Genomic DNA, 115,343 nt, shown 5'->3' with positions numbered 1-115,343 from the left:
TCATCTGAACTACAGCACCGCGAAGTATCCCGCCCTGGCCTCGCACGTATCCCGGGCGCAGGCTTCGGGACTTCCGGGAGGCAGGTCCAGCCGGCCGCTGCATCGGACAACCGATCCGGTCATTCAGAACGACAATCGCAGGCTGGCGTGCGGAGACGCGGCCAGTATCACCGGCAAGTCCTGTGACGAGTACCCGGTGGCCACCTCCCGGGAAGGGCTCTCAGCCGGCGGAACCCGACGCACTTTCGACAACTGCGACTTCAACCTGCCCCGGGAGACAGGGCCGAGGGGCGCGAGCGCCTGCATGATTGCCGTGGGCGACAACAATGCTCAAGGTGGGCTGAACACTCAGTTCTACCGCGCCAACCGTGTCCTTGATGGCGACCCCTTCCACATCGTCGTCACTCCTTGACCCATCGGAAGGCAGACCTACCGAAGGCCTGATCACGGCTACCAGCGCGGCGTCAGGGGCGGGTAGATTTCGTTGCCCGCCCCTGATGCCGTCCGGTACTGCCGGCCATCGCAGCCCTCCTCCCCGGACCGGGTGATCACATGTTGAGTGACTGGGCCACCGTCCGCGTTGACGACCTATCCTTCGGCATTCTCGACAACGGCGAGATCCCCATCGAGACCGCCGACTGGAGCACGGGCCTGGTGGCCCCCATGTCCAACGGTGCGGTAATCAGTACGGGCATCCACACGGGAACCGGCCGCGTCCGCGTCGCCCTCCTTGCCGCGGAACCGTCCAGCACCGCCGACGCGTGGGAAGAAATCGTCGAAGTCAGCGTCCACTCCAGCCAGGGACGCTTGCGCGTTGACGCCTTCGAGGAAGGAGCCGTCGAGAGCCTTCCCATCCTCAGCACGGCCGGCCCGGGATGGTACCGGCTCCGTGTCCACGCCCGCGGACGCACCATCAACCCCGACGGCATCCAGCGCGACCCGGTCGAGGACTACCATCTGGCCGTCTGGCAGGCACCCCCCTCACCCACCACCATCCTGCGCGCCAGCGACCGCATCAGAATAAGCCTGCAGGCCGACCTGCCAACGCCCGACTCCCAAGCCCAGACATTCACTCCCGAACAGCCAGCGCCCAAGCCCGGCGAACCAGGCGCAACTAGCTGAGCCCGTCGATCGCGAGAGACTGCGGGAGCACACCCCTGGGCGCCACAGGCAATCCGGAGCACGGCGCCACTCCCGGAAAGTGCCCGCCGATCCTCCCAATGCGTTCCCGCTTCTCGTAGTGCCGATGGGGATACTGCTCGTTGTCTCACTGGTGTATCCGCCGTTCGTGGATCGCTACCTCCTGCCGTATGTCATCGGTCTGGCCCTGCTACTCGGTGCGGTGATCGACCTCTGCTGGTCCCGGGAGCTCTCCGTGGCGACCACTTCGACGGCGCTTTTGGTCCTCGTGTCCTACGGCCGCACCCGAGGTCCCCCGAGAGCCGTAGGAGCGATGTGGCGGCAGCGGTCGCTGAGATGTCCAGGTCCGGGGACGGGCTGAGTTCACTCCCCTGCGGCGGCGCGTTGGACGCTGGCGAGCCCGGGAGAGTTCGCCGGGCTACGCGGCCTTGCCCTGAAGCCGCCGCCGCAGGAGTGCGGGACCCTCTTCGGGACAGAGGCGGAACCTGCAGACGTCCGGGCCAGGATGCTGGAGCACCGAGGCCGGGTTGTCATCCAGGACGCAGGGGAGCCGCTGGACGAGGTGCCGACGGAGGAGGCTATGCGAGAGGTGCTGCGGGATGCGTTCGTCCTGTGTGGGGAGCGGGTCGAGGGGCAGGCACGGATCACTGTGCACGCACGGAGTGAGGGGTGCGGCTGGCGGCGCGGAGAACGCGGCGGATGGATGGCGCTTTCCATGCTGTGTGCTGATGTTGCCCTCGGCCCTCATCCTGCTCACCGCTCTGCTCGCCGTGGGTAGAGGCGCCCTTCCACAGAGGCGTTCGGCATCATGAGCTGGCCACGCGCCCCTGCCCCATTGCGTCGGAGAGGCAGTTCAAGGAACGACCCCTGTCTGGGCGGGACGACGGGCTTTGAGTGCCGCGGTGGTAGCGGTCCGGCGGGGTCCGTTGCCGCACGGCAAGGCGGATGGGTTGGCTGCTGGGCCGATACGAGAGTGCTGTGACGGGATGGCCTCCACGGCCGTGTGTGCGAGAAGGTGGAGGGCGCAGACGTTTGCGCCCTGCACCTGCCCGTGGGCCACCCTTAACCGTGTGCGGCCGCGGCGGCTGGTCGCGGTGGCGTGGTCACTATTGCGCTACTGGCGCGCCTCGGTGTTCTCCCGGATGGCTGCGGCTACGTCCAGTAGGGCGTAGGCGATAGCGGAGAGCCCTTCGCCGATGGCGTCTGTTTGGTCTTGTTGGCCGGTTCGTTCTGCTGCCCGGTCCGCCCTGCTCTCCGCGTAATCTCCGTACACGCTCGCGCCCATGGCGCCTCCGTCTCAACTGCCAGACCGTCTGGCGGTCCCTGCTGCTTTCCCATCGGTGCCTTCGGCGAATCGGCAGACATGTCTCGATGTCTGGGATGGTGTGATGACGGCTTAGTGAGTGTTCCGGCGTTGGTTCCTGCTGCGCTTTCGGCCGGTGCTACGGGTGCGGCCTTGGGCGGAGGGCTGGGGGGTGACGTAGGCGAGGGCGAGCCCGATGACGGTGAACCAGTCGGAGGGAACGTCTAGGAGAAGGAGAACGGCTCCGGTGGTGAGAACTCCCGCGAATGCCAGTTTGCGGGGGCTAGGGCTGAGCCGCCTGAGGCTGCGAAGTCGGGTACGCATCGGATTTTCCTTCCGCGGTGTGAACGGGTGGAAAATCAGGTTGAGTTGACGCTAGTAAGTCCGTTCAGTCCGTTGCTGTCACCGCAGGTCAGGAAGTGCCGAATGGGGGACAACGGACAAAGAGCAGCAGAGCTTACCGGGGGGATCTGGTGGGATTGGATGAGGAACGGCCTTCGCAGCGGCAGGGGGCGAGGCCCGGCCCCATCGATGCGAGCACGCCGGAGGCGGCGGAGCTGGCCGAGTGGCTGAGGAGGCTCACTGATGGGCTGACTCTGCGTGAGTTGGAGAGCCGTTTCCCTTATGGACGTAACCAGTGGAGCGAGTTCTGTCGAGGTCGCAGGCTGATCCCGTTGTGGCTTCTCGACACGCTTGTGGACAAACTGGTCGTAGTGCCGCAGGAGCGGCGCATGCAGAGGGACATCGGACGCGGGCTCCTCGACGCGGCCGAACGTGCCGCCGTCCAGGAGCATTCGCGGAGGACTCCGCAGTCCTTGGGCCGGACGGAGAGCGTGTCCGACGGTGCTGTCCCCTCGCCGTGCGCGGACGGTACGGCCAACGTTCCCGCTGGTGACGCCACGGGCCGGGTCTCCGCACCGGCTACGGCGAACGAGACTGCCCGTTCGTCGACTGCGGACGGGAAGGACAACCCTCTCGCCGCGGATGGCGCTGTCCGGCACCTAGCGTCGGACGGTATCGGTAGTCGAGCCGCTGGGCCGCTGGCGGCCCCTGGGGCCGGAAGCGGCCCAGCGCGGAGCCCTGGACGCTGGCGGCGATCGGCTTGGGTCGGGGTCGTGAGCTTGAGCCTGCTGGTAGGCGGAGCGTTAGTCATTCGGGACTGGCAGTCCGGGAACGAAACACGCGGGCCGCGACCGGAGGTGAGTCGCAGCCCGGAGAATCACAGCAAGGCGAAGGTTCCACAGGTGTCGGCGAGGCTCGAGAAGGCCATGAAGGAGCAGGTTCTCAGGGTCGGGGTGAAAGAGGATCAGCCCGGACTCAGCGAGCAGCAGGCGAACGGTGAGTGGACGGGATTCGATATCGAGTACGCGGTTAAGATCGTCCGCGGGCTGGGGTTTACCGGCACCATCAAGTTCGTCCCCCTAGGGACCGAGGTTCGGGAATCTGAGGTGGAGTTGGGAAACGTTCTCCTTACCGTGGGGAGCTACAGCATCACCACCAAGCGCAAGAGGTTGGTCAGGTTCGCTGGCCCGTACTTCGTCACCCAGCAGGCGCTACTGATGCACACGGGCGAACCTGGGAAGGTCGCGTTCCGCGAGAATGGCGGGCGGACCTACGCGGAAGTCAACTCCGTTGCCGACCTGCGACCCGGCACGGTCTTCTGCACTGCCAGCAGCTCGACATCCGCAGAACGGCTCGAGAGCTCCTACCCGGACAAGAATTTCACCGTCATCGAGAAGGCGGACTACCAGCAATGTGTGGATGATCTTCTAGACGATGGCGGAAGGACCGAGGTCGTCAGTACTGACAGGGCGGTCCTGGCTGGCTTCCTCTCCACCGACGACAGGCTGAAGATGATTCGCGACAGCCTGAAGGACAGTACGGAGTCCTGGGGCATCGGCATGCACCTCGATGACCCGGAGCTTCAGCGCAGGGTGTGCGACGTCGTGGAGAAGATCAGGACAGATGGCTGGCAGGACCTGTACGACAGGCATCTGAAGGTTCCGATGGACGACAAGAGCAACCGTTCGCCGGAGCCCACGGAATGCGCGACGGTTACAGCGACTCCGGCCATCGCCGCAGCGACGACGGCTACGTCGGCCGGAGGCTGAAGAATGGGGCTTCTCCCTCGAGGCTCGCGGTTCCGTCCTCGACTGCTGGCGCGGGTCTTGGCGTGCATCGGCGGCTGTTTAAGGGTGGCCGCGCGGGACAAGGGGCCGTCCCCGTATATGACGCGGATGGGAAGACGAACTTGCGGGAGCCTTGGCAGCCTCTGTGGCCGATCCAATGGGTTGAGGTCACTGGCGTTGCTTGTGCTGTCCGTTGATGGCTGGGTGACGGAGTTGGGCTCAGTTGGCACCGGTGAGTACCGCGCCATCGGTTGGGCGACGTCGTTCTCATGTGTGGAAGGTGCTCCGGGTACGGACGGGGCCGTACCCGGAGTGTTTCAGGCGAAGTCGGTGGGGAGTTCGGCAGGCGGTTCCGCTTCAGGAGCGGTGGAGAGGGAAGTATCGGGGTCCCGGCTGGGGATCGGCTGAGGGGAGGGACGGGCTCCCTGCCATATGGCGTAGAGCTGGGCGAGGCCGACAGTGACCACTACCAGGGACGCGGCGGGCACTCCCATGGCAAGCAGGGTGACGCCGAGGATGAGTACGGCGACGAAGGCGATCAGGTCGTTGGGGTCGCGACGGTAGGGCGCGGGAGGGGACACAGGGTACTCCTGAACTCGAAGCCAGCTCGGGTTGCCGGCCTGTCGTTCAAGGGGACCCGAAGCACCGGCGCTGCCGTCCGGGCAGCAGTGTTGACGCCTGTGTTGGCAGCGGTGCTGCCAACACAGGCAACGCCGCCTGGCAGAGGTGTCGGGAAGCAACACGACACTGGGAGCCAGTACTGCCCGTCTCGGTCCCGTGCAGCCCGAGGCACTGGCCCGGATCCGCGAGCTCTACGATGCCGCGGTCTCCGTCGCCAAGCCTCGCGTCCACCAACTGCACATGCTGAACGACCAACTCGCCGAGGCGGTCGCTGCACGGGACGCCGCTCAGCTACGCGAAGACATCCTCAGCAGGGCACTGTTGAAGCGTGAGCAGCAGGTGCAGGAGCTCACCGCAAGGCTGGGTCTGGAGCAAGCGCAGCGGGACCAGGACGGTGTCGCGCACACCGGCGCTCTGGCACTTCGAGACCAGGAGATCGAGCAACTGCGGGCCACGGCCAGCAGTCTCCGTAGCGAGGTAGCGGAACTGCAGACTCAGGTAGCCCTGGCCCGTACCCATACCGCCGATCTGGAACAGATCGCGAGCGATGTGGAGGGAGCTTTGGCCAGGGTCGAGGGTGGTACCGCCGGCATCGTCCCAGAGGATAGGCATGCTGCAGCCCTCCATCGGCTGGGCCGGTTGCGGGTAGACCTGAGGTATATCGAGAAGGTCGCGACGAGTGCAGAGGTGGTGGTGCTGCCACCTGACAGTGAGGCGTTGGTACGGCTGGTCGCCTTGCGCGAGGACAGCGCCGTGGCACGTTCTGACGAAGCCGACCTGGACGAGCTCATCGGTATTCTCACGACTGATCTTCTCGTCCAGGAGCTGGTCAGACAGACGCGCCCTGGACTATTCCGTCGCCTCAGTGGGGAACGCCCGTTTGCTGCGGTGGTGGCGGACTTCCGTGCCAGCGTCCTGTGTTTGACGATCTCAGCGCTGCACCGCAGCCGCGGACAGAGTGAGGAGCAGGAGAAGCTGCTTCAACGGGCGGGCAGCTACTTCTACCAGTCGATCGCGAAGCTCGTGAGGCCCTCTATGAGCGGGACGAGGGTCGTCTACCGTGTCGGCGGTACCGCTCCCTACAGCACCAAGATCGTCGCAGAGCTCCTGGTCAGGCGTCAACGTGTGATCACGGACTTCGAAACCTGTAGGGGCCGGCTCGACGTTCGGCTGGAGGAGTAGAGGGCTCTACCCCATCGCAGATCCTTTGGCGTCGAGGTCTGCGGTGCTGTCGATCTCCGGAATGCCCAGCAGGATCACCAGGCGGTAGGAGCCATCGGAACCCGACTCCTGCGGCTTCGCCTGCACTCGCGCTGGGTCGAGGGGGGCCAAGGCCCTGTTCCGCCCTGCGGCCGTTCTGGTCGGCTGTCGCTGGCTGTTCTCGACCGCGGGTATACTTCGCGAGCAACCTTTTTGCTCAGGCACGTAGGGCCCCGTCTTCTGGCGGGGCCCTACGCTTTGCTGCGTTACGCGACCTGGAGCTTGGGCGACTGTCCGCCCGTGGGTGGGGCGGCCGCGTAGGCCGGGAGCTTGAGGTTGGGCAGCTCGCCTGCCTTGATGCTGTGCAGCGTGTGCCTGAACGCGGCTTCCATCGCCTCCTGGCTTGGGTACTTCGCAGCCAGAGGGTGGAGGCGGTAGGAGTTACCCTTCCGGGCTTCACTCTGGTGTCGGAGCACGAGGTTGAGGTCGCAGAGGGGAGCTATCAGGTTACTGACGGCTTGCGGTGTGATGTTGTACTCGCGTGCCATGTCCTTCTGACGCACGGGCAGTTGTCCGCCGAAGTCAGAGCGGAAGACGAGGTACTGAAGGAACTTCGTCGCAGCGCCGGAGACCGGGAGTGCCCAGATCCGTTCGGCGACGATCGGGGACATGACCTCAGGCATCAGTACGCCTTTCTCGCTGTCGTTTGTGCGGATGGTCGTCTACCCGCCACATCACCCGGCGCGCTCCCCTCTGCCGTAGGCGTCGGAGCCGAAGTCGAACTCCTCCTGGTACGGCCGTTCGGGTCCGACGTTGTGGGGGAAGGCTTCTGGGTCGCTGCCGTGCTCGTGGGCGATCTCGGCGAGTACTTCCTGCTGTGACGTGCTGTTGCCTTGGAACCAGAGGGTCACGTTCAGCCGGATCCTGCCGTTGCCCACCCTTTCCACCCAGTGGTATTCACACAGGGCCTTGATGGCGCGGTTGACCGTGGGCCGGGTGATCTTCTTTGCTTCCGGCTTCTGGGCAGCGAGCTTGTTCAGACCATCGGTGATCTCCTGCTGTGTGTACTCAGTGATCCCGGTGCCCGGCACTTGCCCGCCGGCGACGAATAGGAAGACGCACAGCTGCGACTTGGTGATGGAGTTGGCGACCGAGAGTTGGGCCAGGAGTTGGGTGAACCAGTTGCTCGCCAGACTGTATCCCGCGGTCCCGGCCATGGTGTGGACGGAGCGGGCGTCCGTCTCGTACTCGAACGTGACGCCTTTGAGTTTTCGTCGACTTCGAGGCTCCGTTGCCTCTGCCGCGTTGCCCAGCTGCTTGCCCAGAACGCTGAGGATGTCGTTGAAGACAGCGTCGTCCGGGGTAGCTGGTACGGCTCGTGGCCTGCCCGATCGCGATCGGGCAGGCGGTTCAGATAGCACATGACCTCCTTGTTACTCAGGCGCTGCAGACCCTATCCGAAAACTCAACCAGGGCTTGTTTTTTGGTGCAGCGGCGCGCCGCTGCGGGCTCCGAGGCACTCGGTCGCCGCACACCGGCCGCGAAACTCAACGACTGCTTGACTTACGTGACGCACTCACACCATTAATCAACCCACGGTTGATTTTGCGTGTCGCAGTAGCGACACATTCAGGAGCTCCACGACCCCACTCGAAGCCGACATCCGCGTGGATCCCGTATCGCTCTGAGCAGGGATGATCGCCACCCGTTCCGTGGAGCCCTGAAAGACAACGACTGCTTGTCTTTCAGGGCAAGATGTGCCAACGAGGTACACATTTCACCGAACGGAATGTGTCGCCCAGGACACCTTCGATCTCACATAAGCGCAGGTCAGAAGCCTAGCGCGGGGTGTGCTCTCTTATTAAAGACGCAGCGCCGCGAACCCGTACGGCATCCTGCTCGACTCCCGCAACTGACGCAGTCGATGTCCCCAACTCCGTTGCTTACCCTTGCTGCGGAACCTTCCCGTGCGGGCCTGAAAGCTTGGCCACGGAAAGTCAGCCAGGACGGACGGATAGCTGTTCGGTCAGCTGCAGGGGCCACCTGAGCCCTCCAGCTGATCAGCCATGCTGTCGTGCTTTCAGCGAGCACAGCTGGTAGTCGCCAATGACGAGTGACCCATCCGTCGGGGCACCGCAAGCCCGCTAGGGCTGAGGAGCTACCGACCCATTGCGGTCTGAACACACCTCACATCCCTGAAGAAGAGCGAGTATCCGAGGCATGGCGACACCAGCCAGACGTTCAGGGACGCAGGCTTCTGCAACCACCTGGTCGACGAGTCCCGACTGTCAGGTGAGGGTGAGAAGGGGTATGTCGAGGGGTTCGCTTCGGGTGCGGACGACGTGTGTGCGGGGTGGGGTGCGGGCGTTGTAGCGGCGTGGGTTGCGGATGGGGAGGCCGGATCGGGTGACGCCGGCTTGGGGGTTGGGTTGTTGAGGTCCGCTCCAGGTACGGGGTAGGAGGAGTTCTTGGAGGGTACGGGGTGGGATGCTGTGGCTTTTGAGGTAGACGAGGTCGGATTCGGTCATGGCGAATCTCTCAGGTAGGGAGGCGAGCATCGCCATCAGCGGGGGGTCCGGGTCGCTGCTGCGGAACGCGCGGTACAGGAGGTACGGCAACCTCCCCGGTCTTGCTTTTGGGAGGTACCGGTCCGGTTGGCTTCTTCGTGTGCCGCGGCCTTCGTTGGCGACGATTCGGTCCCAGGCGAGCTCCCATTCCTCGACCTTTCGGGCTGACATTCCCAGGGCGGTCATGAAGGCGGTGAGGTGGTCGCGCAGGGGTGGTGTCTCACCGCGGAGAATGGCGCTGAGGCTGCTCTTGGGCAAGCGGTGCGTGCCACAGGGTTTGCGGCCGGCTCTGGCTTGGAGCGTGCCGAGGGAGGGTTGGCCCTCCCTCGCCCGCAGTTGGATCATCGCTCTGCGGAGTTGCCCGAAGTTCTCGATGACCTCGGGGTGGGCGAGCGCACGGCCGACTTTCGCGGCCAGGTCGCGGAAGTCGTGGGGTGTTCCCTGCCGGCGTTTGTGTTCCTCCTCCGCCCAGCGGGCTTCTTTCCACAGCCGGGTGGCGTGCTTCTGGTTGCCGCCGCACGCTTGTACGTAGGCGAGGACCAGTTCGTGTGAGGGGACCAGGCGGCCGCTGGCCGCCCGCGACAGCATGGATGCTGAGTACCGGTGGTTCAACGTCTCGGACATCGCCGCGTAGGTGCAGCCCGCTCGTTGGCGCTGGGCACGGAGCCACAGCGCCAACGTTCCGGCCTGCTTGACGTGGGCGGCGACGGCTCGCTCGTGCCGTCCCATGAGAGCTAGCAGAGGCCCTCGGGAACGGACGTGTCGCTGCGGCGGGCACGTGTCGCCTTCACGGCCCCGCAGGCCATCAGGATGACACCGAGGACGCTGACGGCGAGCTCGATGGCGCCGGGGAGAGGGACACCGGCGAGCGTGAGCGTGTAGATACCGACGACGACCACCAGGAAAACGACGATCACAATGGCCGCGGTCCGTCCACCCCGTGCCGGGGCGAACGGATGGTGCGTTGGAGCAGAGGAGTGCATGGCATCTCCACCTTCTGGCTGTGCGCGCGAGGGCGCTGACGTGGCTGCATATACGGAAAGCTGGCGGAGGCTTCCAGACCTGATCACCAGCGATCGGATCGTCTCACCGACTGATCGCCAAACACAAAGCGCCACAGCCCTGTTGAAGGATTTGATGCATCAACGTTCAGAGGCAGACGCCCTGTTCTGGCAAACGGGTGGTCTACGAAATCCCATGCAGGCGCAATACGCGCAGCTCATCGGCTTTTACACCCGCATTTTGATGAACTTTCGTCCGGTGCGGCATTGCCGAGACAGCGCCCGCAGTGACAGTCTCGCAGAAGCGCCGAGATTCGGCCTTGTGCCGGACCTCCCCTGGCGTCGTGGCTGCACGGAACAGGGATGGGCACACCGCGACTTCCAGCGCGGCGCCCTTGAGGGTGGCGCATCCACCGGATGCGACCACCCTCCGCCCACCCCGCACCCGCCACACCCATAGACCAGATCCCGCCATTTGCTGGTAAAAGGCAGCCACCAGCGGACGCGGTCATCCCCACCACCCGCCTTGAGCCCGGTGAACGTCAATCCACCCATTTCCCTGCTCCCGCGGACGCACGAGAGCAGCATGAGTACATGACTGTTCCCTCGCATGAGCCCGTCATGGAGCTGCTCTGGGCCGCGATCGATCCCGCCAGCCACCGCACGGACGCCTCCCGTCCCACCGACTACCGACGGGCCATCTGATCACCGCCACCGCGCATGCGGACGCCCACGACCAGGGGATAGACCGGGTGTCGCTGCTGGCCCCCGGGACCGCTCTCGCGGCCGTCGGTCTCACCCTGGAGATCGCCGCGCGCAACGAGCAAGACCCCGGCGAGTTCCTCGACTCACTCGCCAAGGCGGCGCGCGACCAAGAGGGCGGGGAGTTCCCGTTGGCGGTGGACGTCATCCGCGGGATGTTCTTCAGGAGCCTTCACGCGTCCGACTCCAGACGGACAGCCTCGCAACGCGGGGCCGACACTCGTTGACCTGCTCAACATCTGGTGCTTTCAACCCTCGCGAGGCTCCAGCCGCGGTGAAGGAGTTCAGAGCATCGCTCCGGACCCTTTCGGGGGCGCTCTCAAAGCATGCCTCCAGCGTGAGGCGCGCGCCTGCACGGCTCATCGGATGCGGTTCGCATGCGATGAGCCAAAACGAACGCACCCGCTTCGCCACCGCGCTGCCCAGCAGATGCAGACCGCGATGAGCGAGGCCGCCGTCGTCCCGCCCGGCGGCGTCACGGCCAGGCAGATTACCGGGGCACGGCCAGCGTGGGCCGGAGTGGCCCCGTGAACGACGGAACCGGCACTCCCGGTATCACCGCGCACTACGGCAGGCCATAATCGGAGGTATGGCCCAGGCATCCCTTTCTCAGCAGCTGCAGCCCGCCGCCGAGGTGCTGCGGGCTCGATATGCAGGGCGGTTGCCCGCCCGCCTGGACGATCTCACCGGCCCCGCACACGGCCTGGTCGACCTCCCGATCCACGTCGTCTGGTCAGGACTGCGCTCTTTCGACCTCGATCGACCCCGGTCCCGGATGAGCCTCTACCGCACCGTCCTCGCTGAAGGCCAGCACGACGACCTCACCTTCGACACGGGCCTCAACCATGCCGCGGGGCGGGCAATCATGACGGGCTCAGGGGATGGCCTCGATGCGTTCCAGGTGTTCTTCGCCCCACTCGCCGAGGGGAGCGATCGCGGTGTTGAGGGAGTGGCCGAACTCGGTCAGCGAGTACTCCACCTTCGGCGGTACCTGGTGATAGACCTCGCGGTGCACCAGGCCACTGGTTTCCAACTCTCGGAGCTGAAGGATCAGCATCCTTTCGCTGATACCGGGCACCGCTCGCCTCAACTCTCCAAAGCGGAGCGGTCCCTCACCAAGTGAAAACAGGATCAGCCCCTTCCACTTACCTCCCATGACGGCGATGGCGGCGTCGAGTCCGCACGTATAGGTCTGCCTCTTCACGAAAACTCCTACTAACAAGAATGTGGGTACCTGACAGAATTGTAGGTACTTGATGGAATGTGCGTGAAGCCCCAGCATGGAACGAACGTCGCGCCGAGGACACCACCGACCGGTGCGGACGTGCTCATCCGGGATTCCATCGATACTCAACGACCTGACTGTGTACTGGAGCGAAACATGGCTGGGGACAACCGCACACCCGTGACTGTCATCGGGCTGGGTTCGATGGGGCGGGCGCTGGCCGAAGAGTTCATCAACGCCGGGCACCCCACAACGGTGTGGAACCGCACGCCAGGCAAGGCTGCGCCGCTGGTGGCCAAGGGAGCGGTCCATGCACAGACCGTGGAAGCTGCGATCGCGGCGAGCCCGCTGGTCATCACCTGCCTGACTACCTTCGAGGACACCCAACGGGCTCTGGAGCCGGCCACTGCCGCGCTCAATGGGCGTGCACTCGTCACCCTGAACAGCGGTTCCCCGGCCGGCGCACGCGAGACGGCCGCCTGGGCCACCGGCCACGGCGCCCGGTTTCTCGGCGGAGCGATCAAGAACGTGCCGTCGGCCGTGGGGGCACCGGACACCCTTCTCTACTACGGCGGCGACAGAACTGTCTTCGACGAGTACGAGACGACCCTGAGGGTGCTGGGCGGCGACACCGTCCATCTCGGCGACGAGACGGATCTCGCCGCGCTCTACGAGATGGCGGTCGGCGGCACCCTGCTGCCGGCGCTCGTCGGCTTCTTCCAGGGCGCCGCCGCTGTCCAGGCACGCGGGCTGGACGCAAGCACGCTGGTGCGGTTCACCATCAAGTGGTTCGAGATGATCAATTCCGTCCTGCCGGTTTTTGCTCAGGAGATCGACAGCGGCGATTACAGCAAGCCCGCGTCTTCTGTGAACCTCTTCCTCGCGGGAGCCGCCCACGACGAGGAGCTCGGCAAGGAGTCGAACATCGACGTGGCCTGGCACGCCCCTCTGCATGATCTGTTGAAGCGGGCCGTCGAGGCAGGCCACGGAGACCACAGCATCTCAGCCTTGGTCGAGGTGCTCAGGAAGCCGGAGCAGATCGCGTAGCGCAGCGGGGGGCGCGGAAGTACGAGCCGCGATCTCGCCCCGCTGCCTCGCGGGTACCGGTCGGCCTCACGGCGACCCTGGAGACGACACATTTGATGGTTTCGTACGGTCCGTTTCAGGTTACGGGTGTATCCGTTCGGTCTGTGGTTGGCGGAGGTAGAACAGTTCGGGGTCGCCCTCGTCGAGGCCGTGGAGAAGGCCGGCCGGGCTCCATCCGGCCTTTTGGAGCAGTCGCTGCATCGGCTGGTTGGAGACGTTGGTCGAGGTGAAGAGCTTCGGTGTCGTGCACGAGGCGGCCACGGCGTCCAGCAACCGATGACCAACGCCCCTGCCGCGGGCCGATGGGGTCACCATGAGCATCGTGACGAAGCCCTGCTCGAAGAACGTGTACTCAACCACGCAGTAGCCAAGCAGGCCAGACGCGTCCTCTGCCACGACCGCCAGGCCCTGCTGGCACCACCTTCGGATACTCGCCTGCCGCCCCACGTCACCCTCGACCGCGACCGAGTCAACCCCGACCAGCGCATCCGACTCCGACCTACTCGCACGGCGCACAACGAACCCGCCAAGATCTCCTGCACCATCCACGAGCCCATGCTCTCAGCTCGCCCCACACGCCCCTACTCCCGGCCCTCACTGCAGGCCGCGCAGACGGGCCATCCCCGCAACTCGGGGCCGACTGGACCCCGCCGTACATGCAGGTCGTACAACACGGAACATCCCCGCGACGCGGGGCCGACAACACGCGAGGCGACGAGATCGGAAAGCGGCTCGGACCATCCCCGCAGCGCGGGGCCGACGCCGTGTGAACTGGGCGAGCGAGACTGGCGCGGTCCGGCCTGTTGCGGTGTTTGGCCAGTGGGGTCGGCTTCGTGAAGTACGGCCTAGGTCAGACGGACCGGGATGCAGATGTTCCACTTCTCGCTGGCGAGTTCGGTGTCGCAGAGTGTGACCTCTGATGGCGGGGTGCTCTCAGGCATCTCGGTCCACAGCGTCACGTAGTAGGAGACCCCTGGTTCGGCGACGTCGCCAATGTGGTGAGAGCCGATGTCGTCATCGATCTCGCCTGCGGCGACCTGGTCGGCGGTCAGTACGCCGGAGGCTTCTAGGGGGAATTTGCTGCACTCCTGCGTCGGCTGGATCCCGACCCGCCCCGGCTTACCGCAGTGGTCGATCCCAAAGGCTGTGCTCCAGTCCGCGATCGTCCCGCCGCGCTGCTCGTCCTTGGCGCGGATCTCGACGTAGAGCTGGAGATAGGTCTTGCCAGCGACGGCCGGTTCGCGCGGTCCGTGAACGCCGTCGGGCAGGTTGGGCGAGTACTTGGCGGTCACCACTTGAAGCGTCCATGGGTGGTCCTCACCGCTGGACAGCACCGGTCCGCTCGCCTTGAGGGGCCCGCCTTCATCGGCCGGTGCGCTCTCTAAGGGTGCGTCATCTGTGAGTGCCGGGGCCTCGCTCTTCGGGGGCGAGGACGCGTCGTTTCCACAGGCTAGAAGGACAGGCAGCAGACTGATCAGCAGACTCCGCCGTAACCACGTTGCAGGTTTCATGGAAGCAGTATCGTCACCAGCCCTAGCCACGTCCGCAAGATGGCAGTCGGCCACGTGCTGGAACTGTTTGGCCGTCACCGGTCTTGTCACGTGACGGGTGGTAGATGGCGGCCCACGCACCATTGACAGCCCGTCCGGTTGAGGTACATCAGCGGCGGCCGCCTCGACGATCGCCAAACCGGGCCAGCTCGTAGGGCACGATCACCGACCCCGACCACCACCCCACCGCGCGGAAAGCGAACAAGAAAATCCCCGCAGCGCGGGGCCGACACTTGTTGACCTGGTCCTTTGTCGGTGATCATGGGGGGTTTCTATTCAGTTGTACTGGGAGAGCGGCGAGTTGGGAACGCTGTGCCTCCGTCAGTTTATCGGTGAGCGGTGGGTGTTCACCGTGACGTGGGTACAGCCGGCCACGGGGCGCTGCGGCCGGCTGTCAGTCGATTGGCGCCGCTGTGTGCGCCGTCGGTCGCGTACGGGACCGTTCGAACAGCCGGGCCCGCGTGTCCGCTGCGGTGTTCAGTGGATGATGTCGACGGCGGTGATGGTCAGGACGCTGTCGTGGACCCAATACAGGACGATGGCGTCGGGGAACGTGACCACGCGCCGGTTCTTGGTATGCGGGCGTCCGGGGGCCTGCTCCGAGCCGAGCTCGTACGCCAGGCCCTCGTTGGTGCCCTGCACGCTGAGTTCGCGGATGAACTCCGCCAGGGCCGCGAACACGTGGAAGACCAGGCGCCCGCCGGGCGTGGTCGTGTCGAGCGCCTCGTGCAGCGAGGTGAACTCGATGCCGCGCTTGCGCAGACGGGGATCTCCACCAGCTCCCCGCCGATGACGGTGGTCCACGTCCCTGCCTCATCCACCGACTGGCTCGTGGTCCCTATCTCCCAACGCCGCTGTCTTCTGCACCCAGGCACGCTACGCCGACCGGAACCCGGCCCGACAGGACGCGAAGAGGGCACACACGAACGACCGGGTCGAGTCAGTGCGCCTCTGCGTGCCTCTGTACGAATCCCAGCTCAGTGGGGACTGGTACATGATGCGGTTCCGCTGGAACAGGCTCGCCTGTGTTGCTGTGTCACCATCTCGTGGTGGAGGGTCCCAGACAGTGCAGCCTTTCGACCCGCGGTGATCCGATAGCCGGGTCCGTGTCCTGCCCCGTGACGATGTACAGCAGGTTCCCCACCATGCCGCCGTCCAAGACTTTGCGTTTTGCGTCCGGAGTGATGGACCAGCGGGCGTCGCCTGTGGTGAGGTCAAACGCCGTAAGCGTGCTGCCGTTGAATGCAAGTACCGTTCCGGGAGGTGACTGCCGGTGGGTTCGGAGATTGCCTAGTGCCTTCTTGCGCCAGAGCTCTGTCCCGCGGTCCAGGGAGATGCCGAGGCGTAAGAGGTCTTCGCCTTCTCGCACTTCCCTGACGAGCACGTCGCCAGCAGTTTCGAAGTAGTTGTTAGCCGCTGGTGGGAGCGCCCTGTCGTACACGGCTTTCCCGGTGTCCAGGGCACGTGCACGTAGTCGACCACCATGCTCGAATACTGCGAGATTGCGTTTGACCCTGATGTCTACTGGCAGCACGGTGTCTGTCCAGCGGACGGTGCCGTCTCCTACGGTGACCGCCTGCACTGGCCCATCTTCCGATGATTTGAGAAAGGTTACTCCCCCTCCCATCGTCAGTAACATCGGGTTTCTGCGCTGCCAGATGATCTTCCTCACGAAACTGTCGATGTCCACCGCGTACTGGTTTGCCGTCCCTTGAACCACTAGGACGCGGCCGACCAGTGCGCAGTCGGACGTGTCGTCGTTCAGGGGGAGGGTCCACATCTCCTCGCCATCGAAGCTAAGGCCGATGCATCTTCCGTTGTCGGCGACGTAGACACTGTCGAGGTCGAAGGCCGCGGTGTAGCCCCCTCCCAGACGCGATTGTCCCTCTCTCGCGCGGATGCGGTACGTCCAGCTCGTTCGACCGGTCTTGGCGTCCTTCGCGATCAGTGTGTCGTTTCCCAGGTTGAAGCAGACGATGGTTCCTGTGGGATCAACGTACATACCTGTGTTGATTTCGTTTTTTGGGTCCTTCGGAGGGGGGAATGTCCATAGGAGTTTCCCTGTCTGGGAATCCCTGGCGTCGTACCCCATGGGCCCACCCGCAGCCGGTATCGACAGCATCACCAGTTCGCCGGCTGCCGCCTCCGGCATGCCCAGATTGGCGACATCCTCATGGAGGGGGAGATCCCATAGCGGGCGGGGCGGGGTGAACTTCCGTGCGGGGGTGCTGGTGCTGGGTGTAGCGCCCGGTTTGCCGTCCTCGCCGCCTCCCTGTTTCTTGAGGGCGTAGGGCACAGCGGCAGCGCTGGCGACAGCTGTCCCCGCTGCCAGAATCAGCAGTCGCCGACGATTGAGACCACGGGCGTTTCTGGGCTCGTTCTCGGCGTCGTCGGTGGCCGCTGCCCGGTGAGGTTCCGGCGATGGGTCGGGCTGCCGCTGTGCTGGCGGGGCCGCCCCCTTGTCCGGCCCAGGCAGCGCGTCTTGTATCGCGTCGATCTCCATCAGCACCCGAGCTGCGGAGGCAGGTCTGTTCTCCGGGTTCTTGGCCAGCAGGTGAAGCACCAGTTGGTCGAGCACCGCAGGGATGACTGCGGTGGCGGTCTCCGTGCCCTGACGGGTGCTCGGTGCGGGCGGAGTCTCCGAGACATGTGCGTAAAGCTGCGCCATCGGTTCGCGGCCACCGAAGGGCGAGGTGAGAGTCAGTAGTTCGTACAGCAGGCAGCCAAGTGAGTAGAGGTCCGACCGGTGATCGACCGACTCCCCTTTGGCCTGCTCCGGTGACATCCACGGCGTGCTGCCCATGACGGCAGCGCTCTTGCTCAGCCTGTCCAGGCCGTAGTCGGGGTGGAACCAGGCCAGCCCGAAGTCCAGTACCTGGATGATGCCGTCGCGGCCGAGGACGACGTTGGAGGGTTTGATATCGCGGTGCACAACGCCCGCCGAGTGCGCGGCGTCGAGGGCGCGGCAGATCTGACGCGCCCAGTCCACGGCACGGCCGGGGCCAGGCAGGCCGCTCTCCGCGAGGAACTTGTCGAGGGTGCGACCCTCGACAAGTTCCATCACGACGTACGCACGATCACCGTCACGGCCGTAGTCGTGAACAGTGACCACGTGCGGGTTGCGTGAGAGGCCGGCCGCCGCCCGTGCCTCCCGCTCCAGCCGGGCCACAGCAGACGCCCCAGGGCCCAGACCGCCGATCACCTTCACCGCGACGTCTCGGTGCAGAACCCGATCGCGCGCACGCCATACGACACCCATACCACCGGCACCGATGCGTTCTACCAACTCATAGCGCCCCGCGATGACTTGACCCACCCTGACTACCCCCGAACTCCCGCCTACCCGGCGCGCAAAGGCTATGCCAAGCACCGGACATCGACCCCACTAACCACCCGAGATCAGCCCTGAGATTCGGGTGCCTACTCGCGCGGGTCGGCGTGGTCGGGGCGGAGGGCGATAGCACGGGCGCCGGCCTTGGCGAGTACGGCGAGAGCTACGGCCAGGTCGAGGTGGACCTGGCTTCCCCCGTTGGGGTAGTGGTGCTCATCAACGAGTTCCAGGCGGTCCCGCCTTAACCAGTTCCAGGACGCGGGAGGTCGGTCTCAGAGTCGGTGGCGTCTACGAGTGTCCGGGTGATCTCCTCGGCTTCCTTCTGGAGCGCCGCGACGGTTTCGGGGGTTTTCCGCACAGACACGGGCTCTCCAGACGGGGAGGAAAGGGACGGACCGGGTGGAGCGTCGTCGACCGTCGAAGGTGGCTTTTTCACGCGCTCTTCCTCAGCGGCGCCGCCTGCACGGCCGGAGTTCCGGCCTGCCGGGCTGCGTGTTCCGTGCGGGCCCGGCGCAGCGCGGCGGCCTCGGTCGCCGCAGCCTGGTGACGGTGCTGTTCGCGGGTTGCCTCGATCGCAGGTGGCGCATCGGCCGGGAGCACGTTGGTCTCGGGGAACGCGCGGTGCCTGAGCTCGCGCATCGCTCTGGTCTGCCGCTCGACAGCTTCCGTGATTCCCGGGTCCAGCCGCTGGGCGGGCGCGACGGACTGGTGCGCGGCAAGCGCCTGGTGGAAGCCGGGCGATGCCTCCTGCCTTGTCTTCACCGCCGCCTCGGGCGCGGCCTTCGGGGCGGCGGCTGGCTCCCGGAGCGCCGAGGCGGTCGCGCCCACGGCCAGGACGCGGACGGTGCGGACTGCCTGGGTACCGACCGCGTTGTTCGCCGCGGCGACGATCCGGGAGCTGATCAAGCGCAGCTGGGTGGCGTATGCGGATGAGTCCGGGCGCAGGTCCAGGAGCGACCCCCGCGCGGGCGGGGCGGACGGCACTGACCCTCTTTGACGCGTTCCCGTCAAGGAGCGACCCCCGCGCGGGCGGGGCGGCACTTCGTGACCTGGGGTGTTGTCGCGTGATCATGCTGTTTTCCTTTACATGCTTCACGACCGTTCCAAGGCCCACAAGGACCTCGGCCGCACCCGCGAATCCCGGGCCGGGATGCAGCACGTCGCATCGACGGGCGGCCGGCTCGCCCCCCAAGGCCCGCCGCAGCCTCGCGAACCTCGCCCGCATCTCCGGCGACTTCCCCGCCGCCCTCGCCGCCGTCCCCACCCTCGGCTGGAAAGGCCGCCACCACCGCGTCGCTGGCGACATCCACTGGCCTCACGCGAACCTCGACCAGGCCATCGCCGCCTTCGAAGCCGCGCTCGCCGAGTCCGAACACCACGACGCCCCCGGCGAGCTCGCCCTCACCCAGGTCCGCCTCGCCCTCGCGACCGCCTTCACCGACCCCGCCCGCGCCCACGACGAGCTCGCCCTCACCCACCAGTACCTCCCCCTCGACCAGCGCGCCACCACCCTCCTCGCCCACATCGCCGCCCTCGTCAAAGACGCCGGGGGCACCGGCGCCGACGTCCCCGGCCGCGCCCACGAGCTGCGCCGCGAGATCACCGACGCCGGGCTGGCCTGGCTGACCCGATTCCTCGAGATCGCCCTCGCCTTCCACCACGCGATCCGTAGCGACCACGCCGATCTCGCCGAGATCGTCGACCGGATCCACACCCTCACCGCGACCGGCGACTTCGCCTACTTCACCGACATAGCCGCCGCCATGGGCGCCCTCCCCCACCCCACCGTCCACTGGCTCGACGGCCACCATCCTGTGCGGGACCGCTGGCGCGCACTCGTCACCACCCGCCGCGCATATCTGAACGCTTCCTCCTGACCACCGGCACATCCCCCTGCGGCCCGCGCCCGCGCGAAGAGAAAGGGCTGGCCCGCGCCCGGCCCCGGGCGGGTCACCTCGTAGTACCCGTACGGCTCCCCGGGCCATACTGAGGGCATGACCGTTCAGCCCTCCCCGTTGTTTCCCGCGCAGGACGCGTTCGAGCTGCTGTGCACGCAGTACGCACAGCGGATGCCCGAGCGCCTGGAAGACCTGGCCGGCCCCACCCGCGGAACGGTCGCCCTGCCCCTGCACGTGGTCTGGTCGGGCCGCCGCTCCTACGGACTGGAACAGCCGCGCTCCCGGATGGGCCTCTACCGCACCGTCCTCGCCGAAGGACAGCGCCAGGACCTCATCGAGTTCCTGAACCGGGACCTGCTCATCGCCCAGTGGCCGGTGCTGCGGACACTGATCAGCCGCCCCATCAGGGACGTGTGGGAAGCCGCTTTCCCCGAGCTCACCACCACGGCGGCCACGACTGCCGCGTGAACCTCACAAACCTGCACCGCCGGCTCCTGGCCGACGTTCTCGCCATCGGAGCGCCCTACCCGCTCGTGATCACCGGCGGGTACGCCGTACAGGCCCACGGCCTAGTCGACCGGCTCTCGCAGGACCTGGACGTCGCCACCGAGAACCCGGCCCCCATCGACGAGATCATCCGCACGGTCGGCGACGGTCTCGCCGAGCGCGGCTGGGGCGTCCGGCACATCGAGTCCAGTCCGCTGTCGGGCCGGCTCATCGCCACCGACCGCGCCACCGGCGAGGAGTGCGAGGTCGATGTCCTCAAGGAAGCCTTCTGGGCCCCGCCGACGGTCACTGAATACGGTCCCGTCCTTGCTCTGGACGACGTGATCGGCACCAAGGTCCGCGCCCTCGCCGACCGCGGCGCGGTCCGCGACCTCATCGACGTCCACGCGGCGATGCGGCACCGCTCCACCCTCGAGCTGGAGAACCTCGGCCGCCGCCACGCCCGCTTCGAGTTCAGCCTCCACGACCTGCGTGACCGGCTCCAGGGAGCCGAGTGGTGGGACGACCAGGACTTCGCCGACTACGGCCTCACCCTCGATCAGACCGCCGACCTCCGCGGGTGGGCACTGACCTGGGCCACCGACCTCGACACCCGCCTCCACCAGAACGACCACCACGACGAGTGAGAGCGCGGTCGGCGCGAGTCCCGCAACCTGGCGCCGCCAACCGCGACTCAATGTCCGTTGAGGGGAGACGCACCGCAGTGCGCACCGGCACCCTACCGGTGCCGCACCACGCTCTTCTGCCGCTCCGTCAACTCAGCCGAAAGCCGATCCCTCCGTACGCGGCCACAGGTGGGGGCGAGCTTCGGGGCATGCCGCGCACCGGACTCCCGCAGGGCGCGGGAGACTGCGGCGAGAGCGGCCCCGGTCCGTTCGGCGCGAGGTGGTGGCCCCGGGCGCAGCGGCCCGGCACCGGCGCTGAACTTGGCCTGCTCAATCGGACCTGGCACATCGTCCGCGACAACGCCGGGCTCGCGAAACACCCGCCACGACAACTCCCGCATCGACCTCACCTCCTGCCAGACCACTACCCCGACCCCCGCGAGGGCCAGGAAGGACGACATGGTCTCGGTCTCCTTTCGTCAGCGGGGGGATACGGGACCGCTCGGTTTCTGCTGCCGGGGCGCATGCATGGCAGCAGAAATCGCAGGGGGAATGATGACCGGTGGGTCTTGTGGCCCGCCGGGCCATAGCCAAAGCGTGCCGGGGGGCGCCATGCCGTGCAGGTAGGCGAGGAGCGGCTCGGCGCGCCGGCGGGAGGGGTGCGCGGCCACGCGGGCTACCGCCTCGACGAAGGGGACCCATGCGGCCTCTTGGACCAGTTTGTCGGGGTCCTGGGGGTGCAGCGTCCCCTGCACGCTTCCCGCGAGGAAGGTGAAAACGCTCCACGTGCCATCCCAGGCCGGATCGCCGGTGACCACGTGCTGTGAGACGCAGACCAGCCTCGTCGGCCCTGTCAGCGCCAGGCCGGTTTCCTCGTAGACCTCCCGGGCGACGGCATCGTGCGCCAGCTCCTCCGCCTCAGCCACGCCGCCGGGGAAAACCCCACTGCTCCTTCTCTCCGGGCAGACGTTCGCGCACCATCAGCAGGCAGCCGTTATGTTCGATTATGGCCGACATAATGGCTTTTGGCGCCTTTGACACCGAACTCCCCTTCTCTCGAACGACCCCCGCAGGCGGGGCGGACCACCAGAGCGCCCGACGTACCCGGCACTGGTCGGAACGACCCCCGCGCGGGCGGGGCGGACTAACGGTCCGTGAGGGTGAAGCCGAAGTGGTACTTCTCCAACCCGTCGATCGGGAAGACGACTCCCATCAACTCCCGAAAACGCGCCTCGGCCGTATCGCCTCCAGCGCGCCACACCCGCAGGGTGTACTGACTGTCCGGTCGGAGTCGGAACTCCAGCACTGCCCCGTCGATATTGCACAGGATCTGCTCACCGGTGCCGGTTACCCATCGCCACTCACCGAGAAGCTCAAACTCCGGTCCAGGTGTGAGCGGGGTCGGGGAAACGTCGATGGCCACCGACGCGTCGTGAGTCTGAGCATTGCTGAAGATCAACGCGATGCCCTGGCCCACCTGGACCGGGGTCGTCCCGTCCACGGGCAACTCAGCCCAGAACGGGCGCTCCTCCCCCGGTCTCCGCATTTCATCCAGCCCGAAAATCGACCGGTCGATCGGCACTACACCTGTCACCCGTACTGCTTCCTCACCCGTCATACGAAGCAGCCTAGGCACACGTGGACGCAGCCTGGGTTGTCTTCCTCCCCGGATGGCGCGGGAACGGTGTGCCCTGTGGCTCATACCCCACCCGCCCCACATCTGACAGTCGAGGCCAGCCAAGTCCGCGATTCCCTCTGGAGAGCGTCGGTGAGTGAACACACAGCAACGGGCTCGCCGTCCCGTAGAACCGGCTCGCCGCCATCGAGCGCGAGACCGCAGGCCGGCCGGGGACTCATCGAACGATGCGCATACCCGGCAGTGGAGACGCCTCAACGCCTTCCGCGGTGAGGACTTCTCGCGCCAAACTGCCGGGCGCGTACCCACCCGGTGTCGGTGGACAATGCCTCTCTCGTCCACCGATCCAGGTCGGTGTCCTGGGACATCTCGCTGAAGACCTCATCGATCATCTGCGGCAAGGGCAACACATCACGACTGAGCTGCCCCTCCTCGACCAGTCGCCCAGCGAGGCGGAAGGCATCATCGAAGCCCAAGGCGATCTCGTCCGGCGGCACATCGTATTCGTCCAGCCAAGCCGCCTGATCCGAAGCAGGCGCCGCGACCACGACAACCGCCTCGATCAGCATGCAACGACGCGCTGAGAGAATAGGGCTCTTTACGCAGTCATCGTGCCACGACTCCGCTCGAGCCGAGCGAACAGCCTGTCATCTTGCTGAGCGCGTTCGTCCGTATTGCGCTGAGCCCACACTCTCAAGTGCGCTGACGGCACACAACGAACAGGACTCCACCGAGTTCTCGACTCCCTGGCCGAGGCGTCGCAGGCCCGAAGGACGGAGAGTTTCCACGTTGGCGGTGGACGTCTTCCGCGGCATGTCCAGCGACGGGCTCACCGACAGTGTCCAGTCGCTGAGGAGCAACCTCGCCAGGGACAAGAGCGGGAGTTCCTCACCTTCCTCCTGGACGTCGTCGAGCTGCTGCGCTCGCTCCAGCCCGTAGCCGACCCCCTCGAGGTTAGGTGACAGCGGATTCTGTTGTGTGGGCTGAACTGGCAGGAGGAGCTGGCTTTCGCTTGTGATGCGGAAGTTAACGTTCTGCGCCGGGAAATGGTTTCAAACGCCGCTAAGGGATGGCCTTCATCACTGGTGTCGTTTGACTGCCTGTTTGTGTTTTGTGTGGGTTGTCGGTTTCCCTCCCTCTGGACGCTGCGTGACCGCACCTTTACTGTCCATTGAATCTTGTTTGGTTCTTCACGTTAACTTCACTGCTGGGCTAAATGGTGGGGGATGTGTCGTTCTGGTGAGTGGTAGATGGGGTGCCCGCGCGGCGGGATCGTTGGTGTCAGGTGCGGTGCTGGTCGGGCTGCTCACGCCGACCGGGGTGCAGGCGCTTCCTCAGAAGGCTCCTCCTCCTGCTGCTGCGGGCGAGGCGCCGTCGCCACTCGCACGAACTGAGAGTGAGTCACTCGCGCTGGCGCGGAGTTCGGGTGAACCTGTTGAGGTTGTCTCGCTGCGCAGTGAGACCAGTGAGGTGTTCGCGACCCCCGAGGGCAATTTCGAGGCGCGGCAGTATCTGCGCCCGGTGCGGACGCGAGTGGCTGGTGAGTGGAAGCCTGTTGACACCGCTTTGGTGAGGGACAGTGCTGGTGTGGTGGCTCCGAAGGCGGTGACGATCGGTCTGGAGTTCTCGGGTGGTGGATCGGCGCCGTTGGTGCGGATGGTCAAGGCGGGCCGCGAACTCACGTTGAGCTGGCCGACAAGTCTGCCGCTTCCTGTGTTGCAGGGAGACACAGCGACCTACCCGGAAGTGCTGCCCGGGGTTGATCTGAGGTTGGGTGCGAAGGCAGACGGGTTCACTCAGTTGTTGGTAGTGAAGTCCGCCGCCGCAGCGGCGAACCCGGCGTTGAACGAGGTGCGGATGAGCCTCGACGCCCAGGGCATGACAGTTCGTGAGCAGCCGGAGGGTGGGTTGGAGGCTGTCGACGACGGTGCAGGGGGCGCGGTGTTCGAGGCGCCTCGTCCGGTGATGTGGGATTCCCGTAGGGAGTCTGGTGCGGCTGCCCGGAAGGGTGGTGCGTCTGTTGCCCGGAAGGGCGGGGCTGATGGTGGTGAACCGGGGGCGGGTGAGTCAGGGGGGTTGGCTCCTGTGGGGGTTGAGATTCCTGCGGATCAGAGTGCTCTGGTGCTGCAGCCGGATGCCGCGCTTCTGCGTGGCGCTGAAACGGTGTATCCGGTGTTCATCGACCCGCAGTTCCATGCTCCGAAGGCGAACGCGTGGACGATGGCCTCGGAGTACTGGGCCAATTCGCCGCAGTGGCAGTTCAACGGGGAAGCGGACGCGGGGCTCGGGTACTGCGACTGGGCCGAATGTATGCGATATGACACCAAGCGGTTGTTCTACCAGTTCGACACGACCAGGTTCTGGGGCAAGTCGATCCTGAGCGCTGAGTTCGCTGTGCGTAACACTCACTCTGCCTCGTGCAGTGCCCGGGGCGTGGAGTTGTGGAAGACCAAGGCGATCGACAAGGACACGCACTGGAACGAACAGGAGCAGTCGGGGTTCTGGATCGATCATCTGCGGACGTCGTCGTTCGCCTACGGGTTCACCGGGTGTGCGGCGCGGGATGCCGAGTTCGATGTGAAGACGGCGGTGCAGCAGTCCGCGACCGCGAAGAACCCGAAGATGACGTTCGGTCTGCGGGCGTCCAGCGAGAGTGACAAGTACGGGTGGAAGCGGTTCTCCGAGGACGCCTTCCTGCGCGTGTTGTACAACCGTCCGCCTCCGCAGGTGAAGATGTCGCAGTTGTCGATGGAGTACGGCGGTGTGTGCAAGAAGCCAGCGGATGCTCCTCGATCTCGGTCGCTGGGATTGATCCACGCCGACAGGGTCACCGATCCGGACGGTGACACAGTCGCCGTGGAGTTTCGCGCGATCTGGGATGGCGGAAGGTGGCCGGCGCTACCGCAAGAAGGTGTACGAACGTCAGTCAAAGCCTCAGGCTCTGACTTTCACATGAGCCTGCCTTCGTCCCTACCGCAGAATAAGCAGATTGGGTGGGAGGCACGGGTCTGGGACGGTGGGCAGTACTCGCCGTGGTCGTCGGCAGGTGATCCGACGATGTGCTACTTCAGCTACGACGCGACCGTTCCGAAGTCGCCCGCGCTGTCCTCTCTCGACTTCCCGGCCTCCGATCCCGAGAACCCGGAAGATCCCTGGCATGACGGCACCGGCAGGTATGGCGTCTTTGAGATGGATGCCAACGACAGCCAGGTGACCAAGTACTGGTACGGCATCAACACCGATCCCACCTCGGACAACACGGTCACCACCACGGCCGGCGCCGCGAAGACCATCACGTTCCTGCCGCCCAAGCCCGGGCTGAACACCCTGTACGTGAAGTCTTTCGACGCTGCGGGGAACGTGTCTGCGCCGACCAGCTACCGGTTCCGGGTCAAAGCGGGGCAACCAGAGCGAGCAACCTGGTCCCTCGATGAGGAAACCGGGACACAGGCCGCCGGCACAGCACCTGCGCGGACCGCCGTCTTGCACGGCGGGGCGACACCAGGGGTGTCCGGCGCGCTCGGCACAGCGGTCCGGTTCGACGGCGTGAACGACTACGCCCGAACCGACACTCCCACCGTGGCGACCGACACGGGCTTCTCCGTCTCGGCCTGGGCCAAGCTGTCCTCGGTGCCGGGCACGTCCGCCGTCGTCGTCGCGCAGCCCGGTAACCACAATCCCGGCTTCCAGCTCTACTACTCCGGCACCTACGACCGGTGGGCCTTCGTCCAGTACCGGGCGGATGATCCGAACGCGACCACGGCCATGGCGATGCAGGCCCAAGCCGGCGGGGTGAGCGCCAATGAGTGGGTGCACCTGGTGGGGACGCATAGTGCGACGGACGACGAGCTGAAACTGTATGTGGACGGTGTCCTGGCAGGTACGACGGCCTATGACTCGCCGTGGGATGCCCGCCGCGGGTTGCAGATCGGGGCCGGTTCTCACAACGGCGATCCGCGATCGTTCTTCCCCGGGGCGATCGACGAGGTCCAGATCTTCGACAAGGCCCTCTCCCAGGGAGAGGTGACACGGTTGAAGGGAAAGGACTCGCTGATTTCCGGGCGGCCGGCCCGGGCGGTCTTCTCCATGGACGAAGCCGCGGACAAGATCGAGCTCAACGGTGTCCCAGAAGTCTTGCCCGCCGAGTTCCGCGGCGGTGTCACCAAGGGAGCCACGGGTGTGGTCGGCCAAGCCCTGGAACTGAACGGAACCACCGGCTATGCCACCACCGAGCGGCCCATGCTCAACAACCAGCGCAGCTACACCGTCGCCGCCTGGGCCCGCTTGCCCAAGACGAAACCCGACCACGCCGCGGTGGTGACCATGCAGGGCGGTGTCCACAAACCCGGGTTCGAGCTCTACTACTCGCACACCTTCGACCGGTGGGGCATCCGAGCCTTCACCACGGACGATCCTGACGCGTCCCAGGTCCAAGCCCTTCAACCCTCCGGCAGTACGGCCCGTGGCGGAGAATGGGCGCACCTGGTCGGTGTGCACGACAGTGTCACCAACGAGCTCACCTTCTACCTCAACGGCAAACGAGCCGGGTCCACCACGTTGGTCGCCGGCTGGTACGCCGGCGGTCCGGTGCAGATCGGCGCCGGGCAGTACGGCGGGCAGCCGGGATCGTTCTTCCCCGGCCGCATCGACGATGTCCGCCTCTACGACCGGCCGGTCTCCGCGGACGAGGTGCAGCAGATGTTCAAGCAGCGCCCGGTGGTCAAGGCACGCTGGAAGTTCGCGAGCTCGTCCGGCACTCCGGCCAAGACAACGGACTCCTCGTCGTTCGACCACGACATGACCCTGCACGGCGGGGCACAGGTCGGGCCGGACAAGGGCTGGGTCGACGGCGGCATCGTCCTGGACGGTGTCAACGACCACGGGATGGCCGAGATGCCCACCGATACCGGAGGGAGTTTCACGATCGCGGGCTGGGCGCAGGCCGCGGCCGAACCCACCGGGCCGGTCACCTTGCTGAGTGCCTCGGGGCTGACGAAGAACGCGTTGACCGTGCGGTACGAGCCGGGTTGGGCAGCGGTGGAGGGCCCGGGTCGATGGCGGGTGACGATCGGTGATCGTGACGGGCTTGATGTCACCTTCCGTGATGCGGCGAATGGGCAGTTCGCCGAGTCCACCGAGTGGAACCACCTGGCCGTGGTCTATGACGGGTTCGACAAACAGGTGTCCCTCTACGTGAACGGCGAGCTGGAGGGGACCAGCTGTGCCGGCGAGGACGACTGCCTCGAGCGCTCCCACGCGGAGGACGTGCTCTCCTTCACGGCTGCGGAACTCCACCTCGGACGGCAGGCGACCGGGACGTCGAGCGGCAACCAGTACTGGCCGGGTGCCATCTCCGACCTGTGGGCATTCCAAGGCGCGCTGACGGAGCCGCAGATCCGCCAGCTCGCGGTCGGCCAACCGGGTCTCCCCACGACGGTTCCCGGCAGCGGCTGATCGCACCACCTTCCGAGCGGGCCCGGCCGAGCAGGCCGGGCCCGCCCCCGAACCAGCATTGATTCCGTAGGCATTCACCCGTCGCGCGTGCTTCAAGCACCCACGGGAACAGCGGTGGAGGACACAGACTCATGACCAACGGCAGATCCCGCACGCCTTTCCGTCGGATACGCGGGCGTATCGCCCTGGCCTGCGCGACCGTCATGGTCGGCACCCTCCTCCAGGCCGTGACCCAACCCCAACCCGCGGCCGCCGCGGACAAGGGCACTGGCCGCCCTAGCCTCCCCGCCTCGGAGAAACCCATCCCCGGCACTCGGGGCAAACCTGCGGCGAAACGCACCACCGCAGGCAAACCGCCCGTACCGCTGCCAGCACCGGACCGGACCTGGCCCAAGGCGGCGACGGCACGGATAGCCCTGGCCACGACCACGGCCGGTTCGGTGAAGGCCACAGGTCTGCCCCTGGAACTCGACACCCGTGTGAAGAAGGGCGAGAAGTCCGCCACGGGGACGGTTCAGGCCGAGGTCGTCAGCCGTAAGGCCGCTCAGGGTGCTGGCGTCGACGGCGTCATGTTCACCCTCCGCGCCGAGAACACGGCATCCGAGGGCACGGTCCGCGCCCGCGTTGACTACTCCACCTTCGCCGACGCCTACGGCGGCGGCTACGCCGACCGGCTCACTCTCGTCCAACTCCCCCCGTGCGCGCTGACCACCCCGAGCCTGATCGCTTGCCGCACCCCCAAGCCTGTCGCGGCGGTGAATGACACCGAGCAGCGGACCCTCACCGCCCCCAGCCTCGAACTGGCGGCCAAGGCACCGACCGTATTCGCCGCCGTCTCCACCACTGATGGCTCCCGCGGCGACTACAAGGCCACTTCCCTGTCCGCCTCGGCGACCTGGAACACCAACCTCAACACAGGTGACTTCTCCTGGTCCTACAACATGCCGGTACCCGAGGTTCCGGGCAGTCTCCTGCCGAACGTCGGGCTGTCCTACTCGTCCGGGTCGGTCGACGGCCGCACGGCGAACACCAACAACCAGTCCAGTTGGGCGGGCGACGGGTTCAGTATGTGGCCGGGTTTCATCGAGCGCCGCTACAAGCCGTGCGCCGACGATGGAATCGAACACGCCAACGGCAAACCTGGTGACCTGTGCTGGGGCTACGACAACGCGTTCATCTCCTTCAACGGCAAAGCCGGTGAGCTTGTCCCCACGGGCGCCAACACCTGGAAGCTGCGTGATGACGACGGAACCAAGATCGACCGTCTCACCTCCGCCAACCGCGCGAACGGCGACAACGACGGCGAGTACTGGCGCCTGACCGCGCCGAACGGGACCCGCTACTACTTCGGCTACCACCGCCTGCCCGGCTGGGCCGAAGGCAAGGAAGCCACGGACTCCACCTGGACCGTCCCCGTCTTCGGTGACGACACCGACGAACCCTGCAAAGCCGTTACCTTCGCCGCCTCCCACTGCCAGCAGGCCTGGCGATGGAACCTCGACTACGTCGTCGACGTGCACAGCAACGCCATGGCGTACTACTACCACAAGGAAAGCAACTCCTACGGCCGCAACCTGGAAGCCGCCGACAACTCCCGCTACACCCGCGGCGGAGCCCTCGACCGCATCGAATACGGCCTCAAGTCCAGCTCCATGTACGGCACCAAGGCACTTGCGCGGGTCGACTTCACCAACAGCGAGCGCTGCGTGGCCACCTCATCGATGGACTGCTCCTCCATCGACACCCAGTCGGCCTACTGGTACGACACCCCCTGGGACCTGAACTGCGACATCGGAGAAACCTGCGACGAAGGCCGCCTCTCACCCTCCTTCTTCACCCGCAAACGCCTCTCCCAAGTCACCACCCAGGTTCTCGAAGGCACCGCCTACCAGAACGTCGACTCCTGGAAACTCGCCCACCACTGGGGCATGGCCGACACCGACTACCAACTGCTGCTCTCCTCTATCCAGCACACCGGCCACACCGCCACCCCTGCCATCACCCAGCCGAAGACCACCTTCGGCTACACCCAGCTCGCCAACCGACTCGACCGCGTCGGTGACGGATTCGCCCCCTTCATCAAGGCCCGACTCTCCACAGTCATCAACGAGGCCGGCGGACAACTCGACGCCAACTACACAGCCGCCGCCTGCGACGCGGACGCCCTCCCAACGCCGTCGACCAACACCACCCGCTGCTTCCCTCAATTCATCGGCGGCAGTGATACCGCTGATCCGGTCCAGCAGTGGTTCAACAAGTACACCGTGGCCTCCGTCACCGAAAGCGACCGCACCGGCGGCGGAGCACCCGACAAGGTCACCCGCTACGACTACCTCGGCGGCGCCGCCTGGCACTACGACGATGACGACGGCCTCACCAAGGACAAGCACCGCACCTGGAGCCAATGGCGCGGCTACGGCCACGTCCGGGTTCAGACCGGCGGCCAGGGCGGCGCGTCGGCCATGAAGTCACAACAGGACTCCTACTTCCTGCGCGGCATGGACGGCGACCGCCTCAACGCCACCGGCGGAACGAAGAACGTCACGATCACTTTGGGGACAGGGGAAGGTGATCCGCTCACCGACCACGAATCAGCGGCCGGCTTCGCCTACAAAACTGTCAGCTACTCCGGCCCCGGAGGTACCGTCCTCAGCAAGACGGTCAACCGACCTTGGAAGCATCAGACAGCGTCCAAAGTCCGCGACTGGGGCACCATCACCGCCAACTTCACCGGCACCAGTAACAGCAAAACCTTCATCTCCCTCGACAACGGAGCCGGCACCGACTGGCGCACCGTCTCCAAAGCGACAACCCACGACACGGCTACCGGACTCGTCACCGAGGTCCACGACCTCGGCAACCACAGCACCGCCGCAGACAACCGATGCATCCGCACCAGCTACGCCACCAACACCACGCTCAACATCCTCACTCTGCCTGCACGGGTGGAAACCGTTGCCAAGCCGTGCGACACGACCCCGGTCCGGCCCGCAGATGTCCTCTCCGACGTCCGCACCGCCTACGACAACCAGGCATACGGAGACGCCCCCACCAAGGGATTGCCCACCGCGACCTCAATGTTGAAGGAGTATGACGGCACTACGGCGGTCTACCTGGAAGCCAGTGGTACCTATGACTCCTACGGCCGTCAGGTCACCAGTACCGACCTGACGGCAACCACACGGGTAACAGCAGCCGGGGTCATCTCCCGTACGCTTCGGACCGATGGCCGCACCACCACCACTGAACGCACCCCTGCCGTCGGTATCCCCACCACCCTCGCGGTCACCACTCCGCCTGCCACAGCAGGCGACGCCTCCACATCACAGACCACCACCACGGAGCACGATCCGGTTCGAGGACTGCCGCTCACCCAGACCGACACCAACGGCAAGGTCACCAGCTTCGCCTACGACGCGCTCGGCCGCTCCACCAAGATCTGGTTCGCCGACCGCACGACCAGCCAGATCCCCCATCGAGAGTTCATCTACACTCCCGCCGGTGACGGACAGCCCAACGTCGTCGCCACCAAAACTCTGGGCAACCACGGAGTCCAACGCACCTCCTACGTCCTCTACGACGGCATGCAGCGCCCACGGCAGACCCAGGAACCCGGGCCAGGTGGCGGCACCCTCATCAGCGACACCTTCTATGACGAACGCGGTCTCGTCGCCAAGACGTTCTCCACCTACTACACCACCAGTGCACCCGGCACCCAGCTCTTCACCCCGAACAACGCGCTCAGCGTCGAGTCCCAGACCCGCTACACGTACGACGGCCTCGGTCGGCAGACCGAAGTCCGCGAGATAGCGGGCAACGGCGACGGCGGAACCGTCCTAGCCGTCTCCCAGACCATTCACGGCGGCGACCGCACGACCGTCATCCCGCCCACCGGTGGAACGGCCACGACCACCCTGGTCGATGTGAGGGGAAAGACGACTCAACTCCGTCAACATCACGAGCCGACCGCAGGTTCCACCTACGACAAGACCTCCTACACGTACCACCCCAGCGGCCAGCTCACGAAGGTCACCGACCCCGCGAACGTCAGCTGGAACTACACCTATGACCTGATGGGTCGCCAAACCGTCAACGAAGACCCCGACAAGGGCACCACGACCAACACCTACGACGACCGCGGCCAACTCCGCACCACCCACAACGACGCCACCAACATCACCCTCGCCCACCTCTACGACAACCTGGGCCGCAAGACCCAACTCCGCAAGGACTCCGCCACCGGCCCGCTCCGCGCCGAGTGGACCTACGACACCATCACGGGCGCCAAAGGACACCTGGCCGATTCCACGCGCTACGAGAACGGCAACGCCTACACCAGCAAGGTCGTCGCCTACAACCGGCTCTACCAGCCCCTGCGCACCTCGATCACCATTCCCACAGCCGAAGGCGACCTGGCCGGCACCTACGTGTCGACCATGTCCTACAACGTCTCCGGTCTCCCCCAAGGCGTCGGCTATCCGGCAGCCGGCTCTCTACCCGGGGCGGTCGTCTCCTTCACCTACGACGACCACACCCTCCGCACCACCGGAATCCACGGCAGCCAGGGCGTCGAGGGACTCACCAGCTACAGCCTCACCGGCAAACCGCTCCAGAACGAACTCTTCCGCAACGGCAAGAAGACCTGGGTCACCAACGGATACGAATGGGGCACCCAGCGCCTGTCCACCACCCGCGTGGACCGCGAAGACGTCCCCGGCGTCGACCAATCCAACACCTACCGCTACGACGACTCCGCCAACATCCTCTCCGTCACCGACGTCTCCCGCTCCGGCACCGACAACCAGTGCTTCACCTACGACTTCGCCCGCCGCATCACCCAAGCCTGGACCCAGAACACCACCACCTGCGCCGCCACCCCCAGCAGCACCGTCATCGGTGGCCCCGCCCCCTACTGGCACTCCTACACCTACCGTCCGGACGGAAACCGCGCCACCGAAACCCTCCACGACCCCACCGGCGACACCACCAAAGACCGCACCCGCACCTACGAATACCCCGCGGCCGGACAACCCCAGCCACACACCCTCACCTCCGTCACCAGCGCAGGGCCCCCGGGAACCCCGGAGGACTCATTCACCTACGTCGGCGGGAACACCGTCAGCCGAACCGTCAACGGCACCACCCAAAACCTTGAATGGGACCCCGAAGGCCACCTCGCCAAGGTGACCGAACCCGTCCCCGGCAGCGCGGCGAAGGTCACCCGATACCTCTACGACGCCGAAGGCAACCGCCTCATCGGCCGCACCCCCACCGAAACCACCCTCTACCTCGGCTCCACCGAGATCACTCTCCCCAAGACCAGTGCTGGAGCCCCGACACCGACGCCTTCCGCAACCCGCTACATCCACCTCGGCGGCGGCCACCAAGGCGTCCAGGAAGACGACGGCACCGTCTCCTTCACCCTCGCCGACCACCACGGCACCGCCCAACTCGCCACCAACGCCACAACCCAGCAACTCACCCAACGCCGCAGCCTCCCCTTCGGCGGAACCCGCGGCACCCAACCCACCACCTGGCCCGGCACCAAAGGCTTCGTCGGCGGCACCGACGACACCAAGAACACCGGCCTCACCCACCTCGGCGCCCGCGAATACGACCCAAGCGTCGGACGCTTCATCAGCGTCGACCCCATCCTCCAAGCCGACCTGCCGCAAACCCTCAACGGCTACACCTACGGAGCCCAAAACCCACTCGCCTTCAGCGATCCCAGTGGCCTCAAAATCGCCTGCGGAGCCGGTCACGACACCCCCTGCCCCGGCAACGACCCGAACGGCGACGGCGTCGTCAACCCCGGCTACCCCAACACCAACGTCCCCACGAAAAAGCCCAGCACAAAAACCCCCATCAAAGAAACACCGCCCCCTGCTATTCAAATCGGCGAATTCGTCATACCCACACCTGAGGCCATCACCAAGCTATTCACCTACAGGAAGAACCTCAGCTACGAAAGCAACGTCCAACTCTGGGCTCGAAACTATTGCAGCAATGTCGCCAAAATGGGCAAGTCTGAATTCTGCAACATAGCCAGTACTACGGGCTACTTCGGTCAAAGCACTATCGAGTTCGAAATGGACATCCTCGAAATCATCGGCGCACGAGACTACGTCGACTGCCTCACGGGAAAGGGTTCGGCAAGTTGTGGAGCCGCCGCTGCCGATGTAGCCCTCATCATTATCAGCAGAGGCCGAAGCAAGGCCGCCGAGATAGGATTCAAGGCAACAAAGATAAGAATAAAGAATAAAGGAACCAAATCCATCACCTGCCTTATTGGGCTAGGCAACAGCTTCAAAAAGGGCACGCCAGTCCTCATGGCCGATGGGTCAACGAAACCCATCGAGAAAATCAAAGCCGGCGACAAGGTCCTCGCCACAGAACCCGAAACCGGCCAGTCACTACCCAAGACAGTCGAAGCATCCCTCGTCCACAACGACGACGACCTCATCGACATCCGAGTACGCACAAGCGACGACAAGACCGCCACCATCAGCACCACCGCCCACCACCTCTTCTGGGACCAAGCAACCAACTCCTGGAAACCAGCAGGCGCCCTCACCAACCAAAGCCAACTCGCCAACCCCATGACGCTCCCCGCATCCGTTGAATCAACGCAACGACGCCCGAGCAGCATGGACATGTACGACCTCACCGTCGCCGACTTCCACACGTACTATGTGCTAGCGGGCGAGACTCCGGTACTCGTTCACAATTCGACCCCATGCCCTACCGCTATCAATCTTGGTTCGCGTCCCGCTGGCGTCGGTGACGATTGGGTGGGGCGGGGTGCTGATAACGGAAAGGGAATTGTGTGGCAGAAGCCTGGCTCGACCGGAAATGGTGACATGGTTCGCGTGATGGATCCGACCGGCAGGTATCCGAATGGCTATGTACGCTTCCACAACAGGAGTGGCCAGCCGATCGGACTCGACGGGAAACCCGGCTCGAAGGCGGATACGCATATCTCGATGAATCCTGATGGCACTTATCCACTTCCGGAGGGGTGGTAGGCATGAACCTGAACCTTCGGGGTCAAGCAGTTACCCGCGTCTGCTTCGACGCGGCACTCACGGTCCTGACCAGTGGGGATTGCGAACTGCGCGTCGAGACCGAGGCGGCTCTTCAAGTATCGTCCGGGGATCATGTGTCTTTCGATCCAGAATCCCCGGACGTTGCGTCTCCCCATCTCGTCAGACTAGTCCGTGACGTGATTGCTGAGGCTAAGGTGGGAAGAGCCGGTGATCTCGTGATCGAATTCGAAAGCGGCACGAAACTGACTGTCCTGCCGGATGAGGAGTATGAGGCTTGGGGGACCGTCGGGCCTGGGAAGCGAGTGACCTGTATGCCCGGAGGGGAGATTGCAGTGTGGAGTGGTGAGTGATATTCGGCCGTAACCGGAAAACCTGATCGCGCATCGCTCCTGTATGCAGGAGCAAATTTGTGGCCCCGTCGGGAGCGTTCCGACGGGGTCACAGAGGTGTCTGAAGGCAATAATTGACGGCAACGTCAGTGGACGGGTGCTGCACACAGCGGAGGGGCGTCGCTGCCGTCGGGCTGCGTTGGCTTCAGCGGGCTCGCGGAGGGCGTGTGCAAGAAGGTCGATGGCGTCGCGCTGGAGGCGGAGTCGGACGTGGGCGTAGACGGTTGCGGTGACGCCGATGTGTGCGTGGCCCTCAACGCCACAGACATCACCCCATGTAATCACCTGGACACGAGACTTTTTGGGGTCAGATGGCGGGCAGCAGTCCGCAAAGACAGCCGCTTCCCGCCACGCGGCTGGAGCCTGACAGACGGGGGAAGCCCGATGCCGGCCATCAGCGAGCGGGCGCCTTACGAGCTGGTGCGTGATTGCGTTTGAGACGTGGATGCCTGACCGGGGGGTTTTTGTCAGTCGGTGGTGTTGCGGTCGGAGACGAGGCCGGCGATGGCCCGGTAGGTGGCGGGCAGATTCTCCCGGCGGTGGGTCCAGCGGACCAATTGCTTCCAGCGTTTGTGATCGGCGAGGGCGTGTTCGACGGTGATGCGCTTCGAGGAGTGCCGGTGCCGGGCTCGTAGGCGGGCTTCGAGGACCTCGGGAGGGCTGATCTTGTTTCCCTTCCTCGGCGGCGTCACCGCTTGGCCGGGATGGTCGCGGCGGAGTCCGAGGTAGCCGTCGTCCAGAAGGACTTCAACGTCGGAGAAGCGCTGGAAACAGGTACCGATGCCCTCGTTGCGTGCAGCGGTCGCGTCATGCATCCGCCCTGGTCGCAGGGCGTCGGTCCAGAGCGTGCGGCCCTCATGGTCGGCGACGACGGTGGCCTTCATCGTGTTCTGCTTCTTCTTCCCCGAGACGAAGGCACGGCGTCCGCCGCGGCCGGCCGGGGGCCGACGGACCTGGACTTCGGTGGCGTCCAGCCGCAGCTCGATGCCTTCGGCCTGGGCGTATGCGAACACATCCGCCAAGGTCCGCAGCCGCAGGCCGGGCCGGTCCGGGACCGCACATCCCCGCTCGGCCAGCAGCCCTCGCATCTCGCCGATCGCACGGGTGATGGTGGAGCGATCGACGCCGAACAGCAGCCCCAACGCCGCATGCGGCAAATCGTGCCGCAGATGAATCAGCGTGGCCACGAGCCGGTCGACGAACACCAGCCGATGCCGGACACCGGCTCCTGCTTCACGTCGCCTGGCCCCGCCGCGGGCTCTGTGACGACGCCCCTCGACCACCGCCTGCCAAGGGTCGGCCAACTCCTCAACCAGGTAAGCGAGATGCCCCCGAGAGACCCCTGTTGTCGGCGTACGGACTTAGATGGCTCTGGCAAGATTTTCGTAGCCGGAGATCATCTCGGTGAGACGGTCGGCCGATCCGTATAGCGGCGGCGGATGTGGGCGATCAGGACGACGCGGTGACGGAGGAGTGGGACGCCGGCGCGTCCGGCCATGATGCGTTTTTGCAGCTTGACGTCGGTGATGCGGCCTTCGTTGACACCGGAGTTGTAAGGGGTGGTGATTCCCTGGGCGACGGCATGACGGTCTTCGCGCAGAGCTCCGGCGAGGCCGGCGAGAGGGGCCAGGCCGCTGGTTGCGAGGTCGTCCAGCCAGCCTGGCAGGGGTGTCGCGTCGCGGTTGTCGAGCATGGCGGCGAACCGGCGGACCAGGTCGTGGGTGGTTCTGAGTTCAGGGCACTGGTCGAGGAGCCGGGGCAGGCGGTCGTTGATGTGCGGGCTGCGGCGGCTCGGATGGGTGGTGATCCAGCGGGCTGCCTCGCGCGGTGAGGGCGGTCGCTCGCGCGGTTCGTCTAGGGGCAGACCACGGCGTAGGGGTGCGACGGCCATTTTCACGCGCTGGTAGTGGCCGAGGTAGCCCTTGGTCTGGAGTTCTTCGTGCAGGATCTTCGCGCTGTGCTGTCCCTCGTCCCAGCGTTGTTGCAGGTAGTCGAGGTAGGGGTCCAGAGCGGAGGGCTTGCGGGGCGGGCGGCGCACCACCTCCTGCCAGGTGCGGGCCCGGGCGTACTTGCTGACGGTGCGGCGGTTCAGGCCGAGCTCCCGTGCTACGGAACTGTGGCTCCGGCCGGCGCCGGTCAGGGCGTGCACGGCGTCGAACAGCCTTCGGGCGTGGCGCCCGGCGCGGGTGTCCGCCGCGGTGTTCTCGACGGCGTCCTCGACCGGTGCGGGAGCGGTCTCGCTGACTGGGGGAAGTGCTGCGGGCAGGCAGCCGTGGTGGGCGGAGGCGATGTCCTGGACTCGGCGGGAGAGGCCCTGCCAGAGATGGAAGCGGTCGCTGATCTGCAAAGCGTCGGGGGCACCGGCGGTGATGCCCTGTCGGTAGGTGAGGGAGCCGTCGCGGCAGGCAATCTCGACACCTGGGTGTTCCCGGAGCCAGTGGCTGAGCTGTTCCGCGTCGCGCCCTTCCCAAAGTGTGAGCGGGAGCCGGGTGGTGGCGTCGACCAGGAGGGTGCCGTAGGTGTTTCCGTAGAGGGCGAAGTCATCCACCCCCAGCACCCGGGGCGTGACCAGCGGCGGAAGCGGCACCCGCATCAGTTGGGACAGGACGGTGCACCGCGAGAGTGTGACGTTCAGGATCCGCAGCATCCGGGAGCCGCCTCGCCCGGCCAGCACCACGCCGACGTCTTCCACCTGGCGCTGCAACAGCGGTGTGCGCCGCTGGTAGCGCATGGTCAGCCCTGCCACTTGCTCGGCGAAGGTCACCTTCGGACATGCCGGGTTCTCGCAGTACAGGCGGCGTACGGACAGGTCGATGCGCAGAGGCCGGCCTCCGAGAGCGACGTCGGCGAGGTGTCGCACGTAGCGGCTGTGGCACCACGTGCTCAGCTGGCCACATCCCGTACATTCCGCCGGTTCACTGGATCTCGTACGGGCACGGACCGCCACGGCAGTATCGGAGACATCGACCGAGAGCACCAGGACATCAGACAACTGCGGTAACAGACTTGCCAGTTCAGTAGGGCACAATCACAGGCTGCCCACTACGCGGACCGGCCGACCGTCTCACCGAGATGATCTCCGGCTACGAAAATCTTGCCAGAGCCACGTAACTGTGTACGCCGACACCTGTGAACACCTGATGCGCGAGAACCGTCCGACTGACCATGATCGCCACATCCGGATCATGCCACCCACCAGCAAGAACACCTCACGCGCAATCACGCACCAGCTCGTAACTGATCGTTTCAGAATGAGGTCCGGAGCCGTCTCAAACAGATTATGTTGTAGGCAAGTTGGAGCAGTCCGAGGTGGAGGTCGGCTCGTATCTCGTAGCGGATGCGGAGTCGCTTGAACTGGTGGAGCCACGCGAAGGTGCGCTCGACGACTCAGCGTGTCTTGCCCAGGCCGGAGCCGTGCGGGGTGCCGCGGCGGGCGATCTTGGGTGTGATCCCACGCGCCCGGATGAGACGGCGGTATTTGTCGAAGTCGTAGCCTCGGTCGGCGAACAGCTGCCGGGGCCGGTGGCGTGGCCGGCCGCGCAAACCACGAATGTGGGGGATGGCATCGACGAGGGGCATCAGCTGGGTGACATCATGCCGGTTGCCGCCGGTCAGTGACGCCGCGAGCGGCGTGCCGTGCTGGTCGACGATGATGTGGTGCTTGCTTCCAGGGCGGCCCCGGTCGACCGGAGATGGTCCGGTGTGAGTTCCTCCTTTGAGGGCGCGGATGTGCGAGCCGTCGATGGCACAATCGTCCATTTCCAGCAGCCTGGCCGCCCGCAGCTCGGCAAGGATCGCCGAGTGCAGTCGGGGCCAGACGCCAGCCTCGGTCCAGTCCCGTAAACGGCGCCAGGCCGTGACCCCGGAGCAGCCCACCTCCTGACCCGGCACGTCGCGCCAGGTCACGCCTGTGCGGAGGACGAAGGTGATGCCTGCCAACGCGATGCGGTCGCTTGTTCGGTGTCGTCCTGCATACCGATGCGGCCGCTGTGGAGGGGCGGCAGCATCGCAGCGATGCGCGTCCACAGGTCATCGGGCACAAGATCACTGTTCACGCCCGGCAGCGTGGCGGAAGATCCCGGTTGAGGTGGGCCGATTGACCCGGCAAGCTCGCCTGATGAGTCAGAGCAGACAGCCGGGAGCCTGGGACGGCCCCTTCTACCGAGTTCGTACAGAACATTTCGAGGCCGCGTTCATACCGAATGCCGGTGAGGACCTGGAGTCCGTGGACAACGTTGACGTCTTCGTCGACCTTCCGGACGGCTCTCGATGGAGCGCGACCATCATCACTCTCGCCCAGGTCGAGCTTGTAATGGAGAGGTGGGCGGCAAGCGGGGAAGCCTTGGGAGGTCGCTACTTCTGGGTCTCGGACGGTCTCATCGTCCGCGATGCCGGCATCAGCAACATGACCCGAGTACTCGTCGGCCTTGTTGAGAACGAGGAGTTCGCGCAGGTCCTTCAGCGACTCGACGTGTGACAGGCTCCAGCAGTCACGAGATCCTGATTCTGAAATGGTCAGTTACGAGCTGGTGCGTGATTGCGCGTGAGGTGTTCTTGCTGGTGGGTGGCATGATCCGGATGTGGCGATCATGGTCAGTCGGACGGTTCTCGCGCATCAGGTGTTCACAGGGGTCTCTCGGGGGCATCTCGCTTACCTGGTTGAGGAGTTGGCCGACCCTTGGCAGGCGGTGGTCGAGGGGCGTCGTCACAGAGCCCGCGGCGGGGCCAGGCGACGTGAAGCAGGAGCCGGTGTCCGGCATCGGCTGGTGTTCGTCGACCGGCTCGTGGCCACGCTGATTCATCTGCGGCACGATTTGCCGCATGCGGCGTTGGGGCTGCTGTTCGGCGTCGATCGCTCCACCATCACCCGTGCGATCGGCGAGATGCGAGGGCTGCTGGCCGAGCGGGGATGTGCGGTCCCGGACCGGCCCGGCCTGCGGCTGCGGACCTTGGCGGATGTGTTCGCATACGCCCAGGCCGAAGGCATCGAGCTGCGGCTGGACGCCACCGAAGTCCAGGTCCGTCGGCCCCCGGCCGGCCGCGGCGGACGCCGTGCCTTCGTCTCGGGGAAGAAGAAGCAGAACACGATGAAGGCCACCGTCGTCGCCGACCATGAGGGCCGCACGCTCTGGACCGACGCCCTGCGACCAGGGCGGATGCATGACGCGACCGCTGCACGCAACGAGGGCATCGGTACCTGTTTCCAGCGCTTCTCCGACGTTGAAGTCCTTCTGGACGACGGCTACCTCGGACTCCGCCGCGACCATCCCGGCCAAGCGGTGACGCCGCCGAGGAAGGGAAACAAGATCAGCCCTCCCGAGGTCCTCGAAGCCCGCCTACGAGCCCGGCACCGGCACTCCTCGAAGCGCATCACCGTCGAACACGCCCTCGCCGATCACAAACGCTGGAAGCAATTGGTCCGCTGGACCCACCGCCGGGAGAATCTGCCCGCCACCTACCGGGCCATCGCCGGCCTCGTCTCCGACCGCAACACCACCGACTGACAAAAACCCCCCGGTCAGGCATCCACGTCTCAAACGCAATCACGCACCAGCTCGTAAGTGATTCTGCAGAGAGTGGGCTGCTCGGTGAAACCGGAGCATCCCGGCAGCGCGGAGCCGACATCACCTGCTCCCCGCACGGAGTGTCGGCGGGTGCCACCCGATCCGCGTTGGCGAGCCCAGCGCCTCCAGCTTGCCGCCCTTCGTCACAGTTTGATGGTTTCCACGCACAGTGCCGTCTCCTGGAGTGGACGATGGGAAGGTGGTAATCAGCGGACGACGTGTTCTGATGCATGCGGCGGCCTGGCTGTGTGGGTTGCTGGTCTTCTCCGCCGCCATGTGGACGGTCGCTGCCCTTCAGGGTGATAGAGGCAGTACGAGGGATACGGCCGGGCTCCTGGTGGGGGTTGCGAGCGCGGGCCTCGCGGTGTGGGGCCTCTGGGCCGCCCTGCGGGCGCTGCGCGGGCAGCGGACTGCCTTGGTCATCGCGGCGGAGTTGGCGCGGGCGGTCTTGAAGGAGGAGGGAAAGCAGTATCGGCAGCTCCTCGGCGGTGACCTCCAGTCCCTGAACGGGCCGATCGATCTGCGTTTCAATCTGATTGCCGCGTCGGGCGTCTCGCATGGTGGCGGAGGTCCGGGGGCCGAGGGGAGTCTGCGGAATATTGCCGCGTACTACCGTTCTCTGGCACCTGGGCGCCTGGTTATTACTGGTGCCAGCGGGAACACAGCCGGTACCAGTGACGCGGGGACGGGGAAGACCGTGCTTGCGGTGGCGTTGATCCTCGGGCTGGCCCGGGACCGCGCCGCCAGTGAACCGGTGCCGATTCGGCTCTCCGCCTCCTCCTGGTCAGGCGACAGCATCCGCAACTGGCTCGTCACTCACTTGATTCGGGTGTTCCACTTCCCCCTGCGGGAGGCGCGTGCCCTGGTGGAGGCCCACTTTGTACTGCCGGTCATCGACGGCCTAGATGAGATGGACGCGGTCGAGCAGCCCGGCTACACATCCCGGGCCGCACAGCTGCTGCGGGCCGTCGAAGCCTATGAACGGGAGGGCGCGAAGGCCCCGGTGGTCGTCACCTGCCGGCGCCCGCACTACGAGGCGCTGGTCGACGCTGACACCCATCCCCAGGTGTCGGCGGAAATCGGGATCGCTCGGGTGGACGCCGGACACATCCGCGGCTACCTCAGGGAGAGGATCGGCTACTCCGAGCAGAACCTCGCCCGATGGCAGGAACTGTTGGACGCGGTGACCGCGCCTTCAGCGTCGCCCGTACTCACTGAAGCGCTCAACACCCCGTGGCGGCTGACCCTTGCGGCCGTGGTCTACGAGGAGCGCGACCCTGACACCGGGGTGTTCCTGCGCGATCCCAAGGATCTGGTGCGCCTTGCGGATAGCGGTGAGTTGTACGAGCATCTCCTGGACCGCTACATCAAGGCGGCTGTCCACGCCCGGTCTGGCGGTGAGGGGCAGTGGCCCCGGCGCAGGCTGGACCACGTGGCTGTCTGGCGCCATCTGGCGGTCCTCGCCGCCTATCTCCATTCCAACACGGCCAGACCGCCCCGTATTGTCGCGGGCCGCGAACTGTCGGGCACGGACATGGTGCTGGACGAGCTGTGGCCGCTGGCAGGGGTCCGCAGGCCACGTGTGGTCAGTGCACTTCTCGTGGTGTTCCTTGCCTTCTTCACTGTGGGGCTCTACCTGATGGCGGATGGCGCCAACACCGTTGTCAACGCCGTGTTCTATGGGACGCTCACCGTGCTGGGCGTTGCAGCGGCCTATGGTGTCGCCTGGCCGCAGCCTGCCCGTATCTCCCTGCGAACCACCGCCACACTCTCCGGGTTCGGCCGAGTGGTGAGCACGATGCTGGCGGGTGGGGCTGTGGGCGGCATGCTCGGTGGTCTCTACTACAGCATCGACTGGTTCGCATCAGGAGTTCCTCCCTACGAGTTCTGGGAGTTGATTCACTGGCCTTCCGTCCCCGGGTGGGTCGGCTTTGTCGGTCTGCTGTATCTGACGCTCAGCGTCCGGGACCACCCCCTCAGCGACCCACGGGGCGGACTGCGCGGAGACCTGGCCACTTGGCTGGCTTCGGCCTGCCTCCTGGGAGCGCTGGAGGCAGTGGAGCTGCTGGCGCGACCCGAGGCGGACACTGCTGTCAGGCTCGAAGGCCCGGCGCTGGGTGCCAGCGCACTGGCCTTTGGGTTGGCGTTGGTCATCGGGTGGGGCCTCGTCTTCTCACTCAAGGACTCCTTTCCCGCAACCCAGGGAATCCGGGGTGCGCTCGGCGGGCCAGCTTCCCTGCGCTATGTGTCGTTCCTGCTCTGCACACGGGGACACCTGCCGTGGAGGCTCGGGAGCCTTCTCCACTGCTGCTACGAAATGGGGCTGCTGCGGGTCGCGGGAGCCGCCTACCAGTTCCGCCACCGTGAGCTTCAGGAACACCTGGCCACCCGCCCCCACTCACCCGGCGCCAGGTCCGTCACCCGCTGAGTGGCCAACTCCCCCGACCGCGCACCGGCGTACAGCACGATCGACACCATCGCCAGCAGACGCGTCCGGTCCTCGAAGGTCAGCGCCGTACCGTCCCGCTCCAACGGACCCGCCGACGCCAGATCCACCAGACCCCGATACAGAGCCAGCAGCGACCGACCCGACACCGTCGCCTTCTGCTCCTGCTGGGGAACGGAAGGCAACACCACCACCGTCTCGGGCGGAAGAACCTCCCGCGCCAGGATCCCCAGGCAGTCCCGAACGATCCGCAGCGACGCCAGCGGCAACGGCCGGCCAACATCCTCCTCGCGGTACCGCAACTCACCATCCCCGGCGAGCTTCCAGAACCCTGCCAGCGCCGGGCGAGTGAACAACCGCCCCACGCTCCGCGCCGAAGCCACAGGAAGCTCCGGCCGGCCCACCGCCCGGTCGAACATGCCAACCACCATCCGCAACTGCCGCAGCCGCTCCACCGACACCCGCCCAGCCATACCGTCCACCATGGCCGCGAGCTGCCGCACCGACCGCGCCGCGTACTGGTCGCCGCTCACGCCACTTCCCCTGCCGTCGATGTCAGTGCCAACTCATATCCTGCCGCGATGGGAACCGAACAATGGACGATCGCCCTTGCGGCTTTGTCGCTCCTGGTAGCCGCATTGACCGCGATCTGGACAGTTAAGTACGCACGGGCACAAGCATCATCCGCCAAGGGGCAGCTCGAAGTAGCGCTCCAGGCTCAGCGGGAACAGAGCGAGCCCTACGTGATCGTAGATATCCAACCGCACGAGCCTGGGTCCTTCGTGCTCGTGCTGATCATTCAGAACGTGGGGCCGACCCTGGCCCGCAACGTACGCGTCACTGTGACCCCGGAACTCAGCTCCAGCGCAGGCGACGACATCACCCAGATGATGCAGTCAGTCCTGAGTCGAACGATCCCGATGATCCCGCCTGGTCGACGCCTGGAGTACTTCTTCGACACAGACAAGCGGTTTCAGTCAGGCTTGGCTATGGCGTTCGAGTTCACCGTTCTCGCTGATGGACCAGCGGGCGCCATGGAGCCCCTTCAGTACACGGTGGACCTCAGTGTGCTGACCGAAGCTCTCATGGGAGAGCGTCCGACGAAGCGGATCGAAGAGCATCTGAAGAAGATCCATGATCACGTAGGGAAGCTGACCAGCGCGTACAAGGACGCGAATCAGTTGGCAATTGCGGATACAGGAAGGCGTCAGCGCGAGGCCATGAGGCGCCACAGGGCATTGCCCGCGCAAGCCGATGGTGCCTCAACTGAGTAGAAGCTACAGGCCATCAGAGCGCCGTCGCTCTTGCACCTTCAGCCACGGATTCTGGGCGCGTGATTGCGCACGGTCCAGATACTCCCGCTTCACCACCGCCGAGCCCGGCTTCCATCGACCCTGCTTCGTCGGATCGCCACCTGCGTCCGCGATTGTCTGGGCCCCGCCGCGGCGCAGGCCGTGTGCGGTGACCTTCTGCCAGTTCTTGGTCCCGGCTTTGTGTGCACGGCCGCGCACCCAATCGTTGATGGCGTCACCGGAGACGTAGTCTCCTCGCTCCGTGGCGACAGCGCGGCTCTGCAAGGTGCCCCGGGAAGTGAGCGCTCGGAAGAACGCGCCTTCGCGGACTCCGAGGTGATGGAGAGAGGTGAGCCAGTCCCGAACGGCTCCTACCGGGTCGAGCAGAGGGTCGGGATCGGCTGGGATCTCGGTGTACTCGCCTTTGGCTTCCTGGTCAGTCTTGGAGTACCCAATGTGGAGGGTGACGAAGTCGTCGTCGACCGTGACGTCGGCCATGGAGAGGTCGGCAAGTTCGATCCGGCGGTTAAGGGCGCCGCGGCCGAGAAGGAGCATGCACCGGTCGCGGCGACCGGTGGTCGTACGCAGGTCGCACGTGGCGACCATGGCGCGCAGGAGGGCGTCAGTGATGGGGGGTGCTTTGCGGACGGCGGTGCGCTTCGCCCACGTCTTCTTGTACTCGTTCAGCATGCCCCGGGCCTGTTTGGTGCCGGGCTTCTTGTCCTCGGGCATCCAGGTGCGGATCGCGGACATGGCGGCGCTGATGGAGTTCGGCGAGCGCCCCTCCTCGATGAGGTGGGCGACGTACTCGACGTAGGTGGCGGTGGTGCACGGTCGCGAGACTCGGCCTTGCTCGGTACACCAGGCGGCGAACAGGTTGCGCTGCGACGTGTAGTTGGCACTGGTGTTCTTCGGCGCGGACTGCTTCTCCAGCCTCTCGGCGGTACGCGCGGAGACGTAGAGATCGCGTTCGGTGTACCGAGGCGTCTCGGATTCGGTGGGGACGCTCTGGCCCGGGTAGAGAATGGTGTGCCGGTCGACGGCGGGCCGGACGCGGGGGGCGGGGTCGAGGAGTGCAGGGAGGTTCTCTTCGACCAGCTCGGCCTCAATGACCTCTTCCTCGTGCTCGGTGGTCATCGGCGAGCCCCCGGAACGCCGGACGCAGGGTGGCCCTTCAGATGCCACCCGGAGCCGTCTCCGACCTTGCCCGGGCAGTAGCAGCAGGAACTTCCAGCCTCCGCGCGCCGGACGAAGTGGCGGCTATATAGGCCCTGGGAGCACGACCAGCAGACGACGCCACCCGTCAGCGGGATAAGGAACGTGTGGTCTCGCCTTGTTGAGTGCACGAGGGGGTTTTGCGGACCGCATTTGCAGTGCATCTGTCGGCCGTCGTTCCTCATCCAGTGCACACGACCAAGGGCAGTGTGGGAGCAGCCGCAGACCTCGGCAAGGTACGGTCCCGTGGCACGGTCGAGTGCATGAACCTGCACCGGGTTCGGACAGTGTGGAAGAAGCCTTACGGCGGTCACGTCCACGAGCCGGCTCCGCTCAGCCTCTCGGCAGCGGGGGCGGAAGCGATGCCCTCGGCGCCCAAGACGCCCCTGCTCAGGTCAGTCAGCTCGCTTCGTACGTCCTCATGCTCCGCGATCCCGACCAGCGCGGCAGACAGCATTTGCGCAACAGGGTCGCTGGCGGTGTGCTCGCCCCGGTGGACCGCGCGCAGACGGTGGAGACTGACGACGTCCCAGGCTCGGTTGTTGGACTCGCGCAGCGCCACGTTGGAATCACGCGCGGCCTGGAGGGCGCGCAGGAAGTCGGCCACGTCGTGGCCTTCGAGGTGCTCGCTCACCATCGCTTCTAGCAGCGCCGGATCGGTCGGCTGGGATACGGGATCGTCGTGGTGCCAGTCGCAAGTGTCCAGTGGGCAAGCGATGCACGTCCATGCACCGAAGACCGCCGGGCTGTAGTGCGGAGCTTGCCCATGGTCGGCCTTCCACCGGCCGGCGTGCTCAGCTGTATGTCGCTCGGTGTCAACCATTCCCAGGTCGTGGTCGGTCACGGATGCCTCAATGCAGCCCGCGCCGGGTTGGCCCAAGCGGTCTTCCAAGCAGAGTGCTCCTGCCACTGTTCGCCGCAGGACGTCAGGTAGTCCCACACGCGAGCGGCCTGCTCGTTGTCGCCTCGCTTCAAGGTGTCAAGCAGGTAGGCCGTAGTCCCGGTGAGCGCAAGCTTGTTGGAGTTGCTGAGCCGGCGGATCGTGTCGAAGTGTGAATCCGGCAGATCTTCGGCAGCACTGGCGTGCTTCCACTCCTCCTCGGTGCGGTCCTGGATGAACTGGTGCAAGGCTTGGACGTCGTCAGTGGTCGGCAGGGCAGTTGTCATGTGAGAGAGATCCTTCCCAGGGCAACCAGGCACGTACAAGGTAAATTATAGGTGGGTGATACAAAGCGCGCACAGAAACGCTCCGCTTACCTCTGATGGCGTTCCAAGTAGTCCGCCATGGCTCGCAGGCGGCTCGGGCTGTCCTTGGCGTTTCCGAGGGCGTAGTTGCACCAGCGGCACAGCAAGTCCCGCACGGCTCCGCTGGCATGGTTGTGGTCCACGTGCAGCCGCTTACCCTCTTCGGGCTCATCTCGGCAGACGGCGCACCGCCCGCCCTGTGCCTGCATCCGGGCCGTGTACTCGTCGACCGACACCCCGTACAGGTTCTCTATGGACCGGGCGTACACGAACTCCTTGCCGCCGCGCCGGAGGTAGGTGGCCCTATCGCGGCACTTGGGCTTGCAGTACTTCTGCCTGGTGTCCTGGCCGAGAGCCGCATTGCACTCAGGGTTCCCGCATCGCCTGTCCAGCTCGGGTGTCAGCGCTTCCTGCACTCGACTTCTCCAGTTCTGTAAGGTTCTATAGATCCTAACAGACTGGTAGAGTCGCGGGCATGAAGCGGATGACGGCCGAAGAGGCCCGCAGGAACTTCGCCGACCTGCTCAACGAGGTTGGCTTTCAAGGCAGTCAGGTCCTGATCACTCGCCACGGGAAACCCCTCGCCAGGCTGGTGCCGGCGATAGGCGAGAGCCCCCAAGTCCACGCATCTGACTGTCCCCTCGATTCCGTGCATTGGCTCAGGCACGCCACTGCGGCAGCGGGCCGGCTCGCTAACGAGACCCCTGAGGCTCATACAGACCGCATCTCCGCCATGGCCTTGGCTGACGCGATCGCGCATTTTGCGGAGTTGGGCAACTGGGCCACGGTGACTCTCAGGGACATTGCCGAGCACGCGACGCTGATGAAGCGGGATCGCTTCAGGGGCCTGTGTACCTGCGGAGGTCTCGACTAGAAGCGCATGCGGGAAGGCAGCCGTAGACAACAACAGGAGAGCCGGTCGCGTGTGGTGTCAGTGTCGTACGGCACGATGTCGGCTATGCCGACTCTGGATGATCTTCCCCCGTATCGGCGGGCGAAGTTGCTGTGGCAGTACGCCCACCTTGGCGTGTGGTGGATCGAGGAGATGGTGAGGGAACGGGCCGGCGAGCCGTGCAGTCTGTCTGGGGTTCCCAAGCCGTCCGTACCCCGGGTAGCCGTACTGGGCGGCGACGGGTGGTACCACCTGATGAGCGACGGCCGGATGATCTGTGCCGAGGGTCGCACCGGGCAAGGCTGGGAGCACAAGCAGCGGTGCGGGTGGACGGAGATCGCCGGAGGGGTGGTAGACGGCTATGGCCCTTGGGGAGGGATCGGACCGGGATTTGGCGGTAGCCAGGCCCTACAGCCGTCGGAGCGTCGGAACGGCCAGTAGCGGTCCTCTACGAGCTGGGGGCGCGGTCGCTGACCGCTGGCGTAGCGCCGTGAAGTCGGCCTGGGCTGCCTCGACGGCGTCGGGGTACGCCTGCGCCTTCTGATACTCGGCGAGTGCCCGGTAAATGCTAGCCACGGACGGGCTCTGTCCCTTGCGCTTGCCGGTGGGGATGATGAGGTCGGGCTGGATCTGCTCGACGGACTCGCCGAGCGCTTTCCGGCGGAGCACGGTGTGCAGCATGTCGTCGGTGATGACCGGGGGCCGGCCGCCGTACTTGCCCTTGCGGGCCGCGGCGTCGAGCCCTTCGAGCGTCGACTCGCGGATGGTCTCCCGCTCGGTCTCCGCCATCGCAGCGAAGAAGCCGAACAGGAGCTTGCCCGGCCCGGTGGGGTCGTAGATGCCGGGCAGCGGCCCGGCGAGCATCTCCAGCACCAGGCCGTGCTCGGTCAGATGATCCGCGAGGGCGGTGAGTTCGGCGGCGTCGCGCCCCAGCCTCTTCATCTCGTACACCGTGAACAGGACCCGGCAGTGCGGGGCGTGCGCCTTGATCTCCCGGGCGGTCTTCAGCGCCTCCTCGAAGGCGGGGCGGACCTTGATCCGGGTGCTGATCTTCTCGCTGAAGATCTTCTCTCGCTCGATCCCGTGCTTGGCGAGCGCGTCCAGCTGCGAATCGAGTTCCTGCCCGAGGGTCGAGCAGCGGGCGTAGCCGATGCGAATGTCCGCGCTCGGCAGGTCCGGATCGACCGCCGCGGGCACCGGAGCCCCGGGCCGCCATGGCTGGCCGGGCCCGCGGTCGGCCGGTGTCTGCACCCGCAGTTCCTTCGCGAGCTTGGCCACCTTGGTGAAGCGGCCGGTGTGGTAGGCGCTGGCGACCGCCCCGCTGCGCGAGCGGCACGGCGAGCCGGGAACCGCCTTGCACTTCGGGCACGGATGGCGTTCGACGAGATCGGCTTCCGATGCGGCGGGCGGGGAAGGCTCTTGAGGGTCCGTCACGCCCCGGAGTTTCGCACAACTCAAGTCGCAGAACCCCACTCCCGCCATTTTTGAGTGATAACGGCTTCTGCGACCGGATCGGCTTCTCGGCGGTCTCCGGACGCCTCTATTTGATCTTGCTCGGGCAAAGGGTCGTTTGCGAGAGCCGGGTGGGCCTGCTCGGCTTCCTGCCGGTGGGCGATGGCCGGGCTTTGTGGTGGCGGGCTATTTTTCGAGCACTTGCCTGCGGTCGGTCTACGGACCGTGGCAGGATCGGCGCGGAGGGTTACCCAGTGGCGGGCGGTGGCGTGTGGTTCGCGTCATCGTGTGCCCCAGGGCCCCACCGTGTTCGGTACGACCGCGCCGGTGAGGGATGCCCAGGGGGCCGTTCGGCTCCCGACCGCGGCGGCGCGTACAGCCTCGAAGGGTGACGCTCACATGTCGTCAACAGCTCCTCCCCGCGCCTCGCGGTTCCGCCACCGATTAACGGCCCTGACCGGCTCTTTCGCCCTTGCCGTGACGGGGCTGGTCGCCCTGGCCGCCGGTCCCGCGGCCGCCGCACCGCCCACGGTTATCGCCACCGTGGACACCGGCTACGGCGCCGACACGGTCGTGGTGGCACCGGACGGGAACACTGTCTACGTCGGCAACGCCGGCCAGAACAGAATCAACACCCTGGACACCGCGACCGACACGATCACCAGCACGTTCTCCTCCGGCGGCCCCGGCCCGTTCGGCCTGGCGGTGAATCCCGCGGGCACCGTGCTGTACTCCACCGACGTCGACGGCGACAGCGTGCACGTGATTGATGCCGCCAACCAGACGGTGACCGCCACCGTCCCGGTCGGCGTGGACCCGCAGGGTGTCGTGGTCACCCCGGACGGCAGCCGGGCGTACGTCGCGAACAACAGCGACTCAAGCGTCAGCGTCATCGACACCGCCACCAACACCGTCACCGCCACCGTCGCGGTGGGCACCTTCCCGTACGGGGCGGCGGTCACCTCCGACGGGAGCCGTGTCTACGTCTCCGCGGAGAATCAGGTCAGTGTCATCGACACCGCGACGAACACCGTCACCGCCACCGTCGCGGCGACGGGAAGCCTGCGGGGCATCGTGGTGAGCCCCGACGGTACGAAGGTCTACGCCGCCAGCTCCTTCGGCGACGGGTCCGTCGTGGTCATCAACACCGCGACGAACACCGTCAGCTCGACCATCGCTGCCTCCTCCGACACCGGAGCTCTGGCAGTCAGCCCCGACGGCACCCGCCTTTACACCGGCTCGTACGGCGCGGTCAACGTCATCGACGTGGCCACCGCCACCGTGGACTCCAGCGTCAACACCAACTTCGTCTACGCCCTGGCCGTCAACGCGGACGGCACGCGCCTGTACGCCGGCAACGGGGACAACGTCACCGTCCTGGGTGTGGCACCACCGGTGGCGGCCCCGGCGGTGACCGGCATCAGCCCCTCCAGCGGGACCACCGCCGGCGGCACCAGCGTGACGATCACCGGCACCGACCTGAACGGCGCCAGCACCATCGACTTCGGCGGCACCCCCGCCACCGGCATCTCCTGCACCGCGACGTCCTGCACCGCCACCTCCCCCGCGCACGCGGCGGGAAGCGTCGACGTGCGGGTCACCACCCCGGGCGGTACCAGCCCCAACACCGGTGCGGACGACTACACCTACGTCGCCCCCGGGGCCGATCTGGTGACGGCGCTCGCTGATTCCGCGGACCCGGTCGCGCTCGGCGGCAGCTTCACCGAGACCGTGACCGTCACGAACAACGGCCCGGCCACCGCCACCTCGGCCGCGACCGCGATCGCGTTCACCGGCTCAGCTGTGTCCCTCCAGGGCGCCACCACCAGCCAGGGCACCTGCACCACCGCCGGCTCCACGGTGACGTGCGCGCTGGGCTCGCTCGCCAACGCCGCCTTCGCCACGGTGACGATCACCGTCGAGCCGCAGGCGACCGGCACCATCACCGCGACGTCGACGACCACCGCCACCCAGAGCGACCCGGTCCCGGCCAACACCAACGACACCGAGACCACCACCGTGAACAACGGCAGCGGATGCACGATCACCGGGACCGCCGGGAACGACACCCTGACCGGCACCAACGGCGCCGACGTGATCTGCGGCCTCGGCGGCAACGACACGATCAACGGCGGCAACGGCAACGACACCATCTACGCCGGGTCCGGGAACGACACCGTCGACGGCGGCAACGCCGACGACACCCTCTACGGGGGGTCCGGCGACGACATCATGGGCGGCGGGAACGGCGCCGACTACCTCTACGGCGAAGCCGGCAACGACACCAACTACGGCGAGACCCTCCTCGGCTCGCTGCTGCACCTGTTCGACAACGGCAACGACCACATCTACGGCGGCCCGGGCAACGACGACCTCGACGGGCAGAACGGCAACGACGTCCTGTCCGACACCTCCGGCACCGACACCATGAGCGGCGCGCTGGGCAACGACAGCATCAACGTCCAGGACGGCGTAGGCGGCGACAGCGCCAACGGCGGCCTCGGCACCGATACCTGCACCGCCGACACAGGAGACACCACCACCAGCTGCTGACCAAACCGAACGGCCTGACACGGCCGCCCGGTCGGCTTCCCCAGGCCAACATGATGCGGTCAGTGACCGCGAGGGCCCGCTCACCCCACCCGGCGAGCGGGCCCTACTTGTGAACCGAAAGGCTGAGGCGGACCGACGACCGCGCTCGACGCAACCGGACGGGAAACTCCGCACCACACCCCAAGGCCATCACGTTCTGTCACATGACAGGTAACGGCAGCCTCACGAGCACAGGGCCAAGTCGGTTCCCCGGACACGAGGTGGCGGCCCCGGACCGGTACTCACCGGTCCGGGGCCGCCCCTTTTCATTCGGCAGGTTCTGCGTCGGCGGGGTCCCTCAGGGGGCGCCGACCTGGTTCCTGAGGCCGGAAGAAGGCGTACCGGCCGAGGAAGTTGATGTGGTCGAACTGGAGCGGTGACAGGCGGGTCAGGAGGTCGTCGGTGACCGGGAACCCGTCGGCGGCAAGCTGCTTGGCCGCGCGGTCTAGGTAGAGGCTGTTCCACAGGACCACGGCGTTCAGGGCCAGCCCGAGGGCGCCGAGCTGGTCCTCCATCCCGTCGCGGTAGTGCTGACGCAGTTCGCCGCGCTGCCCGAAGAAGATCTTCCGGGCGAGGCGGTGGCGGGCCTCGGTGATGTTGAGCTGCTTGCCGATCATGCGGCGGTAGCCGGTGTCGGAGACGAACTGGAGCAGGTGCAGGGTCTTGAAGATCCGCCCGTAGTGCGCGAACGCGTCCCCCAGCCCGGTGGGGCGCCCATCGCGCGAGAGCATGCGGATCAGGTCGTAGCCGCGGACCTCCCCGGTGGTCAGGGAGCCGGCCACGCGCAGCATGTCGCCCCAGTGCGCGCGCACCCGGTCGAGGCGCACGGTGTGGCGGGAGGCTTCCTGGAGGGGGCCGTAGTCGGCGGTGGCGTGAGTGCGCCACAGACGGGCGTCGCCGATGTCGGCGATCCGTGGGGAGAACTGGTAGCCGCAGATCGCGAACAGTCCGAACACGATGTCCGAGTACGAGGCGGTGTCCGTGATGACGGTTTCCGGCTTGGGGCCGCCGTCGCGGCCCAGGAGGGCGTCCAGGATGAACAGGGAGTCGCGCAGGGTGCCGGGGACGACGACGCCGCCCAGTCCCATGACCTGGTCGTTGACGACGTTGAGCCAGGTGGCCCCCTTGTGGCGGAGCCCGAAGTACTTCGGGCTGTACCCGGCGTGCAGGGACCGCACCGGCACCGTGAACCGGACCCCGTCCGCCGACGCGATGAGCCCGCCGCCCCACGCGCGCACCACGTCGATGCCGCGCTGGGCCTCGATGAGCATCCCGTTCGCCGCCGAGATCGTCTCCGCCCGCAGATACCCCTGGTCGACCTGGACCAGGCGTCCCCGGGTCAGCGCGGTCACGTTGGGCTTCACCACCGGGGTCAGGCCGACGTTGCACGCCTCGGAGAGCAGCAGCGCGCAGACGCTCAGCTCGAACTCCTCCATCGAGGAGTCGGCGCCCGAAATGTGCGTGAACGCCGACGTCATACCGGTGAGGTCGGCGACCTCCAGGAGCAGTTCGGGAAAGTCGACCTTCGGCAGCATCCCGTTCGCCAGCTGCCGGAAGGCGGGCGTCAAGGCGGGTTCGCCGGCCGGGCCCAGGCGGTCCAGGGACAGCTTGCCGTCCTTCACCGACACCGCGGTGTTCGTCGGCAGCCCGGCGATGGTCTGGTGGTAGGCGCCATGCAGCGCCGAGGCGAGTTCGGCCAGGTGAGCCGCGGGCTCAGCGTCCAGGCCGAGCGCGGTGAGCACGGTCGGTTGGGCGCTCTCCCACCGGTCCCCGGCCAGGAGCTTGGCCCGCGGGTCACCCCACCTGTCGCCGCGCCGGGCGTAGACGTCGCGCCGACGCAGGGAGCGATGCAGGTGCTCCAGCACGCAGAAGGAGTACGCGGCCTTGTCCGCCAGCCCGGGTTCCAGCCCGGGGGCGGCGAACACCAGCCGCCGCCACGACCCGCCCACCAGGGTGTCGGAGACCTCGCAGGCGTCGATCTTCTTGCGGCCGATCAGGTGCGGCAACTGCTTGAGCGCCGTGACGACCGGGGCGCCGGCCTGGACGGCGCCGAAGTCGACGACGTCGACCAGCAACCGGATGAAGCCGCGCACGGTGGAATAGCGGGTGGCGAGCGCGGCCCGCCACTCCGCGTCCTCGTCGCCGTCCTCGTCGCCGTCCTCGTCGGGGACGACCTCGGCGATGACCGCCAGGGCCTCGGCGAGCTTCTCGCGGGGCACGACCTTCTCGACCGCCGACCACGCGTCGACCACCGACACCAGCTCCCCGGTATCGGTCGCGGGCGCGGTCTCCAGCAGCACTCCGACCGCCTTCGCGACCCGCCCCGCCGCCCTGCGCAGCTTCGGCAAGGACTTGAGCTTCTCCTCTCTCCCCATCCGCTCCGCCCGCGACAGCAGCCGGGACGACATCAGGACGTCCAGGAGGTCCAGGGCGTCATCGACGGTCGCGGTCTCCAGGTGCTGCACGGTGGCCAGCAGCGTCGCCGTCTTGCGGGATTCCTCCAGGTCCCGCAAGGTGGGCGCCTTCGAGCCCATCCCGTACCGGGCCAGCCCCGACATCCGGGCCGCCGGCACCACCGACGTCGGCACGAGGTGGGCGCCCAGGCCCTGGACTTCCTTCGCCCGCTCCAGAGCTGCGGTCATCGCGGTGCCCGAGATGCGCATCGGCGGTGTCCGCAGCCGCTCCAGCTCCGAGACCCGCTTGCCGTCGGGAACCTTCAGCAGGTCGCGCATCGACTGCCGCAGATCCTCCGGGACCGCCTCGTCCAGCGTCCGGTACAGGGAGGTGTTCTCGCTCGCGCGGACCTCGGCGACCAGCCGGGTCAGCGTCGTGATCCCCGGCAGCAGCACCCGGTTGTCCACCAGCCACACCACCGCCCGGTCGAACAACGCCCGCGGCCCCTCCAACGACGCCCACACCCGCGCCGCCAGGAAGGCGCGGACCTCGTCCTCGGCGGCCGAGAACTCCCGGTAGCCGTACGCGTCCCGGATCTCCCACGTGTGCTCGTACGCCGTCTTCGCCCGCGAGGTGTACTCGCCCAGGCACCCCGGATCCAGCCCCAGCTGCTCGGCGACAAACGCGACCGTGGACTGCGGCACCGCGACCGGGTCGTCGAGGAGGAACGTGCCCAGCATCCGCACCGTGCCCCACTGCACCGCGAACCCGAGCTTCGTCGCGTCCCGCCGCTTGCCCGCAACAAGCTCGTGGCCCTTCGGATCGAGCCGGAAGAACTGCTCCAGCTCCCCGGGCGACGGCTCCGAAGCGAACCGACCGTAGCGGGAAACCTGGTCATCTGAGAGGAAATCAACTGGCATGAACCGGAACGTAGGCCCGCTGACCTGGCCGTATAAGCACAGTCACCGAACCGGTATCAAGATCACCGATCTACCGCCAAAACCCGGTCCGATCCTCCCCGAGGGCCTACGTGGCCGGAAACGTGGTCCCGCAGAGCGCGAGAGACCGCACACACGAACGGGGGACATCCTCGGTGCCCGCTCCTGAACCCGGTACCGGGCGGTCGGTGGTCGTCAGTGTCGTCCGGCCAGGTCGTGGAGGCGGTCGGCGAGTCGGCGGTCGGGGCGGTAGACGAGTCCATCGCCCTCATGGCGTTCGGCAAGCCGCTCGAACTCTGCCAGGCAGCCGGTGGGTACCGGGTTGAGCCGGTCGTGCCGCATCCGGTAGCCGGCGAAGGACTCCAAGACGTCGAAGAAGTTCTCGGACGTTCCATCGGGAGCCTGTAGCTGGCCCTTCCACAGCTCCGCTTCGCGCAGTTCACCGCAGGAGAGGTGGTGCAAGTACAGGCAGTAGGCGGCACCGAGGTGACCGGCCCCGGCGGCGAGCTTCCACCAGAACTGGGCGCTCTCGGGGTGACGGGCCAGATAGAGCATGCACGCGAACACCTGGACACCATCGATGTCGAGGTCGATCCACCGAGTGAACTCGAAGGTGAGGTTCCCGAAGCCGTTGTCGCCGATGCAGGTCGTCAGGTCCTTGACGTGGGCTGCGGCCCCGGCCTGGGTGAGCGTCCAACGCGAAAGCACCTCCAGCCGATCGCGCGCGGGAACGACCTCGCGAGTGGGGCGGACAGGCGAGGCGCAGCCGTATCCGGCGTCTTGGGCGAGGCGGCTCAGGCCGGCGGCTACGTCGAACGCGCGCCGGGGTTCCCTCACGGTGGCGTTCGGATCGGCGAGACGCTTGTCCCAGCTCACTTCGTGGTCTCCTTGGTCAGGGCGCGTTGCCAGACCGGGGTCAGGCGCTCCCGGGCCTTGCGGCAGTGGTAGTCGACGGTGCTGGGAGTGATACCCATGTACCAGCCGATGCGCTTCACATCGCACTTCGCGATGTACCGCAGGACGATCACGTCGAACTGACGGGGCGGCAGCTTCCCCAGCGCCGCGTACAGGCCGTTGCCACTGTCCATCGCGGCCAGCTGCGCGCGGAAGGTCAGCAGCGATTCGGCTATGACGGTGCGGCGCATGATCGCCCATGTCTGCTGGGGCAGGTCGCGTTCGGTCAGCAGGTCGTCCCAGTGCCTCAGGATCTCCAGGAAGGCCCGGTGGACCGCTCTCTCCGCAGCGTCGTTGGTGCGGAGGACGACCAAGGCGTACTCGTGGTACGCCTCCTGGTGGGTGATGTAGTGCGCCTCGAACTCCAGCGGGAGCGGGCGCGGGGCCTCGGCCACGGGAGTGCGGCCTTCATCCCCTCGGGCTTCCTCGGTCATGTGTCCTCTTCATTGAGGGCTTGCGGTACCGCGACGCGAGTGCGCCGGTGCAGCTCACTCAACCGGCCGAAACAGCCGAACACGCATGCGCGCCCCACCGAATGTGACTGACAGGAAGATCGTTGAAACAGAAAGTGACAGCGTGAGTGACTAGTCACCCGCCGTGACGAGGCGTTTTGTGAGCCCGCGCGTGACATGACCCCAACATTCAGACTATGCATGTGATGTAGATCACCTAAGAGTGCGTTTGAGGGGAGAGCCACTTCCCGCCCCGATCGAGTGAATCCCGCCAACCACAGTCCCCGACAACCCCGTTGCCAGATACGCGGACTGCCAAAGCCGCTACCCGAGACCACCCACCAGGCGTACAACTACGGCGAGAACAGCACGGTCGGGGCAGAGGCCCGGCCCCAGGGTCAACGCCCATATCCGAGCCACCGATCCACCGGTTTCCCTACTCCCACGGGCGCACGAGGGCAACATGGCGGCATGACGTGTGGATCACTCGATCAGGCGAACGTGTGTGGTTGGTGCATCCGCGGGTGAACTCCCGGACAAGGATGGGCTGTTAGCGATCCGATCTTGTTTCGCGGTCCTGCTGTCCGTCGACGCAGCGCCCTCTCGGAGTCCTTGGAAGCCTGGGGTGTTTCGTCGTGCCCGGGCAGCCACTCGAAAGTGGGGAAGCGTTGTCCTCAGACCCGTCTCGTACCAAGGTCTACAGCGATCGCCGGTATCTGCACACCACCTTGGTGCGTCACGCGGGTACCACGGTGGCGCTGGCGCTGGCGGCCGACCGCCGGATCTACTACAGCGTGCTGGATCTGGGCAGCAGGACCGCCGATGCCGCGAAGGGGCTGAATGGCCCGCAGCCAGAACCGGGGCAACTCGATGTGCTGCACTGGGCGGACGACCCGAGCGAGCTGCGTTTCCCGGGCGAGATCGCCCGGGTCGGCTTCGCCCTGCTGGGGGCCACCCGGCTGCCCGCCGTGCGGCGCGGCACCCGGACGGAGGCCGCGGCGGACGAGTTGCTGAGCCCGACGGAGACGGACACCTTCCTTTCCAGCACCGCCCGTCTGACCGCTGAGGCGCCGTTCCAGGCGCTCTCGGACGGCAAGTACCTGTACATCTTCCGCCAGTCGGTGCCGGCCGGCCACGAGGACGCGCTGGTGCGCACCGGCGCGGGGACGTACACCGGGGACCCTGACAGCCCCGGGCTTCAGCTCGTGGACGGGCGGAAGGTCGGCCTGGCCAACGACGCGGTGCTGTGTGACCGGTTCATCGTGGCGGGAGCGCGGTTGCTGCCAGTGCCCGAGGTGCGCTACCGGCGCAGCCGCCACCACACCATGCCGGACTCGGCCAAGGACAGTCTGGGCACGAGCGACATGGACGGGCGGGACTTCCACGAGCCGACTTTGGAGCTCGGGTTCCTGGGCGAGGTGACCGATGGCCGTTTCGCGGCGGTGCTGCTGCCGACCGGGGTCGGTGACCTGCGGCGCTGGCAGTTCTTCGTCGACAAGCCCGGGGCCGGGGTGATCGACGCGGTCAATGTCGAGCAGGGCAGGGACGGGCTCTTCCACACCCAGGGCTCGCGGCTGTACACCAGTCCTGACGCCAGGTACCGCGATGCCGTGTTGGAGCGGTCGCCCGGCAAGTGCCCGTTCACGGGCGCTGACCTGGTGCCGGCCGAGAGCGGAGAGGGATTCGCCGAAACGGCGCTCTCCTTCGGCGGCGGGACCGGCCGGCTCGGCATCGACGCGGCGACGCCGCTGCCGCTCGGCGCGGGCCCGTACACCGTGGAGCTCTGGCTCAGTCCGCGGGAGTGGGGCAGCACGCTGCTGTCCGCCTCCGGTACGGCGGGCACCGCGCCCGCGGCGTCGGGCTGGCGGCTGGAGCTGACGGCTGAGGGCAGGCTGGCCGTGCAGCACGATGCGGACGGTGCGAAGACCGCGGTGACCTCCGCAGTGGAGGTGCCGGTGGGCGAGGGGGTCTACACCCATGTGGCGGTGGTGTACGACGGCACCGGCGTCAGGTTCTGTGTGAACGGGGAACCGGGCGTGTCGGGCACGCTGCCACGGGGCAAGGGGGAGCGGACGCGCCTGGTGGTCGGCGGCCATGAAGCCGACGGCGACGCCGCGGGCTGCTTTCGCGGAGTGATCGACGAGGTCCGGATCTGGGACCGGGCCCGGACGGCGGCCGAGCTGGCCGGGGACCGCTCCTACCGGCTGGTCGGGGACGAGCCGGGCCTCACCGGTTACTACCGCTTCGACGCGGGCTCGGGCACCCGGGTCCTCGACGCGACGCAGCGGGCGGCGCACGGCACACTGACCGGCGAGGTGAGCTGGGTGACCTCCCAGGCCCCGGTCGGCGACCACCCGGGGATGCGGCGGGAAAGCTTCACGCTGTCCGGCCGGAGTGTTTCCTCCGGGCTGTCCGCGCTGCTCTACCACCAGCAGGAGGACGCCCCCGCCGGGCACGCACAACTGCCCGCGCCCGCAAAGAAGCAGGCCCGCGTCCTGGTGGCGTGGGCATCCGCCAAGGACGGCGAGCCCGAACCCAAGGTCGCCGCCCTGGACGTTGCCGTGGCCCGGGACGGCCGGCTCGCGCAGCTCCCGGACGTCCTCACCCTGGCCGAGCTGGGCAGCGGCGCCAAGGCGGTGGACGCCGAGCAGGTCAACGCCCTCACAGCGGAGGTCGACCAGCTCAGGAAGACGACGGAGCAGGCCAAGGCCAAGTTGGGCCGGCTTCAGAAGGACAAGGGCAATGACGCCAAGCTGGTGTCGGAAGCCGTGGCCGCGCGCCAGGCCAGGCTTGCGGCGAAAAAGCAGCTGGATCAGGAGCGGAAGTTTGGGCCCGCCGCCAACGGCGCCCCCTTCCGTATCGTTTCCGACACGGAAGGCGACACGCCCGGAAGTCTTGTGGCAGCCGCCCCGGACTCCGATGGGGAGCGGACACTGACCTACGCCGTCGGAAAGACTGACGAGACGGCCCAGTGGCGGCTCGTACCGTCGGGCGAACCTGCCGCCGGCAACCGGCTCATCGGAAGACTGAAGCATGTGGGCACCCAGCTGTGGGTCAGGCTGAACCAGACCTACCGCGGCATCGACAAGTATCTCCATGCCTGCCTGGTGGCCGAGGAGAAGTCGGCCACCGTGCTGACTCTCGAGTGGGACGAGAACGCCTATTCCCTGATCACCGCCAAGGGCACCAAGGCCCGCGTCGAGGTGGGTTCGGGAAAGGGCGGTCGGCTGAAGGTGGACATCGTCGGTACCCCCACCGTCATCAAAGCGGTGTCCGTGGTCGACCAGGCCAAGGAGATGGCGGAGGCGGATGCCAAGGAGGCCACCCTCAATGCCCGCATCATGTCTGCCCGGGACCTGGACAACGAGGGGCGTCTGCGCATCGCCTGCGACGAGGCCAGGCGCAGTCTGGAGGCCAAGGAGGCCGAGCTGGGTGAGGCCAGCGGCGGTGATCTGGGCCGCAGCTCGCGGAGTCTGGCGATGCCGACTCTGGGCCGCGACAGGTCCGGCCTGAGCTGGGCGGGCGCCCTTCTGGGCTTCGCGACCACCCGGGACAGGCCGCATCTGCTGGACAGCGGCTCCGGGCAGCTTGGGCTCTACTTCCGGGACCGGGAGGGCAGGTTCACCGCCGCCTACTACGACACTGCGGTGGGCCGCTCGGTCAAGCAGCTAACTGCGGGCGGCGCCGCGCAGTTGCTGCTGACGGCGGGTGACCCGACCACCGACCTCGCCCGGGTGACGGCGACGGTCGAGGACGCCGGCAGCGCGGACCGGTGCAGGCTCACCCTGACCGAGACCGCCGATGACGGCACCACCGTGACAGATCAGGAGGTCTGGGACCTGCTGCCCCGCGACGTGGGCCGGGCGGCCGACGCACTCAACGGGGTCCGGGAGACGCCGCAGGCCGTCGGCAGGGTCAGCACCCTGGACGACGGCACCCTGACTCTGGAGGCCGGGGCCGTCCGGGCGCTGCCGGCCGGCACACTGCTGCTGGTCGGCGAGCAGCCGTACCTGGTGACCACAGCCACGCCGGACGGATCCACCGTCCTGGCTGTCGGACACGGACCGGCCGGCCTTCCGGAGGCGGCCGGACTGGCCGTCACGACGGTGAACCACACACCCGCGCTGGTGACGGTCAGCCGGGCGGGGGCGACGAGGGCTTTCGGCTCCCGGCTGGTGGAGGCCGCGTACACCCACCGCACCGGCACCCTGGCGAACGGCGGCGCGACCGACCTGGCGGGCGTCAGGCCCAGCCGCTGGTGGGGCGACACCCCGGGCCGTTCCTGGGAGTTCAAGGACGGGGCCGAGCCGCTGAATTGCCCGCAGGCGCAGGCGCCGGGGGCCGTCGCAGCGGACGATCTGACCATGGAGGCATGGGTCAAGCCCGCCGCGACCACCGGCCCGGCCCGGATCATCAACTTCCGTCACCGGAAGGATACGTACGTGCTGGCGCTCGGAAAGAGCGCAGCCGGCAAGCGCCCGGTGCTGGCCGGAGTCGGCGCACAGTCGGTCGTCACCGAGGAGACCGTGCCGGACGGCCAGTGGACACACCTCGCCGCCAGCTTCGAGCAGTCCTGGGCCCTGCGCTTCGCCGGACGTTCATCGGCGGTGGCCGAGCACGGTGACGCGCTCAACCTCACCGGGGACTGCACCGTCGAGGTCCACGTCCAGGTCGACGACTTCACGGGCTACCAAGGTGTGATCTCCAAGGGCCGGCTGAAGGGCGGCCGTGAGCACGGTGTGCCGTTCCAGCTAGGAGTGGACAGCGGCGGTCATCTGGTGCACTGCGCCGAGCTCGCCGACGGCACCGTGCGCACCCATGTCTCCACCGGCACGCTCACCAAGGGCAAGGCGCACCGCGTCGCGGTGGTCCGCAAGGCCGGGCAGCAACTCGTGGAGAGCAAGGGCAAGAAGACCATCACCTACACCGAGGACGGCGAGGAGGTCAGCCGCGAGGTGGACGTGATCGACTCGATGCTGCTGGACACCTGGTTCGACGTCACGTTCTTCATCGACGGCGAGGCGGCCGGCGAGCTGCGCGACCACGACCTGGCGCCGGCCAAGTCGAGCGGCCCGCTGGAGGTCGGCTGCGGCTGGTCGGGCGCCGATCCGCGCCACCTGACCGGCACGGTGAGCGAGGTGCGGCTGTGGAACCTGGCCCGGGACAAGGCCCGGCTGGGCAGCGGCACGCGGACGGACGAGGGCTTGGTCGCGCACTGGCACTTCGAGGAGAACGAGGGCAACACCGCAGCAGACGCAACCGGCGCGCACCCCCTGCGCCTGCACGGCGCGACCTGGACCAAGAACCCCGACCCGCTCGGCTCCACCTTCCGGGTCTACCTCAACGGCCGCCCGGTCGTGGTGAAGCCGCGTACCGCGGACCCGGAGCGGCTCGGGAATTACGGCGGCGGGCCGCACTTCTGTCTCGGCGGTCGTTTCCATACCAGCAAGGACCTCAAGTGGCTGGCCCCCGACCAGATGTACCGGGGTGAGCTGGAGGAGGTACGGGTCTGGCGCACCGTCCGGACGGAGGAGAACATCCTCGACAACCTCTTCGGACGCCTGCGCGGCGAGCGCGAGGACCTGATCGCCGTGTACTCCTTCGACGACGACTCCACCCAGCCCAACAGCAGGCAGGTGACCGACAGCGGCCCGCGCGGCCTGCACCTGCGGCTCGCCAAGGACGCCCCCAAGCGACCCACCCCCGTGCTCTCCACCGCGCCCGTCTCCGGAGACGTGGCCGAGGTGCAGCCCGTGTTCGTGAAGACACCCAGCGCCTACCTGGCCACCATCCAGAGCGCCCCCGCCGTGCAGGAGTACGCCGACCTCCAGCGCGACCACTACGGGCGCAGCAGCGGCGCGCTCAAGCGCGTGTACGCCTACGTCCGGGACGGCGCCTGGCACCTGGTCACCGGCTACAAGGTCGGTGACCTGGTCTCGGAGTGGGTCGCCCAGGTGCAGTTCGACCCGCAGATCACCGGGTACATCGAGGGAGCCCCGCCCGTGCCCTCGGAGAACCTGATCGCCACCAAGAGCCCCAAGCTGTTCAGCTACATCGACGCCACCAAGGTCGAGTTCGAGCGGGCCGACAGCGTGGTCAACACGCTCTCCTCCAGCCGCGAACGCAGTGTCACGGCCGCCATGGAACTGGCGGTGACCAACGAGGCATCCGCCGACTCACTGCTGATCAGCGCCCCCCTCGGCTTCGGTATCGCCAAGCCGATCGTCGAGGGCGGCTTCGACTGGGGCGTGCGGGCGACAACAGAGTTCGCCAACGCCTGGGGCGATGAGACCGAGGTCTCCCAGGGCTGGCAGACCGGACGGCTGACAGCGGTAGGTCTCTCCGGCGGCTGGGAGACACCGGACGCCGGCAAGCAGCTCAACAAGGCCAACGGACGCCGCTTCACCCCCTCCAACACCGGCTACGCCCTGGTGCAGTCCGAGACGGCCGACGTCTTCGCGCTGCGCCTCGCGCACAACCGGGCGCTGGTCTGCTACCGGATGCTGCCCAACCCCGACATCCCGCGCGACTGGAACCTGATCCCCTTCCCGATCAACCCCCGCTACACCAAGCAGGGCAGCCTCGACGGCTCGGTCGGCCAGGACGAGCAGGGCAACCGAGTCATGGAGGAGGAGTACCAGGGCCTGGCCTCCGGCGGTGAGCTGAGCTACTTCAAGCCGCGTGAGGCGTACGCGCTCAAGCGGCGGATCATCGAGGACCAGCAGCGCCTCCAGACCTTCTACGACGCCGTCTCCACCGAGACCCACCACGCCGACCCCACCGCCGAGCGCGCCCGGCAGGTCCTCTCCGGCTTCGTCGGCCCGATCAAGGACCCGGCACAGCGCAACGGGAAAGCCGAACCGGCCGGCGCGCAGGCCAAGCGCAGCCTCGTCAACACCTACGTCTGGTCGGCCGACGGCGGCTTCTTCGCCGAGACCACCGAGACCATGGACTCCGTCACCGAAGTCACCTCCGGCAGCTACCAGCTCGCCGGCTCCTTGGGCGGCTCGGTGGGCGGCGGCGTGAAGATCTTCGGCATCGGGGCCAACGTCCAGTTCGACGCCTCCATCGGCGGCGCCATCGCCGTGACCCGCTCCCGCGGCAAGGAGTCGACCCGCACGTTCAGCCTCAACATCACCTGCGACGTACCGGGCGACCTGCAAAAATACGACGCCAACGGGGACCCCGAGTACGACGAGGAGACAGGCGCCGCGATCGAGGTCCCGGGCCGGGTCGACGCCTACCGCTTCATGACCTTCTACCTGGACACCGACACCCAGAACTTCGAGGACTTCTACGGCAAGGTCGTGGACCCCCTCTGGCTCGGCGGCGACAGCCCACACGCCACCGCCCTCCGCCAGGCCCGGCAGTCCGACAAACGGCCACCGTGCTGGCGGGTCCTGCACCGCGTCACCTACGTCAGCCGCAAACTGGCCACCGACCCCGGCACCGGCGCTACCGACCTGGACAAGTCGATGGCCCAGGAAGACATCTCCAGCAACTACGAACTGATCCGCCGGATCGACCCCTACGTCCGCGACCACACCGCCGACCGGGGCGAACTCGCAACCGCCGTCAAAGAGGCACTCACCACCCACCTCCCCGGACTGCTCCCCCACAGCGACAAGGTCACCGACTACTTCGCCCTCTACTACGGACTCGACCACTAGCACAGACACACCCGTCGGGCCCGCGCACACCGGCGGGCCCGACCCGGCCTGCCCGGCCGCCACCGCCCGCCTCGCCTTCCGGCCGTTGCCGTCCTTCCGGGCCGCCATCTGGGACTGCGTCCCCGGCCACGGCCACGGCAGCGAGAGCAGACGGCCGGACGACGCCGAACGGCCAGGACTTCACCCTGCACGGCCGGAGTTCGGGGGTTGAGGAACATCGATGTCAGATCGTGCGCTAAGCATGCGTCGGCCCTGGTGGGCGGCTGACGGGGTGTCGGCGGCGGGACCCGTGTGAAGTCTTTCCACGGATAACGCCCTATTATCTGCGGCACCGGGATGTGTCACCTGCGGCGACGTCCCCGGGCCCTGCGCGAAGCGGCCCTGTTATCTAATGGGCGCTGAAGCGAGGCATTGCTATCCGAATCGGGGGAGCCATGAGCTCTCTCGACAGGCCGCGGGGCTCGCTTCAGGCGGCACAGGCACGAGGTCTTCCTGGACTCGCTCGGCAACCCGAACACGGTCCGGAGCTACGGGGCCGGGGTGGGCAAGACCGCCGAGCGGATCGGCGGGGGCCGGCCGCTGGCGTCGGTCGCGGACGACGAGATCGGCGAGGCCCTGGAGGTGCTGTGGGGCCGGTCCGCGGTGAACACCTGGAACGCGCGTGGCGCCCCGGCACCAGTCGACCCGGACCTGCCGGGCGCGGACATCCGCATCGGCTATGCCCGCTGCTCGACCCTCGGTCAGGAACTCGATTCCCAGCTCGACGCACTCGCGGGGCACGGCATCCCGAGGGACAAGGTCTTCAGCGAGAAGATCAGCACCCGCGTCCGCGTCCGCCCCCGGTTCGAAGATGCGCTGAGGACGGCGCGGGAGGTCAAGGCCCACGCCCCGCACTGCCGGGTCATCCTCACCGTGTACGAGATGAAGCGCCTCGGCCACGACGCCGCCGAACTCACCTCGCTCGCCGACCATCTCACCGCCCACGGCCTCATCCTGGAGATGCTGGCCGGGCCCCTGCCCGGCATCTACGACCCCACCGGCCCCGGCAAGCTGCTGTTCGCGTTTTTCGCCGCGATGGCGGAGACCGAGCGGGAGAACATCCGCGAATCCACGCTGGAAGGGCTCGACACCGCGGCCCGCAAGGGCAAGCACGGCGGCCGGCCCCCGGTCATCACCGACGACATGCTCCACACCGTGCTCCGCCGCCGCGCGGGAGGCGAGTCCGTCGAGCAGATCCAGCCCGACCTCTGGATCGCCACCGGCAAGCGCAGGGGACAGAACCCCTCGGTGGCCAGCGTCTACCGGGCGCTCGCCGAACACGCCAAGCGCGAGGCGTACCCCGAAGCCGTCGAGGCCGCGCACGCCGACTTCGCCAACCTCCATGCCGGCGAAGTCCCCAGGCCCCGCCCCGCCCGTCCCGACCGAACGTCACTCTAATTACAGAGAGCTACATGTCACATCGCCGTAGTTTCGGCAGAGCAGGGCCGAGACGGGAGCGAGGATCAGGGCACGGGCACCAGTCGGCAGCGATCCTCCAGAGCCCCTCACCGCGTTGTCACGCCCCGGCGACGCGGTGGGCGTCGCCAGCCCCGGGCCGGTCGGCGCGGTCAGGCGCAGTTGATGATGTGGGGGGTGGTGGCGGTGCAGGTGAGGGTGGCGGTGTCGTTGGCGGTGTTCGGGTCGGCGGGGGTGCTGGTGGTGCGGGTGGCGGTGAAGGTGTAGGGGGTTCCGAGGCTGAGGGAAGAAGCGGGGATTCGGAAGTGTCGGCTGACGCTCTCGCCGGGGGCGATTGCGCGGAGCTTGCAGGTGGCGGTCTGGCCGGTGACGCCGCAGTCGCGGCCGACGGTCCTGTTCGGGACCTGCGCGTCGAGGATGGCGGAGTTGACCCGGTCGGGGCCGTTGTTGGTAGCGGTGAGGGTGTAGTCGATGCCGCCCCGGCCGGGTACGGGCTGGGCTGTCAGGGCGAGGCTGAGGTCGGCGACGGGCGGGGTCACCAGGACCACATCGGAGGGACTTTTGCCGGGGGTGATCCGCGCGGTGGTGGTGTTGGTGGTGGTGTCGATGAGCGAGAGGGTGTTGTTGGTGCTGGTGGCATAGACGTACCGCCCGTTGTCGCTGATCGCGAGGTCGGTGGCACGCCATGGCAGGGGGACGGAGCTGGTGACGGTGCGGGTGGCGGTGTCCACCACGGCGACACCGGTGCCGCGGGCGGTGTAGGCGCGGGTGCCGTCGGGGGTCAGGACGGTTTCGGAGGTATCGCCGCCGCTCATGGGGACGGCTCCGGCGAAGGCACCGGTGGCCAGGTTGAGGATCTTGACACTGTTGTCGAATTGGGAGATGTAGGCGTGGGTCCCGTCGGGGGCGATGGTGATGTTGTAGTTGCCGCCTGGGGACGGGATCGGCGCTTCGAGGGTCTCGCTGGTGGTGTTGAAGACGGCGATGTCGTCCTCCCGGAGGAGGTAGAGCCGGGTGCCGTCCCGGGAGATCGCCGCGTCTGGGGCGGCAATGTTGATTGAGTGGGTGGCGATTTCCCTGTTCTCGTAGGTGTCGATGACCGACAGGGTCCTGTCGAGGCGGTTGTTCACGAAGACCCGGCCGCCGTCGGGGGAGACGGTGACGGTCGAGGGCTGTCCTTCGACCGAAATGGTGGCGGTGACCGTGCGGGTGGCGGTGTCGATGACCGACACGGACCTGCTGTTGAAGTTGGCCACGTAGACACGTGTGTTGTCGGGCGAGACCGCCGTGGCCTCGGGAAGGTAACCGACCGGGATGGTCGCCAGCACCGCGTTCGCCTCGGCGTTGACCACCGCGACCTCGCCGTCGGCTCTGTTGGTGACGTACACCACGGTCGGCTGGGCAGCCGCCCGCGGCTTCGCCGCCGCGACGGGAACCCCCTGCGGGCCGACCGCCTGCGCGGGCGGCATCAGAGCCACCGCGCCCGCCAGCAACGCGGTCACGGGTACCACCAACAGCCTCCGGAACGAACGTAACCCCGTCCGCGATACGACCTTCATCAACGCCTACCTTCCCCTCAGTGAACCCGCTCGCCCCCGAAGGAACGACGGGCCGGCACGGTGTGCCGTCCGGCGACATCTACCGCCCGGGGCCACCTTCAACCACAACCTCACCGGAACCACCCGTATGAATGACAGGTAATCGCATTCACTTCGGAAGGCGGGCCTGGTGTCGAGCGGGAGAGCGAACCAGTCCGGAAACGCCAAGGCAGGGGCACCACAGCCTGGTTACCTGAACTCGCGAGGCATCCCTCGTCGAAGGACCCCGGAACTGTCACAGACGTCACCGATCAAAAGGGTGTAACACGGCTTCACAGCCCTGTCGCTACCGGTCGGTCCGATCCTCTCCAAGGGCTAAACCGCTCGGTGGCCAGCATCTACCGGGCGCTCGCCGAACACGCCAAGCGTGAGGCCCACGCCGACTATGCCGTTCTCCAGGCCAGCGGCGCGGTTCCGGAGCCCCGTGCCGGGACGGAAGCCGCCTTCACCGACTCACGACGTGGCACCCAGGAAGCCTCAAGATCGAATTCTGGCGGGGTTGGCGCTCATCTCGGCGTCACCCCGAGAACGTCCGCCGTTACTTCAAGCCCTCGCCCGAGGCGATCGCGGAGCTGACCAGCCTGCTCGCGCCGGGCGACAGCCGCCGCTGACCCGTCCCAGCCGGGCCCACAAGGGGTACCGCCGAGTGGGCCCAGAAGGGGCCACGGGATGATCCTGGGGCACTCTTGCGGGTGGTTGCCGGTGAGGTCGAACGGAATTCGCACTTCTATCACCTGGTCGGCTGATCGCATCGTCGGACTGGACTAGTCGCCGGGCGTGCTGCGCAGCCTCCAGGCAGGCCCGTGCTCCTCGTACGGGCCGATGCTTCCCGCCCCGTACGTCCGACCGTCCTGGGTGAATCACCCGGGTGGGAGAACAGCGGCGCGGGCGGGTAGCAGACACAAGGGAGCTGACATGAACCGTTCCACGCGTATCCGCGGTGCCGCGTTAGCGGCAGTTGCCCTGCTCGTGGCGGGCACCGCCACGACCGCCGCCGCCGACAAGAGCGGTGATTCCACGGCGGCCACCAGCGCCAAGGCGGCAGCGCCGATGTTCACGCGGGTCGAGGCGCCGGACGTGCTCGACGTCCGGGGCGGACAGCGGGGCGAAGTTATTGTGCAGTGCCCGTCCGGCATGCAAGCCGTCTCCGGGGGCCACTGGCAATCATTGGGCGACAAGTTCACCGTGCTCTTCTCGGCTTCAGTCCCCCTCGGCGGAAACACGGGTGGTTGGTCCGTCCAGATCAACAACTGGGGCACCCAGAACGTGTACCTCATGGCCGAAGCCCTGTGTGTCGACTCATCCCAAATCGGCTAGTAGGGCACCCGCAGTGATGGGTCACCGGCCCAGGCCCGTTCACCGGGGCAGTCGCCGGGGATGACAGACAGGCACCCCGACCCGCCTGTCTCACCGGCCGTGGCGACCGGAAACCAGCCGCCGTGACTCACAGCGTGACCCTGGACGGAGGGTGGCCCCCAAGCGAAGAACCGGGGCCACCCTCCGTCCGGAGGGCTCGACGGTCACGTCCAGGCCGTGACACGCTCGGATCTCCCGACGCCCCGCCCGAGACCGACCACCTGCGGCACCCATCGAGATCACACCGGGGCCTGGGAAGCGGCTGCCGTCACTTGGTCTCTCCAGGCGCGTTGCACGGGCATGGCACCAACGTGCTTCCAAGTCGAAGTGACGTGCGGTGTGCCGCAGGTCACGGGTCGGCGGCACACCGCTTCTGCGGGCGGCCCGCTACCGCGCTTCGGTGGTGTCCGGGTCACGGAGCGGCCGAAGTCCGCTGGGCATCTCTGGCAGCAGGAAGGAGTACCGGCCGAGCATGTTGACGTGGTGGCGGACGAACGGGGAGAGGCGGGCGACGTCCTGGTCGCGGACGTCGAAGCCGTCGGCGCGGAGCCGGGTGACGGCGGCGTCCATGTACTTCGTGTTGAAGAGGACCAGGGCGTTCAGGACGAGTCCGAGGGCGCCGATCTGGTCCTCCATGCCGTCCTGGTAGCGCTGGTAGAGCTGTCCCGCCCGGCCGTGGAAGATCTTCCGGGCGAGCGCGTGGCGGCCTTCCTGGAGGTTCGCCTGCACCTTGATCTGGCGGCGGTATCCGGGCTCGTCCGCGAGCCGCAGGATGTGCAGGGTCTTGGCGATCCGTCCGTAGTGCGCGACCGCGTCCCCGAGCGGGGTCGGGCGGCCCTCCCGGGAGAGCATCCGGATCACGTCGTAGGCGCGGACAGCCCCGGTGTGGATGGAGCCGATGATCCGCAGGATGTCCTCCCAGTGCCGCTCGATCCGCACCAGGTCGACCCGGCCGCGGGCGGCGTCGTGGAAGGCCCCGTAGTCGGCGGTCCGGAGCTCGGCGAACGGCGCGGCCTCCAGCTCTGCGGTGAACGCCATCAGGTGCTGCGGCCACGGGGCGAGAGCGGCTTTCAGCTCGGCGATACTCTGCGGCCCTTCATCCTCACCCAATTGATGGGGCGAGCGGGTGGGTGCCGGCTCATCGTCGGACTGCGGCGGCTCAGTCATCGAGGGGTTCCTCCCTGCTTGGTGGCGGCAACCCCTCAGTGTCACTTGCGGCACGCCCCTGGTTGGGCTCGTCACCCGATCGGATGATGGGTATTTGCGGCTCCTAGCCATGTCCGCACGGTGCGCGGGGATGGACGTGTCCTGGGCCCCGCCTCTGATTTATGCCGAGCCACTATGAGTGCCCTCGCAGGCAACCTGATTGCGTACTGGCGTGGGCGATTCGCTCAGGCCTGTGGTGGGTTGTCCGTGGATCGGAGGACGGCGCGGGCGAGATGTTCGCGAATGACGGATCCGACGGGCTGGTTCACGCTTGGGTCGGAACCGGTGACCGGGTGTTGCAGGAGTTCAGTGGCTGCCAGGACGGCGAGGGTGGCTTGTCGTTCGTCGAGCACGGGTGAGAGGCACGCTTGCATCCGCTGTAGTTGGGTGACGGCTCGCCTGACGATTCTCTGCTCGACGTCGTAGTCCATTTCGGCAGCGGTCTGCGCGAGGTTCTCCAGGGTGGTGGACACTGTGTCCGGGTCCCAGCTGCCGGGATATGTGTGGAGCCATCTGACTAGGAGCGGCAGTTTCTCGTTCTCTTCTTCCTGATGCGTGTGTGGTCCGGGCGTGGTCTCGCTGGTTGGTGCTGGCGGCTCGGGAGCTGGCTCTGGCAGTTTCTGCTGGATGTCGGGCAGAGACGTCTCCAGCGGGTGCAGGTTGAGCACGGTGTAGAAGAGTGTGCGGGCCATCGCGCTGAGACCGCAGCCGGCCACCTCACCGAATGCTTTGATCGGCCACGTGGGTTCGGTGACAGCGCGCAGTGCCTGCGTCTCAAACTGATTGACCGCGTATGTACTCATGTTGACGCGCGGGGCGCGGGGTTTCTTCTGGGCGGTCTCTGCGGCAGACCGGGTGGAGCGCCAGACCAGGTTGTAGATCTCCCCGAGCGGCCGGTGCCGGGCCACCTTGTCTGCGGCTTCGCGCAGCCGTTCGACGTGGTTGTCCGTAACGGCTGGAAGGTTGAGGTCCACCAGTCGGTTGGTGAAGTAGCGCAGGGCCTCTTCCGCGATGAGTTCCTGCGCGAGGGAGAGGAGGTCGTCATGCTGGCCTGCGGTGAGGCGTTCCGGTGCCAGCCGTTCGTTCAGGACGGCGTCCAGGTGCTGGGCGCCGGTCCCCGCGCTCGTGGCAAACGGAGCGTAGAAGCAACTGTCCAGCGGAAAGAACTGTGATGTCAGTCGGGGATTCACGTGGACACCGTCGGGATCACCGTCCGCCGCGGCGAGGGCGTCCTGGAAGGAGGAAGGATCCCACTCCATGGAGGTGACCGAAGTGGCGGGGTGGATCCTCAGGAGACGGCCCTGAACCAGTGCGCCCAGAAGCCGGACGGTTTCATTCTGCGCGGGGTGCAGAGGATCGAGCCAGGACCCGATCTTGGAGATCGGTGTGGTCGACGGCGCGTACCGCAGCAGCGCCAATGCTGCCGCCATCTCCCGCACCGAGGCTGCGGGCACCGTCTCGGAGAACGCCAGTGGGTACCGCTCTTCCATGGCCTCGCGTTGCGTGCTTTTCCAGGCGTTCAGAGCTGTTTCGAGCGCCTGCTGTTGCGTAGCTCGGGCACGGGCTGCCTCACGCTTGGCCTTCCGCTTTGGATCATTGAGCGTCTGCACCGCAGCCACCAAGGACTCCGTACACGCCACGCAAACAGGCGTCTCGCCCTTGACTAGATCGGCTAGCGCGGTGCGAGAGGTCAAGCTGAGTTGCTGTCGGCACTCAGGACAGGTGTGATCGACGACGGCTCGCACACCCCCTGCAGCAACCACGTAGAGGGGGCCGCCCCACCCGAGTGTGTCGATGTCCGAGGTCTTCTCGCACCACACAGGCGTGCCTAGCTCAGGGTGGAAGCCCGCAAAAGCCCAGTAGCGCTCACCGATCGCGACCAGCTCGGGATCGGTGCCGTCGACCGGAACAACGGTGGGAGTCAGCCCGGCCAGCACCGCGCTCATCTCATCAGTCACAGTTACTCACTTTATGCAACGATGGCGGCGGCGTTTCCGGTTCGCCCAACTCGCTTGGGTCGCCTACAGATGGCGGGTGGGTCTGGGTGTCTACCGCTCGGGTGGGTCGGCGTGGTCGAGGCGGAGCGCGATAGCGCGGGCTCCGGCCTTGGCGAGGGCGGCGAGGGCCCCGGCTAGGTCGAGGTGGACCTGGTCCCCTTCGTCGGGGTAGTAGCCCTCCCTGACCATTTCGAGATGGGCTTCGGCGTCCCGGACCAGGTCCAGGACGCGGGCGACATCGGTCCCCGAGCCGGTGGCGTCCGCGAGTGCGCGGGTGATCTCCTGAGCTTCCTTCCTGAGAGCCGCGAGGGTGTCAGGGGTCTTCCGTACGGACACGAGGCACTCCACAAGGGGAAGGAGCCGACTGGTGGGAGCGTTGTCGGCCGTCGGGGATGACCGGACGGGCTGAGCCGATCGCCTTCGCCGACGGGCCGGTTCGAGCGCTCGGCCGGCTGGGTCGTTGTCCTGTGGGTTACTAGGCCCAGGGCATCGTGAGGCCCGGCCAGCGCGGCTGGGAGAAGTAGCCGGTTTTCTTGGCGGTGGTGATGGCGGTGGCGGCTGGGCTGTCAGCGCCGACCGGGTGGTGGGGGTAGACGCAGTCGATCAGGTCGTATGACGTCGCATCGTCACCACCACCGCCGACGATGGCGCAGATCGGGCTGTTGGATCCGCTGGCTTTGGTCCACACTCCGGGCCAGTCGGGGTGCTGATCGGTGATATGCGCGTCGCAGTTCTGGCACTGGGTCGTCTGTTCCTTGCCGGTCAGGTTCCCGGCTGTGAGTGCCTGGGTGGCGTCGAGGATGTGGCCGACCTTCTGCGGCGACTTGCCTGCGAGGTAGAAGCGGCCGCACGCCGGTCCGTACTCATTGTCCATACTGACCAGCACGCCTGGCCAGTGCGGGTGCCGGTCGGTCACCGGAGCCCTGCAGCCGACGCACGCCCGGGGGGACAGGCCATGTTCGCGGAACAGAGCGAGAGTGTCTTCCGGCCGTCCCCAGTGCATGTCGTCTGGGCCGTCGGCGAGGGGCGCCAGTTCGAAGAGGGGCAGTTCCTTCTCCGCTAGGACCACGTCCTCCCATGTCTGCATCCCCGCCATGGGCAGGCTCTGTGCCCAGCCGATGCGCGGCATGCTCGTGGTCGATGGCCGCTGTACGGTCTCCAGGCCCGGTTGGCGCAGGTTCTGGGGGATGTAGGCGGCCAAGGCGAGGTGTAGTTGTTTCACGGCTTGGTCCTGGTCGTCGGCGTCTAGCCAGCTCGTCTTCACCAGATCCCGCAGAACCTGGTCGGGATAGAGCGCCACCTCGTACCGCCAACCGTCTTCCCCCCGGCGCAGGCTCAGCTCGTAGACGTTCAAGTCGTCGGAGACGAAACACGACAGGACACCGCCGGCGTCCTCCGCCGCTGTCAGAGCGTCGGCGACGGTCGCGTAGTCACCCCACGGAACCGGCGAGGGCGCGAAGCCGTCATCGAGCGGTGGCTGTTGCGCCGCTGCCGTGGACATGGCGGCGTTCCGAGACGCCGCGGCCTTGCGCTGCTTCGCCTGCTTCGCGTGCTTGACCGCCCGCTTCTGCTGCGCTTTCTTCCCCATCAGACCGCCTGTATCGAAGGTTCTGCCGTGTCGCTCGGTAAACGGTGGATCGCGCGGTTCGTCACGCGTGCATGGTCCGAAGGGGCCCTGACTGATGCGGGACAACCAGTGGTGTCTTCAGCGTGGTGCTGGCTTTCACGCGGTGTTGAAGATCCGGGTGGGCTCGGGGAGCCGCGTGGTTTTGGCGGCGCGTGCGACAGCGAGTGCGCGGGTGTGGGTGTCAGCGGCTGCTTCGGCCTGTGTGTGGACATGGTCTTCGAGTGCTCGGGCGTCGGTGAACGCGGATTCGGGTTCACGCCGGGCGCGTAGGGCTCGGATCTGGCTCTCGTTGGCTGCGGCGATGTGCGGGTCTGGTGTCCGTTCGGTTCGGGTGGCTTGGTGGGCGGCGAGTGCCTCGTGGTAGCCGGCGGACGCGGTCTGCCTGGTCCGGATCGGCTTGCGCTCCGCCTGCGGTTCCACAGTCGTGGCCGTGTTCGTGCCTGCGGTGGTGGTCGTGTGGGTACCGGGGGCCAGGACCCGCAGCCCGCGGACTGCGTTGGCACCCATGGCGGTGTTGATGCGGGTGACCATCTGGCTTTCGAGGAGGCGGAGTTGGGTGGCATAGGCGGAGCTGGTGGGAAGCAGGACCAGGTGCCCGGTTTCAGGGTCGACGCGGACGGCGCGGACTTTGCTGTCGAGTTCGGGGGCGATGGAGGCCCAGCGGTCGATGACGGATCCGCCGGTGACGGGGGTGTCCCAGGCTCGGTCGGTGACCAGGTTGGTGATGGCGGCACCGAAGGTGAGGGGGTCGCGTCCCTCGGGTCGGGCAGTACGCAGTCGGCGGGTGGCGGAGCGGCCTCCGGGGTGGTCGGCCGGTCGGTTCTTGGCGGCGGCGCGGGCGGCCTGGAGGGCGACGCGGGCGAGATCGACGCCGGACGACCCGGAGCTGCCATCTACGGTGTCAGCGTCCCTCGCCGGGGTAGAGGCGGCGGGGGTGATCAGGGGGAGGGTTTCGGTGGTCATCGCGGTCTCCTTACCGGCGTCCGAGAGTCATGTGGGCGGTGTGGGCGGTGAGGTTCACGGCGCGTTGGACGACATTGGCGCCGAAGATCCACTCGGCGGCGGGGCGGCCGTAGGCGTCGAGTTGGCCCATGACGAGGGTGGTGTCACCGGCCGCGACTTCGATCTCGGCCAGGACCCTCATGTCGGCGCGGGCTTCGTCGGTGAGGTCCGCTAGGCCGTTGAGCCGGGGCAGCGCGGGGGCCTGCTCCTGCTCGACGGCCTGGCGGGGTGTGAAGGCGCCAGCGACCAGGTCCTGCACAGTGCGACTGGTGGGGGCTTGCCAGTCGCCCTCCCACTCCTGGTGCCGGGCTTTTTGTGCGCGGCGGGAGTCCCGGTACTCCTGGACAGCGCGCTCCCGGCCTTCCTTGGTCGGCCACAGGGCCAGCGCACCGGCGAGCCGTCCGGCGAGGAACCCGGACGGGCGGTGCACCTGGTCTGGGACGTCGCCGCAGTCGAGGAACGCGATCACCTCATCGGCGGTCCAGCCCCCGTCGGAGACCTCCTTGAGGATCCAGGCGATCCGGGGCACCAGGGCTCGGCTCATCCACGGCACCTGCTGGATCAGCTCCGAGGCCAGCTGGAAACGGCGCCCCACCACATTGAGCTTCCGGTGTCCGCGCTTGACCTTCTTCAGAGTGGGGGACTGGGCTTTCCCGCTGGCGAGCTTGTTCTCAGGGGGTAGCGAGGTAGAACCGGTAGGGGAAGAACCTGAGGTACCGACCTGCATTGGGGTGCAACGGACCTCCGCCGAAACAGCCGCCACAGCACCTCGGCCAGCGCCCTTGCGGACACCCTTCCCCGGCGCCTTTGACGATGTCTTCGAGCGAGGCTTGCGCACCTTTCGGGCCGCCTTCTTCGCCAGCTTCGCCATCAACTCCCGGCCAGCTTCCGCGATCCCCGTCACGGCGCGCGTGTAGGCAGGAGCGGTCTCATCCCGCAGCACCGTCCGGATCCCCAGCGCGACATCGAAATCGTGCGGGATCATCCGCGCGAACTCCGACGCCTGCGCCGACTCACCGCTGATCCGGGTGCCCCGGACGACGTACGCGAGCAGCCCGGCCTCCCGCAGCATCCCCAGGTGGTACTCCACACTCCGCTCCGACAGCCCGGTACGCCGCATCAGATACTCGATGCCCGGACGGCACGGAAACAGCAACGCGAGCTCCTGGGCCACACGCACCGTCGTCGGCCCGAACGAACGTGGACCGTGCGATCGATACCGCCGCGGCTCATACAGCCCGGACCCGGCGACCCAGTGAACCGCCTGCAACCACGAGTACCCGTCCAAAGCCACCCGGCCCGCCGACGAAGACAGCCACTGGGACGCCTCTGGCACGAACAGCGCCGACAGCACGGAGACCGCGCTGCCATCGACCGACGAACGCGGGACAGGAATCAGCGCGGAGACAGGTGCCGCCACGGCGCTCACTGATTCCTCACCAGGAGCAAGTTGAGGCCAGCACCCGAGGCCAGTTTTGTCGTAGAGGACCTGTTTGACAGGAGGTTGAGGAGAGAGGAGATAGCCATGGGGCCACCCTCGGCCGCCAAGGGGTTAGCCCCGCAAGTCCCAAGCTCGACGGCTCCCGTACAGCGGGAGGAAACCTCGATCAGGCTCCCGCCCGGCGGGCAGGGCTGCACGCCAACCGGATTCGGTGAAGAGGTGACACGGGTGAGCGGGAAGGTAACGGTCCGAAAGCCTTGAATGGTGCAGCCCGGGTAGGCATTCCCCGTCACACGAAAGGCCCGCTCTGTGCGAATGGGGGTGAAACGGGCGTATGTGGGCTGGAAAAACGTAACTGGGTACGGCAAGATGGCCTCCGTGTTCGTGGGGCCTTGCCGCATGACATGACGAAGCCCCTGAGCTGGGTGGCTTCGGTTCTGGGGAGAACCTAGATCGAACTGTTCGAAGCCGGTTGGCGCCGGGTCGAACAACTCCTCCGGGAAGGCACTGGTAGCCGGACCGGAGATCCGATGGGGCGCTGAGCTGAGGTGCTGGTAACACCGAGAGCTCGGGCCCCAGGCGGCTAGAAGACCTGCGATGCAGGCACCGCCCTCAAAATTACTTCGCTCTGACGGCCTCCATGCGAATTGAGGCGTAGCCGCAGCTGGATCGCTGCGGAAGCATAGAGAAGGCACCCGGCCGGAGCGACGCGCAGGTCATCGCTTCCACGGCAGTGGGTGCCTTGTGTGTATGGCAAGGGGTACGGGTACCCTGCAACATGTCGAGACCATTCGCTGTAAGGTCTGCGGCCGTGCCCCGGAGCGCAACCTCGCGGGGCTTAGCCATGTCTTTATGGAGCTTATCCACGGACACAGTACCCCCCTCGCGATGTTGGACCTCCACCCTTGTGCCCACCGTGTCGCCCCTCTTTCGGAGCCTCTTGACGGCCCGACAGGTCTGAGGAGGCCTGCCCGTAGTGAAGTCGCCTGATGAGATGTCGGCATGATGGGCCGTATGCATTTGACGGACGAGCCCCTGGACGTAGAGACCTTCGCCACTGGGGTGCAGCAGCGGCGTTTCGCTGCAGCGATGGAGCGTATCGCCGCTACCAGGGCACCTGATAGCCCGGTGCGTGTGTACGTCAGCGCGGCGCCTAGGGCGATGAACAGTCCGAAGTGGGACAGCTGGCTTGCCCAGATCACCGCAGAGCTGCCAGACGGTGTCGAGGTCATCCACTACCGCAACGTCTTCAGCGACGAGCGCCCCTATGACTGGGACAGTCTCGTGGAAACGATCGACGGCCTCGTGATGGTGGGAAAGCAGAAACGAGCTGGTAGCCGGGTCTACCTTCTTGGTCCCGTGGCTCGGCTTGAACTGCGCTCGGTTGTCGCGCGGAAGCCCGTACTTCTCTACGGGCACAACCAGGGGCTGATCCCCGTCATTGACTGCAAGAGCCAGGTACTTCGCCCAGACGGTAACCCAAGACTGAAGCTCATTGCTCCGAAGCGATGGAAGAAGGACGCCGCGACACTTACGGCTGCTTGCAATGCGCTCGACCCGGCAGCGCCAGCCGTGGCCGACGAGCCGGAAGGTCACCTTGCTCATTCCTTCGTGTCTCCTCAACAAGGAACGAAACCTTGACTGCGACTGGCGTTCGACCACTCCTGTAGCAGGGCCAACGCATCACAGCATTCACGTACAAGCCCTTATGCGCCAGGAACACCCTTTTTTTGTACGAAGAGACAAAAGGGCAGTCGCAGACACCAGGCTCAGGTAGGCAAGGGCCTGAGTAGCCGACTGGTGAAACCCGCCTCTCGAAGGCGCTCGTATGCCTCCATGACTGGCCCTGGAACAGGCTGTTCAACTGTGAAGCCGAGCTGGGGGTACTCGATGACACGTTGCAGGGTTCCGACCAACATGTCGATGACCAGATGAGAGTCCCCTATGCCGCGGGCGTAGTCGGTGAAACTGACTGGCTCGGACGAACACACGACGTCGATGCCAGCCTCGGGCCAGAATCGCCGGAAGGTGGCGAAGCTGCGGCGTTCCTCGTACGGCTTGCTGATGAGCATGACCGATGTGGCATCGACTCCTGCGCCGGATAGCGCATTGTGCGAGAACTCGATGTTCTGCTGAGTGTTCCTCGCCTTGGGTTCCACGATGATCGCGGCTTCAGGTACGCCCAAGCTCAGTGCGTGCTCACGGTAGTGAACGGCCTCGCCTCGGGGAAACCGCTGGATGGTCGTTGGGCTGTTGCCTCCGGTGAAGATCAAGGTGGGAAAGTAGCCAGAGTGGAAGAGTGTGGCGGCATGCGTCGCAACGCCCAGATCGTGGCTGCCCAGGGCGATGGCGACGGAACATGGCCGAGGGGTGTGATGGACCAGGTGGTAGTCCCAGACCGCCTGCGCGTCGCTCCACTGCCTGTTCGAGATGGCAGGTCGGCTCATCGAGAGCTCCCTCCTGCTTCTGCAAGGCGCCGGGCCTCAGCTTGTTCGTCCGACCCCAGGCTGTCCGTCCACGTGGCGAAAGTGGACCGGACGGTCTGGAGATCGCTTCCGAGCGCTGCTGCGATCTTGGTCCAAGAACTGCCGAGACGCAGTGCGTCACGGACCAGAAGAGGCCGTTCGTCGGCAAGCCGGTCGGCGATTACTGTGCCTAGGGCGAGAGCGGCCAGGGTGTCCGCAAGGCCGACCCGCTTCCGGTGCTGTTCGTGGCGTTCGACCAGGGACCACAGGTCTGAGGCCGGGGTGTCGCTGGGCGCGGCGATCACGGCGGTGTCGATCGGCTGGGGCCTGCCTTCACTAGGCATCCGACTTCCAATCTGCTGCTGTGTCTGACGGTCACTGGTCTGTGGGCGTCTGCCGGCTGGGGTTGGAGTCAGGGAAACGGAAGCGGTAGTGCCAGGTGAAGCGTGAGGCGATGTGTATCCCCACGGCGTACTCGATGACGGTGCCGTCGTCCGTCGCGGTGGTGCGATGGAGTTCGACCACGGGCTGCCCGGTAGAGATGCCAAGACGGCTGGCTTCGGACGCTGTTGGGATACGGGCAAGCAGTTCCTCGTCCAGCCACTCGGGTGAGAGGCCTTGCTCGTGCATCACCCGGAAGCCGCCCCCCTTCCCGGCAGGGCCAGGGGCGGGGTCCATGAGCTTGGTGCCTTCGACATGCTCGGGTCGGTAGTAACTGGTCAGCTCGTGAGTAGGTTTGCCTTGAGCGTCCTTCACCAGACGCCGCCGGGCTACTACTTGCGCGCCGGGTTTGACGCCGAGTGCCTCGGCGATCTCTGGTGTGGCGGGGAATGCGGGGTCGACCTCGTTGGCCTGGTCGGTGAGCCGGTATGCCTCGCCGCTAGCGATGCGGTCGACGACGAAGGCGACAGCATCGTCCTGGTCGAGCCAGTTCGCGCGGTCGTATCGGTCCATCCCGTTGCGCTTGAGGGGTGGCTTATCCCGTGCGAAGACGCCCTTCCCTTGGTGGGCCCGAACGATGCCAGTCGCTTTGAGCATGGCGATGGCCAAGCGGATTGTCTCCTCTCCGGCCCCGTACTGCTCGGCTAGCTGGCGTGTCGACGGCAGGCGACTGCCGGGGGCGATCTGCGAAGTCTCAATCTGGGTCCGCAGATCGTCGGCGATCTCTGTGACTCGCGATTTGCGAGGTGTCGTCGGCGTCATGAGGCCACCATACACAGCTTCCCCAGGGAAGTGTCGTGTCGGACGTCGCGTATTAGGCGCCACTTCCCTGGGGAAGCCTTGACGGGCGTCCGGGAGGGGGCGTAACTTCGGTCCTGCAACTTCCCCAGGGAAGTTGCAGGACCGTTCACAGGTGTGATCTGTCTGCACCACCGCAGTAGGTCGTCCGTCTCGCCAGAGGCGGGCGGAGTAGATCGTCTGCCCTTCGTGGGGTGGCAGGGCGGGATAGCAACACCAAATCGCCCCTGGTCCTCGACCTCTCTGCTGCATGCAGCGCCTGTGCGCTGTCTGTCCTCCAGGACGGCGGGACCTTCCGTGTGGCCTGGCGGGCGGAGAGAGCACCACGACGCAGCCACTCCCTTCCTCAGCCCTTCGCCTTCGTCCGCGAGGAGATCCCCATGACCACCCAGTTCGTCATGCCCAAGGCCAAGAAGCGGCCGACCCGCACCCACACGAAGAACGTCAGCTGCCACCCCACCATCAAACTCTCCAAGATCAGCCCGGCGCACATTGACCTTCGGGAGCCGCTGAAAGCGGTCCTCGTCTGCCCGGACTGCCAGACCTGGGTCCCGATTACCGGGATTCGAAGCCGAGTCCAGAAACTCGTCCCCCACCACACCACCCGCGCAGAGACCACGACCAACCCCCGCCGATGCAGGGGCAGCAACCGGCGCGTCGAGTTCGACATCACGCCCAGCCAATGGTTCCAAGCCCTCGCCGACGCGATCAAAGAAGCGGGCTCCCGCCAGCCGACCGCTGTGCTGCCAAAGACGTTCAGCCGGCAGACGAACCAGACCCTCCAGGCCCGTGCGAAGCGCACACCGGCCGGGCGCGTAGCCGACTGGAACACGACACTCCCGGCGGCGCAGCACACCAACGCCCAGCGGTTGCGCGATGAACTGGCTGCCACGCTGCGCCAGGTTCACCCCCGCCTGACTCCGTTCGAGCGGGCCGAGATCGACAGCCGGCTCACCCTGCTCACCCGGGCCCTCTACGAGCCGAAGCCCCGGTAAGAACCCACCTCACGAATGACCACGCCCCTGGGAGACCGCCTCCCCGGGGCTGTTCTTCATGCCCTGCCACCTGAGGAGATCCCGATGCGCACCACCCTTGCCACCCTCTACACCTCATACTCCGCGCGGCTCGCTGCGGTGGCTGCCGAGCGGCTCGCTGACATGGGCGCGGATCCAGTTGCGGACATTGACGACGTGATGCAGGACGTTTGGCTGCGTGCCTTGCAGCTGCTGGTCCTGCCGGAGCCTGAGCACGCGTGGTCGGTCCTGACTGGCCTCTTGGACCAGGAGCTCGCTGCTCTGGAGGCATCCCAGCATCGAGAGCTGCCGTGCGGGTTGGATCTGCCGGGAGTCCACTGGATGCCCCCGGCGCCGCTGGGCGCTCTGCCGTCTGCGGTCGCTGTCTACCCGACGGTCGTGGCGGCCTGACCGGGCCTCCTGTTCTGCATGTCGCCCCCAGCCCACGTGAGATGGGCCGGGGACGGCGTGGGGCTACAGGACGCCCCGAACGCAGGTGCGCCGTCCAAGACTCTGACCTCCCGGACGGCGCGCTACAGGCACCCAGCAAAGGGAGAACACCTGTGCAAGGAATTCTGTCACGGCCGGGTACGGCCGTCACCACGTTCACCGGTGAGCCGGAGCCGCAGCATGAACGGCCCACCAACCCGCCGCAGCCCCCGCTCCCCCACCCCTCCCTCCTCCTGCCCGTCGGGGCGCGGCCGTGGACGGGCCAGGAGATCCAGCAGGAAGAGGACACTGCTGGCGATGACGGCGATGGCTACGAGTCGGAGCCCGAGGCCCAGTTCCACCAGCTGGTCCGGCGCTTGGTCGCTGACGGCGATCACCACGCGGCCCGGGCCGGTCGTCGCGCGCCGCGCACCCTCGCGGCGATGAGGGGCCGGATCAACGTTCAGGCGGGTGTGGCGTGCCCTGAGTGCCAGGGCACGGGCGGGGAAACGGTCGACACGAGCTCCGGCGGCGTGACCCGCAAGACATGGCAGTCCTGTGGCTCGTGCAACGGGTTGGGGGTCCGGTGAACACCATCACCTGGCTGACCGACGAGCAGTGGGCGGAGTTGCGGCGGAAGAACGCCGAGCAGAACAAGAAGTCGGAGAACAACCGCCGATGACCAAGAAGCCCGGCACGGATGACCTGTACGTCCGCTACATGAAGGCGTTCCAGGACTCCACCACCCATCTCGGCGGCTGCCCGGCCTGCCAGGACGGCCGCCCATGCACGGTCGGGGCGCCGATCCACGAACGCTTCGCCCGACTCCAGGACGCCTACGAAGCCCGCCAGCCCCGCCGCTGAACACCCTCGGAAGGACCCGCTGATGTCGACCCTCCACCGTCTGATCCAGGCCCTCCGGTCGTGGACGTGCCCCGAGTGCTCGTGCGTCAACAACGACAGCGCCGACTGCTGCGCCTTCTGCCTCCCGGACGACCTCTGATCCCCACCCATATACGGGCCGCCCGCGCCGCGCAGCACGCCGCGGCCAGGGCGGCCCGTTCCTATGGCCTGGCCCATCCCAGAACCCGCGCACTCCTGGCGGCCGCAGCGTCTGCGGCTGCCGCGGTGTGGGAGGCCGGCCACCACCTCACTGACATCCACCCACGCCTGAAGAGACGAGACAGCGATGGCTAAGAAGGACCCCATTTACCAGCGCTACATGGCTGCGGCGGACGCCGACAGCACCCACGCGAAGAACTGCAAGAACTGTGTCGGTAGCCGCCGCTGCGGAGCCGGGCAGCAGCTGTGGACCGCGTTTGAGAAGGCCCAGGACGCGCACCAGCAGCGCCCCTGGTCTGAGCGCTGCCGCTGAGCCTGTCCGCTGCCTGTCGCCCGCGCCCCACCACCCGCAACCGGGGTGGTGGGGCGCGGGCGTGCGGGGAGCCGGACAGTCCGGCCCGCCACCAGGAGGAGGAACCCGATGAGCCGTAGCCGTGAGCAGCGGGCCGCCGAGCACGAGGAGTTGGCCGCCGAGGCCACTCGGCGCGCCGCCCGCGTCATCAGCACCGATGAGCGCGAGGCGAGCGCCTCGGTCGACCACTACCTCGAGCGGGCTGATCACCACGCCGCCCGGGCCCGCGTGCTGCGCAAGCCCTGACCCGTTCCGTCTGCTGCCGCGTCACGTGAACAGCCCCGGGGTGGCCGCCCCGGGGCTGTTTCGAACCTGGACCCTTTGGGAGGCCCTCATGAATCGCTCCATCGTACGCACCACCTACGCACCCTCCGCCGACCTGCCGGTCAACACCGACTGGCGTGCCCGCGGCGCCTGCGCCACCGAGGACCCCGAGCTGTTCTTCCCTATCGGCACCAACGGCCTGGCGGTTTTGCAGACCGAGGAAGCCAAGTCCGTGTGCCGTCGGTGCCCGGTCATGGACACCTGCTTGACGTGGGCACTCGAGAACGGCCAGGAACACGGTGTCTGGGGCGGACTCGGCGAGGACGAGCGCCGTCGCCTGAAGCGCCGCGCCGCACGGGGGCGTTCCCGCGACGCTGCTTGATCCGGTCTGCCAGCTGCCTCCTCCGCCCGTCCCCGCCCCGGCATCTCTCGGGTGCGCGGACGGGCGGAGCTGTGGGGAGCCGGACAGCCCGGCCCGCGAGTCGAGGGAGGCCCCATGGCCACGACCTTGTCCCAGCCCGGCACGGAAGCCGCCGCCCAGGAGTCCATGTTCGCCATCTTCGGTAGCGACATCCCGCCGTACGGGCCGCAGGACTACCGGGGCAGCTGGCGCACCGCCCTCCACGTCATCGCGGAGGAGTGGGCGGGCGAGGACCGCCACGGCGCGCCGCTCTTCGGGAGCTGATCGCGCCCGCCCGGCGGGAGCCGGAACCAACCGAATCCAGCTCGCTTCCCGCCCCGTGCTGTTCACCCCGGTCGGCCGCCCGGGGGGCGGGCCGACCGCTTTTGCCATGGCCGCAGATCGGGAACAGCCCGAAGCCCTGCACGCGACGGCCCTCCGAGTCCTCGGCATGAGAGTTGCCGGGGCTTCGGAGGGCCTGGTCACGACCCTACCGACGCGGTGGCCTCTTGGACGGAGGCGCCAACACATAGAAGAAGAGAGAGGACGCCACTGTGGCCCCCAAGACCACCACCCGCCGCAGGCGCCAGGCCGCCCCGGCCGCGAAGCCCCGCGCCACCGGGCGAGCCAAGTCGCCGACGCCGCCGGCCCCTATCCCCGCCCAGGCCGTCCCCGAGATCGTGCCGCTGCTGCGTGTGGAGGCCGACCCGATCCTGGCCGACGCCGTCGACCGCGCCGCCGACCTCCGGGACCTGGCCGCCGACGACGCGATGCGCATCCTCACCGACAGCCAGGCCCGCGCCGACGAGCTCCTGGACGGTGCCCGTGCGGAGGCCTCCTCGTTCACCGAAGCGGTCAACGCTGAGCAGGCGCAGATCATCGCCGACGCGATGAAGGAAGCCGACCGGGTCCGCACGGAAGCCGCCACCGCGGCCGCCGACGCCCACGAGGTCCGCGCCGCCGCTGACGCGACTGTCGAGCAGCTGCTCGCCGACGCGCGCCGCCAGGCCGACACCGTCGCGGCGACGGCGGCCGCCGACGCCGACCAGATCCTCGCCGGCGCCAATGCGACTGTCGAGCAGTTGCTCGCCGACGCGCGCCGCCAGGCGCAGGAGGTCACCACCACGGCGGCCGCGCAGGCGGAGCAGGTCCGCACCGAGGCCGCGCAGGCCGCGGCGAAGATTCTCGCCGACGTGGAGAATGTGCGCACTGAGCTGGTGGCTGGCGCGGAGCTCACTGCGGCGCAGACCCGTACCCGGGCTACTACCGACGCCGAACAGCTCGTGGAGCGGGCGCGGGGCGAGGTCGACCGGCTGCGCGAGAGGGCGGACGCCCAGGCCGCGCAGGTGAAGGCTGGGGCTGAGAAGGCGGCTGCCGAGTTGCGTGAGGACGCTGCCCGCGAGCGGGAGGTGTCGCGTGCGGATGCGGCGCGTACGCGGACGCTGGCCGAGGAGGACATCGGCCGGCTGCGGGCGACGGCGGCTGAGGACGCGGAGCGGCTGACCCGCACCGCCCGCCAGGAGGCTGGCCGCCTCCTGGCCGTGGCCCGGACCAAACGGGACGCGGACCTCGCGGAAGCCGAGCAGGCGTTGGCGCAGGCCCGGTTGAGGGAAGCGGACGCGGAGGTCACGCTGAAGGCCGCCGACGACATGGTGGCCGAGGCCGCCGCACGGATGAAGCGCGCGACCGACCGCACCGAGCAGGCCCTGGAACGCAAGCGCCTCAAGCACACCGCCGCTGAGGAGCGCCGGGACGCGAAGGAGGCCCGCAAGGCGAAGGCCCGGGAGCTGCGCGCGGTGGCCCGCGCGGGGAAGCCGGCGGTGGCCGACCGCGTGAAGCAGTTCGTGAAGGTCAATGCGGAGCGGTTGATGGTGATTGGTCCGATCACCGCTCCGATGGCCGTCGCGTGGACGGGGCAGGCTGGGTTCGCTGAGGACATCCTCGGCTGGGTCGTTCCGTTCACGATCCTGTTCGCCGCCGCGTGGGAACTCAGTACGGCGTTCGTGGGGTGGATGTACCACCAGGCCCGGCAGGGCGGTGACGCCGGAACCCTCTACCGCGTCAGCACGTGGGTCTTCGCCCTCGGGGCTGCGGTCATGAACTTCTGGCACGCCTCCGGTGAGCCGGTGCCCGGCAGCCGGGTCTGGGACGCGAAGGCGGGGATCTGGACGGAGCAGATCACCTACTGGCACTTCACCCCGAAGGCGGTGGCGTTCGCTGCCATGAGCATCGTGGGGATGGTGCTGTGGGAGCTGTACGCCTCGCTGATCCACCGCCGCCAGCTCCGTGAGGACGGCAGGGTCGCCAAGGCTCGGCCGTCGATCGGGGCGGTCCGCTGGCTCCGCTACCCGGTCCACTCCTTCACCGCCTGGTCCCTCGCGATCACCGACCCGCGCTTGACCACGCTGGACCGGGCCTGGACCGCAGCCGGTTCACAGCTCGCGGACCGCAAGGCGGTCCGGACCGGTCTGGCCCTGCACCGGGTCGTCGTCCCCCGCATCTCGGCCGACGATCACGGACCGGCGGCCATCCCCACAGTCCTCACCCTGACCCGCACGGACCGCAACGGACCGCTGGAAAGCCTCGTTCCGGTCCGCCCGGTCCAGCCCGGCGGGTATCCGGTCCGGTCCGGTCCGTGCGACCGGAACGCGGTCCACGGTCCGGTCCGGACCGCTGGAGCCACGGACCGGACCGGCGGACCGGCGCTCGCCCTGGAGGCCGGTCCGGCCGGTCCGCAGAGCGCTGACCTGCCGACCGGCCCCGGTCCGGACCGGGGTCCTCGGACCGTGCCCGCTGCCCAGGGCGCGTCGGCCGCGCGGGGGGTGACGGTCCGGACCGCTGATGCCGCTCCCGGACCGCAGGAGCCGGACCGCACCGGACCGGTCGTCCAGGAAGCACCGGAAGGCGTCTGCGGTCCGGACCGTGGCGAGGACGGCGGTCCGGACCTCACCGTCATCACGCTCACGGACCTGGAGCGGACCGCGCTGGACCGGCTCCGGACCACGAACGAGCCACTGAACCGAACCAACATCGCCAAGGCGGTCCGGACCGAGGGCGGCTCCATCGCCACGGACCGCGCCGGGCAGATCGCCGTCGCCCTCAAGCAGCACACCGCCACCTGACCCGACCGGTCCGGACCGGCTCGGACCGGCTCGGACCGTGCCAGCCACGGTCTGGACGCCGACGGACCGTCAAGGTCCGGCACCACCAGTGAAGGCCAGCCCTCATTTCGACGGGGCTGGCCTTCGCCGCGACTGCCGGAAGCAGCCAACAGCCCCACCAGTTCCGATCTCCATGGAGGACCCCGTGAGTACCGAAGGCAACGGCAAGCCGTTCTTCGACGACCCGAACGCTGCGCTGCGCGAGATCGCGCAGAACCCCGCCGCCTACGCGCACTACCTCGCCGACTTCCACCGGGTCGTGCTGGACATGCAGGCCAAGCTGGAGATCCTCCACCGCGAGACGCGCGTGCACTGCCGCAAGACTCGTGTGGACGGCGACAGGTGGGGCCAGGCCCGACTGCGTTCCTTCCCGGTGGAAAAGTCCCTGAACGACATCCTGAAGAACCTCAAAAGCGTCACTTCGGGACTGGAAAAGAGCGCTCATAAGCGTCAGGCCCACGACGAGAAGGTGACGAAGGTAGAGAAGCAGCGAAAGGAAAAGGCTCAGCTCAAGGAGAGGAAGAATAACCTGTCACTCCAGGCCGCCCCGGAAAGCGCGGGGCAGCAGGGTGCGCAGAGCCAGAATATGGGCTATGGTAGCCCGACGTCGATTTACAACCTGGACCGCAGGGAGTCGGCGTGAGTGCCGGTCGCCCGCTCACGAAAGCAGAGCGGAAGGATTTGAACCGTGCGGAACACGAGCGCAAAATCAAACAGGATTTGATTGCGCGGCACGGAAAAGACCTCGGCACCTTCTACGCCTGGCTTCGGGTTGTGAATATCCGAGGCACGCACGCTTACCGCGAGGGTGACACCGCGTACATCCGCGAGGTGGCGCTCGCCCTGAACAACGTCCACCGCCGCCACACCGGCTAGCTCACCCCGTGTCCCGCACGAAGGGCCGCTCCCGATCTCCGGGGGTGGCCCTTCGTCGATCCCAACGCGTGCCGCGCGTATCGCGTGCCGCGCGTGGCGTGCGCGCGTGTACGCGAGGCCGGTGCCGGCTGTCAAGTCCAGGAGGAGGGGTCGCGTGTCCGACGACACCGACAGCAACGTGGTCCAACTCCCCCATCGGGGCGGTGATTACGGCGCAATGCCGGATGCCCCCGACGGCGGGGATCTCTTCTATTCAGAACCACCCGACAATGATGTAGGCGGCGTTGTTCCTCCGGAGTCTCCGCAGGAGACGACCATGGAACTCCCAGCTATTCGCGGCCCTATTTCCCCGGAAACCGCTTTGCGGGAAACAGGAATGCCCGACCCTCCGGATTCCAGCGAAGGGGAATACGGGGAAGGTGAATACGTCCAGGCTCGTTCTCTCGCCGATCGCCTCGGTGATTGGCTGGAACACCGGCTGGGAGTGGCGCGCGACCGGCACGCCGGAGAATCAGCGTTCCGTGAAGCGGAAATAGCGCGTAAAACCGCGCTGGTGGAAGCCCGCACCGCGCGGGAGGTCGCGATGATGGAGCAGAACGCGAAGCTCCACACGGCGATGATGAAGGCGAAGGCTGATAGGGCCGCAGCGCGCGGAAAGGGCGAAGCCGACCGCACGAAGTCGTCCGGCTCCGGCCTGGGCGCTGACAAGGGCGGCCGCTCGAAGGCCGGCGGGGGCGGGTCCTCGCGCGGAAATGGCGGCAACTCCGGCGGCTCCGGCCGGGGGTCGGGAACGAACGGCTCCGCCGGCACCGGGCGTGGATCCGGTGGCGGTAGCTCCCCCAAAGGCACCGGGAAGGGCTCCGATCGCTCCGCTGGCGGCCGTGGGGGCCCTTCGAGGGGCAACGAGTCGTCCGGGGGCTCCGGAGGTCGTCAGAACGGCTCTGGCGGCTCCGGGTCGGGCAAGGCCGGTACCGGCAAGGGCAGTTCAGGTGGCGGCGGGTCCGGATCTGGGCCCGGCAAGGGCAGCTCGGGCAACTCCGGGACCGGATCGAGCAAGAACGGGTCCGGCAAAGGCGGCTCGAAGGGCGACGGCAGTACGTCGCGGAACGCGGAGACCGGTCCTGCCGCCGAGCGGGCGCGTGGCCGTCAGGAGCGGGCCGCTGCCCGCCAGGCGGCACGCCAGCAGCGGCGCAGCGCCAACCAGGACGCTCGTATCGCCGACCGCACCAAGGACCGTGACCAGGACCGAGACGACCGCGGCAAGGCGCGCGACCAGGCCCGCGCGAACAAGCAGGCCGCGCGGGAGGAACGCCGTACCAAGAAGGCCGAGCGGAAGGCCGCGAGGAAGGCGAAGCGAGAGGCCGCCAAGACCGCCAATGACCGGACCACCCTCAGTGCGGCCGTGGCCGAGGAGGCGCAGCGGCGCTGGGACAAGCGCCGCGCGGCGGACGTGAAGGAGGGCAAGGACAAGGACGACACCGCAGGTAGGGACTCCGAGGCCACCAAGAAGCCGTCCAAGGATGGCTCTGAGACGACCTCAGATGGCCAGGACGACGCCCCCACGACCAAGAAGACGAAATCGGAGGGCAGCAAGAACAACGCGGGGAAGCCGTCGGGCGGCACCGGGACAGGCAGCGGTTCTCAGCCTGGCGGCGTCAAGGCCCCGCCGGATGCTGACGACGAGAGCGGCGCCGGCAAGCGGTCGTTCAAGGAGCGGGTCAAGGACCGCTTCGGAAAGTCCGGTACAGCGTCGTCGGGGCCGGCTGCCGGTACGGAGGAACCGCCCCGTATGGCGACGCCGGAAGACCTCGGTGCCACCGTCGACAGCCCCGGCCGCCCAAGTCGTCCTTCGAAGACCGAACGGGCTGAGGAAGAGATCCCGGACGCGGTCATCGTCGATGACCCGGCCGACCCGTTCGGGGCGTACGTCTCCAACTCCGCGGGCTTGCCGGCCCCAGAAACCCACACCGAGAGTCCCGGGAGCACCCGGCCTACTGCACAGGAGGACCCCGTGGCAGCGGAGGTCAAACGGACCGCGTCCGGTCAGACCGGCATGGCGGCCAAACACCGCACCGACATCACCTTCGGCGAGTACCTGGTGGAGATCGTGAACATCGCGCTCGCCTCCGAAGCCGACAAGGACCGTGCCCAGGAACTGGCCATCGCACTCGGCAAGGTCGCCGATGCCCTACGGGACATGGCGGTCGACCTGGGCAGTGACCACAACGTCGCCACCGAAGTCGTCGACCAGATCACCGACCTGGCCGATTCCGCCGCCAGCATGAAGAGGCTGGCCGAACGGTGCGCTGCCGAGTGCGGGATCGCCTCGCAGGGCGCACGGCTCACCGCCTTCATGGTCGGTTTCACGTATGGCGAGGACGTGCAGGCCATGGACGACGCCGGACTTGCCCACGCCTCCGCCGCCGCCCACCACGACTAGAAAGAGAGACGGCCTGCTGATGAGTGACCTCGCGCCCCACACAGATGGTGACAACCGCTACAAGTCGGTCCAACACAAGCTCAAGACGCTGGGCACGGCCATGGACCTGGCCGGCAACGAGCTGGAGCAACTGTTGCGCGGGATGCGCAGCAACGCCCAGCGGGCGGAGGCCCTGACCGTCGACGTCGCCAACGCCGAACTCGACGTGAAGTTCATCGAGATGACCAACCAGGTGTCCGTCGCCCTGGGCGGCGCCGCGGTCGAAGTGCAGAAGCTCCACGCCACGGCCCAGTACGTGTCCGGCCTCGCCCACGAGGCGCGGCGTACGCACGCTCGGCTGTACGAGGGCCTGGACACCGTCCGCTCCAACCGGCGCGAGCGCACCCCCAAGCCGGGCTTCTTCAACCGCTAGCCCGACTTACCCAACCCCCTGTGATGGGCGGCCCCGCCAACCGTGGCGGGGCCGCCCATCCCGTTTTCCCGACAAGGAGAAACCTGGTGTCCGTGCCGCGCAGCGTCGCCCTGGAGCGCACCCTCTACACCCTGACCGCCCCGGTCCTCGCCGTGGCCCCGAACCTCTCCCCTGACAGCCCCGTGAGCACGGTTGTGCAGCTGGCGGGCGCCGCCGGTATCGGCGGCTGGATCCTTGCCGCGAAGAACGGCGAGCCCGGAACGGGGCGCAGGATTCTGCGCTGGTCTCCGCTCGTCCTGGCCGCGGCGGTCGACGTCGCCGCCCAGAACACGACCGGCTGGGGTCCCTACTGCCTGGACGTTGTGCTTGCGGCTGGGTGGGCGACGGCCGGTCTGCTGGTGATGCCCTTCTCCCGCCACACCCGCCGCAACCACCGCCCCGCCCTCGCCGCCCCGCACCCTGTGCCGCAGCTCCAGGCCGCCCCCAAGCCGGAGCCGTCCCTGGCGCAGCCGGACGACGGAGCCGACGCGTTCACCCGCCAGGTCCGCACGTTGTGGGAGAGCCGCGGCATGCCTGGCCGCACCATCGTCGTCAAGGCCACCCCGCACCCTGGGATGCGCCACGATCTGTCACTGCTGCTGCGCGCAGCTGAGGCGGGGCGGCCTATCACCGGCCTCACCCCGGAGGCTGTCGCCGCCGCGTTCGAAGTCGACGCCACCGATGTGCACATCCGCGAGGTGGCCCGGCAGCACGGTCGCGGCGGCGGGCCCGGCTGGAGGGAAGTCCACGTCACCCCCGACCTCGCCGAGCGGCGCCGTAAGGCCCCCACCGCCCACGAGTGGTGGACCGACCGAATCGGATCCGTCGGCGGGCCCGTGCCCGGCTCGGAGTTCGTCAAGGAGGTCCGCGACCAGGAGCGGAAGGTCACCCACTACATCGCCCAGGTCCCCGACGAGATGGGCGAGCCATCCGTCAACCAGCACAAGCTGGCCGCCGCGTTGAAGACCAAGTACGACGAAGGCCGGCTGTTCGTCACCGTCGACGGCAACCAGGTCCTCATCTCCCTGTGGGACACCTCGCCACTCGCGCAGATCTTCCCCGCCACGAGGGAGCTCCTGACCCCCGACGCGGACGGCCGATGGGTGACCGGCTACCTCGGCAACGGCCAACCCGCCCGCAACCGCGTCTACACCGACCGCGGCGCAGCCCACGGCCTGTTCGTCGCCCCCTCCGGCGGCGGCAAGACCCAGCTCATGGGCCTGCACGTCGCCGCCGACGCCCTCTTCGGCGCCGTGGTCTGGCTGGCAGCCGAAGCCCCGGACGAGAAGGCCGCCAAGCTGGGCGAGTACACCGACCGCTACGGCGTCGGCGCGCTCTACATGATCCGGCTCCTGCGCACCCTGGACGCGCTCATGGAGATCCGCGGCGAGATGCCGTGGGAGGACGGACGCGTCTACGACTGGGACCCGAACCTGCCGGGCTGCCCCTACCGGATGCTGTCCGCCTACCTCGACGAGTTCCTCTCCGCCGCCCGCCACGGCGACTACGGCGCGGAAATCATGGACCTCGCCGAGACGGTGTCGGTCAAGGGCCGCAAGTACGGCATCGGCATCAAGGTGGCCGGCCAGTCAATCTTCGTGCAGGACGGCTTCACCCAGCTGCTGTGCGAGAACCTGCGCGAGAACTGCATCCCCGTCGTGCTGAAGGTGGCCCCCGGCAAGGTGGCCAAGATGTTCAAGGACCTGGGAATCCCTTCCGAGAACACCCCCGACCCGCTCCCCCGCTCCTTCTCCCCCGAAGAAGCGGGCCGGATCGAGCGGGTCATGCGCGGCGAGCCCGAACCGCCCGCCAACTCCAACACCGGCGGCGCCGGATGGATCGTCGAAGCCAAACAGCCCGAAGTCCTACGCACCCTGCTCATGGACTTCAAGACCAGCCTCGACGGCTACTTCCCCGACACCATCACCACCCTCACCGACCACGAGATCCGCGAGCTCGAAGCCCGGGACCTGTGGTTCGACTGGACCGAGCCACCCCGACCCGGCGAGTTCGGCCCCGAACCCAGCGACGACGAGGACGAGTACGAGGAGAGGCCCAAGAAGAGCGGCGGGAAGCCTGCTGCCCGACGCGACGCCGTCACCTCACCCCGCCAGGCACTAGAGGCCATCAAGAACCTCTCCCGCACCTAACCCCACACAGCAGGGCCCGGCCGTCACCGGCCGGGCCCTGCTCATCACCGACGCGATCAACACCGTCACCGGCTGGATCTCCAGCATCTGAAAACCGCCCCGGCTGCCGACATCGAAGGCACCACCCACCCTCGCCTTCGACGGCTCAGGGAGCCCCCATGCCTCAGACCCACCCTTCCCCCACCACTGCACCGCCCGCACCGTCGACGGAACTGTCCCTCGAAGAACGCCTGGCGTTCATCAACACGGCGATGAGCATGCGCCTGGACGAGGCCGCCGTCGCCTACCAGGTCAACACGGCACACATCGACACCGAACCCGTGGACTTGCGCGACGTCGTCACCGGCCCCCTCGACACCGGCCCCGCCCCGCTACCGGACCCGTACCCGACCCCGGTCGCAGCCCTCCTCCAACGGGCCCACCACCGCCTACTCACCAACGGCTGGTGCACCGGAGCCCTGGTCGACGAGGACGGCGCCCGCTGCCTCTACGGGGCTATCCGGATCGAAGCCCGCGGCGACAGCGGCCTGGAAGCCAGCGCCGCCGCCGTGCTCCTCGACGCGATCCGCCGCACATTCGGCGACACCGACTCAGTGCCGTCGTTCAACGACGCCCACCGCACGAGCCACGTACCGATCCGCATGCTCCGCCAGGCCGCCAGCCTCGCTGACGCCCGCGGTCTCTAGCCCCGGACCACCTGCCTCGCACCCGAACCCACCCAGTCGGGTGCGGGCCAGGCCGCCCGGCCCCTGCCACACGATCCCAAGGAGACTCCCCGTGACTGTCACCATCAACGCCCACCAGCTCGGCCGCCTCATCGACCGCACCATCAATCACGTCGGAGGCAACTCCATCCCCCAACTGGCAGGCATCCGATTGGAAGCGGACGCCACTTTCCTGTACGCGGTGGCCAGCGACCGCTACACCATTGCTGCAGCCCGGTACCGACACCAGGGCCTGGACAGTGAGTTGTTCGCCCGGCGCACCATCTCCGCCGGCTCGCTACCGTCCCTGCGCGAGTGGATCGCCGCTCAGCCCGGCCAGACTCCGGTCACCCTGACCGTTACCGAGGACCGGGTCCGGTTCACCACACCTTTCAGCGACCTCGGCATCGCCGCCCCTACGTCGATCTTCATCGACTGGCGGGGCGCCCTGCGCAGCGTCATCGAGCAGCTCACCGATGAGGGCGTGCCGTTCCCCGCGCTCGACACCCATCTCCTGGCCCGCTTCACCGCAGCCGACGACATCGTCCGCGTCCGTATCACCGCCAACCAGGAAGCCGTGCTCATCGTTGGTGAAGACTTCCTCGGAGCCCAGATGCCCGCCCGCCGACGCCGTCACGGCATCGGCACCGACAGCTTCACCACCCCCGACCAGGTCCATGCCACCTGGCAGGACACCCTGTCCGCGGATACGACCACCGCCATCGCGATGCCTGACGCCATCCCCGCCGAGCCGTCCCGGACCCGCCACGAGGTCACCCAGGACATCGGCGAAACCGCCGGCGACCTGCTGGAGCAGAGCATTCTCAGCACCCACGCGATGCGCACGACCGACGAGATCTCCACGGAGACGTTCGCCGCGCACGCGACAGCCGGCGTGACCGCCTGGGTCGCGTACCGCTACCTGAACGCCCTGCACACTGCCGACCCGCGCCTCGCCGCGCAGATCGTCGCCGAGACCGCCGACGAACTCGACAGCGGCGAGATCGGCGAATTCGCCTGGGCCGCCGCCACATCCGCCGGCCACGACCCCCAGCAATGGCAGGACGCCCACGCCAAGCACCTCGCCGACCGCACCGCCGAAGCGCCCCAGAACTAACAACTCACTCACCGACTCCGGGCGGCCACACCACTGGTGGCCGCCCGGACCCGCTCCCGCCCAAGGAGACCCCGCACATGACCACCACCCCCTCCCCCACCACCACCGTCGACAAAGCGCTCGATGACGCCTGCGCCACGGTCACGACAGAGATTATTGGAGTACGCGCGGGTTCCTACCTGTCCCGGGCGAGCACCACCACGGCATGTCAGCAGGCGAGAGCAGGGTTACCGGTACGTCGCTCGATGGTGTGAGATTCAGTCGGTAACTCGCAGATTCTGCGTGCAGTGCCCGTAATTTGCTTGCTTGTGGCAGATTTCGAAAGTCGCGTGCTGACGCTCGTGCGCCCCGCTCAGGAGCCGACCGCTCCGGTCGATCCGGCGGCGGTCTCGGTCGAGTCCGGCCTTGCGGACGTCGTCACGCTCCAGCGGCGGCGCCAGGCCCGGATCTCGGCGCAGGATGAGGAGAGCTTCTTCCTCGACACCTTGTCCGAGTACCAGTGGGCGCGCGACGCGGCCGGGCTGGCGCCGAAGACCCTGGACGGACTGATCAAGCCGGTGGTCGAGGTCTGCGAGTACTACGGCACGGTGCCGTGGCAACTCTCGTCCCGCGAGGTCGACCGGTACTTCGCCGGGGCGGGCAAGCGGGCGCCGTCGACCCTGCGCGCGAAGTTCGGGAAGATCGACGGCTACTTCGCGTTCCTCGAACAGCGCTACGCCGGCGAGATCATGCGGCGTTTCGGGCATGGCATCGAGTCGCCGATCGATCCGTTCAATCGGCCCCGGCACCGCGGCGACTTCGGGCTGCGGATCCCGCCCTCGCAGACGGCGATGCGGGACTTCTTCGGCCGCTGGCGCGAGGATCTGCCGAATGCCCGCAAGTACCTGGTCGCCTGCCGTGACTACGTGATGACCAAGGTCGCTTACCTGTCCGGGGTCCGGGCCAACGAACTGTGCGGGGTGTTCATGGGCGACCTGCACTGGGAGTCGGGCCAGTGGGGCCGATTCGTTGTGCTCGGCAAGGGCGCGGGCGGGTCGGGGCCCCGGCCCCGCGAGGCGTACATGTTCCAGGAAGGCCGGGCCCTGCTGTGGTGGTACATCGAAGAGGTCCGAGGAGAGTTCGGCGACGACGTCGAGCACCCGAAGGCGCCGCTGTGGCCCTCCGAGCGCAAGCCCACCACGGTGGCGGCGCTGAACCTGCCGATCGCCCCGGCGATCGGCCCCTCGGCATTCCGCAAGACCCTGCACGCCGCAGCCGATGCCTACCTGACCGGTCCGGTCACCGACCTGTTTCCGCACCTGCTGCGCCACGCCTGCGCAACCCACAACTACGAGCGTGGGATGACGTTGTGGGAGGTGCAGAAGGTCCTCGGACACGCCTGGGCGACCACGACGTTGCGGTATATGTCGACCGCGCACGCCGACCCGGAGCACGCCAACCTGGCCGCCAGTGACCGAGCGGCCCAACGACTGGTGATGGACAAGGGGAACCTGCGGTGAAGTGGAATCTGCGGATGGTCGCTGCCCAGCGCGACCTGTGGCGGCCCAGCGAGGTGCTGGCCGCCTTCCAGCAAGTGGGGTTCAACCCCTCGCTGAGCAAGGTCGCTGCCCTGTGGAGCGGCCAGCCGGTCACGGTTCGCCTGGACGACCTGGACCTGATGTGCACGGCGCTCGGCTGCACGGTCGGCGATCTGCTCCAGGCCGAACCGGCCGCTGCTGCGCGACCGGTCGAGAACTTTGGCCAGGCCGCAGTCGGCGCCGACCACGATCCGGCGGGGCCGGTGAGGCCGGTCCCCCGCTCGCGCCCGGCCCGCGGGCCGCGTTCGCTGCCTCCGAGCTGAGGAACGGTCATGACCAGGAGGAAGGGGATCGCCCGCAGCTGCTCGATGTGCCGAGGCTGGTCGGTTCTGGCAGCGCGCGCCTGCTCCGGCTGCGAGAAGTTCGCCCGCGCACATCCCGTACGCGGAGCCTGCCCGCGTTGCCGTCACGATGCGCACCTGGGATCCGACGGCCTGTGCAAGCCGTGCGTGCAGGCCATCCGGGCCGAGGGCGATGCGGAGTGGGCGCTGGGCATCCAGGGAGCTGGGCCGCGCGCGCTCCAGCTCACCGTTGGCACCCACCGCCACTACGCCACCCAGGCCAATCCGCTTGTGCTCAGCCAGAGCGGCGGGCCCGGGGTGAGTGCCGGGTGGAAGCGCAAGCTGAACAGGCAGCGCGCGGTGGAGCGGGACCAGTCGGCCGTGCTGGAGCCGCAGATGTGGGGCCAGCTTCCCCTGTTCATCCTGCCGCGCACCCTGACCCGCGACACGGCACGCGCTATCGCCACCCGTCAGCTGTCCGGCTGGGAGAAAGCCGAATCCGCTCTGCTGGTGCTGACCGCCGAGCGCCGCATGAGCAAGGCATGGCGCTGCCAGGCCGCCGAAATGGTCCGGCTCGCACTGGCGATACGCGAGGCCGACGGCGCCGAGCTGACATGCGAACTGCTGCTGCGGGAGCTGCCGAAGTCGGGCGACGTGGTCTGCATCGTCCTGCTGCATGCGGGACTGCTGGTCAGCGAGTCCGTTCCTGACCTACGGCTCGCATCGCGTTCGTGCGGCGACTGCAACGCCTGGATGCCCGAGATTCCGCATGCGGGATTCCGCTGCGACCCGTGCCGAGACTGGCGCATGAGCCGTCACCGCCAGCCGGGCCAGTGCACGCGCTGCGGCAGGGACGGACTGGCGCTGAGCGCTGGCCACTGCCGTGCCTGCCACCCCTACCGCGACGACGATCGGAGCCGGCCCGCCGCCACCCAGTTGCTGATCGACCTGCCCGTCGGCCCGGGCGGAACCAGCCTGTTGCCACAGGACGACGGCCCCCTGCTGGCGGCCTTGGACGTGATGCAAGCGGCGACGATCTGCGCGGGACAGGAAGCCCTGTTCACGCTGCGCCGCGACTGGTCACCGGTGCTAGCGCGACTACGGGGCCGCCCCTTGGCCGACTTGCCGCTGACGAAGGCGGTCACCGCGCTGCTGGACGACTTCGCCGAGCAACGCCGCGACCAGGAGGGGTCAGGCTTCAACAAGAACATTCGCACCCTCACGATCCTGGGCTACTGGCTCGGAGGCGAGAACGCCTTCCACGAGCGCGACGTCCACGACCTCGCCCACCTGGACACGCATCTCGCGGCCAAGCCCGTCTGCCAGTTTCTGCGCGCTCGTGACCTGCTCGTCGACGATCCCGCACTTCACCGGGACCGCGATCTGGCCGGGATCGAGAAGGTGCTGGCCACGCTGCCGCAACCCGTCGCCGAGGAGGTCGACGCATGGGTGCAGACGCTGCGCGGCCAAGGCCCCCGGGAGAACGAGCCGCGCAGCTGGGAAGGCATTCGCCGCTACCTGACCACCCTGCGGCCAACCCTCACCGCCTGGACGGCGACCGGCATGACGACGCTGCGGGAAGTCACCGCCGACCACATTCAGGACACGATGAACGGCCTGGAGGGGACCGGCCGCCGCCAGCGCGCCACCGCTTTGCGCAGCTTGTTCCGGACGCTCAAGCGCGAACGGCTGGTCTTCCGCGACCTTGCTCGCCACCTGCCCGTGGGCGACCTGACCGGCATCCCCCGACCGGTCCCCTCCGACGTTCTGGCCAGCCTGCTCGACCAAGCCAGCACCCCGTTCGCGCAGCTCGCCATCGCCCTGGCAGCCATTCACGCTGTCCCCTCCGCCGAGATCCGCACCGCACTCACCGCCGACCTGAACCTCGCCCGCGGAACCCTCCAACTACGTCGCGGCCTGCGACGGCACACCCTCTACCTGGAGCCACTCACCCACCGCCTCGCCGCCGACTGGCTCACCTACCGTCACCAACGCTGGCCCACCAGCGCCAACCCCCACCTGCTGGTCACCCAGAAGACCGCACCCGACCCGGACTACCCGGCCGTGCACCGGAGCACCATGCAGACGGTCCTGCCCAAGGGACAGACCCTCGACGGTCTGCGCCGGGACCGGATCCTCAACGAAGCCTTCACCACCGGCGACCCGCTCACGCTCATGAGGCTCTTCGGCATCACCGAGGCGACCGCCATGCGCTACGTCACCGCCGCCTACCCCGAACGCACCGCGAAGCTGCCGCGATGACCGAGCCCAGCTCAAGCCTCCAGGGAGTCCTCGGGACTGTCCCTCGTCTCGGCCATCACCTTGCCGCCGACGAAAGCCACGCCGAGGGCGACTATGGCTGCAGTGCCGACCAGCACCTTCCTGAGCGTTCCGTCCAAGAACTGCTTGTTCTCGCTGTCTTTTTGGAACTGCATCCTTGCAGTTTCCTGGATTAGCTCGATCAGAAACTTCTTCTCTTCACAGCTCAGGTTGTCTTTGTTGAGTTCGCCCTTGAGGATGTCCCTGACCTCCTGGCAGGCACGGTGGACATGTTCCTGGCTTTGGTTGTTGGCCGAGAGCGTGGACTCGTGCGCTCTCTCGATGGCACTCACAGCATCCTTGGCGAAGTCCTTGAACGCGGGGAACTGTTCAACGATCTTGAGAGCCACCTCAGTGTCCATGTTGGGCATCATGGCTGCGAACCTGATCATCTTGTCCTTGGAGAGGTTCCTCCAGGACTCGATCCCGAGTGCCTTCTTGATCTGAGCTTCGTTCTTGTACTTCATGCTGTGGCTCCCCCTTGACTTCAGCTGGGCAGCCATAGAGTCAAAAGCGCACAGATGCTGCCATTCACCCCAGAATCCCCTGGGCTGATCTGCCCGTAATCTAACGCGAGTTAGACCTGAACTCACACGCCTCATGGTGCGAAGCGTCGGCCTCTCGGTCCGGTTCGAGCCCTGCCGGGTCCCAGATTCTGCGAACCCGCGCGTTTCCAGCCGCACCGACGCAAAGTCCTCGCTGTTACTCGCCTTCACCGGCGTAGTCCTCGCTGGACTCACGTCAGCCGCCAACCACGGCCTGCCGCTCCCCACCCGCGTCTTCGGTGCATTCGCCGCCCTCGCCCTGGGCGCCGCCGCCGTCCTCCTGCTCCTGGTCGTCCGGCCGCGACTGTCCGGACGCGACCGCGCGTCGTTCCCGTACTGGGCATCCCTGGACGAGGACGAGATCCGCGCCTGCATGACCGGGGACACCCGCGCCGCCCGCATTCGCGTCCTGTCCGCCATCGCGGTCCGCAAGTACGGCCGCTTGAGGCGCGCGGTCGATCTCATCCTCGCCGCCCTCGCCCTGCTGGCCCTGGCCGCGATCTGCGCCGCGCTCTGACTGACGGACTGCCCGTGCCGCCCCGTACCCATACCCCCTCTTCGGGTTGCTGGGTCCGGGGCGGTTGCGGTGGACCCTCAGCACCCACCCACCGCCGACCACCGCCAGGAGACTCATGAACACCGAGATGACCACCACGGCCGCGCTCGCCCACCGACACCCTCCCCAGCCGGGCCTGTACGTCCTCATCGGCCCGGCCGGAAGCGGCAAGTCCTCCATCGCTGCATGCTTCCCGCCCGCGTGGCGACTCTCGCTCGACGAACGCCGCGCCCGGGTCTGTGACGACGCCGGGTCGCAGGACTCCACACCGGACGCCCTGCGCGTGTTCGGCGGGATCCTCGAAGGGTGTCTCGCCCGCCGGCTGCCGACCGTCGTGGAGTGGCGTTCCCTGTCAAGTTCTACTGTTCACGTCGAGCGAATCCCGGCGGGGCCGTGAACGCGGTTGGCTCATGGCAGTAGAGGGCGGTCTCTGACGGTCCTTCATCCGGACGCGGCGTTTCGGCAATCAGTTTGGATGGCTGTGCCTAAAGCGCTCCGCAGTGAACGCGCGCTTGCCGGCCACGGTCCCCATCGTGGCCGATGGGGCGCCGGTGGAGTGGGGACTTGCGTCGGTGCGGTGTGTCGCGGTTTCCCACGAAATCCGGTGGAGTCTCAGCGGCCGGAAGTGGTTGGGTCCTGCTCAATGCTTCGCTGACACGGCCCGGCACAGTGCGAGGCGCAAGGTCCGAATCGCAGGCGCGGTCTAGCCCGCGTGTCGTCGAGTGATGGAGGTTATCGCGGTGGCTGGTTACGGGGCGCTTTCCGACGTATACGAGTGGCTGATCGGGGACGACAGGTTGACCCCCGCCAAGGCAGCCGCGGTTTACTACAGCGATGTCGTGGGCTCTCTGCCGCCCAACGCGCGCGTCCTCGACTGCGCGTGTGGAACCGGCCAGCTCGCCGTCGGTCTCGCGAGTCTTGGCCTTGACGTGGTCGCCGCAGACGCCAGCAATGGGATGGTTCGCCGGACCGAGAAGGCCGCCGACGAGCAGGGTGTCTCGCTTCGAGCCCTCCGCGCGAGCTGGGACGAGCTGCCCGACCACCTGGAGGACTCCACGTTCGATCTGGTGTTCTGCGTCGGCAACTCGCTCGGACACGCCAAGGGCGCAGCCGGGCGCCTGACCGCACTGGAAGCGATGTCGCGGCTGCTGAATCCGGGCGGACGCCTTGTGCTTCACTCACGCAACTGGGAGCTCGTGCGCTCCGCCGGCTCACGGGTAGACGTCCGTGATCGACTCATCCGCCGCGACGAACGCGATGCGGTCGTCAGCTACTACTGGCAGGTCGAGCAGCGCTGGGATCAGGAACACTTCCTCGAGATCGTGGTCGCCCAGATCGAGCCGGATGGGGCAGTGCGAGCCTGCTCGGAGCGGTTGTCCATCTGGCCCTACCGGTACGAGGACCTCGTGGCGCAGTTGCGGAGTGTCGGGCTCACGGTGCAGTCCACCACCTTCGACCCCGAGAGCGATGGATACCTGGTGGTCGCCGGCCGCGACCAGGCGCGAGGCACGTCTGAGCCAGCGCGCTGATCCGCCTTTCATCGTTGTCGTTGCCGACCTGCAGGCTCGCGACCGCCTGCAGCGGGTTCTTCGCGAAGTGTTCAGCGCTTGAAGCGGTTGCTGCGGGTGCGGCCCTCGCCGCGCTGGCTTCCGACCTGCGGACCGCGGCCTGCACCGCCTCCACCAAGGCATTCGTGATCCTGGACGGCACGCTGCTGCCGATCGACCGAATCGCGGCCGACCGGCCCTTCTGCTCTGGGAAACATGAGAAGCACGGCATGAACGTGCAGATCATCACCGATCCCGCCGGGCGACTGGTGTGGGCACCGCCTGCACTGCCCGGCGCGGTCCACGACATCAAGGCCGCGCGAACCCACGGCATCATCGACGCCCTGGAGGAAGCCGGCGTGGAGTGCTGGGCCGACAAGGGTTACCGGGGCGCCAGCGGCACCGTACGGCTGCCATATTGGGGTCGCTGGGAGACGCGTTCCGCAGGTCAGCAGGCTGTCAACCGCTCGCATGCAAGGATCCTTACGCTCGTCGAGCAGGCCATGGCCACCCTCAAGGCCTGGCGGCTCCTGCGCAAGCTGCGATGTTCCACGACTCGCATCACCAGCCTGGTTCAGGCCGTCCTCACCCTGCATCTGACCTGCTCAAACTGAGGTTGGAAACAGCTCAGTGAGACAACCGCGTTCATGGCCCCGCTGGGATTCGCTCGATGCGAACAGTAGAACTTGACAGGGAACGCCACCAGCACTCACGAGCCCCATCGGATCGCCCTGGTGGACCGGGCCCGTGCCCACAACATCCCGGCGGTTGCGCTCGTCGTCCGCACCCCGCTCACCGTCTGCCAGGCCCGCCAACACACACGGCCCCCGGCACGGCAGGTGCCCGCCGACGTGATCGCCCGCCAGCACCAGAGCATCCCCCACACCGCCAACTGCTGCGGGAGGGCTTCGCCCACGACGGCACGACGCTGGACCTGCTGCGCCTGCTCCTGGAACGCGCGGGCGCTGACGCAGGCTCCGACGGTCTGCTGGCCGCGTTCCGGACCGTCTTCGGCGACGACCTGGCCGCCGCAATCTCCCCTCACCCTGTCCCCGGGCACCTGCTCCTCGCCATCGCCGGACGCGAACTCCACCTCCGCCACCAAGGCGACGGCGACCCGTTCGACCACTGCTGGCAGGCCCGCCTCCCCGAGCCCTGCCCGGACGGCTGCGACGGCGCCCTGTGGACCCAGGTCACCAGCCCGGCCGACCTCCTCGACGCCCACCTCGGCGGCGCCCCCGACGAGCCCGTCTGCGACCACTGCGATGACCTCCTCGCCGCCAGCCCCCCGTGGTGAACAACCGCACCCCCGGCCCAAGCCCCGTACCTGCGTCACCGCCTGGCTCTAACCGGGCAGACCACCACCCCGTACACGACGAAGAGGCGCACCCACCGCCTACCACAGCAACAGGGTGCGCCTCTTCACCAATCCCCCGCCCCGAAAGGCGGAGAGGGAGCTCCATCACGCCCGCCACCGCCGTCATACGCAGTCCCCCGCCGCACTGCTGACCGCAGCCGCCATCCCGCTCGCCCTGGCCGTCGCCGACGCGATCCGGCTGCGCCGCCGCCTAGCCGCCGCCGGCCGGGACCGGCTCACCGGAGCCCTGCGCCGCGAGAACTGGACGCCCCGGGCGCAGCGGCCCCTCGACCGCCACCACGACCAGGCCGTCGTCCTCATCTGCACCGGTGATCCCCTCAAGCTGATGCGGCTCTTCGGGATCACCGCTCAGACCGCCATGCGCTACGTCGCTGCGGCGTACCCGGAGCGGACGGCCCGACTACCCCCGTTGACCACCCGGCAACTGAGGTGATCACCACGGCGGACCGTCAGCTGGTCTCCTGGGACAATCAGCCATCGAAGCGGGTCCAGTCGATAGGGAGGCCGGCCAGCGGGTCCAGGGCGCTTCGGTGGGTGGCACCAGCCCAGACATCGAATGCTTCGCCGTCCTCGCTGCTGACATGCATGACGAGGCCGGGGGCCACGTAGAAGTGGGTGGGTGCCCAGGGCCAGAAGGGACGCAGGGGCACAAGGTGCAGCGCTTCCGTGAGTTGCTCGACCTGTGGTGCAGTGAGTTTGCGGGGCAGGGCGAGGTATTCGGCGCCCATGGATGCCTCGAAGAGGGAGAACTGGATCAGGAAGCCGCTGAGCGGTTCCTGTTCGGCGATCGGCTCCTCGTCGAATTCACGGAACCAGACAGTCGGATCGGCTTCAGGTCCCTTAGGCGTCCACAGGAGTGACCAGAAGAAGCCTCCTTGGTTCTCGACGCCGAAGACGAGCATCTCCCCGAGATGGTCGGTGTGCAGGTCTGGCTCGGGCAGGATCCTGTTCTGGATTCCGAGGGCACCCGGCCGCTGCTTCGCGAGCCGGTACAGCTGTCTCAGTCCACCGGGAAGGCGTGACGCGGAGTTGCTGGTAGGCGATTCGGTGGCGCCTGCGGTCGGGTACCAGCCGGTGACGAACTGCTCAAGAGCTGCCGCACGGTCACCGTTCACATTCCCCAGCCACTCCAAGTCCGGCAAGTGCTCAGGTGGAAGTGGTGGGCGCACTCGGTTGAGGAGTTCTCTGCTCAAGGGTGCTTCAAAGCGCAGTTCACAGTCGGTGAGAACGCCATCGGAGGTGCCGGCCTGGCTCACCTGGGCGGTGCCCAGGTACAGAACTTCACCTCTGACGCGGACCGCGATGTGGATTGGCAACGAGCCTTCGTCCACACCCCAGGGCGCCCCCATGAGTCGCTCTGTGACCGGCGCCGGTGCGGGCCCGATCAAGCGGACCTCCTCAGCGTTCCACACACCGCTTTTGGCGGGTGCGTCAGTCGCTTCCGCGATGATCACCATTCCGGCCGGGCCTATGACGACACTGGCACCGCCCACCGTGAAGCGCCTGGGTACTACCGAGCCGCCGACGAGCACGGGTACGTACTCCCGATCGAACACCAGCGCTGGAATTACAGCGGGAACCTGATCATTCATTCCCGCATCATCCTCGGCCACGACCGGTCACCCCCAATGCCCCGCACCGAACCCGCTTCCGACACCGCCTCCAAGGCTGACAGGCGAGTGGGTTCGTCATCTCTCCGCTCCCGGAATCCGCGAACCCACGCGTTTCCGACCTCGACCACTTCAAGCAGATCAACGACCGCCTCGGCCACGCCGTCGGTGACCGCGTCCTCGCCGAAACCACCGCCCGCCTCACCGACTGGGCAGCCCCCGCAGCCTCGTCGGCCGCCTCGGAGGCGACGAGTTCACCGTCCTCACCCTCATCGGAACCCCCGCCACCGCCAACTGCGCCTTACTCAGCTGATCCGGCTCCTGGCCGCTCCGGTCACCACCGACGCCGGGCCGGTCGACGTCGCCGTCTCGGTCGGCGCCGCCTCCCCCGACACCCTCGGCACGACGGACCTGAGCGTGCTCCAGCGGGCCGCCGACGCCGCGATATACGAGGGCAAGCACACCGGCCACGCCGTCATCGCCGAACCGAGGCACGCCACCACGCCCTCCATCAACGGCCGCCGCGCTGGACACCCCGGCACCGCAGCCCCCGGGTCGAGCCACATGAGCAGCACCGCCCTCGCCCTCGCCTACCCCGAGCCGCCCGCCTCCCCGCTCTGGCACCGCTACGGGGCGCAGGCCCGCCCGACCACCCCCGAGCAACAGCGCCGCAACCGGGAACTCCTGCTCCTCGCGCAGCGCTCTCTCCGAACTCGTACCCCTCGCACCACCAAGCCCTTGCGGAGGCCAGCTATTGGACACCAAGCACTGCACCGACACCGCCGCCGATCCGGGCACCTGGATTCGCGGCATCACGATCCGCCAGCCCTGGACGACCTCCATCCTCGCCGGGAAGGACGTGGAGAATCGTCGGTCTCCTGGTCCTGGCGTGGCCTCGTACTTCTGCACGCCGGGCAGGCCACCGAGCGGGCCCCGCTGCGTGACCCGCTCGTCGCCACTCACCCTGGGCGCAGCCCGACGCCCACCACCTGGTCCTCACCGACGTCCACGAACTCGCGCTGCCAATCCCGTGGCTGAGCGGCCAGCTCGGACCGTGGCGCCCGCCCCAGGACCTCGTCGACCAGGTCCTCCTCCAACTCCCCCACCTCAACCCGGAGGTCACCCCATGAACTGCGCCTTCTGCGACATCGCCGCAGGCACCACACCGGCCGACGTGGTCCGGGAATGGCCCGACGCCATCGCGATCCGCCCCCGCTCCGGTGGTGTGAACGACGGCCACCTCCTGGTGATCCCCCGCGAACACGTCGCCGACGTCGGCACCAACCCGGCCATCTCCGCCGCGACCATGGCCCGCGCCGCCGAACTCGCCGCTGAACTCCCCGCCGCCAACGTCATCACCAGCCGCGGCGCCGCCGCGACCCAGACCCAATTCCATCTGCACCTGCATGTTGTTCCTCGCGCGGCCGGGGACGGCCTGCCGCTTCCCTGGACCCCTCAGCAAGCCGCCCGCGCCACCAATCAGAACGGACACACCCGTTGAACAACATCTACATCGTCATGGCCCGCGAACCCCTGCCCGCCCACGGCCCGTCCGTGTTTCTGGCCGGCCCCACCCCACGACTCGGCGGACCCGTCGAATCCTGGCGCCCCGCCGCCACCACCGAACTCGCCGCCCAGTGGACCGGGCCGCAGCCGCTCACTGTGCTCTCCCCCGAGTCCCGCGGCGGCGTACGAGCCGCCCACTACGACGATCAGGTCGACTGGGAAACTGAAGCCCGCGCGTCGGCCGACGCAATCCTCTTCTGGATCCCCCGCGACCTCACACACATGCCCGGCTTCACCACCAACGTCGAATTCGGCCTCGATGTCAGCACGGGCAAGGCCGTGCTCGGATGCCCGCCCGACTGCCCCAACCCCGAGCGGAACAGATACCTCATCTACGTCGCCCAACGCCACGGCGTACCCGTCTTCACCACCCTGACCGAAACCGCAACCGCAGCCCTCGCACTCCTCACCGCCAAGTCCTCCAGGTAGTCCGGAAAGAACATCCGGACCACTTGGTAGACCGAGCCCCTGCCCGCGCCTTCCGAGGCACGGACAGGGGCCTTTCCGCGTTCAGGGGCGAAACGTCAGCGGAGCTCAACCTCCAACCCCTTGACCTTCCCGGTGCTCGACACCTCGGTACGAAAACGAAGGACGCGCGCAACGACGTGCTCCTACACACAGCGACGAGGAGTCGGCATTCTCCTCAGCTAGTCGTCTAACCTCGGCGTTCGATGAGGTGGGCGAATGCCTCTGTGGGCCAGCAGAGCCACTCAAGAAGAGGGTGAGCGACCACGAAGTAGTGGGCGCTGACCTGGCCGCGTTCCTTGTCGTGGATCTGCGGCGCTTCATCACGGTAGATGTACCGGAGGTAACGGCGGCGGATCGGTGCTCCGGCTACCAGTAACGCTGGTGAGGCCACGAGGATGGCCAGCGAGATGAGGGCCTTCACGCCCTTGAGCCTGGCTCTCTCGGCTCTCGTTTCATATCGCATGTGCTCAGTGTGCTGATCCTCGTCGGCGTCTGTCAGCACCCTGGCCGACACCGCGATCGCAGCCCTCACGCTCATCAACCAGCAGCAGGAGGCGACGACGCGATGAACCGACCTCCCTTGCGGTGGCTACGGCGACTGGGTCGGCACCTACCACGGCGCTCACGACGAAGAGCGCGTCGTCACCACCGTCCGCCCTCGGATGGATAGGTTCACCACGGCGTGTTGGAGCCACTTCTGGACGGGCACTGGTGGACATTGCCGCGATCACGGAGGCACTGGCCGAACAGGATATAGCCGTGCTGTTCCCGATGAAACGATCCGCGCAAGCACCTCCAGAGGAGACAACAGCTCGTGTCCGCCAAACACTCACTCACGCGCACACTCACCGATTTCGCCCGGTCTCTCGGAAGCCGCGATGGCCAGAGGCCACGTCCGCTTGACCTCTTTCTCCTAGAAGGCACCACCCCCGAAACAGCACGGGCAGTGGTTGAAGAAGTGGATACGGGAGGTCGCACCTGACGCGGCCTCGGCGGACATTGATCTCATCTCTGACCTTCCCTGGCCTTCGGATGCCCAGGCCGCCCTCACCGCCATCGCCGACGCGACGGGCGCCCGGGAAGGGGAGACCGCCGTTGTCCTGGACTTGACGGACGAACGGCAGCGCGAATGGTTCATCACCCTCGTGCCGCACACCATCTCGGCAGAGATCTGGGGGGCGACGGGATCAGGAGTCTCCTTCTCCGCGAGTGACACCGGATCGGCGATCGGGTGGGAGTTGCCCGCTGAGCGGTGGGAGAGGGTCCGCGCGCTGCTACGGCGCCAAGGCATCGATCCCGACACCGCAACACAAAGCCCTACCCGAGGCCGCCCCACCCCCGACGGAAACTCACAGTAGTCAGAAGGTGCACGAGCCATCAATTACCGGTCGCCCGATCACAGACGCCTACCAGTACGAAGGCCGAACCCGCCGGCTACTCCGCCAGCGGGCGCCACGTCCCCCTCCGGTTCCCCGCGACTCCACCCCGAGAATCCGCGAACCCGTCGACTTGCCGCTGGGAGGACCTGCACCGAGCCCCGAACTCGGCTGGCACGGTATGGCGAACTGGGTGAAGATCGCGCTCGGACTCACCGGGATCTGCGTGGTCCTGATCCTGCTGGACGGCGCGAGCGACGTCCTGGCCGACGCGCTGCACCAACTGCTTACCGCCGTCCCGCGCCTGCAGTCGGCCCCGACACCTCCCACAGCGTCTTCGCCGCGGTCGACCAGCCGATCCGCTCCTACATCGCTTGTGTACAGGTGGTCAATGACCAGCTGACTTGAGGCACTACGCGAGAAATACCTTCGCCATGGAAACCTGGTCCCGGCATGATTCCCACCGTGCATGAAGACGAGGGCCATCGCAGGCGCGCGCGATACACGCTGGCTGATGAGGAACACGGGCATGCCTGGGGCGTCTGCGCCGAGGTGGAAGGGCTGTTCGGGGAGCCCCAGCGGGGGACCTACGAGCTGTTCGGCTGGGTTCCACAGGCAGAAGAGCGCGGTTGGATCGGCAACCGAGTGTGGCTGGTGCCGGACGATGAGACGCTCGATCCCTGGCTGCTGGAGGACGCGGAAAGCGTAGGCCAACCCCTGGGCACAGACAGTCTCGTACTCACCGGCCTGGACGACTACGAAGGCCCACCCGAGGGACACAGGGGCCGAGTTCGCGTGCACGACGGGCACCGATGGCTGGGATCCTGCCGAGAATTCGCCCGCGTCCTGCCGCCCGAACAGTCGGCGCCCCCGCTCGTCCTGCGGGGGCTCACCCAGGGTGATCACCTGCGGGCAGCACTGATGAAGGGCACCCGGCGGGCGCTGGACCTGGAGCAGGCCGCCTTGGAGATACAGGACGACCAGGGCGAGCCGCTCACCGAACGCCTGCTCTGGGCCAGAGTCAGCGCCTGGCGCCCATCCTCCTACGGGACGGACCGGATCGACCTGGAGCTCGACGGAGAGCTCTTCACGCCCGTTCCCGAATACGCCCGGCCCATCTGGGAGCGGTGGTTCACCGGACCGCCGGACACCCAGGGTGTCTGGGTCGGCCTCGACACCCGGCGCCGCGGAGCCTGGCTCGACCTCGTCCGAGAGCGGGCCTGCCAGCGCACCCACCGTGACCGGCCGGCTGGTTACGCCTACGAACTCGACGGCCGACACGTCACCGACGAACCGGGCCTCTACCTGGCGCTCGGCGAGGCGGTGAACGGGGCGGGGGGCTACTTCGGCGGCTGTCTTGCCGCAGTCAATGACTGCCTGCGTGGCACCTTCGGCTACACCGCCCCCGCAACGCTGCTCTGGCGAGACGCTGCGACCGCACGCGATCACCTCTCCCAGACCCTGGCACCTGACGGCCAGCCCTACGACCTGTTCGGCGTGGTCCTCGAGGTCCTGACCGAGGGCGGCATGCACGTCACCTTGGCTTGATCTACGATCCGCCCGCCGGGCATCGACCATGTCCGGACGGTTTCCAACCACTTGTGCGCCGAGCCATTGACAGCAATGCCGTACGGTCCGTAACTGTTGCGGCCTGGAACCTGGCCAACCCACTTCACCAGTAGAGATCTGTCTGACTCGGCAGAGCCAGCTGGCTACCTGCGCCTTCCCCCTGCGGAGTGGGAGCGATGGCTGGATGACCTGGGCATTCCCGACAGCACGCCGTACCTTCTCTCACCGACCTTCGCCTACGACGTCCACCTCAACTCGTACTTCCATCGCTTGGACTTCCTGCGGGCTGTCCCCCGACGGCTGCCGCGCCCGGGTGGCCGGCTACGCGGGCGACCAGGCAGCGACGGCTCCGGCGTTGACCGTTTTCCACGCGGTCCTCGCGGGCCGTCTGGGCAATCGGCTGCCGACCGTCGTGGATGCCACCAGCACCCACCGGATCGCTCTGGTGGACCGGGCCCGCGCCCACAAGATGCCGGCGGTCGCGCTTCTCGTCAGCACTCCGCTGACCGTCTGCCAGGCCCGCCAGCACGTCCGGCCCCCGGCGCGACAGGTGCCCGACGACGTGATCGCCCGTCAGCACCAGAACATCCCCGCCCACGCGGAGCTGCTGCGAGAGGGCTCTTCGTGCAGGTCCACGACGTCACCGAGCTGGACCTGCTGCGGATGCTCCTGGAACGCGCAGGCACCGCGAACACCCCGGCCGACATGTGGGCCGAGTTCCGCGCCGTTTTCCGTGACGGCCTGGCCGCAGCCGCCTCCACCCCGTCCCCGAGCACATGCTCCTCGCCGTCGCCGGACGCGAACTTCTCCTCCGCCGCCGCGATGAGGGCGACCCGTTCGACCACGGCTGGCAGGCCAGGCTTCAGGAATCCTGCGCGGACGGCTGCGACGGCCCCTTGTGGACCCGGGTCGCCAGCCCGGCCGACCTCCTCGCGGTCCACCTCGGCGGCGACCCCGACGAGGCCCGCTGCGACACCTGCGACCACCCGGACACCACCCGAAGTCCCTGGTGACCCGACGCCGCCCCCCTCCGCACCCCGACCGCATCAGAGATGACCATGACCAGCTCCGCGGCTCTGCCGCCTCCCTCGACCCCGACGGCCTCAACCCGCGCGTCTAGACCATAGTTCCGGCGACACCCGTCGACCACGGACTGTTCAACAATCCTGCCTCACTACCCGAACCTGACCGCCAGCCCCCGACGTATCGCCCGAGATCTCGCAATCGGACGGCACACATTCATTAGCCAAGGAGTCCTGACGTGAAGCCGGGCGATCGTTCATGGCATCCCGATCATGACCGGCGGCCAGGCTGGAAAGCTGTTGTGAGCGCAGGAGGTGACGTCTCTACTCTCGCACCATGACATGGAACGAGGTCGGCGGCACCGTCAGCCAGGCGTTTAATGCCTGGCGGCACACCGACGCGGAGAATCTTGCCTACCTGCGGCTCTCTGCAGAGTGGTCCAGCGCGGCCTACGACCGAACCTGTAAAGAGGCCGAGGAGTCAGCGAACGCAGTCTTCGATCCGGACCGACACTACGGGGACGAGCACGCCGACATGTTCGACGATGCCGTCGACGGACTCTGGCCCAGCTCCTACGCCTGGATGACCGAAGCCTCGGTGCTCAAAGCCGGCGTGACCGCGTTCGAGGTGTACCTGGAGCAGGCTCTGCAGGAGGTGCTGGACCAGTACCAGGTCACGGTCGACGGCCAAAGAGCGCAGGCTCCGCCTGGTCACGAAAGGCTTCGAGTCACCGAGCTGGGGAACCCTCGTCAAAGCCCACGCAGTACTCAAGAACGAGGTGAACATTGCCGAGGTGAAGTGGGCCAGGGAACTACGGCACCTGCTCACCCACCAGAACGGAGAGCTGCGCACGCAAGGCTTTCTGCAGAAGTTCCGGGACGCTGACGAAGAAGACGGAAAGGAAGAGATAGACCGCGCGTACGTCGGCGGAAAGGTCCACCTGCGAACCGAATGTGTAGTGAGGACACTCGATGCGCTGGCCCCCGTCGCCCGTGGCGTTGACCCCGCCGTCTGGTCGCTTGTCTGGGGCCCGACCGAGGGGAAGAGGGCAGAAGGGTTCCTAAAGCACTTGACCAGGCAAAGTACCTAGACGTCGCCCCTGTCTGACCGAGCCGACGGACCTCGGGAGCAGGACCCATGCCCTCCCGCCCTGGGGCGGAGAATCGTCGACTCTCGGCTCAGGTGCCGGCTGGGTGACCTCCGATGGTCCACGACTGGGTGAAATCGATAACGTCCGAGGGCGCCGTGGGTCCCTGTCTCATGAGACATCGGATTCGTGAAGAGCACTTCACGTGGTGCTCGCGAGGAGTGTGACGACCTAGTGCTCGGTTCCTCAAACGGTGTACACATAGCGGCGTCGTAATCGACGGGCTGGAGGTGGTGGTCTGCCCCATACCCACGGTTGGGCACGGTCGTTGAGCTGGGCTGTTGCGAGACGGGTGGCCTGATCGATCTGTGGTGGGCCTGCGAAGGACTTGCCGGCGAGGGCGGCTTTGCGGAAGATGCGCCACCAGCCTTCTTGGAGGTTCAGCCAGCAGGCGCCGACGGGGATGAAGACGTGACGGACGCGGGGGTGGTCCTTCAGCCAGGTCCGGGTGGACAGGCTGTTGTGGGAAGACAGATTGTCCGTGATCACGTAGATGACACCCGCCGGGTTGGCCTTCTACCAGCAGTTGCCGGAACTGCTGGTAGAAGACGCTGTTACGGGAGGGCGCCGTCATGGTCACCTGATGCCCGTCCCTGACACGCAGCCCGCCGTAGACCCAGGTCTTCTCGGGACCGCGGCTGTAATCGACCTCGGACTTGATGCGATGGCCGTCCGGCGACCGCTCGGCGCCGGTGGAAAGGTTCGTGGGATCACCGGCCCGAGCTCGTCGGCGCAGATGACCGTCGCGCCGGCGGGCGGGCAGGTGTACAGGCCGATGATCCGCGTCCTTTTCCCTCGAAGTCCGGATCCTTTGACCGAGTCCAGGACCTGGTGCGGCGCCAGCGCACACCCTCGGCGAGCAGGATCCGTCTGACCTGGGACCGGCTCACCCTGATTCCCTCCTGACGGGCGACCGCGGCGAGGGTGTCAAGCGTCCACTCCGGCGGCCCCGACTCATCCGCCGCTTCCAGGTCCCCGCCCGGTTGCACCGTCAGCCGCCCCGGAGGCGGCGACTTCACCAGACCGATGACCTCTGACCGTTCCCTCTCGGTGATCCGCCGTTTCCGGCCTTGGCCCCCGAGGTCCTCCAGACCCTCCAGACCGGACTGGTTGAAGCGGTGCAGCCAGCGCCGCACGGTCTTCTCGCCGCAGCACAGCTCGTACGCGATCGTCGGCACGGTCTCCCCGGCCCAGCTCAGCTCGACCATCCGCGCCCGCATCGCCAGGTCCTTCGGAGCCTTCCTCGATCTCGCCAGCCGCAGGACCATGTCTCGCTCGCCTGTCGTACCGTCCTGTCGTGCACGTAAGACCATCACCCAACACCCCGCCCCAACCACCGATCCGCCACCCGGATACGTACCCACCGTTTGAGGAACCGAGCACTAGCGGCAACCCTCACCGCCTCTTACAAACTCTGGTTTGTAGGAGGCGGTTCGTGTGTGCATCTGAATGCGCGCCGGCCCCCCCGCCTCCAGCCGCTCAGGTGGAGGCAGGGCGGGCGCACGTCCTTTGCACTCACCTAAGTAGCCCAGAGGCATCTTCCGTAGGATGTCGTCGACGCGATAGAGCAGTGAAGGTCCGCGAGATTAGATGGACTTGGATGCTGCCAAGAAGGCTGGGATCGGCTCCAGGCAGGCAACGCCGCTGCTAGTTCTTGCCCTTTTTACGTGTTGTGGCTTCCATCCAGATCTTGTCGAACTCTTCAGGTGCCACGTTCTGACTGGAGGTTGCAAACTCTTCGGTATCGAGAGATTCCGGCAGCACCGGTGTCCATTCCGAAGATGCCTTGCGGACGAGTGTGCGAAGTGGTTGGTCGGCGAATATTTCGATTAGTGCCTCTCTGTCGACGTTTTTAGCGGCCCGTACGGTGATGCCTTGACGTGTGAACTCTTGGGGTACGGGCTGGGCCAAGAGTGCTTTCATGCCCCACACGATAAGCCTGACACGATGGCCTTCGGAGTCAGTGCAGTGGTACGGATTGTCGAAGTCGCTCGCGAATTCCACATCTGATTCGAGGAGTTCAAGAGAGTCATATTCGTATGCAATTCCGTCGTCATCGATGTAGGTGAAAGGTGGGGTCAGTTGCGACATGGCGATCTCCATTTAGGAGAGCGTCCCAGTGTGGCCACTGGGACGCTCTTAGAGGATGGTGCTCGTTTATAGCGCCATCAGGTGTTGCTGTGTGTCAGTGTTGCTAGAACCGCTTCCACCAAGGCAAAGGCTTCCCCTTGTTGTTGTATGCGCGGTCCCAGGGGCGGTGGCGCTTCATTCCCGGGGATCGATGGTAGTGAGGCCACCACGAGTACCATTTGCGATTGCCCTGTTTGTCCCTTACCGGGTGTACGTCAACCCGAAGCTTCTGCTTGCCCTTCCAGGAGAGGTGGCATCCTCCTCCCCCGTTATTGTATGGCCACATGCACTTCACCCGAGTGTTCCTGGCGACGTACCTGGTCTTGTTCCATCCTGACCTGGCCTTGTTCCAGCCGCTCCGTAGCCATCCACCCGCTTTCCTGATGAAGCCCCATCGTTGTCCGTCGAGGTCGTGTTGGTTGATGGGGTCGCCGGGGTAGCTGTAGCGGTTGTCGCCGCCTCCGGGGATGGGGTCGGTGGTGAGGAAGCGTCCGGTGTGGGGGTTGTAGAGGCGGGCGCCCATGAGGGTGAGGCTGGTGGGGGTTTCGGTGGAGCGTTGTTTGGCGCCGAGCCAGTTGTAGCGGGTGGTGGGTTGGTTGGTGCGGGGGTTGCCGTATTCGTCATTGTCGAGGGCTGTGGGGGGTTTGCTGGTGTCGAGGGGGAGTTGGAGGGCGATGTCGCCGTGGATGGTGGTGAGGTGGAGGGTGGTGTCGCCGGTTTTGTTGGTGGTGGCGGCGAGGTCTCCGGTGGTGGATTCGATGTTGCGGGTGAGTGTGCCGGTGGTGGTGTTCTCGGTGATCCAGCGGGGGTTGTCGTTGTCGCTGGCGTAGTGGTTGATCTTTGATGCGGTTTGGGTCCAGGTGGAGCCGCTGCCGGTTTCGGTGGTGAAGGATCGGAAGCGTCGGTTGGCGTCGAGTTGCCAGGTTTGGCGGTTGGTGCCTGCGGTTTGCTGGTGTACGAGGTCGTTGGCGTAGTAGCCGATGGTGCTGCCGGGGAGGGTTGTGGTCCGGCCGAGGTTGTCGTAGGTGTAGCCGGTGTCGGTGAGTCTGTCGGCGCTGTCGTAGGTGTGGCTGGTGGTGGTGCCTGCGGTGGTGGGGCAGTCGGTTCCTGGGGGACCCGCGTTGGTGTTCAGGTTGGTGCGGTTGGTGCGGTTGTCGAAGGTGTATGTGCGTCGGGTGCAGACGGTGTCGGTGGTGTCTTCGGTGAGGGTCAGTCGGCCGGTTGCGTCGTAGTGGTAGTTCTGGTCGGACCATCCGGCGTGGGCGGTGACTTGGCCGTGGATGGACTCGGTCGCTGTGTCGGACACGACGATGGCGCTGTCGCTGTCGCGGGTGTAGGTGCGCTCGACTGTTGCGCCGGTGGTGTCCTCGGTGGTGGTGAGGGTGTAGCCGCCGGGTAGCTTCTCGCTGGTGACGGAGCCGTCGGCGTCGTAGGTGGCCTGGAAGTCGCCGGCGATGGAGTCGGTGGTCTTCGTGGCGAGGCCGCGGGGTTCGGTGGTGTGGTTGTAGTGGATCGTCACGCTGGAAGGGACGTTGTCGCTGATTTTCACCCGCCGGTTGAGCAGGTCGTACTCGGTGGTTGTTGTCCCGCCGTCGGCGTTGGTGTAGGAGATTTGTCGGCCGAGTTTGTCGAATGCTTCGGTGATGGTTCCGCCGGTGGGCGAGGTCGCTGTCACCGCTTGGCCCGTGGCGGGGTCGTATCCGGTGGTCGATGTGGGTACTGCCTGGCCGAGGCCGCCGGTGATGGTGGACGTGGTCTGGCGGCCGGCGGTGTCGTGGGCGGTGGTGGTGGTCCGGGTGGTGCCGTTGGCTGTCTCGGTGACCTGGGTTGTGTTGCCCCATCGGTCGTATTCGGTCGTGGTGGTGGGCAGGTTCGCCGGGTGGGATCCTC

General features: G+C 67.2%; 97 protein-coding genes and 10 pseudogenes (2 of these 107 only partly in view). 60 read left to right on the top strand and 47 right to left on the bottom strand.

Annotated elements, in window-relative coordinates:
* The 3 genes from OID54_RS38810 to OID54_RS38800 all read left to right on the top strand — a co-directional run.
* On the top strand, positions 1–412 hold the end of the coding sequence (locus OID54_RS38810; protein WP_329028359.1) for a NucA/NucB deoxyribonuclease domain-containing protein. The gene continues 833 nt to the left of window position 1, outside the view; the window shows 412 of its 1,245 coding nt (coding positions 834–1,245); its start codon lies off the left edge, out of view; the stop codon is at positions 410–412.
* Positions 413–552: 140 nt separating this feature from the next.
* Positions 553–1,122, top strand: coding sequence for a hypothetical protein (locus tag OID54_RS38805; RefSeq protein ID WP_329028357.1), 570 nt, complete (start codon positions 553–555; stop codon positions 1,120–1,122).
* Between the two features lie 124 nt (positions 1,123–1,246).
* Positions 1,247–1,501 carry a hypothetical protein gene (locus tag OID54_RS38800; protein ID WP_329028355.1) on the top strand — a complete coding sequence of 85 codons (255 nt, stop codon included), beginning with the start codon at positions 1,247–1,249 and terminating at the stop codon, positions 1,499–1,501.
* 753 nt (positions 1,502–2,254) lie between these two features.
* Here OID54_RS38800 and OID54_RS38795 read toward each other — a convergent pair.
* Together OID54_RS38795 and OID54_RS38790 are read right to left on the bottom strand one after the other, a co-directional pair.
* Positions 2,255–2,425 (bottom strand): hypothetical protein, encoded by a 171-nt coding sequence (locus OID54_RS38795; protein ID WP_329028353.1) that lies wholly within the window; start codon positions 2,423–2,425, stop codon positions 2,255–2,257.
* A 111-nt stretch (positions 2,426–2,536) separates the two neighbouring features.
* Positions 2,537–2,767: a hypothetical protein gene (locus tag OID54_RS38790; RefSeq protein ID WP_329028351.1), complete on the bottom strand. Its 231-nt coding sequence runs from the start codon at positions 2,765–2,767 to the stop codon at positions 2,537–2,539.
* Between the two features lie 791 nt (positions 2,768–3,558).
* Here OID54_RS38790 and OID54_RS38785 point away from each other — a divergent pair.
* Entirely contained in the window at positions 3,559–4,554 is a 996-nt protein-coding gene (locus tag OID54_RS38785; RefSeq protein WP_329028349.1) for a transporter substrate-binding domain-containing protein, read from the top strand.
* 335 nt (positions 4,555–4,889) lie between these two features.
* Here OID54_RS38785 and OID54_RS38780 read toward each other — a convergent pair whose 3' ends face one another.
* On the bottom strand, positions 4,890–5,153 hold the full coding sequence (locus tag OID54_RS38780; RefSeq protein ID WP_329028347.1) for a hypothetical protein: 264 nt from the start codon (positions 5,151–5,153) through the stop codon (positions 4,890–4,892).
* A 145-nt stretch (positions 5,154–5,298) separates the two neighbouring features.
* On the opposite strand from OID54_RS38780, the gene OID54_RS38775 reads away from it, so the two are divergent.
* Complete coding sequence (locus OID54_RS38775; protein WP_329028346.1) at positions 5,299–6,375, top strand: hypothetical protein; 1,077 nt, start codon at positions 5,299–5,301, stop codon at positions 6,373–6,375.
* 6 nt (positions 6,376–6,381) lie between these two features.
* On the opposite strand, the gene OID54_RS38770 is transcribed toward OID54_RS38775, so the two are convergent.
* The 5 genes from OID54_RS38770 to OID54_RS38750 form a co-directional block, all read right to left on the bottom strand.
* A complete protein-coding gene (locus tag OID54_RS38770) occupies positions 6,382–6,525 on the bottom strand; it encodes a hypothetical protein (protein WP_329028344.1) in 144 nt (47 codons plus the stop codon).
* Positions 6,526–6,659: 134 nt separating this feature from the next.
* Positions 6,660–7,076, bottom strand: coding sequence for a hypothetical protein (locus OID54_RS38765; protein WP_329028342.1), 417 nt, complete (start codon positions 7,074–7,076; stop codon positions 6,660–6,662).
* Positions 7,077–7,127: 51 nt separating this feature from the next.
* Positions 7,128–7,814, bottom strand: coding sequence for a hypothetical protein (locus tag OID54_RS38760; protein WP_329028340.1), 687 nt, complete (start codon positions 7,812–7,814; stop codon positions 7,128–7,130).
* An 867-nt stretch (positions 7,815–8,681) separates the two neighbouring features.
* Positions 8,682–9,689 carry an XRE family transcriptional regulator gene (locus OID54_RS38755; RefSeq protein ID WP_329028338.1) on the bottom strand — a complete coding sequence of 336 codons (1,008 nt, stop codon included), beginning with the start codon at positions 9,687–9,689 and terminating at the stop codon, positions 8,682–8,684.
* 5 nt (positions 9,690–9,694) lie between these two features.
* Positions 9,695–9,943: a hypothetical protein gene (locus OID54_RS38750; RefSeq protein WP_329028336.1), complete on the bottom strand. Its 249-nt coding sequence runs from the start codon at positions 9,941–9,943 to the stop codon at positions 9,695–9,697.
* Positions 9,944–10,713: 770 nt separating this feature from the next.
* Between OID54_RS38750 and OID54_RS38745 the strand changes: the two genes are divergently transcribed.
* Both OID54_RS38745 and OID54_RS38740 read left to right on the top strand, forming a co-directional pair.
* Complete coding sequence (locus OID54_RS38745) at positions 10,714–10,950, top strand: hypothetical protein (protein WP_329028334.1); 237 nt, start codon at positions 10,714–10,716, stop codon at positions 10,948–10,950.
* Positions 10,951–11,312: 362 nt separating this feature from the next.
* Positions 11,313–11,546 (top strand): annotated as a pseudogene (locus tag OID54_RS38740) (hypothetical protein); the annotation flags it as partial.
* A gap of 51 nt (positions 11,547–11,597) precedes the next feature.
* On the opposite strand, the gene OID54_RS38735 reads toward OID54_RS38740, so the two are convergent.
* Positions 11,598–11,879, bottom strand: coding sequence for a winged helix-turn-helix transcriptional regulator (locus OID54_RS38735; protein WP_329028467.1), 282 nt, complete (start codon positions 11,877–11,879; stop codon positions 11,598–11,600).
* A gap of 225 nt (positions 11,880–12,104) precedes the next feature.
* Here OID54_RS38735 and OID54_RS38730 point away from each other — a divergent pair, with 225 nt between their 5' ends.
* A complete protein-coding gene (locus OID54_RS38730) occupies positions 12,105–12,995 on the top strand; it encodes an NAD(P)-dependent oxidoreductase (RefSeq protein ID WP_329028332.1) in 891 nt (296 codons plus the stop codon).
* A 120-nt stretch (positions 12,996–13,115) separates the two neighbouring features.
* Here the strand turns inward: OID54_RS38730 and OID54_RS38725 are convergent, their stop codons facing one another.
* The 5 genes and pseudogenes from OID54_RS38725 to OID54_RS38705 form a co-directional block, all read right to left on the bottom strand.
* The gene (locus OID54_RS38725; RefSeq protein ID WP_329028466.1) at positions 13,116–13,481 is read right to left on the bottom strand and encodes a GNAT family N-acetyltransferase; all 366 of its coding nucleotides are present in this window, start codon (positions 13,479–13,481) and stop codon (positions 13,116–13,118) included.
* Between the two features lie 398 nt (positions 13,482–13,879).
* On the bottom strand, positions 13,880–14,326 hold the full coding sequence (locus tag OID54_RS38720) for a hypothetical protein (protein ID WP_329028330.1): 447 nt from the start codon (positions 14,324–14,326) through the stop codon (positions 13,880–13,882).
* 837 nt (positions 14,327–15,163) lie between these two features.
* Positions 15,164–15,346, bottom strand: a pseudogene (locus OID54_RS38715) (recombinase family protein); the annotation flags it as partial.
* 274 nt (positions 15,347–15,620) lie between these two features.
* Complete coding sequence (locus tag OID54_RS38710; protein WP_329028464.1) at positions 15,621–17,900, bottom strand: protein kinase domain-containing protein; 2,280 nt, start codon at positions 17,898–17,900, stop codon at positions 15,621–15,623.
* A gap of 447 nt (positions 17,901–18,347) precedes the next feature.
* Positions 18,348–18,899: a hypothetical protein gene (locus tag OID54_RS38705; RefSeq protein ID WP_329028328.1), complete on the bottom strand. Its 552-nt coding sequence runs from the start codon at positions 18,897–18,899 to the stop codon at positions 18,348–18,350.
* A gap of 80 nt (positions 18,900–18,979) precedes the next feature.
* Between OID54_RS38705 and OID54_RS38700 the strand changes: the two genes are divergently transcribed.
* The 3 genes from OID54_RS38700 to OID54_RS38690 all read left to right on the top strand — a co-directional run bounded on the left by OID54_RS38700 (position 18,980) and on the right by OID54_RS38690 (position 20,946).
* Positions 18,980–19,792: a hypothetical protein gene (locus OID54_RS38700; protein WP_329028327.1), complete on the top strand. Its 813-nt coding sequence runs from the start codon at positions 18,980–18,982 to the stop codon at positions 19,790–19,792.
* Positions 19,793–19,909: 117 nt separating this feature from the next.
* The gene (locus tag OID54_RS38695; protein ID WP_329028325.1) at positions 19,910–20,281 is read left to right on the top strand and encodes a hypothetical protein; all 372 of its coding nucleotides are present in this window, start codon (positions 19,910–19,912) and stop codon (positions 20,279–20,281) included.
* Positions 20,278–20,946: a nucleotidyl transferase AbiEii/AbiGii toxin family protein gene (locus OID54_RS38690; protein ID WP_329028323.1), complete on the top strand. Its 669-nt coding sequence runs from the start codon at positions 20,278–20,280 to the stop codon at positions 20,944–20,946. The genes OID54_RS38695 and OID54_RS38690 overlap by 4 nt, the downstream gene beginning before the upstream one ends.
* A gap of 92 nt (positions 20,947–21,038) precedes the next feature.
* On the opposite strand, the gene OID54_RS38685 is transcribed toward OID54_RS38690, so the two are convergent.
* The 4 genes and pseudogenes from OID54_RS38685 to OID54_RS38670 all read right to left on the bottom strand — a co-directional run bounded on the left by OID54_RS38685 (position 21,039) and on the right by OID54_RS38670 (position 23,130).
* Complete coding sequence (locus OID54_RS38685) at positions 21,039–21,386, bottom strand: hypothetical protein (protein WP_329028321.1); 348 nt, start codon at positions 21,384–21,386, stop codon at positions 21,039–21,041.
* 18 nt (positions 21,387–21,404) lie between these two features.
* Positions 21,405–21,860: pseudogene (locus tag OID54_RS38680) on the bottom strand (NUDIX hydrolase); the annotation flags it as partial.
* Positions 21,861–22,069: 209 nt separating this feature from the next.
* A complete protein-coding gene (locus tag OID54_RS38675; protein ID WP_329028318.1) occupies positions 22,070–22,543 on the bottom strand; it encodes a Haze protective factor 1 in 474 nt (157 codons plus the stop codon).
* Between the two features lie 272 nt (positions 22,544–22,815).
* Complete coding sequence (locus OID54_RS38670; protein ID WP_329028317.1) at positions 22,816–23,130, bottom strand: hypothetical protein; 315 nt, start codon at positions 23,128–23,130, stop codon at positions 22,816–22,818.
* 544 nt (positions 23,131–23,674) lie between these two features.
* Here OID54_RS38670 and OID54_RS38665 point away from each other — a divergent pair.
* The 3 genes from OID54_RS38665 to OID54_RS38655 all read left to right on the top strand — a co-directional run bounded on the left by OID54_RS38665 (position 23,675) and on the right by OID54_RS38655 (position 35,411).
* Entirely contained in the window at positions 23,675–28,015 is a 4,341-nt protein-coding gene (locus tag OID54_RS38665; protein ID WP_329028315.1) for a LamG-like jellyroll fold domain-containing protein, read from the top strand.
* A 131-nt stretch (positions 28,016–28,146) separates the two neighbouring features.
* Positions 28,147–35,040 carry a polymorphic toxin-type HINT domain-containing protein gene (locus OID54_RS38660; protein WP_329028313.1) on the top strand — a complete coding sequence of 2,298 codons (6,894 nt, stop codon included), beginning with the start codon at positions 28,147–28,149 and terminating at the stop codon, positions 35,038–35,040.
* Positions 35,041–35,042: 2 nt separating this feature from the next.
* A complete protein-coding gene (locus tag OID54_RS38655; protein WP_329028310.1) occupies positions 35,043–35,411 on the top strand; it encodes a DUF6188 family protein in 369 nt (122 codons plus the stop codon).
* A 506-nt stretch (positions 35,412–35,917) separates the two neighbouring features.
* On the opposite strand, the gene OID54_RS38650 is transcribed toward OID54_RS38655, so the two are convergent.
* From OID54_RS38650 to OID54_RS38640, 3 genes and pseudogenes are all read right to left on the bottom strand, one after another.
* The gene (locus tag OID54_RS38650) at positions 35,918–36,754 is read right to left on the bottom strand and encodes a transposase family protein (protein ID WP_329028309.1); all 837 of its coding nucleotides are present in this window, start codon (positions 36,752–36,754) and stop codon (positions 35,918–35,920) included.
* A 92-nt stretch (positions 36,755–36,846) separates the two neighbouring features.
* Positions 36,847–38,427: an ISL3 family transposase gene (locus OID54_RS38645; protein ID WP_443055835.1), complete on the bottom strand. Its 1,581-nt coding sequence runs from the start codon at positions 38,425–38,427 to the stop codon at positions 36,847–36,849.
* Positions 38,428–38,696: 269 nt separating this feature from the next.
* A pseudogene (locus tag OID54_RS38640) lies at positions 38,697–39,457 on the bottom strand (IS5 family transposase).
* 110 nt (positions 39,458–39,567) lie between these two features.
* Between OID54_RS38640 and OID54_RS38635 the strand changes: the two are divergent.
* The 3 genes from OID54_RS38635 to OID54_RS38625 all read left to right on the top strand — a co-directional run bounded on the left by OID54_RS38635 (position 39,568) and on the right by OID54_RS38625 (position 43,442).
* Complete coding sequence (locus OID54_RS38635; RefSeq protein WP_329012059.1) at positions 39,568–39,927, top strand: hypothetical protein; 360 nt, start codon at positions 39,568–39,570, stop codon at positions 39,925–39,927.
* Between the two features lie 112 nt (positions 39,928–40,039).
* Entirely contained in the window at positions 40,040–40,954 is a 915-nt protein-coding gene (locus tag OID54_RS38630; protein ID WP_329028462.1) for a transposase family protein, read from the top strand.
* A 259-nt stretch (positions 40,955–41,213) separates the two neighbouring features.
* Positions 41,214–43,442, top strand: coding sequence for a hypothetical protein (locus OID54_RS38625; RefSeq protein ID WP_329028307.1), 2,229 nt, complete (start codon positions 41,214–41,216; stop codon positions 43,440–43,442).
* Here the strand turns inward: OID54_RS38625 and OID54_RS38620 are convergent.
* The gene (locus OID54_RS38620; protein WP_329028306.1) at positions 43,385–43,993 is read right to left on the bottom strand and encodes a hypothetical protein; all 609 of its coding nucleotides are present in this window, start codon (positions 43,991–43,993) and stop codon (positions 43,385–43,387) included. The genes OID54_RS38625 and OID54_RS38620 overlap by 58 nt on opposite strands.
* Positions 43,994–44,041: 48 nt before the next feature.
* On the opposite strand from OID54_RS38620, the gene OID54_RS38615 reads away from it, so the two are divergent.
* Entirely contained in the window at positions 44,042–44,734 is a 693-nt protein-coding gene (locus OID54_RS38615) for a hypothetical protein (RefSeq protein WP_329028305.1), read from the top strand.
* Between the two features lie 3 nt (positions 44,735–44,737).
* Here OID54_RS38615 and OID54_RS38610 read toward each other — a convergent pair whose 3' ends face one another.
* The 4 genes from OID54_RS38610 to OID54_RS38595 all read right to left on the bottom strand — a co-directional run bounded on the left by OID54_RS38610 (position 44,738) and on the right by OID54_RS38595 (position 47,628).
* Positions 44,738–45,889 carry an integrase gene (locus OID54_RS38610; RefSeq protein WP_329028304.1) on the bottom strand — a complete coding sequence of 384 codons (1,152 nt, stop codon included), beginning with the start codon at positions 45,887–45,889 and terminating at the stop codon, positions 44,738–44,740.
* Positions 45,890–46,277: 388 nt separating this feature from the next.
* Entirely contained in the window at positions 46,278–46,811 is a 534-nt protein-coding gene (locus tag OID54_RS38605; RefSeq protein ID WP_329028302.1) for a hypothetical protein, read from the bottom strand.
* A complete protein-coding gene (locus OID54_RS38600; protein ID WP_329028300.1) occupies positions 46,808–47,134 on the bottom strand; it encodes a hypothetical protein in 327 nt (108 codons plus the stop codon). The genes OID54_RS38605 and OID54_RS38600 overlap by 4 nt, the downstream gene beginning before the upstream one ends.
* 86 nt (positions 47,135–47,220) lie before the next feature.
* Positions 47,221–47,628, bottom strand: coding sequence for an endonuclease VII domain-containing protein (locus OID54_RS38595; protein ID WP_329028298.1), 408 nt, complete (start codon positions 47,626–47,628; stop codon positions 47,221–47,223).
* 59 nt (positions 47,629–47,687) lie between these two features.
* Here OID54_RS38595 and OID54_RS38590 point away from each other — a divergent pair, with 59 nt between their 5' ends.
* Positions 47,688–48,086, top strand: a complete 399-nt coding sequence (locus tag OID54_RS38590; protein WP_329028295.1) for a type II toxin-antitoxin system Phd/YefM family antitoxin — start codon at positions 47,688–47,690, stop codon at positions 48,084–48,086.
* A 426-nt stretch (positions 48,087–48,512) separates the two neighbouring features.
* Here the strand turns inward: OID54_RS38590 and OID54_RS38585 are convergent, their stop codons facing one another.
* A complete protein-coding gene (locus OID54_RS38585; protein ID WP_329028293.1) occupies positions 48,513–49,538 on the bottom strand; it encodes a recombinase family protein in 1,026 nt (341 codons plus the stop codon).
* A 417-nt stretch (positions 49,539–49,955) separates the two neighbouring features.
* Between OID54_RS38585 and OID54_RS38580 the strand changes: the two genes are divergently transcribed.
* Positions 49,956–52,109 (top strand): IPT/TIG domain-containing protein, encoded by a 2,154-nt coding sequence (locus tag OID54_RS38580; protein ID WP_329028291.1) that lies wholly within the window; start codon positions 49,956–49,958, stop codon positions 52,107–52,109.
* A 305-nt stretch (positions 52,110–52,414) separates the two neighbouring features.
* On the opposite strand, the gene OID54_RS38575 is transcribed toward OID54_RS38580, so the two are convergent.
* The 3 genes from OID54_RS38575 to OID54_RS38565 all read right to left on the bottom strand — a co-directional run bounded on the left by OID54_RS38575 (position 52,415) and on the right by OID54_RS38565 (position 56,868).
* A complete protein-coding gene (locus OID54_RS38575; RefSeq protein WP_329028289.1) occupies positions 52,415–55,462 on the bottom strand; it encodes a Tn3 family transposase in 3,048 nt (1,015 codons plus the stop codon).
* Between the two features lie 213 nt (positions 55,463–55,675).
* The gene (locus tag OID54_RS38570; protein WP_329028287.1) at positions 55,676–56,356 is read right to left on the bottom strand and encodes a hypothetical protein; all 681 of its coding nucleotides are present in this window, start codon (positions 56,354–56,356) and stop codon (positions 55,676–55,678) included.
* Complete coding sequence (locus tag OID54_RS38565; protein ID WP_329028286.1) at positions 56,353–56,868, bottom strand: sigma-70 family RNA polymerase sigma factor; 516 nt, start codon at positions 56,866–56,868, stop codon at positions 56,353–56,355. The genes OID54_RS38570 and OID54_RS38565 overlap by 4 nt, the downstream gene beginning before the upstream one ends.
* Positions 56,869–57,554: 686 nt before the next feature.
* Between OID54_RS38565 and OID54_RS38560 the strand changes: the two genes are divergently transcribed.
* On the top strand, positions 57,555–64,556 hold the full coding sequence (locus tag OID54_RS38560; protein ID WP_329028284.1) for a LamG domain-containing protein: 7,002 nt from the start codon (positions 57,555–57,557) through the stop codon (positions 64,554–64,556).
* Positions 64,557–65,096: 540 nt separating this feature from the next.
* On the top strand, positions 65,097–65,993 hold the full coding sequence (locus OID54_RS38555) for a recombinase family protein (protein WP_329028282.1): 897 nt from the start codon (positions 65,097–65,099) through the stop codon (positions 65,991–65,993).
* A 170-nt stretch (positions 65,994–66,163) separates the two neighbouring features.
* Here OID54_RS38555 and OID54_RS38550 read toward each other — a convergent pair whose 3' ends face one another.
* Positions 66,164–67,513: a YncE family protein gene (locus tag OID54_RS38550; RefSeq protein ID WP_329028280.1), complete on the bottom strand. Its 1,350-nt coding sequence runs from the start codon at positions 67,511–67,513 to the stop codon at positions 66,164–66,166.
* 611 nt (positions 67,514–68,124) lie between these two features.
* Here OID54_RS38550 and OID54_RS38545 point away from each other — a divergent pair.
* Positions 68,125–68,220, top strand: a pseudogene (locus OID54_RS38545) (site-specific integrase); the annotation flags it as partial.
* Positions 68,221–68,524: 304 nt separating this feature from the next.
* On the top strand, positions 68,525–68,926 hold the full coding sequence (locus tag OID54_RS38540; protein ID WP_073783538.1) for a hypothetical protein: 402 nt from the start codon (positions 68,525–68,527) through the stop codon (positions 68,924–68,926).
* A gap of 426 nt (positions 68,927–69,352) precedes the next feature.
* Here OID54_RS38540 and OID54_RS38535 read toward each other — a convergent pair.
* The 6 genes and pseudogenes from OID54_RS38535 to OID54_RS38510 form a co-directional block, all read right to left on the bottom strand.
* Positions 69,353–69,952: pseudogene (locus OID54_RS38535) on the bottom strand (Tn3 family transposase); the annotation flags it as partial.
* A 404-nt stretch (positions 69,953–70,356) separates the two neighbouring features.
* On the bottom strand, positions 70,357–72,129 hold the full coding sequence (locus OID54_RS38530) for a hypothetical protein (RefSeq protein WP_329028278.1): 1,773 nt from the start codon (positions 72,127–72,129) through the stop codon (positions 70,357–70,359).
* 90 nt (positions 72,130–72,219) lie between these two features.
* Positions 72,220–72,504, bottom strand: a complete 285-nt coding sequence (locus OID54_RS38525) for a hypothetical protein (protein WP_329028276.1) — start codon at positions 72,502–72,504, stop codon at positions 72,220–72,222.
* Between the two features lie 139 nt (positions 72,505–72,643).
* A complete protein-coding gene (locus tag OID54_RS38520) occupies positions 72,644–73,756 on the bottom strand; it encodes a hypothetical protein (protein WP_329028275.1) in 1,113 nt (370 codons plus the stop codon).
* 135 nt (positions 73,757–73,891) lie between these two features.
* The gene (locus OID54_RS38515) at positions 73,892–74,758 is read right to left on the bottom strand and encodes a DciA family protein (RefSeq protein WP_329028272.1); all 867 of its coding nucleotides are present in this window, start codon (positions 74,756–74,758) and stop codon (positions 73,892–73,894) included.
* A 10-nt stretch (positions 74,759–74,768) separates the two neighbouring features.
* The gene (locus OID54_RS38510; RefSeq protein WP_329028270.1) at positions 74,769–75,971 is read right to left on the bottom strand and encodes a helix-turn-helix domain-containing protein; all 1,203 of its coding nucleotides are present in this window, start codon (positions 75,969–75,971) and stop codon (positions 74,769–74,771) included.
* Between the two features lie 1,281 nt (positions 75,972–77,252).
* Between OID54_RS38510 and OID54_RS38505 the strand changes: the two genes are divergently transcribed.
* A complete protein-coding gene (locus tag OID54_RS38505) occupies positions 77,253–77,879 on the top strand; it encodes a hypothetical protein (RefSeq protein ID WP_329028268.1) in 627 nt (208 codons plus the stop codon).
* 128 nt (positions 77,880–78,007) lie between these two features.
* Here the strand turns inward: OID54_RS38505 and OID54_RS38500 are convergent, their stop codons facing one another.
* The 3 genes from OID54_RS38500 to OID54_RS38490 are packed head-to-tail and all read right to left on the bottom strand — an operon-like array spanning position 78,008 to position 79,906.
* Positions 78,008–78,685, bottom strand: coding sequence for a YdcF family protein (locus tag OID54_RS38500; protein WP_329028267.1), 678 nt, complete (start codon positions 78,683–78,685; stop codon positions 78,008–78,010).
* Entirely contained in the window at positions 78,682–79,047 is a 366-nt protein-coding gene (locus OID54_RS38495) for a hypothetical protein (RefSeq protein WP_329028265.1), read from the bottom strand. The genes OID54_RS38500 and OID54_RS38495 overlap by 4 nt, the downstream gene beginning before the upstream one ends.
* 31 nt (positions 79,048–79,078) lie before the next feature.
* Positions 79,079–79,906, bottom strand: a complete 828-nt coding sequence (locus tag OID54_RS38490) for a GntR family transcriptional regulator (RefSeq protein ID WP_329028263.1) — start codon at positions 79,904–79,906, stop codon at positions 79,079–79,081.
* Positions 79,907–80,322: 416 nt separating this feature from the next.
* On the opposite strand from OID54_RS38490, the gene OID54_RS38485 reads away from it, so the two are divergent.
* The 20 genes from OID54_RS38485 (at position 80,323) to OID54_RS38390 (ending at position 98,481) form a co-directional block, all read left to right on the top strand.
* Complete coding sequence (locus OID54_RS38485) at positions 80,323–80,937, top strand: hypothetical protein (protein ID WP_329028262.1); 615 nt, start codon at positions 80,323–80,325, stop codon at positions 80,935–80,937.
* Positions 80,938–81,021: 84 nt separating this feature from the next.
* Positions 81,022–81,366, top strand: a complete 345-nt coding sequence (locus tag OID54_RS38480; RefSeq protein ID WP_329028260.1) for a hypothetical protein — start codon at positions 81,022–81,024, stop codon at positions 81,364–81,366.
* 152 nt (positions 81,367–81,518) lie between these two features.
* On the top strand, positions 81,519–81,974 hold the full coding sequence (locus OID54_RS38475) for a hypothetical protein (RefSeq protein WP_329028258.1): 456 nt from the start codon (positions 81,519–81,521) through the stop codon (positions 81,972–81,974).
* An 88-nt stretch (positions 81,975–82,062) separates the two neighbouring features.
* Entirely contained in the window at positions 82,063–82,248 is a 186-nt protein-coding gene (locus tag OID54_RS38470) for a hypothetical protein (RefSeq protein WP_329028256.1), read from the top strand.
* A 325-nt stretch (positions 82,249–82,573) separates the two neighbouring features.
* Positions 82,574–82,759 carry a hypothetical protein gene (locus OID54_RS38465; RefSeq protein ID WP_329028254.1) on the top strand — a complete coding sequence of 62 codons (186 nt, stop codon included), beginning with the start codon at positions 82,574–82,576 and terminating at the stop codon, positions 82,757–82,759.
* A 108-nt stretch (positions 82,760–82,867) separates the two neighbouring features.
* Complete coding sequence (locus OID54_RS38460) at positions 82,868–83,044, top strand: hypothetical protein (RefSeq protein ID WP_329028252.1); 177 nt, start codon at positions 82,868–82,870, stop codon at positions 83,042–83,044.
* A gap of 88 nt (positions 83,045–83,132) precedes the next feature.
* Entirely contained in the window at positions 83,133–83,444 is a 312-nt protein-coding gene (locus tag OID54_RS38455; RefSeq protein ID WP_329028250.1) for a WhiB family transcriptional regulator, read from the top strand.
* Between the two features lie 114 nt (positions 83,445–83,558).
* Complete coding sequence (locus OID54_RS38450) at positions 83,559–83,747, top strand: hypothetical protein (protein ID WP_329028248.1); 189 nt, start codon at positions 83,559–83,561, stop codon at positions 83,745–83,747.
* Between the two features lie 269 nt (positions 83,748–84,016).
* A complete protein-coding gene (locus OID54_RS38445; RefSeq protein WP_329028246.1) occupies positions 84,017–86,584 on the top strand; it encodes a hypothetical protein in 2,568 nt (855 codons plus the stop codon).
* Between the two features lie 172 nt (positions 86,585–86,756).
* Positions 86,757–87,266 (top strand): hypothetical protein, encoded by a 510-nt coding sequence (locus OID54_RS38440; RefSeq protein WP_329028244.1) that lies wholly within the window; start codon positions 86,757–86,759, stop codon positions 87,264–87,266.
* Complete coding sequence (locus OID54_RS38435; protein ID WP_329028242.1) at positions 87,263–87,499, top strand: hypothetical protein; 237 nt, start codon at positions 87,263–87,265, stop codon at positions 87,497–87,499. The genes OID54_RS38440 and OID54_RS38435 overlap by 4 nt, the downstream gene beginning before the upstream one ends.
* A gap of 376 nt (positions 87,500–87,875) precedes the next feature.
* Positions 87,876–89,939 carry an ATP/GTP-binding protein gene (locus tag OID54_RS38430; protein WP_329028240.1) on the top strand — a complete coding sequence of 688 codons (2,064 nt, stop codon included), beginning with the start codon at positions 87,876–87,878 and terminating at the stop codon, positions 89,937–89,939.
* Positions 89,940–89,958: 19 nt separating this feature from the next.
* A complete protein-coding gene (locus OID54_RS38425) occupies positions 89,959–90,351 on the top strand; it encodes a conjugal transfer protein TraB (RefSeq protein WP_329028238.1) in 393 nt (130 codons plus the stop codon).
* A gap of 86 nt (positions 90,352–90,437) precedes the next feature.
* On the top strand, positions 90,438–92,540 hold the full coding sequence (locus OID54_RS38420; protein ID WP_329028237.1) for a chromosome segregation protein ParM: 2,103 nt from the start codon (positions 90,438–90,440) through the stop codon (positions 92,538–92,540).
* A 158-nt stretch (positions 92,541–92,698) separates the two neighbouring features.
* A complete protein-coding gene (locus OID54_RS38415) occupies positions 92,699–93,226 on the top strand; it encodes a DUF6197 family protein (protein WP_329028235.1) in 528 nt (175 codons plus the stop codon).
* 91 nt (positions 93,227–93,317) lie between these two features.
* Positions 93,318–94,361, top strand: coding sequence for a hypothetical protein (locus OID54_RS38410; RefSeq protein WP_329028233.1), 1,044 nt, complete (start codon positions 93,318–93,320; stop codon positions 94,359–94,361).
* Positions 94,362–94,438: 77 nt separating this feature from the next.
* A complete protein-coding gene (locus tag OID54_RS38405; protein WP_329028230.1) occupies positions 94,439–94,615 on the top strand; it encodes a hypothetical protein in 177 nt (58 codons plus the stop codon).
* A 75-nt stretch (positions 94,616–94,690) separates the two neighbouring features.
* Positions 94,691–95,860: a tyrosine-type recombinase/integrase gene (locus tag OID54_RS38400; RefSeq protein ID WP_329028460.1), complete on the top strand. Its 1,170-nt coding sequence runs from the start codon at positions 94,691–94,693 to the stop codon at positions 95,858–95,860.
* The gene (locus tag OID54_RS38395; RefSeq protein WP_329028229.1) at positions 95,857–96,201 is read left to right on the top strand and encodes a helix-turn-helix domain-containing protein; all 345 of its coding nucleotides are present in this window, start codon (positions 95,857–95,859) and stop codon (positions 96,199–96,201) included. The genes OID54_RS38400 and OID54_RS38395 overlap by 4 nt, the downstream gene beginning before the upstream one ends.
* Before the next feature lie 9 nt (positions 96,202–96,210).
* Entirely contained in the window at positions 96,211–98,481 is a 2,271-nt protein-coding gene (locus OID54_RS38390; protein WP_329028227.1) for a hypothetical protein, read from the top strand.
* Between the two features lie 11 nt (positions 98,482–98,492).
* On the opposite strand, the gene OID54_RS38385 is transcribed toward OID54_RS38390, so the two are convergent.
* Positions 98,493–99,005, bottom strand: a complete 513-nt coding sequence (locus OID54_RS38385; RefSeq protein WP_329028225.1) for a hypothetical protein — start codon at positions 99,003–99,005, stop codon at positions 98,493–98,495.
* 133 nt (positions 99,006–99,138) lie between these two features.
* Between OID54_RS38385 and OID54_RS38380 the strand changes: the two genes are divergently transcribed.
* The 6 genes and pseudogenes from OID54_RS38380 to OID54_RS38355 all read left to right on the top strand — a co-directional run bounded on the left by OID54_RS38380 (position 99,139) and on the right by OID54_RS38355 (position 102,997).
* On the top strand, positions 99,139–99,600 hold the full coding sequence (locus tag OID54_RS38380; protein ID WP_329028223.1) for a Pycsar system effector family protein: 462 nt from the start codon (positions 99,139–99,141) through the stop codon (positions 99,598–99,600).
* A gap of 115 nt (positions 99,601–99,715) precedes the next feature.
* Positions 99,716–100,036, top strand: a complete 321-nt coding sequence (locus tag OID54_RS38375; protein ID WP_329028222.1) for an AAA family ATPase — start codon at positions 99,716–99,718, stop codon at positions 100,034–100,036.
* Positions 100,037–100,364: 328 nt separating this feature from the next.
* On the top strand, positions 100,365–101,168 hold the full coding sequence (locus OID54_RS38370; protein WP_329028220.1) for a class I SAM-dependent methyltransferase: 804 nt from the start codon (positions 100,365–100,367) through the stop codon (positions 101,166–101,168).
* Between the two features lie 104 nt (positions 101,169–101,272).
* Positions 101,273–101,800, top strand: a pseudogene (locus OID54_RS38365) (transposase family protein); the annotation flags it as partial.
* A gap of 120 nt (positions 101,801–101,920) precedes the next feature.
* The gene (locus tag OID54_RS38360) at positions 101,921–102,535 is read left to right on the top strand and encodes a hypothetical protein (RefSeq protein WP_329028458.1); all 615 of its coding nucleotides are present in this window, start codon (positions 101,921–101,923) and stop codon (positions 102,533–102,535) included.
* A 63-nt stretch (positions 102,536–102,598) separates the two neighbouring features.
* The gene (locus tag OID54_RS38355) at positions 102,599–102,997 is read left to right on the top strand and encodes a hypothetical protein (protein ID WP_329028218.1); all 399 of its coding nucleotides are present in this window, start codon (positions 102,599–102,601) and stop codon (positions 102,995–102,997) included.
* Between the two features lie 37 nt (positions 102,998–103,034).
* On the opposite strand, the gene OID54_RS38350 is transcribed toward OID54_RS38355, so the two are convergent.
* Entirely contained in the window at positions 103,035–104,156 is a 1,122-nt protein-coding gene (locus OID54_RS38350; RefSeq protein ID WP_329028217.1) for a hypothetical protein, read from the bottom strand.
* A gap of 98 nt (positions 104,157–104,254) precedes the next feature.
* Here OID54_RS38350 and OID54_RS38345 point away from each other — a divergent pair.
* The 4 genes and pseudogenes from OID54_RS38345 to OID54_RS38330 all read left to right on the top strand — a co-directional run.
* Positions 104,255–104,347 (top strand): annotated as a pseudogene (locus OID54_RS38345) (diguanylate cyclase domain-containing protein); the annotation flags it as partial.
* A 581-nt stretch (positions 104,348–104,928) separates the two neighbouring features.
* Positions 104,929–105,304, top strand: a pseudogene (locus OID54_RS38340) (hypothetical protein).
* Complete coding sequence (locus tag OID54_RS38335) at positions 105,301–105,675, top strand: HIT family protein (protein ID WP_329028215.1); 375 nt, start codon at positions 105,301–105,303, stop codon at positions 105,673–105,675. Before OID54_RS38340 ends, OID54_RS38335 begins: the two are co-directional and overlap by 4 nt.
* 17 nt (positions 105,676–105,692) lie before the next feature.
* On the top strand, positions 105,693–106,169 hold the full coding sequence (locus OID54_RS38330) for a nucleoside 2-deoxyribosyltransferase domain-containing protein (protein WP_443055834.1): 477 nt from the start codon (positions 105,693–105,695) through the stop codon (positions 106,167–106,169).
* A 226-nt stretch (positions 106,170–106,395) separates the two neighbouring features.
* On the opposite strand, the gene OID54_RS38325 is transcribed toward OID54_RS38330, so the two are convergent.
* Positions 106,396–106,671, bottom strand: coding sequence for a hypothetical protein (locus OID54_RS38325; RefSeq protein WP_329028212.1), 276 nt, complete (start codon positions 106,669–106,671; stop codon positions 106,396–106,398).
* A 487-nt stretch (positions 106,672–107,158) separates the two neighbouring features.
* Here OID54_RS38325 and OID54_RS38320 point away from each other — a divergent pair, with 487 nt between their 5' ends.
* From OID54_RS38320 to OID54_RS38300, 5 genes are all read left to right on the top strand, one after another.
* Entirely contained in the window at positions 107,159–107,566 is a 408-nt protein-coding gene (locus OID54_RS38320) for a hypothetical protein (protein WP_329028210.1), read from the top strand.
* A gap of 471 nt (positions 107,567–108,037) precedes the next feature.
* The gene (locus OID54_RS38315) at positions 108,038–109,132 is read left to right on the top strand and encodes a barstar family protein (RefSeq protein WP_329028207.1); all 1,095 of its coding nucleotides are present in this window, start codon (positions 108,038–108,040) and stop codon (positions 109,130–109,132) included.
* Between the two features lie 205 nt (positions 109,133–109,337).
* A complete protein-coding gene (locus OID54_RS38310) occupies positions 109,338–109,979 on the top strand; it encodes an AAA family ATPase (RefSeq protein ID WP_329028205.1) in 642 nt (213 codons plus the stop codon).
* On the top strand, positions 109,930–110,166 hold the full coding sequence (locus OID54_RS38305) for a hypothetical protein (RefSeq protein ID WP_329028203.1): 237 nt from the start codon (positions 109,930–109,932) through the stop codon (positions 110,164–110,166). The genes OID54_RS38310 and OID54_RS38305 overlap by 50 nt, the downstream gene beginning before the upstream one ends.
* A gap of 346 nt (positions 110,167–110,512) precedes the next feature.
* Positions 110,513–111,061, top strand: coding sequence for a hypothetical protein (locus OID54_RS38300; protein ID WP_329028201.1), 549 nt, complete (start codon positions 110,513–110,515; stop codon positions 111,059–111,061).
* Between the two features lie 448 nt (positions 111,062–111,509).
* Here the strand turns inward: OID54_RS38300 and OID54_RS39345 are convergent.
* The 4 genes and pseudogenes from OID54_RS39345 to OID54_RS38280 all read right to left on the bottom strand — a co-directional run.
* Positions 111,510–112,037, bottom strand: a pseudogene (locus OID54_RS39345) (transposase).
* Positions 112,034–112,636: a helix-turn-helix domain-containing protein gene (locus tag OID54_RS38290; protein WP_329028198.1), complete on the bottom strand. Its 603-nt coding sequence runs from the start codon at positions 112,634–112,636 to the stop codon at positions 112,034–112,036. Before OID54_RS38290 ends, OID54_RS39345 begins: the two are co-directional and overlap by 4 nt.
* Before the next feature lie 334 nt (positions 112,637–112,970).
* Positions 112,971–113,426 (bottom strand): hypothetical protein, encoded by a 456-nt coding sequence (locus OID54_RS38285; RefSeq protein WP_329028197.1) that lies wholly within the window; start codon positions 113,424–113,426, stop codon positions 112,971–112,973.
* A gap of 91 nt (positions 113,427–113,517) precedes the next feature.
* A protein-coding gene (locus OID54_RS38280) for an RHS repeat-associated core domain-containing protein (protein ID WP_329028456.1) crosses the window boundary here: on the bottom strand, positions 113,518–115,343 show its final stretch. Its footprint extends 4,312 nt past the window's final position; the window shows 1,826 of its 6,138 coding nt (coding positions 4,313–6,138); its start codon lies off the right edge, out of view; it ends in the stop codon at positions 113,518–113,520.

Source organism: Streptomyces sp. NBC_00690 (assembly GCF_036226685.1).
In the GTDB taxonomy this organism is placed as follows: Bacteria; Actinomycetota; Actinomycetes; order Streptomycetales; family Streptomycetaceae; genus Streptomyces.
Note: the sequence above shows the minus strand (reverse complement) of the source record. Positions and strands in the feature narration are given on the sequence as shown.

What these genes read in the sequence shown, in the direction of transcription:
- OID54_RS38450 (WP_329028248.1), top strand. Translation starts at nt 83,559, where the DNA reads ATGGCCACGACCTTGTCCCAGCCCGGCACGGAAGCCGCCGCCCAGGAG.
- OID54_RS38695 (WP_329028325.1), top strand. Translation starts at nt 19,910, where the DNA reads ATGACCGTTCAGCCCTCCCCGTTGTTTCCCGCGCAGGACGCGTTCGAG.
- OID54_RS38520 (WP_329028275.1), bottom strand. Translation starts at nt 73,756, where the DNA reads ATGGGGAAGAAAGCGCAGCAGAAGCGGGCGGTCAAGCACGCGAAGCAG.
- OID54_RS38600 (WP_329028300.1), bottom strand. Translation starts at nt 47,134, where the DNA reads ATGACAACTGCCCTGCCGACCACTGACGACGTCCAAGCCTTGCACCAG.
- OID54_RS38310 (WP_329028205.1), top strand. Translation starts at nt 109,338, where the DNA reads ATGACCTGGGCATTCCCGACAGCACGCCGTACCTTCTCTCACCGACCT.
- OID54_RS38800 (WP_329028355.1), top strand. Translation starts at nt 1,247, where the DNA reads ATGGGGATACTGCTCGTTGTCTCACTGGTGTATCCGCCGTTCGTGGAT.
- OID54_RS38480 (WP_329028260.1), top strand. Translation starts at nt 81,022, where the DNA reads ATGCGCACCACCCTTGCCACCCTCTACACCTCATACTCCGCGCGGCTC.
- OID54_RS38415 (WP_329028235.1), top strand. Translation starts at nt 92,699, where the DNA reads ATGCCTCAGACCCACCCTTCCCCCACCACTGCACCGCCCGCACCGTCG.
- OID54_RS38670 (WP_329028317.1), bottom strand. Translation starts at nt 23,130, where the DNA reads ATGCTGATCGAGGCGGTTGTCGTGGTCGCGGCGCCTGCTTCGGATCAG.
- OID54_RS38575 (WP_329028289.1), bottom strand. Translation starts at nt 55,462, where the DNA reads ATGCCAGTTGATTTCCTCTCAGATGACCAGGTTTCCCGCTACGGTCGG.
- OID54_RS38610 (WP_329028304.1), bottom strand. Translation starts at nt 45,889, where the DNA reads ATGACCACCGAGCACGAGGAAGAGGTCATTGAGGCCGAGCTGGTCGAA.
- OID54_RS38390 (WP_329028227.1), top strand. Translation starts at nt 96,211, where the DNA reads ATGACCAGGAGGAAGGGGATCGCCCGCAGCTGCTCGATGTGCCGAGGC.
- OID54_RS38765 (WP_329028342.1), bottom strand. Translation starts at nt 7,076, where the DNA reads ATGCCTGAGGTCATGTCCCCGATCGTCGCCGAACGGATCTGGGCACTC.
- OID54_RS38805 (WP_329028357.1), top strand. Translation starts at nt 553, where the DNA reads ATGTTGAGTGACTGGGCCACCGTCCGCGTTGACGACCTATCCTTCGGC.
- OID54_RS38290 (WP_329028198.1), bottom strand. Translation starts at nt 112,636, where the DNA reads ATGGTCTTACGTGCACGACAGGACGGTACGACAGGCGAGCGAGACATG.
- OID54_RS38615 (WP_329028305.1), top strand. Translation starts at nt 44,042, where the DNA reads ATGGGAACCGAACAATGGACGATCGCCCTTGCGGCTTTGTCGCTCCTG.
- OID54_RS38540 (WP_073783538.1), top strand. Translation starts at nt 68,525, where the DNA reads ATGAACCGTTCCACGCGTATCCGCGGTGCCGCGTTAGCGGCAGTTGCC.
- OID54_RS38455 (WP_329028250.1), top strand. Translation starts at nt 83,133, where the DNA reads ATGAATCGCTCCATCGTACGCACCACCTACGCACCCTCCGCCGACCTG.
- OID54_RS38685 (WP_329028321.1), bottom strand. Translation starts at nt 21,386, where the DNA reads ATGTCGTCCTTCCTGGCCCTCGCGGGGGTCGGGGTAGTGGTCTGGCAG.
- OID54_RS38790 (WP_329028351.1), bottom strand. Translation starts at nt 2,767, where the DNA reads ATGCGTACCCGACTTCGCAGCCTCAGGCGGCTCAGCCCTAGCCCCCGC.
- OID54_RS38515 (WP_329028272.1), bottom strand. Translation starts at nt 74,758, where the DNA reads ATGACCACCGAAACCCTCCCCCTGATCACCCCCGCCGCCTCTACCCCG.
- OID54_RS38655 (WP_329028310.1), top strand. Translation starts at nt 35,043, where the DNA reads ATGAACCTGAACCTTCGGGGTCAAGCAGTTACCCGCGTCTGCTTCGAC.
- OID54_RS38285 (WP_329028197.1), bottom strand. Translation starts at nt 113,426, where the DNA reads ATGGAGATCGCCATGTCGCAACTGACCCCACCTTTCACCTACATCGAT.
- OID54_RS38795 (WP_329028353.1), bottom strand. Translation starts at nt 2,425, where the DNA reads ATGGGCGCGAGCGTGTACGGAGATTACGCGGAGAGCAGGGCGGACCGG.
- OID54_RS38405 (WP_329028230.1), top strand. Translation starts at nt 94,439, where the DNA reads ATGACCACCACCCCCTCCCCCACCACCACCGTCGACAAAGCGCTCGAT.
- OID54_RS38580 (WP_329028291.1), top strand. Translation starts at nt 49,956, where the DNA reads ATGTCGTCAACAGCTCCTCCCCGCGCCTCGCGGTTCCGCCACCGATTA.
- OID54_RS38735 (WP_329028467.1), bottom strand. Translation starts at nt 11,879, where the DNA reads ATGGGAGGTAAGTGGAAGGGGCTGATCCTGTTTTCACTTGGTGAGGGA.
- OID54_RS38730 (WP_329028332.1), top strand. Translation starts at nt 12,105, where the DNA reads ATGGCTGGGGACAACCGCACACCCGTGACTGTCATCGGGCTGGGTTCG.
- OID54_RS38385 (WP_329028225.1), bottom strand. Translation starts at nt 99,005, where the DNA reads ATGAAGTACAAGAACGAAGCTCAGATCAAGAAGGCACTCGGGATCGAG.
- OID54_RS38630 (WP_329028462.1), top strand. Translation starts at nt 40,040, where the DNA reads ATGGTCAGTCGGACGGTTCTCGCGCATCAGGTGTTCACAGGGGTCTCT.
- OID54_RS38315 (WP_329028207.1), top strand. Translation starts at nt 108,038, where the DNA reads ATGATTCCCACCGTGCATGAAGACGAGGGCCATCGCAGGCGCGCGCGA.
- OID54_RS38370 (WP_329028220.1), top strand. Translation starts at nt 100,365, where the DNA reads ATGGAGGTTATCGCGGTGGCTGGTTACGGGGCGCTTTCCGACGTATAC.
- OID54_RS38375 (WP_329028222.1), top strand. Translation starts at nt 99,716, where the DNA reads ATGAACACCGAGATGACCACCACGGCCGCGCTCGCCCACCGACACCCT.
- OID54_RS38425 (WP_329028238.1), top strand. Translation starts at nt 89,959, where the DNA reads ATGAGTGACCTCGCGCCCCACACAGATGGTGACAACCGCTACAAGTCG.
- OID54_RS38750 (WP_329028336.1), bottom strand. Translation starts at nt 9,943, where the DNA reads ATGCACTCCTCTGCTCCAACGCACCATCCGTTCGCCCCGGCACGGGGT.
- OID54_RS38305 (WP_329028203.1), top strand. Translation starts at nt 109,930, where the DNA reads ATGCTCCTCGCCGTCGCCGGACGCGAACTTCTCCTCCGCCGCCGCGAT.
- OID54_RS38335 (WP_329028215.1), top strand. Translation starts at nt 105,301, where the DNA reads ATGAACTGCGCCTTCTGCGACATCGCCGCAGGCACCACACCGGCCGAC.
- OID54_RS38675 (WP_329028318.1), bottom strand. Translation starts at nt 22,543, where the DNA reads ATGACGGGTGAGGAAGCAGTACGGGTGACAGGTGTAGTGCCGATCGAC.
- OID54_RS38440 (WP_329028244.1), top strand. Translation starts at nt 86,757, where the DNA reads ATGGAGGACCCCGTGAGTACCGAAGGCAACGGCAAGCCGTTCTTCGAC.
- OID54_RS38565 (WP_329028286.1), bottom strand. Translation starts at nt 56,868, where the DNA reads ATGACCGAGGAAGCCCGAGGGGATGAAGGCCGCACTCCCGTGGCCGAG.
- OID54_RS38505 (WP_329028268.1), top strand. Translation starts at nt 77,253, where the DNA reads ATGCATTTGACGGACGAGCCCCTGGACGTAGAGACCTTCGCCACTGGG.
- OID54_RS38500 (WP_329028267.1), bottom strand. Translation starts at nt 78,685, where the DNA reads ATGAGCCGACCTGCCATCTCGAACAGGCAGTGGAGCGACGCGCAGGCG.
- OID54_RS38590 (WP_329028295.1), top strand. Translation starts at nt 47,688, where the DNA reads ATGAAGCGGATGACGGCCGAAGAGGCCCGCAGGAACTTCGCCGACCTG.
- OID54_RS38430 (WP_329028240.1), top strand. Translation starts at nt 87,876, where the DNA reads ATGCCCGACCCTCCGGATTCCAGCGAAGGGGAATACGGGGAAGGTGAA.
- OID54_RS38635 (WP_329012059.1), top strand. Translation starts at nt 39,568, where the DNA reads ATGAGTCAGAGCAGACAGCCGGGAGCCTGGGACGGCCCCTTCTACCGA.
- OID54_RS38330 (WP_443055834.1), top strand. Translation starts at nt 105,693, where the DNA reads ATGGCCCGCGAACCCCTGCCCGCCCACGGCCCGTCCGTGTTTCTGGCC.
- OID54_RS38660 (WP_329028313.1), top strand. Translation starts at nt 28,147, where the DNA reads ATGACCAACGGCAGATCCCGCACGCCTTTCCGTCGGATACGCGGGCGT.
- OID54_RS38755 (WP_329028338.1), bottom strand. Translation starts at nt 9,689, where the DNA reads ATGGGACGGCACGAGCGAGCCGTCGCCGCCCACGTCAAGCAGGCCGGA.
- OID54_RS38465 (WP_329028254.1), top strand. Translation starts at nt 82,574, where the DNA reads ATGGCTAAGAAGGACCCCATTTACCAGCGCTACATGGCTGCGGCGGAC.
- OID54_RS38300 (WP_329028201.1), top strand. Translation starts at nt 110,513, where the DNA reads ATGACATGGAACGAGGTCGGCGGCACCGTCAGCCAGGCGTTTAATGCC.
- OID54_RS38490 (WP_329028263.1), bottom strand. Translation starts at nt 79,906, where the DNA reads ATGACGCCGACGACACCTCGCAAATCGCGAGTCACAGAGATCGCCGAC.
- OID54_RS38350 (WP_329028217.1), bottom strand. Translation starts at nt 104,156, where the DNA reads ATGAATGATCAGGTTCCCGCTGTAATTCCAGCGCTGGTGTTCGATCGG.
- OID54_RS38380 (WP_329028223.1), top strand. Translation starts at nt 99,139, where the DNA reads ATGGTGCGAAGCGTCGGCCTCTCGGTCCGGTTCGAGCCCTGCCGGGTC.
- OID54_RS38470 (WP_329028256.1), top strand. Translation starts at nt 82,063, where the DNA reads ATGACCAAGAAGCCCGGCACGGATGACCTGTACGTCCGCTACATGAAG.
- OID54_RS38485 (WP_329028262.1), top strand. Translation starts at nt 80,323, where the DNA reads ATGACCACCCAGTTCGTCATGCCCAAGGCCAAGAAGCGGCCGACCCGC.
- OID54_RS38495 (WP_329028265.1), bottom strand. Translation starts at nt 79,047, where the DNA reads ATGCCTAGTGAAGGCAGGCCCCAGCCGATCGACACCGCCGTGATCGCC.
- OID54_RS38460 (WP_329028252.1), top strand. Translation starts at nt 82,868, where the DNA reads ATGAGCCGTAGCCGTGAGCAGCGGGCCGCCGAGCACGAGGAGTTGGCC.
- OID54_RS38325 (WP_329028212.1), bottom strand. Translation starts at nt 106,671, where the DNA reads ATGCGATATGAAACGAGAGCCGAGAGAGCCAGGCTCAAGGGCGTGAAG.